We start from the raw sequence: 115,343 nt of genomic DNA, 5'->3' as shown, positions 1-115,343 counted from the left end.
CCAGCCTCTCCACGGACAACGAGTGGATCCAGGTCGACCTCGGCAACATCGGCAAGATCAGCGGCATCGTGCTCAACTGGGAGTCGGCGTACGGCAAGGGCTACCACATCGACGTCTCGGACAACGGCACGGCGTGGACGCCGATCTACACCACGGCCAACGGCCCCGGCGGCATCGAGCGGCTGCCCGTCACCGGCCAGGGCCGCTACGTCCGGCTGACCGGCACGGCCCGCGCCACCGGATACGGCTACTCGCTCTGGGAGTTCCAGGTCTACGGCACGGTGGACAACTCCACCGCGACCCCGCCGCTGCTCTCGGCGCCCACCAAGGCCCCGGCCACGCTCAACCAGTTCGCGCTGTCCGCACCGGCCGACAAGGCCATGGTCACCAACACCCGGCGTCCCGCGCTGAGCTGGGCGGCCGTCGGCGGCGCCGCGCACTACGAGGTGTGGCTCAACATCAGCCGCACCGACTACGACTTCACCGCGTCGGGCAATCTGCTCGACCTCTACACCAAGGTCGCCGAGCCCACCGGCACCTCCTACACGCCGAGTTGGGACATCACCGACCGCTGGACGTACAAGTGGTTCGTCGTCTCGGTCAGCGGTTCGGGCGCGAAGACCACGTCCAACATCCGCACGTTCAGCGTCTATCTGCCCGACGTCAAGCAGGCGGCCGACGGCATCAGCATCATCAACGGCGCGCGGGACCTCAACAAGGACGGCTCCATCGAGCCGTACGAGGACTGGCGGCTGCCGGTCGACACGCGGGTCGGTGATCTCCTCGGGCGGATGACGCTGGAGGAGAAGGCGTTCCAGATGTTCTACAACGTCCAGTCGTACCCGATGTCCGGCTGGCACTTCGGACCGGCGCAACCCGCCGACCTGGACAACGTCCTGAAGTCCACGGCGGCCACCCGGCTGGGCATCCCGCCGGTCTCGGCCGGTGACACCACCGCCGGTTACCAGACCACGTATCCGTTGCAGAGCACCCTGGCGGCGGGCAAGGACTATCCGCTCGACTACAAGCTCGGCGACATGCAGCGCAAGGAGGAGCTGGAGGTCGGCGCGCGCGGCACGCTGTCCCCGCTGGCCGAGGTCGGCACGAAGGTTCTGTACCCGCGGATCCAGGAGGGCGGCGGCGAGAACGCCGACGTGGCGGCGGCCCAACTGCGGGCGCTGGTGGCCGGTTTGCAGGGCGGCCCGGAGCTGAACCCCGGCTCGGTGCTCGCCACCGTCAAGCACTGGCCCGGTGAGGGCGCGGGCGGCGAGGCCGGCATCGTCTACGACGGGGTCACGATCAAGTACCACATGATCCCGTTCAAGGCCGCGATGGAGGCGGGCGCGGTCAACATCATGCCCGGCTACGCGGGCAGTTCGTATCTCGACCCGGGCGGTCCCGGCGCGGGCGACAGCGCGAAGATCCTCACCTACCTGCGGCAGAATCTCGGCTACACCGGTCTGATCACCACGGACTGGCTGCCGTCGACGGCCTGGATCAACGCGGCCAACGCGGGCTCCGACGTGATGGGCGGCGCCGACCCGGGCGCTGCCGACTTCACCATGGCGAGCTTCGAGAACAGCGTGCCGCTGGCCCGGATCAACGACGCGGTCACGCGCATCCTGAAGCTCAAGTTCGAGCTGGGCATCTTCGACCACCCGTACGGCGACCCGGTCAACGGCCCGTACCGCTTCCACCAGCCGAGCTACACGGCGCTGGCCAACCAGGCGTCGCGGGAGTCCAACACGCTGCTGAAGAACAACGGTGTGCTGCCGATCAGGCTCAACTCCGGTGACAACATCGTGGTCGCGGGTCCGCGGGCGACCGACGGCGCCGCATGCTGCATCTGGTCCAGCTACTTCCACCCGGACTACGGCTCGCTGACCGTGCTCGACGCGATCAAGGCGAGAGCGGCGACGGCCGGTGTCAACGTCTACCAGGACACCGGACCGGCCCCGAAGCTCGCGGTCGTGGCGGTCGGCGAACCGTCGTACACCCACGCCACCTCGTGGCCCGACACCCAGCCGTATCTCCCGGCGGACCAGCTCGCCATCATCCAGAATTTCAAGAACCAGGGAATTCCGGTGGTGGTCGTGCTGACCCTGCCCCGACCCATCGTCATGAGCGACTGGAACAACCTGGCCGACGCCATCGTGGTGACTTACCGCGGCGGTGAGGAGGTCGGACCGGCGACGGCCGGCCTGCTCTTCGGCGACTACACCCCGCGCGGCAAGCTGCCCTGGCAGCTGCCCAGAAGCCTCGACCAGGTGCTCAAGCCCGGTGGCGGCGACAATCAGGCGGACGCCAACGAGGCGTGGGACCTGCCCTACGACCTCGGCGCCACCGCGGCCGAGCGGGCCGACATCCGGGCGAAGATCGACGCCGGTCAGACGGTGCCGACGACGTACGGGAATCCGCTCTACCCCTACGGTGCCGGTCTGACGAGCTGGTAGACCGCACCGGTTCGTGAGATCGCAGCGCCTCCCGTCGGCTCCGGCCGACGGGGGGCGCTGCCCGTTCAGGCCCCGCTCAGGGCCGGGACGTGCTGCTCGACCCAGATCGTCTTGCCGTCCTCGCTGTAGCGCGTCCCCCAGCGGTCGGCGAGCTGCCCGATGAGGTAGAGGCCGCGCCCGCCCTCGTCCAGGAGTTGGGCGTGCCGCATGTGCGGCGAGGTGTCGCTGCCGTCGGAGACCTCGCAGATGAGCCCCGCATCCCTGATCAGCCGGAGCGAGACCGGGCCGCGGGCGTGGGTGACGGCGTTGGTGAGCAGTTCGCTGACCACCAGTTCGGTGGCGAAGGCGTGGTCGGACAGGCCCCACTCCTCCAGCCGGGCCATGACCGCGGCGCGGGCGGCCGGGACGCTCTCCGGGAGCGCGGGGTACTCCCAGCTCGCGACGTTCGCGCCGTCCAGGGTCCTGGTGCGGGCCAGCAGCAGCGCCACGTCGTCGTCGTGTTCCGCGGGCAGCCCCGACCAGACGCGGTCGCACAGCGCGTCGAGGCTGTCGGTGGCGGGCAGCAGGGCCCGCGCGAGGGCGGCGACGGCCGCGTCGGTGCCCTGGTGGCGCAGGTCGAGCAGGCCGTCGGTGTAGAGCGCCACGACCGTGCCCTCGTCGAGGGTGAGGGTGCTGCTCTCGAAGGGCGTGCCGCCGACGCCGAGCGGCGGATTCTCCGCGAGCCGCTGGAATTCCACCCGGCCGTCCGGGTGGACGAACGCGGGCGGGGTGTGGCCCGCGCTGGCCACCGTGCACTGCCGCGAGATGGGGTCGTAGACCATGTACAGGCAGGTGGCGCCCAGCTCGCGGTCCGCGTCGTCGTCGGCGAGGCGTACCGCCAGGTCGTCCATGCGGGAGAGCAGTTCGTCGGGCGCGAGGTCGAGGTCGGCGAGGGTGTGCACGGCGGTACGCAGCCGCCCCATCATCGCCGCCGCGTGGATGCCGTGGCCCACCACGTCCCCCATGACGAGCGCGACCCGGGTGCCGGACAGCGGGATCACGTCGAACCAGTCGCCGCCGACGCCCGCCGCGGTGTCGGCGGGCACGTAGCGGTAGCTGGCGTCCACGGCGCTGTTGCGCGGCACCTTGTGCGGCAGCAGACCCTGCTGGAGCCCCAGGGCGATGTCGCGGCTGCGGGTGAGCTGCTGCGCCCTGACCCTGGCCTGGCTGATCAGGACGGCGACCACGGCGGAGGCGGCGAGGAACGCCAGCTTGACCAGCCACAGGTCGGTGCCCTCGGTCAGCCAGTGCCGCAGCGAGGCGTACATCGCGACGGTGAGGGCGCCGAGGACGGCGGTGACGGTGACCGAGTGCACCGCGGCGGCCAGGAAGGGCACGACCGCCAGGGCCAGCCCGAAGTGACCGTCGGGGGCGGTGCCGACGATGGCGGAGCCCGCTCCGACCAGCACGGCGGAGGGCACGACACGCGCGACGCGAGCGAGCAGGCGGCCGGATACGCGCGGCCCCCCTGCGTACACGACGTCCATTCCGGCCCACTTTCGGTTCGGCACGGCGCTGTCCCGCAGCCCGAGCCCATGACAAAAGCCTACGTCACAGACGTATCCGGTGATCCTGGACAGCGGTGGGGCGGGAGAATACGCGGGATACGGATGAGGCGCGCGCCGGGGCCAGGGGCGGGATCGCGCCGATCTCCCGGCGGGAAGCCCCGAACACGCGGTGCGACGGCCCGTGACGCCGTAACGTCCCCTCGGCACGCTGCCCAGCCTCCGGCCGGACTCCCGGCCGCTGTCCCCCGGGGAGGACACGTATGACCACGGACGCCGTCGTCGATCTCGGCGCGCTCGGCGAGGAGTTCAGACGCGACCCGTATCCGGTCTACGCGGAGCTGCGCGCGCGGGGGCCGGTCCACCGGGTGGTGATCCCCGAGGGCCACGAGGCGTGGCTGGTCGTCGGGTACGAGGCGGGCCGCGCGCTCCTCAACGACGCCCGGCTGTCGAAGGTGTGGTCCAACGCGGCGCCCGAACTGGGCGTGCGGACGGTGGCGTCCGGCCTGTCCATGCTCAGTACCGATCCGCCGGTGCACAGCAGGCTGCGCAAGCTGGTGGCGCGGGAGTTCACCCCCCGCCGGGTGGACGCGATGGCGCCGCGGGTCCAGGCGCTCGCGGACGGCATGCTGGACGCGATGGCGAAGGAGCCCTCGCGCCGCGGCGACCTGGTGGAGTCGCTGGCCTTCCCGCTGCCGATCTCGGTCATCTGCGATCTGCTCGGCGTGCCCTTCATGGACCGCGAGCAGTTCAGGACCTGGTCGAACATCGCGCTGTCCACCTCGTCGGCGCGGGCCAGGGCGGACGCGGCGGACGCGATGAACGACTTCCTCGTCCGCCTGGTCGCCGACAAGCGCGAGCGGCCGGGCGACGATCTGATGAGCGCCCTGATCCACACCGCGGACGAGGACGGCGACCGGCTCAACGCCGAGGAGCTGCTGGGCATGGCCTGGGTGCTGCTGGTCGCGGGCCACGAGACCACGGTCAACCTGATCTCCAACGGGGTCCTGGCCCTGCTCACCCACCCCGAGCAGCTCGCCGCGCTGCGCGCCGACCCGGAGGGTCTGATGGAGGGCGCGGTCGAGGAGATCCTGCGCTACGACGGCCCGGTGGAGACGCCCACCTACCGCTTCTCGACCGCTCCGGTCGAGGTGGGCGGCACGGTGATCCCCGGTGACGGGCGCCTGGTGCTGGTCGCGCTCGCCGACGCCGACCGCGACCCCGCGCGCTTCCCCGACCCCGACCGCTTCGACATCCGCCGCGACGCCCGGGGCCACATCGCCTTCGGGCACGGCATCCACTACTGCCTGGGCGCGCCGCTGGCCCGCCTGGAGGCCAGGATCGCGCTGCGCGGCCTGCTGGACCGCTTCCCCGCCCTGGCGCTCGACGCGGACCCGGCCGGGCTCCAATGGCGCGGCGGCCTGCTCATCCGGGGTCCCGAGCGGCTGCCGGTGCGCTGGTGACACCGCCCCCGAGTCGCCCGCCGGTGACGGCGGGCTACTCGCCGTGCCAGGAGTGCCACAGCGCCGCGTAGCCGCCGCCGGCCGTGACCAGCTCGTCGTGGGTGCCCAGCTCGGTGACGACCCCGGCCTCCATGACGGCGACGCGGTCCGCGTCGTGGGCGGTCTGGAGCCGGTGGGCGATGGCGATGACGGTGCGGCCCTCCAGCACGGTCGCCAGCGCGCGTTCCGTGCTGCGGGCGGTGGCCGGGTCCAGCAGGGCGGTGGCCTCGTCCAGGATCACCGTGTGCGGGTCGGCGAGGATCACCCGGGCCAGCGAGAGCTGCTGCGCCCTGGCGCCGTCCAGGTGGCGGCCGTCGCCGCCCAGGCGGGTGTCGAGGCCGTCGGGCAGGTCGTCGGCCCAGCCGGTGTCGACCGCGTCCAGCGCGGCGCGCAGCTCCTGGTCGGTGGCGGCGGGCCGGGCGATCAGCAGATTGTCGCGCAGCGTGTCGCGGAAGACGTGGTGGTCCTGGGTGACCAGCACGATCTGGCGGCGCAGGCGGTCCGGCGGCAGGTCGGCGACCGGCACCCCGCCCACGGTGACCGAGCCCGCCCGCGGCCGGTCGATCCCGGCCAGCAGCCTGCCGAGCGTCGACTTCCCCGCGCCCGAGGGACCGACGACGGCCAGCCGCTCCCCCGGCCGCACGTCGAGGTCCACGCCGTGCAGGATGTCGCCGACGTGGTCGTAGGAGTAGCGGACGCCGCTGACCTCGATCCGGTCGTCGGCCGGCACCGCGTCGGCGTCGGTGCGCGTACGCGGCAGCATGTCCAGGCCCTCGACCCGCGCGTACGAGGCGCCGCTGCTCTGCAACAGCTCGACCCGCATCAAGATCGTGTCCAGCGGCCCGACGAGCTGCCGCAGGTAGACCGCGGAGGCCACGACCGTGCCGAGCGAGACACCGCCGTGGTCGTACAGCGCGCCGCCGACGAGCAGCACGCCGAGGACGGGCAGCGCGTACGAGATGTCGACGCTCGGGAAGTACACCGAGCGCAGCCACAGGGTGCCGAGGCGGGCGCGTCCGGCGCCGGCGATGGCCGCCTCCGCCGTGGCGATCCGCCGCTCCTGGAGGCCGAGGGCCTCGACGGTACGGGCGCCGCCCGCGGTCGCGGCGAGGACTTCGGCGAGTACGGAGTTGGCCGCGCCCTCGGCGAGGTACGCGGTCCGCGCGCGGCGCAGGTACCAGCGGGTGGCGACCGCGATCACCAGCAGGCAGGACAGCCCGCACAGGCCGAGCAGCGGGTCGAGCGCGAGCACGGCGACGATGATGAACAGCGCCTGCATGGTGGCGATCAGCACGGTCGGCACGTCGCTGCGCAGCGTCGTCGCCACGACGTCGATGTCCGTGGTGCCGCGCGCCGCGAGGTCGCCGGTCGGCGCGTGTTCCACGACGGCGGCGGGCAGCGCGAGCGTACGGTCCACGAAGCGCTCGCGGATCCTCGCGGCGGCGCGCTCGCCGAACTGGGCCGCGAGGTTGAGCGCGTACCGCGACAGCACGGTCTGGACGACCGTGGCGACCACGATGGCCACCGCCAGCCGGTCCACGGTGGACACCGCGGCGTGGCCGGTCGAGCCCCTGACCGTGTCCACGATCCGGCCCAGCAGCCACGGGCTGACGAGGCCGGCCGCGGCGGCCAGCGCGTTGAGGCCGAGGACCGCGGAGAACGCGCGCTTGTCGGCGGCGAGCTCGCCGACGGCGGCGCGCCGCACCCGCTCCTGGTCGGCGACGGGGAGCGCGGCGGACAGGGCGGCGGGCGCCTGCCCGGCGGGCGGCTCCCCCGGCGCGGTCAGGACTTTGGTACCGGCGGCAGGGCGCGGCACGGGGACGCCGTCCCGCCGGGACGGCTCGGTGTCCGCCGCGGGCGGGTCGCTCGGCGCGGTCATCGGATCGCCTCTTCCTGTGCGCCGCGCGAGACCAGCGCGCGGTAGCCGGGCTCGGTGTGCAGGAGTTCGTGGTGCGGGCCGACCGCGACCGCGCGCCCTTCGACGAGGTAGACGACCTCGTCGGCCCGGTCGAGCACCAGCGGCGAGGTGGTGGTGACCACCGTCGTCCGGCCGGTGCGCGCGGCGCGCAGCCCGGTGGCCATCGCGGCCTCGGTGTGGGTGTCCACCGCGGAGGTGGGTTCGACGGCCAGCAGCACTTCGGGGTCGGCGCAGACCGCGCGGGCCAGCCGGAGCCGCTGGCGCTGGCCGCCGGAGAGATTGCGGCCGCCCGCGCTGAGGGAGGAGTCGAGGCCCGCGGGCAGCGCGTCCACGATGTCGGTGGCCGCGGCCGTGCGGATCGCGGCGCGCACGGTGGCGTCGTCCGGGTCGGCGCGGCCCGAGACGGCCTCGCGGACGGTGCCGCTGAAGAGCGCGGCATCGTTGTCGGCGACCAGGACGCGCTCGCGTGTCTCGCGCAGCGCGACGGTGTCGAGCCGCAGGGCGCCCCACTCGGCGTCGGAGGCGGCGAAGCGGCCGAGGCGTTCCACGACGGCGGCGGTGTCGGCGGGGCGGGCGGAGGCGAGCGCGGTGAGGACGCCGGGGCGGACGACGACGCCGGAGAGCGGGTCGCGCAGCGCGGCGGGCGACGGCGGGGCGGCCACCGGGTGCGCGCCGTCGGACTGTTCCGGCGTCAGGGCGAGGAAGCCGGTCACGCGGCGGGCGGCGACCAGCGCGCGGGCCACGTCGTTGCCGCCCTCGATGAAGAAGAAGACCGGGACGACGAGCATGGCCGCGTAGCCGTACACCGCGACCAGCTCGCCGATGGCGAGCGAGCCGTCGGCCGCCATGCGCGCGGCGAGCCAGGTGACCAGGGCGAGGAAGAGGGCGGGCAGCCCGACGGCGAGCGCGCCGACCCAACTGGTGACGGAGCCGACCCGGTAGCCCTGGTCGCGCAGCGCCTGCGAGCGGCGGCGGTAGCGGGCCGCGTAGACGTCCTTGCCGCCGAGGCCGTTGAGCACGGGCAGCCCGGTCGCCACGTCGACCAGCAGCGCGGTCAGTTCGCCCTGCTCGTCGCGGTAGCCGGTGCCGACCCGCTGGAGGCGGCGTTGCAGCGGGCCGACGGTGACGGCGACCATCGGCACACCGGCCAGCACCACGAGGGCGAGCAGCGGCGAGATGGACAGCAGCACGGCGGCGACCGCCAGATACGAGACGGCCGCGCCGATTCCGGGCCCGGTGACGGTCAACGACTGGGCGATCACCATGACATCGGCCATCCCGATCGCCACCACCTCGCCCGCGCTCATCCGGTGCGGCAGCGTGGCGCCCAGTTCCGTGGCCCGCCGGACGGTGGCGCGTACGACGCGGAAGGAGGCGTCCATCCGCACCTTGGTCATGGTGCGGTGCCGGGCGATGCCGATGAACGCGTTGAGCACCCCGACGCCGAACATCGCCGCGGCCCAGCCGAACAGCGCGGTGTGGTCGCGCGGTCGGAGACCGTCGTCGACGGCGCGGGAGAGCAGATAGGGCGGTACGGCCAGGCCGAGCATCCACACGGTGCCGAGGGTCGCCCCGGCCGCGACCCGGCCGGGCTGGTTTCTGACCAGCCACAGCAGGAAGCGGACAGGGCTTCGGATGTCCCCCGGGGTGGGTGGGGAGAAAGTGTCGGCCATTCCCGCACCCTATGCGGGGGTGCGGGACGGGTCCGAGCGGTTATTCGCCGGGCGCGGGCAGCGTGGCGGAGGTCTCCAGGAAGAAGGCGTCGATGCGCTGCACGGCCTCAAGGAAATCGTCCAGATTGACCGGCTTCGTCACATACGCGTTGGCGTGCTTCTGGTAGGCGTCGGCGATGTCGTCCGGCGCCGCCGAGGTGGTCAGCACGACCAGCGGAATGGAGCCCAATTCGTCGTCGTCCCGCAGGACGGCGAGGAATTCGCGGCCGTTCATGCGCGGCATGTTGAGGTCGAGCACGATCAGGTCGGGGCGCTCGTGCTCCGGGTCGCGCAGGTACTCCAGCGCCTCGATGCCGTCGCCGACGTGCGAGAGCTGCCGGGTCATGCCGCCCTCGGACAGCGCGTCCTCGATGAGCAGGGCGTCCGCGGGGTCGTCCTCGACCAGCAGGACGCTGTATGTGCGGCGCGGGGTGAGGGCGTTCATCGGGTCGCTCCTGATCATGAGGGGCCTCGAGGGGGGATTCGAGGTGAAGACGAGTCCTGGCCAGCGCCGCCGGGCGCCCTGCCGGGTGATGCCCCACGCCTGGCCGAGCCGCGGGTAGTTCGCGCCGAGCCGGACCGCGGCCGCGGCCTCCTGCGCCGCGCACCGGTCGACGGCACGCATGAGATGGGCCAGCACGCGCAGCCGGTTCAGCGGCGCGGCGGCGGGCTCGGGGTGCTGCCCCCACGACGTGTCGCCCGGCGCCAACTCGTCGAATCGCGCGGCCAGTTCACCGACGAGGTCGCGTACGGCGGCGTCGGTCAGGCCGGTCATGGCCCGCTCGACGGAAGCGGTGGGCTCAGCGGCTCGACCGGGTCCCGCGGCCTCGGCGGGAGGGGCGGGGACGGCCGCGGACTGCTCCCGGCCGCCTGGTTCGGTGGCCGTCACGGGGATCGGCATGCTCCGCATCCTAGGGAGGAGATCGACATCATGACAACATTGGTTGTCGAGGGGCGCGGGCGCGGAGGGCGTGCGGACGCGACGAATCCGTCACCGTATGCGTCGCTCTGTCCGCAGGGGCGGTGCGCGGTCAGATGTGCGCGAGCAGCCTGTCCAGCGGGCGCGGGACCTGGTGCGGCTCCAGCGCGTCGACCAGCGCGTGCGCGTACTGCGACTTGCGTCCGCTGTGGGTGCCGATGAAGCGCCGGAGCTGGCGGTCGACCGGGCGCTCGCGCTGCGCGGGCTGCTTCTGGAAGATCCGGAAGGAGCGCGCCTCGCCCAGTTCGGCCGCGACCTCCCGTACCGCGTCGGTGCCCAGGGACCGGATCAGCTCCTCCTCCAGGTCCGCGACGCAGACGTGGAAGCCGAGCGCCTCCATCTGCGGACGGTCGCGGGGCGAGCCGACGCCCGCGCGGTCCAGGGCGCGCAGGAAGTAACCCTCCTCCGCCTCGTCGCACAGGCCCGCCAGCGCCAGGTCGAGCCCCTCGGGGCCGACGAGGCTCAGGAAGCGTCCGATGCTCATGGCGCCGCCGAGCGGCACGACGACCGTTCCCTCGGCGGCCAGGTCCCGGCCGCGCCGGACCGCGAGCGCCTCGACCGCCGCCTGGTCGCTGGTCCCCTCGACCAGCACCGCGGTCCTCACGTGCGTGGCCGCGGCCAGCTCGCGCGCCGCCGCCTCGGCCGCCGCGGCTCCCGTACCGCCCGCGGCCCACTCCACCACCGCCAGGCCGAAGCGCGTCATCGTGTCCACGCGGCACAGTCTCCCCCCGGTGCGCGGCGGGCCCCGCATGGTTTTTCACGGCGTACGGCGGTCTCGGCGCGGTCCCGGCGCGGTCCTGGTCGGAGCGACCGGCGCGGTCCCGGTCGGAGCGCGGGCGGAGCGTGGGACCCGGGCCCGCCCAAGGTCCCTTCACCGGTCCCGGCGAGGCCGGGTACCGCGGCGCGGGCGGCTGGTGCCAGACTGCGCAGACGTCCGGCGCTGCGTAGACGCGGGCGCGTATACGCAGGTCGGACGGGCGAAGCGGCGGGAACCCCCATACGACGGGGGGCTCCGGCCGGTCAGGCACCGGACAGGAGGAACATGCCCGAAGCGGTGATCATCGGCAGTGAGCGCAGCGAGGTCGGACTGCCGACCGGGATGGACGTGCTGCGGCGCGGCGGCTCGGCGCTGGACGCGGTCGAGGCCGCGATGCGCCGCTGCGAGGACAATCCGGCGGACCATTACGTGGGCACCGCGGGACTGCCCAACGCGCAGGGCGTGGTGGAGCTGGACGCCTCCCTGATGCTGGGCTCCGGGCGGCAGTTCGGCGCGGTGGGCGCGCTCAAGGGGTACCCGAACCCGATCTCGGTGGCCCGTGCGGTGCTGGAGAGACTGCCGCAGCACAGCCTGCTGGTCGGCGAGGGCGCCGCGCTGTTCGCGCGGGAGTGCGGCTTCGACACCGCGGACCTGCTGACGGACGCCTCGCGCGAGCAGTGGCGCAAGCAGGTCGCCGACTCCCAGGAGTCGGTGGAGGGTGAGAACACCGCGGCGACCGACGGCGACGCCCGCTACCGGGAGAGCGCGCTCGCCCTGATCCGCCGGCTGGCCCCGCACGACGGCCCCTGGGGCACGATCAACATCATCGCGCTGGACGCGTCGGGCGAGATGTGCGTCGGGGTCTCGACCTCCGGCTATCCGTACAAGTACCCCGGCAGGGTCGGCGACTCCGCGCTGCCCGGCGCGGGCAACTGGTGCGATCTGCGCTCCGGTGGCGCCGCCTGCACCGGCCGCGGCGAGCTGAGCATGCGCGGCGGCACGGCCCGTACGATCGTCGACCTGCTGGCGGCGGGGCTCGATCCGTCCGACGCGTGCCGGGACGCGCTCGCCGACGCGGCCACCCTGCCGGACGAGTTCCGCTCCGAGCTGCGCGCGCTGGCCCTGACCCCCGACGGCAGGCACGGCGGCGCGGCCGGACAGGAGGGCAGCGTCTACGCGTTGATGACCGACGCGTCGACCGAGCCCGAATTCCGCCCCCGGACCGTGCTGTGAAGATCTTCGTCTCCTCCGACATGGAGGGCACGGCGGGCGTCGTCGACTGGTCGCAGTGCCGTCCTGGGCAGCCCGAGTACGCGTACTACCGCACGCTGCTCCAAGCGGAGGTCAACGCCTCGATCGAGGGCGCGGAAGCGGGCGGCGCGAACGCGTTCCTGGTCAACGACTCGCACTCCACGATGGCCAATCTGCGCCCGGACGAGCTGGCCGGGCGGGCCCGCTATCTGTCCGGCCGCCACAAGCCGCTGTACATGATGCAGGGCCTGGACTCCTCATACGACGGGGTCTTCTTCGTCTCGTACCACGGCTCGATGTCGGGCGAGCGGGCCACGCTGTCGCACACGTACAACCCGGCGGCGATCAGCGAGGTGCGGCTCAACGGGGTCGTCGCGGGCGAGAGCGGGATCAACGCGCTGGTCGCGCTCGGGCACGGGGTGCCGGTGCTGCTGGTCACCGGGGACGCGACGACGGCCGCCGAACTGGAGCCGTTCTGTCCCGGCGCGGTGGGCGCGGTCGTGAAGTCGTCGGTGTCGCGGTTCGCGGCCGACAGCCTGCACCCGGAGGAGGCGCGCGAGGTGATCCGGGACGCCGCCCGCAGGGCGGTCGAGGGGCTGCCGTCGGCGGCCCTGCCGGACATCGCGCTGCCCGCGACGCTGACGGTGCGGATGCGCAATCCGGACCTGGCGGAGATGGCGACCTGGGTCACGGGCGTCGAGCGGGACCCGGCGGACGCGGTGACAGTACGGATGACCGACGAGGATCCGGTGCGGCTCTACCGCACCTTCGTGACCGTCGTGCTGCTGACGCGCGGCATCGCGGAGTGACGACGGCGGGGCCCGGTCGTCCGGGCCCCACCGTGTCCGCGCGGGTAGCGGGCCGTCAACCGCCCACGGCCTTCTAGTTCGGAAACCCGCGCCTCGGAAGCTCAGGTCTCGGAAGCTCAGGTCTCGGAAGCTCGCGCCTCTGAAGCCCGCGCCTCGGAAGCCCGCGCCTCGGAAACCGGGCGCCTCAGAAACTCAGCGCCGAATCGCGCACCACATAGGCGCACTCCGTGTAGATGTAGCCGCTGCGGAGCTTGACCGTGTCGCTGCCGGGCGTCGCGGAGTCGCCGGAACTGGTCGACTTGTGCAGGAAGTACGTGGTGCCGACCGGCAGATTCAGCGTCTTCTTCGGGTAGTTCCTGCCGCTGTTGTTGCACGCCGAGGTCTGCGCCGACGCCTGGCTGGAGTACGTCTTGCAGGCGCCGCAGCCCTTGAGCGTGAAGCTGCCGGTCACCGGTCCGGTGAACAGCACCTCGACCTGGTCGGGGCTGTCGTTGCTGACCGTCACGGAGATGCTGCCGCCGGAGTCCTCGGTCGGCATGCGCTTGCCCGCGGCGGGCACCGTCACGGCGACCTCGGCGGCGATGGCGAGCTTCTTGGCGTACGCGGTGTTCTTGTCGCGCGGGTACTTCTTCACGAAGTCGCGGATCTTGTCCAGCGCGCTGCTGAAGTCGCCGCCCTTGTACTCGTGGACGGCGCAGGTGTAACTGCCCGACTGCACATAGGTGTCGGCCCGGCGGGCGTCCTTGTCGAAGGCCGCGGCCACGCCCGCGTCCCCGCCCTTGAGGTTGCCCGCGCGCACGCCGAGGGCGCGCACCTTGTCGGTGGCCGCGCACGGGTCGCCGCCGTTCAGGTCCCTGGCCGCCGCGTCGATGGTCGACTTGAATGCGGGCTCGACCTTCGCGGCCTGCGGCGACTTGGGGTACGTGGAGAGCAGGTCGCTCAGGTACCCGTCCTTCGCCTCCGCGCCGCTCGCGTCGGCCAGGTCGGCCGTACCGCACGCGTACAGCGAGGTCGCGAGCCGGTCGTCCGGCCATCCGGTCAGCGTGCCGAGGGCCTTCTTGTCGAAGTGCTCGGGCACGGTCCGCAGGTACTTCAGCGGCTCGATGGCGTCGCAGTACCTCTTCTGCTCGTAGGGCGTGCCGACCGCCGTGTAGTACGTGGTCAGCCGGTCGGGTACGCGCTTGGCGGCGCGGGAGCCGCCGTGGTGGTCGCTGAGGTCGCGGTACGCGGCCAGCGCCGTGGTGTAGTCGGTGCGCGCCTCGTCGAACGGCTTGCTCTTGGCCGCCTGGACGAGCTGGTCGGCGGTGTCGAGCCGGTCGAGCAGCATCTTCTGGGTGGCCTCGTCGCGCGCGCCGTCGTAGTAGACGACGCCGCCGACGGGCGCGGCGAGCAGCACGAGGCCGAGCACGATCGCGACGGGCGTCCGCGGCGGCCAGGACAGCGGGGTGCGCAGGCCGCGATAGGCGCCGTGCGCGGCCGCGAGGACGAGGAAGACGGCGTAGGCGACGACGACGCCGCCGGACACGCCGTCCGCCGTCGCGGGCAGCGCGACGAAGAGCAGGACGCCGGTCGCGACCAGGCAGGCCGCCGTGGCCAACCAGCGGCGGGTCAGCGCGTAACCGATGCCGAGGCCGCTGAGATTGAGCAGGCCGACGGCGACGGCCCGCAGCGCGTTCGCCGGGGCGGGCGGCGGCGCCGGTGGTGCGGGCGGGCCGGCCGGGAACCCGGGCGCGTAGCCGGACGGATATCCGGACGGGATGCCGGGCGGCGCGGCGGGCTGCCGCGGCAGCCAGGCCGGTGGCGCGGGCGGCGGCGGGGGCCCGAAGCCCTCCGGCGCGCCGCCGCTCCCCGGTGTGCCGCTGCCGCTCGGCGTGTCGCCGGCGCTCGGCGTACTGCCCGCGCCTGGTGTGCCGTCAACGCCCGGCGCGTCGGCGCCGTCCGGTCTCCCGCCGCCGCCCGGCGTACCGCTGGCGTCCGCTCCGTCCCGCTGGTCCCAGGTCATGGCGAATTCCCCCCTGCTCCTGCGCGGACGGGATCACCGCCCGTCGCGCTTCCCCACCCCACCGCGGGCGCGCCCGTGCGTCCGGCCGCTGGAGGACAAGACGCGGGTGCCGACGCGGCAGTTCCCGCTCGGCGCGGGACACGCGCGTACCCGCCCGTGCGGTATGCGTACTCTTCTGCGCGTGCGCGCACAGCTCCGCGTGCTGCTGTACGTGCCGCTCCGTGTACGGCCAGTATCGGGGGCCGGGGGCATACGCCACAAGCGAGTTGGATCACACCCCGTGCGGGGTCCCGAGGCCGACGCGGCGCAGCGTCGTGGAGGCGAGGGCGACGACCGCGGCCAGAAGACAGACGGCGGCGAAGGCCGCGAAGAGAACCCCGGAGCCCCAGGCGGCGACGGTGAGGCCGACCGCCGGGAAGAGGACGGGGGCGAGCCCGAGGGCGCACAGGGTGGTGACGGCGGTGACGCGGCCGAGGTAGCGGGGTTCGGTGACGGTCTGGACGAGGGCGCCGGTGAGCGTCGAGGTGAGGCCGCTGCCGACGCCGACGACCGCGCCGAGCACGACGGCGGACGCCAGCGTGGGGGCATAGCCGAGAGCCGCGGTGCCCGCCGCGGTGAGGAGCAGGGCGCAGAACATCACCAGTCCCGCGCGAGGCGGTCCCGACCCGACGGTGAGCAGCATGGCGGCGCCCGCCGCGCCGACGCTGAAGGCGCTCGCCACCCATCCCATGCCGGAGGCGCCCCAGCCGCGCTCGTCGGCGAGCAGGACGAGACCGGCGGCGACCGGTCCGCTGAAGCACATCTCGCTGAGGCCGACCACCACGACCAGCGGGCCGAGCAGCGCGTGCCGCCGTATGTACCGCAGCCCTTCGGCGGACTCCCGCAGCAGGGAAGGGCGTTCGCTCTCCCGTACGGCGACGGGTTCCGCCGTCCGCACCGTCAGCAGCAGAGCCAGCGAGGCGGCGAACAGGACGCCTGCGGCGGTGAAGGCGCCCGCCGCGCCCCCGGCGGCGAGGACGACGCCCGCGAGCAGCGGGCCGACGGCGTTGCTCAGCCGGATGGACAGTCCGCGCATCCCGTTGACCCGCGCGAGCTGATCGTGGGTGGTGATGCGCGGCGGGAGCGCGCCGACGGCGGGCATGAACACCGCGTCCACGACGCCGAAGACCAGCGCCACGGGGACCAGCAGCCACAGGCCCGGCGTGGTCGCGACGAGCATCAGGGCGGCGGCGAGGATCACCGCGCAGCGGGTGGCGTCGCTGGCGACGGCGATCTTGCGGGGGCCGAAGCGGTCGGCGACCGCTCCCCCGCCGAGCATCAGCACGGCCCGCGGCAGGGCGCCCGCCGCGATCACCAGGCCGACCTGGGAGGGTCCTGCCACGCGGGTGGCCGCCCAGGTCAGGGCGAGGAAGTACAGCAGGTCGCCGGTGACGGACGCGGTGTACGCGGTCAGCCAGCGCAGCACGTTCGCGTCGCGGTAGGCGGGCGGCGCGACCGGGTCCGCCGCCCTCTCCACACGCTCAGCCGTGCCCGCCGTGCCCGCCGTGCCCGCCCGCCCCGCCGTCTCTGTCGCCTCCGCCGTGCCCGCCGTCCCCGCCGCTTCCTGTCCGCTCATACGCCACCCGCGTCCGGCCGCGCGGCCGACGGCGCGACCGCGCCCGGCACGGGGAAGACCTGGAACTGGAAGGCGACCGGCACCTCGCCTTCCGCGGGCCGCTCCGCCTGCTCCGCCCGCTCCGCCTCCTGCCGGTGGCGGGCGAAGACCTCGAAGATCTCCGCCTTCACGCGACCGGCCCGCTCGGGCGTGAGCCGCAGGACGAAGTCGGCGTACGCGCTGACGTCGAGCCATTCGCGCGGGAGCAGCGGGATCTCGTCGGCGGCCCTGCGCAGCCGGTCGGCCCCGGCGAGGGCGACGGCGTGCGCGTACGGGCGGCCCGCCTCGCGTTCCTCCGGCGGGCCGCCCGCCGGGTCGTGCTGCGACTGGCGGTGCGCGGCCCGCCACCACCGCTCGCGCCCGGTGCCTCGCCCCGGCTCCTCCACGATGAGCCCGCCGAGGGCGAGCCGCCGCAAGTGGTAGCTGGCGGAGCCGGGGTTGATGCCCAGTTCGTCGGCGACGCGGGTCGCGGTGGACGGCCCGCGCTGGCGCAGCATCGTCAGCACATTGATCCGCAAGGGGTGCGCGAGCAGGCGCAGCGCGGCGGTGTCGAGCCGTACGTCCGCCGCGGGTCCCGGCGCGGAGGGCACCGACGGGGACGGGGTCGGCGCGGGCGGGGAGTCGTCGGTCATGCCCAGCACCCTAAACCCACAACAGTTGTTTCGAAAGAGTTGTTGTGACAGTGCCGGGCCGGACCGCGCGCCGGTCTCGCCCGTCAGACCGTCGCCGCTCTCCCCCGTCAGACCGTCGGCACCCAGCTCCCGTGCAGGCCGAGCGGAATGGTGGCCGGGAGGTGGATCCTGGCCAGCGGGGCGGCCGTGAAGTCCTGGGCGGACAGGATGACGAGGTCGGCCGCGCCCCGGTCGGGGTTGTGGACGTAGGACAGGACGTAACCGTCGTCCTCGGCCTTGGCGTGCTCGTGCGCGGGGACGAAGACCGGCTCGCTGACGGCCGCGTCCTTCGGGAAGCGGTGCGTCTGGGTGGTGCCGCGCAGCAGGTCGTGCTTGATGAGCGCGTTGCCGAAGTGGGTGTCGGGCGGCACGCCGTCCAGCGTCTCGTACGCCGTCCACATCGCGGCGGCCGTGGCGGCGTAACCGTAGCGGTGGCGGCGCGAGACCAGGCTCTCGCGGATGCGGGGGAACTCCTGCGGGCGGTCGTCGATCCGCCGCGGGCGGGCCCGGCCGCGCTCCAGGTCGATCGTCAGCCGGTCGAGCCGGGGGGTGCCGAGCGCCGAGGGGCCGTCGCCGAGGGTGCCGCGGCCCGCCGCGAAGAACGGCGCGGGGAAGGTGATGAAGTCGACGACCACCGAGTGCCCGTCGTCGTAGGCGTTGAGCGTGTGCGAGTAGTACGAGCCGGGGTCGGCCTCGAACCAGCGGACCCGGCCGCCCCGGCGCGGCATCACCCCGACCCGCGCCGGGTGCTTGTCGTTCCAGACGTACGGCACGATCGCGCCCGCCTCGGCCGCCGCCGCGTCGAAGGTCACCGGGGTGTCGAAGATGATCACATACCGCTCGGTGAGCGCGAAGTCGTGCATCATCGGGCTGTCCGCGACCGGAATCCTCGTGGTCCGTACGACCTTCCCCGTGTGGTCGATCACCAGGTGCCGTACGTGGTCCCAGGTCGGGTAGTACGTGATCGCGTGCAGTTCGTCCGCCCGCTCGTCGTACTTGGTGTGCGCGGTGAACGCCCCGCTGAGCGTGCCGCCGAAGTCGTACGGGCGGACGGTGTTCAGCTCCTCGTCGAGTTCGTACGGCGCCGGGCCGCTCTCCTGGACCGCGAGGAGCTTGCCCTTGTACGGGATCACGTGCGTGTTGTTGGCGAAGTCGTCGTCGGGCACGGGGCCGTGGTAGGGCTCCCCCAGTTGCGCGGCGACGCCCGCCGACCTCACCCACCGGTTGCGGTACCACTCGGCGCGGCCGTCCCTGAGGCGTACGCCGTGCACCATGCCCTGGCCGAGCATCCAGTGGTGGGTCCGCGGGTCCTCCAGGCCCAGCACATTGGGGCCGTTGCGCAGATAGCGGCCGTCGAGTGCGTCCGGGACGCGGCCGATCACCGGCAGGTCGAAGGCGGTGACCTCCTCGGTGGCCGGTGCGAACGCGCCCTTGAGGAAGGGGTAGGGCACGGTGCCGCGGCGCGCGGCGCCGGTCCCGGTCCGCCGCCCGTCCGAGCGGGCCTCGGCGACGCCCGCGCCGCTCAGGGCGACCGCCCCGCCGATCGCCGCCGCCGCGCCCCCGCGCAACATCGTCCGTCGTGTGCACCGCGTGAAATCCGTCATCGGTCCGACTCCCCGTCTCCCGCTCTCCGGTCAGGTCGCCGCGACCGCGGCGCCTTCAACGACCCTCCCGCGCCGCGGGGTTCCGGGTCACTGCGGCCCGCGCCCGAACGGGGGTGGGGGCAGCCCCACCGGGACATCCCTGATGCGGGCGCCGAAGAACCGGGGCCGGGGACGCGGCCGGGGGCCGCGACATGGTGTCGCGGCCCCCGGTCTCACACGGGTCGTACGGACCTGCGGGTCAGTGCCCGTGGCCTCCCTGCCCCTGCTGTGCCAGCAGTTCCACCTCGGTCAGCGTCGTGGACGCGGCACCGTTGTTGGCGGTCACCACCAGGCGGTACGTGGAGTACGCGCCGGGGTGGGCTATCTGGAACGGCCGGGTCTGGAGGCGGCTGTCGAAGCTCTCGCCGCTCCTGGAGTCCAGCGTGCTCCAGTGCTTGCCGTCGGTGGTGCCCTGGAGCTGCCAGCTCTTCGGGTCCTGTGCCGCGGTGCTGCCGGAGGTCAGGGTGTAGAAACCGGCCTGCTTCTTCGCCGAGCTCCCGGTGAAGGCGTACTGCACCGTCGGGTCGGCGGCGGGGAAGGTCACCCCGGTCTTCGAGGTGTTGTCGAAGAGCGCGGCGACATCAGTGCCGTCAGCGGACGTCGCGGTGCCGAGGTCGGGCCCTGTCAGGTCCGCCAGCGGCTGCGGCGCCTTGCCCGCCGGGGTCAGCGACGCGGGCAGCGCGTTCTTGCCCGTGCCCCACTTGGACGGCTTGGAGCCCATGGTGAAGTCCAGGCGCGCACCGGACGAGAGCTGGCTCTGCGTCAGGTACACCTTGTTCCACGCCTTGCCGTTGACCTTCAGCGACTGCACGTAGATGTTGCTGCCGCTGTTGTTCGGCGCGTTGACGACGATGCTCTTGCCGTTGTCCAGGTGGACCGTCGCCTTGGTGAACAGCGGGGAGCCGATCACGTAGTTGTCGCTGCCGACCTGAAGCGGGTAGAAGCCCAGCGCGCTGAAGATCTGCCAGGTGGCGGTGGCGCCGTTGTCCTCGTCACCGGGGAAGCCCTGGCCGATCGAGCTGCCCGTGAACAGCCGCCGGGTGGCCTCGCGCACGACGGCCTGGGTCTTGGCCGGGTCGCCCGCGTAGTCGTACATGTACGGGATGGCGAACGACGGCTGGTTGCTCAGGCCGAGTTCACCCATCCGGACGTCGCGGGCCTCCAGCATCTCGTGGATGGTGCCGCCGTAGCCGCCCGCGTCACCGTCGGCGGTCTCCTGGGTGTTGAAGAACGCGTCGAGCTTCTTCTCCAGGCCCTTCTGGCCGCCGTAGAGCGCGGCGAGGCCGTTCGGGTCCTGCGGCACCGTGAAGGCGTAGTTCCAGGCGTTGGTCTCGGTGTACTCGTTGCCCCACTGCTGCGGGTCGTACTGGGCGTCCGGGACGCGCCACGAGCCGTCGGCCTTGCGGCCCTCGAAGAAACCGACACCGGTGTTGAACAGGTTGGTGTAGTTCTGCGCGCGGCCCAGGAAGTACGCGGACTCCTCCTGGTAGCGCTGCCGGTCGGCCTTGGAGGTGTGCGGGTCCTTGGCGAGCTTGGCGGCCATGGTGGCGATGCCGTAGTCGTTGATGTAGCCGTCCAGCGACCACGAGACGCTGCCGTCGACCGAGGTGTTGGTGTACCCGGTGAACACCGAGGTGTCCAGGCCCTTGCGGCCGACACCGCCCGCGGTCGGGAAGACGGTGGCGTTCTTGACCGCGGCCTCGTAGGCGGCCTTGGCGTCGAAGTTCTCCACGCCCTTGGCGAAGGCGTCCGCGAAGGCGACGTCGGAGCTGGTGCCGGTCATCAGGTCGGCGTAGCCCGGCGAGGACCAGCGCGAGATCCAGCCGCCGTCCTTGTACTGCTGCACGAAGCCGTCGGCGAGTTCACCCGCGGTCTTCGACTCCAGCAGCGAGTAGGCGGGCCACTCGGTGCGATAGGTGTCCCAGAAGCCGTTGTTGACGTAGACCTTGCCGTCCACGATCTTCGCGCCGGTCTCGGTGGGCGTGTTGCTGCCGGTGGCCTTGGAGAACGGGCTGGCGTACTTGTACACCGGCTTCTTGGCCGTACCGGTGTTCTCGGAACCGGAGTTGGGGTACAGGTTCATCCGGTACAGGTTCGAGTACAGCGTGGTGAGCTGGTCGTCGCTGGCGCCCTGGACCTCGACCTTGCCCAGCTTGGCGTTCCACAGCCGCTCGGCGCTCTTCTTGACGCTGTCGAAGGACGTGCCCTGCGGGATCTCCAGGTCCAGGTTCTTCTTCGCCTGGTCGGCGCTGATGAACGAGGTGGCCAGGCGCATCGTCACGGTCTTGCTCTTGGACGTGTCGAACTGCGCGTAGCCGGTGACGTTGTCGCGGCCCTGTCCGGTGACCTTGGTGGCCGTGCCGGGGGTCCGGTCGAACTCGGCGTGCACGAACATCCGCGTCGCGGCCTCGCCGCCGCCGATGTTGACGTCCGAGAAGCCGTCCAGGGTGCCCTTGGCGGCGTCGAAGGTCAGGCCGCCGTTGTTGTTCACGTTGTCGAAGAGCAGGTCGCCGTTGTCACCGGGGAAGGTGAAGCGGTAGACGGCGGAGTGGTCGGTCGGTGCTATCTCGGCCTTCACGCCGTTCTTGAACGTGACGCCGTAGTAGTGCGGCTGCGCGACCTCGTCCTTGTGGTCGAAGGCCAGCGCCCGCTTGCTCCGGTTCAGGTCCGGGGTGCCGGACACCGCGGACGGCATCACCTGGAAGGTGTCGCGGTCGCCCATCCACGGGCTGGGCTCGTGGCTGATGCCGAGCGCCTGGAGCGTCGGCAGGTTGTCGGCGTTGTTCTGGGCCGCGTAGCTGTACTCCCAGCTCGTCGAACCCGCGTCGGTGACCGGCGTGAAGAAGTTGAAGCCGTTCGGGACCGCGGTCAGCGGCAGGTTGTTGCCGCGCGAGAAGGAGCCGGAGGCGTTGGTGCCGCGCCGGGTGTCGACGTGCTCGGCGTAGCTCTTGGCGGTGGGCGCCGGGGCGGCGCCGATCGTCAGGTCGTCGATCCACCCCTTGAACTGGGTGGACGCGCCCGCCTCGGAGCTGCCGGCCGGGTCGTCGTAGCCGAGCAGGACCCGGTCGATCGTCTTGCCCGCGGCGACCTTGCCGATCGCGGAGACCACGGCGTTCCACTGCGAGGCGTAGAGGATCTTGCCCGCGCCCTGGCCCTGCGGGCTGAGCGGGGTGCCGTACTCGTCGAGCGCCGGGGTCCGCAGCTTGCTCAGGTACGTGCCGTCGGTGAAGTGCAGGTCTATGGAGGCGTACGTGCTCGGGTACTTCAGGTCGCCGCCGGTCAGCTCGGGGAATATGTCGTACGAGAGCTGGGTGTTGCGGCTGACCGGGATGCGCACGTCGTAGAGCTTGTTATAGGCGTGCACGGCGCCGGACTTCGTGTGGGTGCCCGAGTACTGGAGCGCCTTCAGGCCGCTGAAGCCGACGCTCGGCTTCACATTGGGCCCGGAGGCGGGGCCCTTGCCGATCTCGGTGGTCATGCCCGCGACGGGCGTCGGCGCCGGGGAGCCGTCGGACAGGATGAGGTCCGCGAGCTGCACGATGTCGCCGCTGTTGTTGGCCGAGACGTTCAGCCGGTAGTAGCGGTGCGGCGCGGGGTCGGCGACGTCGTAGATGTTGGACTTGTACCGGCCGCTGAACTTCACGCCGCTACGGGTGTCCACCGTCGTCCAGGTGCTGCCGTCGTCGGAGCCCTGGAGGGTGAAGTCCTTCGGGTCGCGCTCGGGCGAGTCGTTCGCGGACGTCAGCGCGTACTTCTTGACCGTCACGTCCTCGGACAGCTTGTACTGGAGCCAGCCGGTGTTCGCGAAGGTGAGCCACTTGGTGTTGGCGTCCTCGTCGGCCGCGTTCTTCGCGACCTCGTTCGGCGGATTGTCCGAACTGGCCGTGACCTCGGCGATCTTGTCCTTGACACTGCCGGCCAGCACCGGGAGGGTGCCCGCGGTCACGCCGGAGACCAGGGGGTTGCCCTTGGCGTCGGTCTCGGCGGTGCTGCTCCACGTGGGCTGCGTGTCGCCGGACTCGAAGGAGGTGGTGAAGGCGGGGGCGCCGCCCGACTTGGCCGCGTCCGCGTCCGCGTGCGCCACGGCGGACGCGGGCACGGTCAGGGTCATCGATACCGCGCCTGCCAGCAATGTTCTGGTGAGGGTGCGGCGAAGTGGGCCACGTCTCATGGGTGTTGCCTTTCTGCTTGCGGCTCCGGGTCGTGCTCCGGGACGTTCTGTTACGGGTGCGGGTGCCGCTGTGGGTACGGGTGCGGGTTCGGATACGGGTTCAGGGGCGTCGCTCGTCACGCGTCACGTCCGCTGATCGCGTACAGCGCCAGCCGGGCGTCGTCGGGCAGGGTGAGGGAGACGGCGGTCTTCGCGCTGTCCAGCGGGACCGCGATGTGCCAGATGTCGACCCCGACACCGTCGGGCGCGCCCTGCTTGTCGTAGCGGGAGTCGGCGTGGATCGCGGCGTCCTCGCCGAGCCGGGGAGCGCCGGCCGCCCAGTCGGTCGCGGTCAGGGTGACGGGCGCGGACGTGCCGTCCGAGTAGTGCACGGTGGCGGCGCCGGTGACGTCGCCGTGGTGCGCGGTGAGCAGCACGTCGAGCGCGGAGTAGGAGCGCCGCACGAGAGCGACGCTCTGGCCGTGCGCGGTGGCGAAGTTGGCCGCGGCGCCGGTGGTGTCGGGGAAGGTGTAGGCCCGCCCGCCGAGCACGCCGGGTCCCGGCGCCGGGAGCTGTTCCGCGGGGAAGCTGGTCCCGGTGCCGTCGAAGTCGGCGCCGGTCGCGCCCGCCGTGCCGACGCCGTCCACGTCGTACTGCGCGGACAGGTCCTGCGGGCAGTACCCGCTGCCGCCCTGGCAGGTCGAGGTGGCGACCGAGACCGGGACGGTCCTGGTCACCGAGGGGCCGCCGGACTGCGTGACCTTGACGGTGACCTGGTAGGTGCCGTCCGGGGTGCCCGCCGGGGCGGAGATCCGTACCGGCACCACCTTGGTGGTGGGCAGCGTCCCCGAGTCCACGCGGAAGCCGCTCGTGCGCGGGCTCGCGGTGAGCCCTTGCGGCGCGCTGACCGTGACGGTGCCCGAGACCTTGCCGGGCGCGGTGAGGACGGCGGAGACGTCCACGTCCGTCCCGGGGCCGCCCGCGAGCACGCCGGGCGCGGCCGGGGAGAGCGACGCGGCGGTGTGCCGTACGGGCGCCGCCACGTGGGCGGGCGCGGGCGGCCCGTCGTTCTTGCCGGTGCCCCAGCTCGACGGCTTGGCGCCGACGGTGAGCGAGAGGTCCTTGCCCGCCTTGATGTCCCGGGTGCTGATGTACGTGGTCCGCAGGCTCTTGCCGCCGAGCCGCGCGGACTGGATGTACCGGTTGGTGTCGGTGCTGCCCGGCGCGGTGATCGTCATCTTGCCGCTCGGGTAGTAGTGCCGGTCGAGGGTCAGGTCGACCCGGTCGAAGACCGGCGTGGACAGGCCCCACAGGTCGGTGCCCGGCGTCATCGGGTAGATGCCGATCGCCGAGAGCACCTGCCACGACGACATGGTGCCGAGGTCGTCGTTGCCGGTGACGCCGTTCGGCGCGTCCGTGAAGAGGGTCAGCCCGGCGTGCACCACGTCGGTGGTCTTCCACGGCTGCCCGGTGGACAGATACGTGTACGGGGAGCTGAGGTCGGGCTCGTTCTGCGGGTTGTACTTGTCCTGGTTGTAGTACGAGTACGGGCCGTTGACCCAGACATCGCGCGCGGTGCCCGCCGGGTCCTTCACCAACTGGTCGTAGGCGAAGAAGGAGTCGAGCCGGGCGTTGGCGGTCGCGTTGCCGCCGATCAGATCCACTATCCCCGGCACGTCCTGCGGGACGAGCCACATGTACTGCCAGGACGTGCCCTCGTGGAAGCCGACGCTGGAGGCGGGGTCCGCCGGGCCGACGAAGGCGCCGTCGGTGTTCCTGGCCCGGAAGAAGCCGGTGCTCGGGTCGAGGATGTTCCGGTAGTTCTGACCTCGCGTCAGATAGCGCCGGGCGTCCGCGGTGTGGCCGAGCGACTGCGCCATCCCGCCCAGGGCGGCGTCGGCGAGCGCGTATTCGAGCGTCGCGGACGGGCCGTGCTGGAAGTCGTTGTCACCGGGCTTGCCGGGCCGCGCCGGGTCGTACGGCACATAGCCGTTCGCCAGGTACTCGACGTCGGCCTGCCGGCCCGCGGACGGCGAAGAGGCGGGCGGCACGGTGTCCGCGTGCTTCTTCAGCGCGCGGTACGCCTCCTCCTCATGGCCCTTGAGCAGGCCCTGCCGGTAGGCGTCCACCAGGAACGGGGTCACCGGGTCGCCGGTCATGATGTTCGTCTCTGCGGTGGCGTACCCCCAGCGCGGGAGCTGTCCGCCCTCGTCCGCGACGCGCAGCAGCGACAGCGCCATGTCGCGGGACTCGCTCGGCGCGAGCAGCGACAGCAGTTGCTGCTGGGTGCGGTAGGTGTCCCACAGCGACCAGTTCTGGTAGTACGTGATGCCGCCCGCCGGGTGCACCTTGTCGTCCCAGCCGGTGTAGCGGCCGTCGACGTCGCTGCCGACGTTCGGCGCGAGGAAGGAGCGGTAGAGCGAGGAGTAGAAGGTCCGCTGCTGCTCCTGGCTGCCGCCCCGCACCCGGATCCGGCCGAGCCGGTCCTGCCAGGACTGCCGCGCGGCGGCGGCCGTCGTGTCGAAGGTGCCGCGCCCCTCGGCCGCGAGGTTCTTCGCGGCGCCGTCCTGGCTCACCCACGACAGCGAGGTGACCGCGGTGACCTGCTGGTCCTTCGTGGTGTCGAAGCGCGCGTAGGCGCCGCCGAGCCCGGTGGAGGTCGAGGTACGGCTGCCCGCCGTCACGGTCTTGCCGCTCCACGTCCCGTACGACTGGAAGGGCCGGTCGAAGCGGGTCTCGGTGTAGACCGTGTACGGCTGGGTGTCCTGGCAGAAGCCGCGGCCGGTGATGGCGGTCAGCACCGTACGGTCGTCGAGCACGGTCACCGTGCTGCTGGTCACCTTGTGCAGCGCCTGGCCGCTGTTGAGCAGCACGTTGGCCTGGTCGGTCGCCGGGAAGGTGTAGCGCTGCCAGCCGGTGCGGGTGGTGGCGCTCAGTTCGGCGGTGATGCCGGTGTCGAGCTCGACCTTGTAGTAGCCGGGGGAAGCGGTCTCGTCGGCGTGGCTGAACTTCGCGGCGTAGGCGGCGTCGTCGGTGGCGGTGATCGCACCGGTCGTCGGCAGTACGGGCAGGTCGCCGCCGAGCCCGCAGCCCACGCCTGACAGGTGCACGGAGCTGAAGCCGCGGATGTGGTCCTGGTTGTAGTCGTAACCCGTGTTGTGGCCGGTGTCGGGCGAGAGCTGCACCATTCCGAACGGCACGGCGGCGCCGGGGTAGGTGTTCCCGTCGTCCTGCGAGCCGATGAAAGGGTTGACCAGGTGCGTGAGATCGCCGCCGGCGTTGGCGGAACCGCCGTCGGCCGACGCGGTCTGCGCGGGCAGCGTCGCCGCTCCGGCGGCGAGCAGCGCGGTGAGCGCGGCCAGCGCCGCGGAGCGCAGACGCGGCATCCGTGGAGTCATTTTGTCCTCTACTCGTTTGACAACGTTGTCAGAGCACACCTGGGATACAGGTGGTGGGAGGCACGGGGACATGCCAATGAGACGTCAGGAATCTTTGCCCGAAGAGCCCCTGGCGTCAATGGCGCAGCGCAGGATGATCAAAGGACGGGGTGCATACCCCCACAATGGCGGGTATTTGTCTGTCAAATCCCTTGAATCGGCACCGACTCGACAGAGGACGCGGTCGCCTTGCGGGCATTTTGTACCGAGTTGGGCGAATTCGCGGTGGGGCTGGATGCTTCGGGAGCCGGGCCGCCAAAACCCGTGGAACCGTGCCGCCACGCACGGTTATCGTGCTGCCGCACCTGTCGCCGTGGCAAAGGAACCCCGTTGTACACCTGTTGAGACACCCCTGGCGCTGATCTGTCGCACGTCGCCCCCGGGCGCCGTGCCCCTTTTCGCTGCGGTTTTTCTCACCGAACAGGTGTTCATTCGTGTCACAAACCTGGGTGGTCGCTCCCACCTGCCCGCCTCTTGTCGTGCGCCGTTGCCACTCGTGCCCGTCCGATCGCTTCCGGGCGAGCGGCAGATTCCGGGTCAACGCGCACCACAAGTCCCTCGACGTCTGGCTCCTCGTCCTGTGCGCAGGATGCGGGGAGACCGCGAAGCTCACGGTCTTCGAGCGGGTCAACGTGCGCTCCCTGCGCCCCGACCTGCTGGACAGGCTCCACACCAACGACCCCGGACTGACGGCCGAGCTGCTCCGGCACCCGGCCGTCCGGCACCGCAACGGCGTCGCCCTCGACTGGACCGACGCCTGGCGCCTCGACATCACCGGCCCCGCTCACGCGGACGACGAGGCCCTGGAGGTGTCCGTGCGCTTCGCGGCGCACATCCCGCTCCGGCCCGTCCGGCTGATCGCCGACGGGCTCGGCGTCTCACGCGCCGAGGTCAAGCGGCTGATCGACGAGGGGAAGATCGTCTCGGCGCACCGCCTGAGCGGAAAGGCGGGTGGCGACTTCACCTTCCTGCTCAAGCTCTGAGCCCTGCCGGGGGCCTGTTCGGCGCGGTCCGCCGGGCAGGCCCTACGAGGCGCCAGGGGCCGCCGGACAAGCCTTACGGGTCCGCCGGGCAGGCCCTACGGGGCGTCCGTGACGTCGAGGCGGGCACCGCGCGCGGCGCCCGCCGAGGCCGCCACCACGCACAGCACCGCGATCCACTGCGTCCAGCGCAGCGCCTCCTGGAGCACGATCAGGCCGATGAGGGCGGCCATCGCCGGTTCGAGGCTCATGAGGATGCCGAAGACCCGCGGCGGGATTCTGCGCAGCGCCTCCAGTTCCAGCGAGAACGGGACCACCGACGACAGCAGCGCGACGCCGAATCCGGCGGCCAGCACCCACGGGTGGACCAGCGCCGTACTGCCGCCGGCCACACCGAACGGGACGGCCACCAGGGCCGCGACGACCATGCCCAGCGCGAGACCGTTGCCGTGGTCGGTGTGCCGGCCCAGCGCCGCGCCGACCGGGATGTACGCGGCCCAGCACGCGGCGGCGGCGAGCGCGAACAGGAAACCGACGAGGTCGATGTCGCCGCGTCCTCCGACCAGCAGGAGCACACCGGCCGCCGCGAGCAGTGCCCAGAAAGCGTCCAGCCACCGCCGCGACCCGGCCAGGGCCACCGTCAGCGGTCCGAGGAATTCGGTGGTCACCGCGATCCCGAGCGGGAGCCGGGTCAGCGCCTGGTAGAAGCAGAGGTTCATCACGCCGATCGTGACGCCGTAGCCGATCACCACGGCCCGCGCCCGGCGGTCCATCCGCAGCGACGGCCGCCACAGCGCCGTCAGCACGACCGCGGCGAAGAACAGCCGCAGCGCGACCGTACCGAGGCTGCCCACCGCGCTGAACAGGTGCGTGGCCACCGCAGAGCCCAGTTGGACGCTGAGGGTGCCGAGCAGCACCAGCGCCGTCGGCGGGATCGCGCCGAAGCCGCGTCGGGCCCGCGCGGCCGGCGAGAAGCGGAGGTACGGGGCGCGTTCGGTCCTGCCGATGTTCATGGTGGCCACGCGCGGAGTATCGACGATCGGGCGCCGCTCGTCGCGTGGTTTTTCCCGGAAGCTTGACCTAGGGAACTAGATTGCTAGCATGGGCGATGTGGGCGACGACGACGTCAAGCAGTTCAACGTGTATCTGCCGATAGGGCTGATCAAGCAGGTCAAGCACCATGCCATCGAGTCGGAGAAGTCGCTGTCGGCGCTGGTCGCCGAGGCGCTGCGCGCGTATCTCGACGAGGCGGCGGAGCCCCGCGACCAGCGGCGGCGAGCGAGTGACAAGGAGAGTTGAGATGACGACGCGGGGCATCGAGGCCGTGTTCCTGGAAACGCACAATTGGGGCAAGGCGGCCAAGTTCTTCCAAGGGCTCGGCTACGAGCTGGAGTTCTCGACCGATCACAATTCGGGGCAGTTGCGCAACGGCGAAGGACCGTATCTCTTCATCGCCGAGATCCCGGAGAGCCAGGAGCCGCGGGCGCCGCGGATGGTGCTGACCGTGGCCGACGCGGACGCCTTCGAAGCCGCGCCGGGTGTCGAGGTCGTCACGCCGTTCGAGGAGACCCACTTCGGGACGCGGGAGATGACCGTACGCGACCCGGACGGCCGGCTGTGGAGCCTCCAGGCCCCGGCGAAGAGCTGACCGTCCGCACGGCGGGCCGTGCACCACACCAGGCGACAGGCAGCACCGACAGGGAGCGCGTCATGAGCGAGCGGCACGAGCGATCGACGGCGGGCCGAGCCGTCCCGGAGGCCGACGGCGCGGCGGCCGAGCCCGACAGCACCGCCGTACGGGTCGCGCTGTGGCGGGCGGTCCATGTGCTGCACGACCCGCCGCCGCATGTGCTGGCGGACGAGATCGGATTGCGGCTGGCCGACCCCGAGGCGGGCTGGCGGGAGCGCGGGGACATGCATCCCGAAGGCACCAGCCGTTTCCGGGCGGGTGTCGTGGCCCGCGCGCGCTTCGTGGAGGACCTGGTCGTCGAGCGGCTGGACGAGGGCGTCGGGCAGTACGTGCTGCTGGGCGCGGGGCTCGACACCTTCGCGCAGCGCAGGCCGGATCTCGCCGACCGGCTGCGGATCTTCGAGGTCGACCGGCCGGAGCCGCAGGAGTGGAAGCGGCGGCGGCTGACCGAACTCGGCTACGGCGTCGGCGACGGGCTGCGCCTGGTGCCGGTCGACTTCGAGACGGCCGGTTCCTGGTGGGATCACCTGAGGACGGCCGGATTCGACGCCGGACGGCCCGCGGTGGTGGCCTCCGCCGGGGTCAGCATGTACCTCACGAAGGAGGCCAACGCCGCCACCCTGCGTACCCTCGCCTCGCTCGCGCCCGGCTCCACCGTCGTCATGACGTTCATGCCGCCGCTGGACCTGATGGAACCCGACGAGCGCGCCGTCCGTCAGGCCGCGGAGAACGGCGCCCGCGGCTCCGGCACCCCGTTCATCAGCTTCTACGCCCCCGCCGAGATCCTGGCCCTGGCCCGCGCCGCCGGATTCACCGACGCCCGCCACGTCCCGGCCGCCGCCCTCAACGAGCGCTACTTCGCCGGCCGCCCGGACGGCCTGCGCACCTCCAACGGCGAGGAACTGCTGGTCGCGACGGTCTGACCGGCTCTCTCAGATCCCCCGCAGGTCCCGCCAGGCCGCGCCGATGACGCGAAGGGCGTCGGCGCCGTACACGGCGGATTCCCGCAGGGCGCCAGGTGCGCAGGTACGTCTCTACGCTCACCGCGTCGTCGATCCACAGCTCCGCGTGCCAGGGTCCGGCTGGACGAGCCACGGCACTCGGTCCGCCTGATCCGCTGAGAGGGCACTTCTCCCTCCCGGGCGGGACGCCTCCCCCGTCCCCACCGCCTCCCTGGTCACAGCCCCCATGGCCGCTCCGCGGCCCGGATCCGCCGCGATCGGCCGGGCAACAACTCCCCGCACGGGTATGGACGGGCCGCGAAACACCGACGTAGTGTGCTCGGCGGCCCAGGAAGATCAGTGAGGGTTTCCGCGTCCGCGATCTTGAAACGATTCATCCGGGAGAGACATGCCGCACAGCGAAGTGCAGGGACCGACACGGCGCGTACTCGTCACGACGGGGCTGGCCGCCGCGTTCGTCGCGGCGACGGAGGCGGGCGGGGGCCGGGCCGTCGCCGCGGAACCGGCCGCGGGAGCCGCGCCGCAGGGCGCGTCGGCGGTGCCCGCGGGCGCCTCGGCCCCCGCCTCGCGGCCCGGCGGCAAGGCGCCCTCGGGCAAGTGGGACGCCTTCAACCTCTCCCCCGCCGGCCGTACGGTGCGCCCGGTCGCCGTCTACACGCTCACCGGTGTCGTGCGGCGGCCCGAGGCGCTGGTGACCGAGGGGCGCGGCGCCAAGGCCGTCACCCGGATCACCGGCAAGGGCTCCTCCGTGACCTTCGACTTCGGCAAGGAGGTCGGCGGATTCGTCACTCTCAGCTTCGGGCCGGGCGGTGAAACGAATCAGACGGTCGGGCTGACGTACTCCGAGCTGTCCGACTTCGTCAGCACGTCGTCCAGCGACGGGTCCAACGGCGGCAGCAACAACGAGCCCGCCGTGCGCTACGCGGTGACGCCCGGCGGGCGGATCAGCACCGACAAGGACACCCCGGTCGCGGGCGCGGGTCCCGCCGCGACCGCGCACCCGGCGTCCCAACTGCGCGGCGGTTTCCGCTACTTGACGGTGGTCAACGAGACCTCGGGCTCCGTGGACCTGACCGATGTCTCGGTACGGATCACCTTCGCGCCGAACGCCGCCGACCTGTCGGCGTACCCCAACTACTTCTACTGCGACGACGACATGCTCAACCGGGTCTGGTACGCGGGCGCCTACACCGTGCAGACCAACATCATCGCCGCCGACCAGGGCCGGGTCTGGGGCCCGCCGGACCTCGGCTGGGACAACAGCGCGAAGGTCGGCGAGGCGGGCGGCACGGTGCTGGTCGACGGCGCCAAGCGCGACCGCACGGCGTGGCCGGGCGACCTCGGCATCTCCGTCCTGACCGACTATGTGTCGCTGGGCGACCTGGTGACCGTGCGCGACTCGCTCCAGACGCTCTACAACCACCAGGACGCCGGCGGCGCGCTCCCGTACGCGGGGCCGGCCGTGAACTTCATCGGCAACTCCGACGCCTACCACCTGTGGACGCTCATCGGCACGGCGAGTTACGTCCAGCTCAGCGGCGACACCGCGTGGGCGCGTACGGCGTACGACGCGTACAAGAAGGCCGTGACGTACATCGTCGCGAAGATCGACGGTGACGGGCTGCTGAACGTCACCAGCGCGGCGGACTGGGCGCGTTCGGACGCCGACGGCAAGAACCTCGAAGCCAACGCCATCATGTACCGGGCGCTGGTGACCGCGAGCGCGCTCGCCACGACGCTCGGCGACCCGGCCTCGGCGGGCGCGTGGAAGGCGAAGGCCGCCGCGCTCAAGTCGGCGGTGGAGAGCGGCGGTTACTGGGACGAGGCCGTGGGCCTGTACCGCGACAAGCCGACCGGCGGCGGCGCCTCGCTGTATCCGCAGGACGGCAACGCGCTGGCCGTGTGGTTCGGCCTGGTGGACTCCGCGGACCGCGCGCGGACCATCAGCGCCTCGCTGGCGTGGCGTTGGACGGCGGTCGGCGCGCTGTCGCCGGAGAAGAGCGGTTCCTCCGTGCACCCGTTCCCCGGCGGCATGGAGGTGCACGCGCACTTCGCCGCGGGGCAGGACGCGACCGCGCTCGACCTGATCCGCCGCGAGTGGGGCTTCATGCTCGACAGCCCCACGGGGACGGCCAGTACGTTCTGGGAGGGCTACCGCACCGACGGCACGTCGGACTACTCCGGTTCGTACATGAGCGCCGCGCACGGCTGGTCGACGGGCCCGACCTCGGCGCTGACCTACCGCTTCCTGGGCATCTCCCCCACCGGCGACGCGGGCGCGGGGCACCGCGTGGAGCCGCACCCCGGCCAACAGCGTTTCGCACAGGGTCAGTTGACCACCGCGAAGGGGGTGATCGGCGCGTCGTGGCAGCAGCGCGGCGGCGGTGAGTTCGACCTGACGGTGAACGCGCCGGGCGGCGCCGTGGACGAGATCGCGGTCCCGGTGACCGACGCGCGCACCTGCGTCGTACGCCTCGACGGCCGCACGGTCTGGCAGGGGTCGGCGCGGCGCACCGGGGTGACCCTCTCCGGCGGCTATGTGCGGATCGCGGGCGTGGCGGCGGGCACCCGCAAGGTGACCGTGCGCCGCCGCTGACCGGCCGCCCGCCCGCGCCCCACAGGGATCGCGCGCGGGAACGCACCCGCTTCCGTAGAGGGACACAGAGAGGGAACGACGTATGCCCATTCATGTCCGCAGGAGCCGCGCGGCTGCCGCTGCCGTCGCGGCCGGGACCGTCATGCTGGGCCTGCTGCCCGGCTCGGCCTTCGGCGCCGACGCGCCGACGACGACCGCGGCGGCGAAGGCGCACGACCCCTGGACGCAGGACGGCTACACCCCGCGCCCCGGCGACTGGCGCCCGTACGTCCTGGCGCCGGCCGGCCACACGGTCACCCCGGTCCGCGTGCTGTCGGCGACCGCGAGAGGCGGCGCGATCCAGGGCGACCCGAAGGCGGTGCTGGGCGACGGCCGCAGGGCCGTTCGGCTGGTCAGCACCGGGGACCGGACCCAATCCCCGCTGCTGGCACTGGACTTCGGCAAGGATGTCGGTGGCCGGATCAGCGTCAAGGTGGCGGGCGCGTCCAAGACACCGCCTCGACTGCACGTGTGCTTCAGCGAGTCGGTGCAGTACGCGGCCACCGCTCCGGGCGACAACAACGGCGAGGCGGCTCAGGCGCCGGGCTGCGACACCGCGAACATCTGGAACGGCTATCCCGGCCAGCCGTACACCTACGACGCCGACAGCCACACCATCACCCTGGACACGGCGAAGCTGCCCGCGACCTTGACGGACACTCAGCTGCGCGGCGGTTTCCGCTACGCGACGCTGTTCCTCGACGGGCCCGGCTGGGTGGACCTCGGCGCGGTGTCCGTGAAGTTCGACGCGGCGCCGCGGCAGAAGTCGCCCGCCGCGTACCAGGGCTGGTTCCTGTCCAGCGACGACGAGTTGAACAAGATCTGGTACGCGGGCGCGTACACCGTGCAGCTCGACACCTGGATGTCGGACACGGCCAAGAGCTGGCCGTACGCGACGGATGAGGGCGATCACGCGGACAGCCAGGTGCCGAACGCCGATCCCGCCAAGGAGGTCATCTTCGACGGCGCCAAGCGGGACCGCATCGTGTGGCAGGGCGACCTGGCGGTGCAGGTCCCGGTCACGTATCTGAGCACCAACGACACGGACGCGGTGGACAATTCGCTGTCCTCGCTGGCCGCGCAGCAGTTGCCGGACGGGTACATGCCCGGCGAGAGCCTGGTGGGGCCGCACAATCAGGACGAGATCCGCACGTACGGCGAGTACGTGACGTGGTTCGTCTACAACCAGTACCAGCACTGGCTCTACACCGGTGACCGCGGCTATCTCGACAGGTGGTGGCCCGCGCTGACGAAGGCCACCGCGTGGCTGGAGTCGGTGCGCGCCCAGGACCCGCAGGGGCTGATCGCCTTCGGCGCGGTCAACTCCTGCGGCCACTACGGCTACAGCGACTGCGGGCACGAGACGTATGTGAACGCGCTGTATGTGCGCAATCTCCAGGAGATGGCGGAGCTGGCCACCGCCCGGCACGACAAGGCCGCGTCCGGGGTGTACGCGGACCGCGCGACCGTGGTGAAGAAGGCGGTCAACGACCAGCTCTGGGACGCGGCCGTCGGTGCGTACCGGCTCTCGCGGGAGATCCCCGGCGCCTATCCGCAGGACGCCAACGCGGCGGCGGCGCTCACCGGGGTCGCCGACCAGCGGCAGGCGAGCAGCGCGATGGACTATCTGCGGCGGACGAGTTGGGGTCCCTACGGCGCGCTGACGATGGCGCCGAGCACGCCCAACGCGTCGATCGGGCCGATCTACGAGCCGCTGCCCAGCGGTTTCGAGGCGAGCGCGCGGCTGGGTCTGGCCGACGCGAGCGGCGTGCAGCAGACCGGCGGCCTGGATCTGATCCGTACCTTCTGGGGCTACCAGCTCTCGCAGGACCCGGGCGGCACCTTCTGGGAGAAGGCCGACCTGGCGGGACAGCCCGCCCTTTCGCAGTTCACCAGCCTCGCGCACGGCTGGGCTTCGGGGCCGACGGTCAGCCTCACCAACCAGGTGCTGGGCATCCGGCCGACCGGCGCGGGCTTCGCCTCGTACGCGATCGTGCCCACGCCCGGCGACCTCACGTGGGCGCAGGGCAAGGTGCCCACCCCGCACGGCGCGATCAGCGCGTCCTGGCGCGCGAACGGCGGCGGCTTCACGCTGGCCACCGACGCGCCGCGCGGCACCACCGGCAGGCTCGCGGTGCCGACCGGCGGCGCGAGGGTGCGGGTCACCCTGGACGGGCGGACCGTCTGGGACGGCACGCGGGCGGTCGGCGGCGCGCGCGTGAGCGGTGACGGGGTGAACGTGTACGTGGACGCGGTCGGCGCCGGGCACCACACGCTGGTCTCGCACAAGGCGCTCTAGCGGCACAGGAGTTGAGTGACGACGGCCCGCGGGCGGTGGGGAGACCGCCTCGCGGGCCGTCGGCGCGTACCGGCCGGGACCGGATCCGGGGCGGTACGCCGCTCCCCGCTACTCCTCGTCCGCCGGGGCGCCGGAGGACGAGCCGCCGGGCAGCCGTTCACGGATGGTGTCCATCACCGTGGAGTCGGTCAGCGTCGTCACGTCGCCGAGGTCGCGGTGTTCGGCGATGTCGCGCAGCAGTCGGCGCATGATCTTGCCCGAGCGGGTCTTGGGCAGTTCGGCGACGACGAGGATCTGCCGGGGCCGGGCGATCGGCCCGATCTCCTTGCTGACGTGCGCCCGCAATCGCCTGGCCACGTCGTCGCCGCCCGCCTCCCGCGCGGCCTTCTCGCCGTCGGCGCGCAGGATCACGAAGGCGACGATGCCCTGCCCGGTCGTGGCGTCGGTGGCGCCGACGACGGCCGCCTCGGCGACCAGCGGATGGGACACCAGCGCGGACTCCACCTCGGTGGTGGAGATCCGGTGCCCCGACACGTTCATCACGTCGTCGACCCGGCCGAGCAGCCAGATGTCGCCGTCCTCGTCCTTCTTCGCGCCGTCGCCCGCGAAGTACCAGCCGGGGAAGCGCGACCAGTACGTGTCGATGTACCGCTGCTCGTCGCCCCAGATGGTGCGCAGCATGCCGGGCCACGGCTCGGTCAGCACGAGGTAGCCGCCGAAGCCGTTCGGCACCGGACGGCCCGTGTCGTCCACGACCTCCGCCGAGATGCCGGGCAGCGGCCGCAGCGCCGAGCCGGGTTTGCAGACGCTGACGCCCGGCAGCGGGCTGATCATCTGCGCGCCGGTCTCGGTCTGCCACCAGGTGTCGACCACCGGGCAGCGGTCGCCGCCGATGGCGCGCCGGTACCACATCCACGCCTCGGGGTTGATCGGTTCGCCGACCGAGCCGAGCAGCCGCAGCGACGTCAGGTCGTACTGGCCCGGGATCGTGTCGCCCCACTTCATGAAGGTGCGGATCGCGGTGGGCGCGCAGTACAGGATCGTCACCTTGTACTTCTCGACGATCTCCCACCACCGGCCCTGGTGCGGGGAGTCGGGCGTGCCCTCGTAGAGGACCGAGGTCACGCCGTTGGCGAGGGGGCCGTAGACGATGTAGGAGTGGCCGGTGACCCAGCCGATGTCGGCGGCCGTCCAGTACACGTCCTGCTCCGGCTTGACGTCGAAGACCGCCCAGTGCGTCCAGGCGGCCTGGGTGAGGTAGCCGCCGGTGGTGTGCAGGATGCCCTTGGGGCGGGCCGTCGTGCCCGAGGTGTACATGATGTAGAGCGGGTGCTCGCTGTCGAACGCCTCGGCCTCGTGCTCGGCCGACTGCGCGTCCACCAGGTCGTGCCACCACACGTCCCGGCCCGAGGTCCACGCCACGTCCTGGCCCGTACGGCGCACGACCAGGACGCTGCGGACGTCGGGGCAGCCTTCCACGGCCTCGTCCACGGCGGGCTTCAGGGCCGAGGCGGCGCCCTTGCGGTAGCCGCCGTCCGCGGTGATCACCACCCGCGCGTCGCAGTCGAGGATCCGGCCGCGCAGCGCGTCGGCGGAGAAGCCGCCGAAGACGACGGTGTGCGGTGCGCCGATACGGGCGCAGGCCAGCATCGCCACGACCGTCTCGGGGATCATCGGCATGTAGAGCGCGACCCGGTCGCCGGCCCGCACGCCCAGCGAGAGCAGGGCGTTGGCGGCGCGGCAGACCTGTTCGTGGAGGCCGGCGTAGGTGAGCGTGCGGGTGTCGCCGGGCTCGCCCTCCCAGTGGAAGGCGACCCGGTCGCCGAGCCCGGCGCGCACGTGCCGGTCGACGCAGTTGTCGACGACGTTGAGCTTTCCGCCGACGAACCAGCGGGCGAAGGGCGCCCGGCTCCAGTCGCGTACCCGGGTCCAGGGCTCGGCCCAGTCCAGCCGGGCCGCGGCGGCGGCCCAGAACGCCTCGACGTCGGCCGCGGCTTCCTCGTACGCGGCCGCGGTGACATTGGCCCGCGCGGCCAGTTCGGGCGGCGGGGGGAAGCGCCGGTCTTCTCTGAGCAGGTTGGAGAGGGTCTCCTCGGTCATGAGTGGGGCTCCTCCACCGGTCCGCCACGGCGGCCGACGGGGAGTCCTGACAGCGGGAGCACGGGGACGACGGCGCGCTTCCAGGTGCTGTTGGTGACGACGGCGAAGGAGGCGTACCAGGCGAACACGGCGGTGACCAGCCCGATCCAGCCGCCGACCTTGGTGATGGTGACGGACTTGTCGAATTCCGCGACGGTCAGCACGATGAAGGTCGCCGACAGGGCCACGAAGACCGCGAACAGCGCGGCGTTGGTCCGCAGGGCCGCGACCGTCATGTAGACGGTGAAGATCGCCCAGATCAGCAGATAGAGGCCGGTGGCCTGGTTGGCCGTCTCCGGGGGCAGATCGCCGACGACGAACTTCACATAGGCCGCGTAGGAGAGCCAGAAGGCGCCGTAGGATCCGAAGGCGGTGGCGCCGAAGGTGTTGCCCTTCTTGAACTCCCACATTCCGGCGAGCAGTTGCATGAGTCCGCCGTAGAACAGCGCGAGCGGCAGGACCACCGTGAGCAGATTCTGGTCGATGAGGTGGGCGTTGAAGGAACTCAGGACGAAGGTGGTGGCGGCGAACGCGGCGAGGCCGAGCGGTCCGGGGTCGGCGATGCCGTCCACGGGCGGCCGTTCGGTCGTGACGGGGGTGCTCATCTGCGGTTCCCTCCTCGGTGAGGAATGGCGGCGCGAAGCGCGGTACGTACGCCGCCGCGGGCCGTGCTGGGCCCGCTCCCACGCTAGGAACGCCGACGTCGGGGGGCCACAGCCCCACAGCGGGCGTCGCCCAGCGGTCGGGTCCGGGCGACGGACGGTCCGTCAGATACGGTGAGCGGTCGGTCAGATACGGCGAACGGTCGGTGACCGCTCACCGCCGGGTCCCGGCGCGCCGGGCGTCTCCCGCGGCGCGGGGACGCCGAGTCGACCGGGCTGACCGGGTTCCGGCTGCGCGCCGACCTCCTCCGGCAGGTGCATGCGCAGCATCACCCGGTCGACGTCCGCGCGCGAGATCCGGCCGCGGGTCAGCAGCGACCCGACGACCATGACGGCGAAGGCCACGGGGACGGTCCAGGCCGCGGGTTCTTCGAGCAGCGCGGCGCTCCAGCCGCCGCCGGGTCCGCGCACGCTGGTCAGCACGACCGCGACGGCGGCGAGTCCGCCCCCGGCCACCAGGCCGAACAGCGCGCCCAGGTCGGTCAGTCCGCGCCACCAGATGCCCAGCACCAGCAACGGGCAGAAGGACGAGGCGGCGACGGCGAAGGCCAGGCCGATCGCGTCGGCCACCGGCAGGCCGGGGGTCGCGACCGTCATCGCCAACGGCGGTACGGCCGCCGCGAGCGAGGCCCAGCGGAAGCCGTGGGTCGAGCCGCGCAGCAGGTCCTGCGAGACCACGCCCGCCACCGACACCGTGAGGCCCGACGCGGTCGACACGAAGGCGGCGAAGGCTCCCGCGGTCGCCAGCGCCGCCAGCAGCCGCCCCGCCTCACCGGCCTGTGTGATCTGCGGCAGCACCAGTACCGCGGTGTCGGTCTGCCCGGTGAGCAGCAGTTGCGGCGCGAAGATCCGGCCGAGCGCCCCGTAGACCGGCGGCAGCAGGTAGAAGCCGCTCAGCAGGATCAGGACGAGCAGCGTCGTCCGGCGGGCGGCCCGCCCGTCGGGGTTGGTGTAGAAGCGGACGAGGACGTGCGGCAGGCCCATCGTGCCGAGGAAGGTGGCCAGCAGGATCGAGTAGACGGCGTACAGCGGGTGCGATCTGCCGCCCGCGCCGGACAGCGGGCTCGCCCACCTGGCGCCGGTCGCCGGTGCGAGGCCGACCTTGTGCGGTACGGGGACGCCTTCGGGGAAGGTCAGGCCGGTGCCGCCTTCCGCCGTGTGCTCGCCGCGCACCAGCCGTACGGGCACGCCGTGTCGCTCCGCGCGCGAGGCCCCCTTGGCGCCGTAGGCCGTGCCGTCGAGGGTGCCGCTGACCGTCACCGTCACGGGTGTCGCCACGTCGAAGCGGACCTGGCTGTCGAGCCGTACGACCGTGGTGTGCGGGAAGCGCGGCACGTCGGGCGCGGTCAGCGAGGGGGTGCCCGCCGACCGCCAGGCCAGGACGAGGAAGACGGCGGGCACCGCGATGGCGGTGAGCTTCAGCCAGAAGTGGAAGCCCTGCACGAGGGTGACGCTGCGCATGCCGCCCGCCGCCGAGACGCCGACGACGGCCACCGCCACGACCACCGCGCCGACCCAGCGCGGCGCGCCCGTCACCGTCTGGAGGGTCAGGCCCGCGCCCTGCAACTGCGGTACGAGGTAGAGCCAGGCGATGACGGCGACGAAGACGCTCGCCACCCGGCGCACGGCGGTGGACCCGAGGCGTTCCTCGGCGAAATCCGGCAGCGTGTACGCGCCCGAGCGGCGCAGGGGCGCCGCGACCAGCAGCAACAGCACCAGATATCCGGCCGTGTAACCCACCGGGTAGGCCAGCATGTCGACGCCGTAGGCCATCAACAGGCCCGCGACGCCCAGGAAGGAGGCGGCCGACAGATACTCGCCGCCGATCGCCGAGGCGTTCCACAGCGGTGAGATCTCGCGGGAGGCGACGTAGAAGTCCGAGGTGGCGCGGGACAGCCGCAGGCCGTAGAAGCCGACCACGACGGTCGCCACGAGGACGACGACGAGGGCGGTGAAGCCGAGCGCCGGATTCATCCGGCCTCCGGGCCGGGGGCGCTGGGCGCGGGGCCCGTCGCCGGGTCAGGGGCGGTGGGCGTCGGGGCCGCGGGTGCCGGGTCAGGGGCGGTGAGCGCGGCCTGCGCCGCCGAGTCAGGGGCGCCGGGCGCCGGGGACGCGGGTGCCGGGGCCGAACCCGGCGGCGCGTCCGGGGCGTTGAGCAGATCCGTGAAGTCCCGCTCGACGCGCTCCGCGTGCCGTACGTGGAACCAGGCCGCGCCCACCAGCAGCGGGTAGGCGACGACGCCGAGCAGCAGCCAGGCGAGCCGGACCCCGAGGACGGCCACCGTGCGCAGCCCCGGCGCGAGCGCGAAGGCGGCGGGCAGACCGCCGATGACGACCGCGAGGACGGCCAGCACGCCGAGCGAGAGCCGCAGTTGGTCCCTGACCAGGGAGCGGACATAGACCTGGCCGAGGCGCGGCTGCGCGTGCAGGTCCTCGGCGACGGCTCGCGCGGACCAGCCGCCGGTACGGTCGCGGCGCGGCGCGGTCACCGCGACCCGGCGCGGCGGTGGCGGTTGCGTACCGCTCATGACGGCCCCTCGCCGGGCGCGGGCGACCACTGCATCAGCAGGTCCCGCAGTTCCCTGGAGTGGCGTCGGCTGACCGGGAGTTCACCGCCCGCCACGCGTACCGTCCAGTGCCCGGCGTCCGAGCGCAGCTCCTCCACGTGGCGGAGCGAGACCAGGTACCCGCGGTGGATGCGGACGAAGCCGTGCTGCGCCCAGCGCTCCTCCAGGACGGCGAGCGCTATCCGGACCAGTGGCGCGTGGCCGCCCGCGTGCAGGCGTACGTAGTCCCCCTGCGCCTCGACGTACGCGACGTCCTCGCGGCGGATGAAGCGGGTGACTCCGCCGAGGTCGACCGGGATGCGCTCGTCGGAACGGCCCGCCGGGGCGGCTCCCGGTGCGTTGCCCTCGATGACGGCGGCGACGCGGCGGACCGCCTCGGCCAGCCGTTCCCTGCCGACCGGTTTGAGCAGGTAGTCGCAGGCCTTGAGGGCGAAGGCGTCGACGGCGAAGTCCTCGTAGGCGGTGACGAAGACGACCGCGGGCGGCCGGGCGAAGCGGCCGAGGACGCGGACCAGGTCGAGGCCGTCGAGGCCCGGCATCCGGATGTCGAGGAAGACGGCCTCGACCGACTCGTCCTCCAGCAGCCGCAGGGCCTCGTCGCTGCTGCCCGCGCTGAGCACCCGGCCGACCCGCCGGTCGCCGCGCAGCAGATACGTCAGGTCCTCCAGGGCGGGCGGTTCGTCGTCGACGGCCAGGACCTGCAACGGTTTCACGATGCGCGTACTCCGTTCCGGTACTTGGGCACCCGGACGTTGACCTTCGTCCCGGCGCCGGGGGCGGTCTCCACCACCAGGCCGTACTCGTCGCCGAAGACCGTACGCAGCCGCTCGTCGACATTGCCCAGGCCGAGCGAGTCGCCGTCGTCCTCCCCGGCGAGCCGCATCCTGACCTCCTCGGGGTCCATGCCCACGCCGTCGTCCTCCACACTGATGCGGCACTCCGCGCCCGCGTCCTCGGCCCTGATGGTGATGCGCCCCGGCGTCGACTTGGGTCCGAGTCCGTGGCGTACGGCGTTCTCAACGATCGGCTGGAGGCAGAGGAACGGTACGGCCACCGGCAGCACTTCGGGCGCGATGAGCAGATCGACGCGGAGCCGGGAGCCGAACCGGGCGCGTTCCAGGCGCAGATAGCGGTCGACGGACCGCAACTCCTCGGCGAGGGTGGAGAACTGGCCGTGCCTGCGCAGGCTGTAGCGCGTCAGCTCGGCGAATTCGAGGAGCAGTTCACGGGCCTGGTCGGGGTCGGTGCGGACGAAGGAGGCTATGGCGGTCAGCGAGTTGTAGACGAAGTGCGGGGAGATCTGCGCCCGCAGCGCGCGCAGTTCGGCTTCGATCATCCGGGTGCGCGAGCGGTCCAGCTCGGCGAGTTCCAACTGCGAGATGACCCAGTGCGCGACCTCGCCCGCGGCTCTGACCAGGCCCGCCGACACCTGGCGCGCGTACACCGACAGGGCGCCGACGACCAGGCCGTCCACCACCAGCGGTACGACGACGGCGCTGCGGATCGGGCACCGGTCGTCGCCGCAGTGGATCTCCTCGGCCGGGACCACCCACGGCCGCCCGGCGTCCATCGCCTCCCGCGCGTGTTCCACGGCCTGCGCCGCGTGTCTGCGGCCCGGACCTTCCCAGGCCAGCAGTTCGCCGTCGCCGATGACGGCCAGCGCGGGTGTGCCGAGCAGTGCTCGCAGATGGCGGGCGGCGCTGCGGGCCGACTCGGGGTCGAGGCCGTTGCGCAGCGGGGGCGCGGCCAGTGACGCCGAGTGCAGGGTGGCGAAGGCGGCCCGGTCGGCGGGCGTACCGAATCCCCTGCGCCCGCGAACCAGCCAGAACAGGGCCGCCGCGGCGCCCGCGACCACCAGCGCGACCGACACCACGGTGATCACTGACCCCATGCCCCGCATTATCGCCAGGTGTGACGGCGTGAGACAGGTTCCGTTCGCAAGATTCCGTCGTGCGGGGGCCGTACCGCCGGTTTCGGCCCCGCCGTCGCGCGCCGGAGCCGCCGTGCCCCCTACGCTCTGTTCATGATTGCCGAATTGCAGTGCGTGGTGCTCGACTGTTCCGATCCGGCGGAACTCGCCAGGTTCTACAAGTCGTTGCTCGGCGGTACGGTCGACCGGCCCGATCCGCGCTGGTCGTTGAGCGACGGCTGGGCGACACTGCACACCGCGGCCGGGCTGGTGCTGGCCTTCCAGCGGGTCACCGAATACCGCAGGCCGCGCTGGCCGGAGCCCGCCTCCCCGCAGCAGTTCCATCTCGACTTCGGCGTGCCCGATCTGGCCGAGGCCGAGGAGAAGGTGCTGGCCAGGGGTGCGATCCTGCTCGACGACGGCGCCGGGACCCGGAGCTGGCGCGTCTACGCGGACCCCGCGGGGCACCCCTTCTGCCTGATCAAGCACTGAGTCCCGGCTGATCGGACACCGCGTCCGCGGGTCCGAGTACGGATTCCGCGTGTCCGGCCGCTGATTCCGCGTCTCCGCGCGGATTCCGCGTGTCCGGGCGGCGATTCCGCGCGTCCGGGCGCCGGGCACACGCCCGGTGACACCGCATCACCCTGTGTGACACACGCCACGCGGCGATCCGGCAGGCTTGGCCGTCGCTTTACGTGAGCCCTGCAACCGCCGTGATCGGGTAGGGGTCTGTAGTAGACGTACCGTGGTGATCAGGCGTAGCGGACGCGCCGGGACACGACCGTACGTACCGGACGTAAGTGACGCAGTGATACGAGTGGAGCACGGGCATGAGTCGGTTCAGGGGCAGCTTGGGTATCGCGCTGGTGGCCGGAGCGGTGCTCGCGGGCACGAGCGCGTGCGGCGGGAGCGGGCACGACGCCGCCTCGTCCGCTGCCGACGGGAAGGCGTCGGCGTCGGCGAAGCCGAGCGCCACGCCCTCGCCGACGAAGCCGACCCCGAAGGGGCCGCCGATGCTGCTCGACACGATCACCCCGCAGACCGGGACCACGGTCGGCGTCGCGATGCCGGTCTCGGTGCTCTTCACCAACCCGGTGGCGGCCTCGGCCCGCGCGAACATAGAGAAGCACCTCAAGATCACCACGTCCGTGCCGACCACCGGCGCCTGGCACTGGTTCAGCACCACCCGGGTCGACTTCCGGCCCCAGTCGTACTGGAAGCCGGGCACGAAGGTCACGGTCGACGCGAATCTGACCGATGTGCCCAACGGCAACGGGCGGTACGGGGTGCACGGCTACCACCACGCGTTCACCGTCGGCGACGACAACGAGGCGACCGTGTCGGTGCCGGGTCACACGATGAAGGTCACGCACAACGGACAGGTCGTGAAGACCCTGCCGATCGACGCGGGCAGCCCCACGTGGCCGTCCTGGGACGGGACGATGGCCGTCATCGACAAGGCGGAGAAGGTCCACATGACGTCCTGTAGCGTCCACATAACCTGCGACAAGAGCAATCCGGACTACTACGACCTGACCCTGCCGTGGGACGTGCACCTGACGAATTCGGGCACGTACATCCACTACTCGACCGGGGACCCGCAGCCGGGGCACAGCTTCGGTTCGCACGGCTGCGTCCACCTGTCGCTCACCGACGCCAAGTGGTTCTACAACTACGTCAAGCAGGGCGACCCGGTCACCATCACCGGCTCCCCGCGCGGCAAGGCCCCGGGTAACAACGGCTACGCCGACTTCAACCTGTCCTGGTCGCAGTGGCTCCAGGACAGCGGCACCGGCCAGATGACGACCACGACCGCCTGAGACCCGCCGCCTCCTGCCTGCTGCCTCCTGACCGCTGACCCCGGACCCCTGACCGCTGACCGTCCGAGGTGCGGCGTTGGCGTACCGGCGGCGCGGGACCGGCCGACCCGGTCCCGCGCCGTCAGCTCTGCGCGGTCGGGCGGACGACGATCTCGCCGACGTCGATGTCGGCGGGCTGCTCGATCGCGAAGGCGATGGCGCGGGCGACGGCGTCCGGCGGCATCGCGATCCCTTCCACCATCTCGGTCAGCTTGGCGCGCGCTTCGGGGCGCCGCATGCCGCCCGCGAATTCAGTCCTCGTCATGCCGGGCGAGACGATCGTCACCCGCAGTTTGCCCCCCGCTTCCTGCCGCAGGCCCTCGGAGACGGCGCGCACGGCCATTTTCGTACCGGAATAGACCGACTGACTGGGCACAATTCGGTGGGCCGCCGTGGACGCGGTGTTCACGAAATGGCCGAAGCCCTGCGCGCGGAATACCGGAAGCGCGGCGGCGATGCCGTACAGCACGCCTTTGAGATTGACGTCGACCATCTCCTCCCAGTCCTCGACGCGCAGATCGTCGAGCGGGGAGATCGGCATCGCCCCCGCGTTGCTGACCAGCACGTCGAGCCGCCCGTAGCGCTCGGTCGCCAGGCCCACGAGCCCGGCCACGTCGGCGCGGCTGCGCACGTCGGTGCGCAGGTGGGCGACCTCGCCGCCCGCTTTCCCGATCCGTGCGGCGACCGCGGCGAGCCGGTCCGTCCCACGGGCGCCGAGCACCACTCTCGCGCCGCGTTCGGCGAGCAGCAGCGCGGTCGCCTCGCCGATTCCGCTGCTGGCTCCTGTGATCGCGACGACCTTGTCCTTGATTTCGGTCATGACTTTTCCGTCCCTGCGGGATTGAGGGTTCGAGTGTGCGGGGGGAGTTCCGCGCACGAGGAATGTAAGAGGGCTATCACTACGGTACGGTAAGAGGGCTATCACGTCCAGCGCGCGAGGAGGCGGCCCGTGTCGGGGAACGCGCAGGGCGGCCCCCAGCGGGGCCGCTACCACCACGGCGAGCTGCGCCCCGCGCTGATCGAGGCGAGCTTCGATCTGCTGGCGGAGGCGGGGCCCGCGGCCTTCTCGGTCGCGCGGGTCGCCCGCAGGCTCGGGGTGAGCACGGCAGCGCCCTACCGGCACTTCGCCGACCGCGACCACCTCTTGGCCGCGGTCGCGACCCGCGCCGCCGAGGAACTGGCCGAGCGGTTCCGGCAGGCGGCCGACGGCGCGGGCCAGGACCCGGCCGAGCGCTTCGCGGCGACCGCGGGGGCGTACGTCCGCTACGTCGGCGCGCGCGGCGCCGGTTTCGACGTGATCTTCGCCAGGCCCCTGGTGGCGCTCCAGGACCGCGACCTCGCCGACGCCGGCCGCCTACTGGTGGACCTGCTCTTCGAACTGGCCCAGGACGCCCTCGGTCAGGGTCCCGCCGCCGCGCTGACGCTCCTGGAGCAGCACGTGACGGCCGCCCACGGCTACGCGACACTGCACCCCGGCGGCCTCTTCAGCCGCGTGAGCCCGCGGGAGGGAGTCGACGGCACCGCGGACCTCGCGGTGGCCACGAGCCGCGCCCTGGTGCGCGGCGCGCCCGAAGCCGCCGCCCCCGGCCCGCCCTCCCCCGGACGCCCGCACGACTGACCGCGCGGGACCGGGACCGGGCCGCGACGGGACCGCCGCAGCGCCGCGACAGGCCCGAGCCGGGCCGCACCGGGGCCGGCGCCGGGCCCGCTCCGGACCCCGCCGACCCGCCAGGGCCAACGCCACGTTCGGTCCTGCGGCCCGCAGGGCGTACCGTCATAGGCGGCGCGTACCGTCGTCCCAGGACGACCTGCCGTTTTCCCACGCACCAGGGCGGAGCCGTCACCAATGACGGCGACGACCGCCGCGGGCGGACCGAGGCAGCGGCGACCGCCGTCATCACCACTCACTGGGGGATCTTCATGGACTCTTCGCCTTCGCTCTTCTCCAATCCGGAGCAGACCGCCCCGCGCCCGGCCACCGTGCCCAACCCGGCGCCGGTCAACGACCCGTTCCTCGCGCCGCCGGAGGCCCCGCACGAGGAAGAGGACGAGGACGCCTCGTAACGACCGGCACCCCCGTCCCGACCCGTCACCCGGTCACCCCGTCACCGGGTCACCCGGTCACCACGTCGTTCGGTCACCCCGTCATTCGGTCCGCAGCGCCACCGCCGTCCGCGTCCTGGCCGCCCAGCTCGCCGGGAGCAGCACCCCGCCCGCGGCGATGGCCAGGGCCGCCACCGCGAGCAGGGCGATCTGCGGGGCGTGGTAGACCGCGAGGTCGGCGTGCGGGATACCCGTACCGGCCGCTTCGCCCATGATCGGCGGCACATGGCCGTGCAGGGCGATACCGAGCGGCACACCCGCGAGTCCCGCGACCGCGCCGACCGAGCCCGCCGAGGTGAGCACCATGGCGACGGTCTGCCGCGGCGCCATGCCGAGCGCTTCGAACACGGCGAGGCCGAGCGGGCCGAGCGCGGTGTCGAGGGCCGCGAGGTAGCGGTCGCGGTCGGTGCCCGCCGTCAGGCGCACGGAGAACGTGTCCGGCCGGAAGGCCAGTCCGACGCGGGTGAGCGTCCGTTCGTCCATCAGGACCCGCCGCATGCCCGAGTCGCCCGTGGACAGCGCTTCGCCGACGATGCGGACCGGCGTGCCGCGGCCGTCGTGCTCCAGGGTGACGGTGTCGCCGACCCGGACCCCGGCCGCCTTCAGGAACCGGTCGGCGACGACCGCCTCGCCCGACCCGGTGCCGAGGTAGGAGCGGGTGCCCGGCTGGGCGGCCAGAATCCGGGCGACCGCGGCGGGATCGGCCTTCCCGGTCTGCCCGTTGTTCCCGGTCTGCGCCGGGCCCGGCGCCCCGACCGCGCCCGGAGGCGGGGGCGCCTGGGTACGGACCACGACCGAACGGTGACGGCGGCGCGGTCAGCTCCCGCTGACGGTGAAGTCGGTGATGCGCTGGGCGCCGTCGGGTGTGCCGGGGGCGGCGCTGGTCAGGTCGAGGCGCAGCCGCGGGGTGCGGACGGCGGGGAAGGTGATGACGGTCGGCGCGCCGCTCGCCGTCGCCCAGGTGATCGCCGGGTTCGTGACGGGCACGTAGCGGTCGCCGTCCCAGTAGGAGAGCGTGACGGCGCCGGGCAGCGAGTGGGTGGCGTCGACGGTGAAGGTGACCGAGAGGGTGTCGATCCGCTGCGGCGCGGCCCAGGCGACCGAGACCCAGTCGGCGGGGCGGGCGCCGCGGAAGGCGGGCAGCAGGGCGGTGGCGCTCTTGTTGAAGGCGTTGGACCAGCCGGTCGCGGGGTTGCCGTCGAGCATCGCCGCGGGCAGCGCGTTGCCCGCGCCGGAGTAACTGGCGTCCGCCAGCGGGTAGCTGACGGGCCCTGGGCCCGGGTCGGGTGAGAAGCGGACCGGGGGTGTGGTGGCGACGGGTCCCGACGCGCGGCCGGTCCGTATCGAGGTGGTCGCGGGGTGCAGCCCCGGCGCGCTCGCGGTCAGGGTGAGGCGGCCCGCCTCGGTGCCCGAGCGGACGATGGCGAGTGCCTTGCCGTGGAAGGCGGTTCTGGTGGTGGCCTGGTAGCGCTCGGCGCTCTCCTGCTGTCCGTTGTCGACTCCGGCCAGGGAGCCCCCGGTGGCCTTGAAGGTGATCAGGTGGCCGGCGCCGGGGACGACGGTGCCGTGCGCGTCGATCACCTCGGCGGTGACGAAGGCCAGGCGGTCGCCGTCGGCGGTCAGGGAGTCGCGGTCCGGCGTCAGGCGCAGGCCGCGCGGCTCGCCCGCGGTGCGCAGTACGTCGGTCGCGACCGTCCTGCCGTTCTTCCGGGCGACGGCCTTCAACTCACCGGGCGCGAAGGGGACTTTCCAGGTGAGGTGGAGTTTGCCCGCGCTGCCGTTGGGGCTGGTGTAGCTGCCGGGGTACGGGCCGCCGGTGACCGTCTTGTCGTCGCCGGTCGCCTCGGTGGTCTCCAGATACGTCCGCCCGTCGACGGTCTTCTTGGTGTCGAAGCGCCGCACCCCGAGCGAGCGGCCGTTGAGATACAGCTCGACGGTGTCCACGTTGGCGTACGCCCAGACCTCGACGGTCTCGCCCGGCGTGTGGTCGGTCCAGTCCATGGGCACCAGGTGGACCATCGGCTCGCTCGTCCACTGGCTGCGGAAGAGGTGGTACATGTCCTTGGGGAAGCCCGCGGTGTCGACGGCGCCGAAGAAGGACGCCTTCACCGGGAAGACGCCGTAGGGCGTGGGTTCGCCGATGTAGTCGGTGCCCGACCAGAGGAATTCGCCGGCGAAGAAGGCGCGGTCGCGGTCCTTCTTCAGGCCGTACTCGCCGCTCATCGTCCAGGACGCGAGGTTGTTGTCGTAACTGGAGGTGGCGCGCTTGCCCGGGGTGTGGTTCTCGCCGGTGTTGAGGTGTTCCGGCTCCTGGTAGGCGCCGCGGGTCGAGGTCTCGGACGACGACTCGGACTCGAAGAGGAACAGGTGCGGGTAGCGGGCGTGCAGGGCGTCCACGGAGGCCGCGGTGTTGTAGTTGAGGCCGAGGCCGTCGAGTTTGGCGAGCATGAGGTCGGCGGCGGAGCCGACCGCGGGCAGGCCGCGGTATTTGTCGGAGCCGATGACGACCGGACGGCTGGTGTCGCGCGCGCGGACCGCGGTGATCAGCCCGTCGGCCATGCCGAGGCCCGCGGTGCTGGTGGAGTCGGGGATCTCGTTGCCGATCGACCACAGGATGACGGCGGGCGAGTTGCGGGCCGCGTCGACCATCTCGGTGATGTCGGCGGCGCTGTGGGCGTCGAAGAACCGCCCGTAGTCGTAGGTGTTCTTGCCGCTGCGCCAGCAGTCGAACGCCTCGACCATCATGACGATGCCCAGTTCCTCGCAGACCTGGACGATCTCCGGCGACGGCGGATTGTGCGAGGTCCTGAAGGCGTTGACGCCCATCGACCGCATGATCGCCATCTGGCGGCGCACCGCGTCGATGTGGACGGCGGCGCCGAGCGCGCCCTGGTCGTGGTGCAGGTCGACGCCCTTGAGCTTGGCGTACCGCCCGTTGACGAACAGCCCGCGGTCGGGGTCGATCGTGACGTGGCGGATGCCGAAGCCGGTGGTGTACGTGTCCACCGTCCGTCCGTTGACGCGGACTTCGGTCAGCAGGGAGTACCGGTGTTCCGGGGTGTCGAACGACCAGAGGTCGGGGCGGTCCACGCGCAGTTCGGCGGTGACGTCCGGCGCTCCGCCCGCGCCGGGCAGCGTCAGCGGTGAACTGGCCTTCGCCACCTGGCGGCCACGCCGGTCGAGGACGGTGTTGACGACGGTGGCGGAGGCCGCCGCGCCCGACTCGTTGACGACCGAGACCTGCGCGCGGACGGTGGCGTAGCCCTTGCCGTGCGAGGCGGCGAGGGTGTCGGCGAGTCCCGGCGTCGTCACATGGGTGCCCCAGCGCGCGACATGCACGGGGTCGGTGACGACCAGGCGGGCGTTGCGGTAGATGCCGCTGCCGGAGTACCAGCGGCTGCTGGGGAGTTGGTTGCGGACCTCGACGGCGATGACGTTGGGGGTGCGGCCGTCGGTGTGCAGCAGGTCGGTGAGGTCGAGGGCGAACCCCGTGTAGCCGTAGGGGTGGTTGCCGACGAGTGTGCCGTTGCAGTAGACGTTGCTGTCCATGTAGACGCCGTCGAACTCGACGGAGACACGGCGTCCCGCGACCGAGGGCGGCAGGGTGAACGCCTTGCGGTACCAGCCGAGTCCGCCGGGCAGATAGCCGGTGCCGCCCGAGGTGCCGTTGGCGGTGGTCGGGGTCTGCTCGATGCTCCAGTCGTGCGGGACGCGGACGGTGCGCCAGCGGTAGTCGTCGTAGCCGGGCTGTGCGGCGTCGGCGTAGGCGCCGGTCGGGTCGGTGATGCCGCCCGGGTTGACGAGGGCGAAACGCCACCCGTCGGCGAGGTCGACCGTCCGCGGAATGGTGGTTCCTGTTGATCCGGAACGGGCGCTCGCGACTGCGGTGAGACCGGGGAGCGAGGGTACGGCGACGGCCCCCGCCACCCCCGCGATCAGGAACGACCTGCGATCGACCGGCATGGTGGATCCCTCCTCATTGAGGTACGCGCATTCCGGCGCCCTCGACCGAGCGTCGGCAACTCACGGGCGAACAACCGGCATTGAACAGAATCAACCAATCGCACACGGATTCTTGCAGGGCCGCACCGCCGGGGGTCAAGGGTCGCGTCACCGCCGGTTCGGCCGGCACAGAAATCGCTGTCGCACACCTTGTCGTGGCACCGCCACACGCCGTATGAATCTATCCATGCATCTTGAAACGTTTCGATCGCATGCCAGGAGAACACCGTGAAGCGGCCGGTCCGGACGACCGCCGCTCGCGTCGCCCCCCGGCGCCGCTCGGCGCTCCTCGCGGTGACCGCGGCCGTCGCGGCCCTGCTTCCCGCCGTCGGCTCGGTGACGCCCGCCCAGGCGTCGTCCGGGCACCTCGGCGCACTCGCGCCGACGTCCTTGCAGGTGGACGGGGAGTCCTCGGACGCGGTCGTCGGCGGTCAGCGCCCCACGTTGTCGTGGGTGGTGAACGACTCGCGGCGGGCCGAGGCGCAGACGGCGTATCAGGTCGTGGTCGAGGCGGCGGCCGTCGGGAAGGGAGGCCACGCGCATCAGGTGTGGGATTCGGGCCGCGTTCGTTCGGCCGACTCGGTGAATCGTTCTTATGGTGGTCCCGCGCTGGCGAGCAACACCACCTACACCTGGTCGGTGCGCACCTGGGACCGGGCGGGCGACCGCTCCCCCTGGTCGGCCCCCGCGCACTTCGACACCGCGCTGTTCTCCGCGTCCGACTGGTCCGCGTCCTGGCTGCGGGTCGCCGACGGCGCGCTGGTGCGCGGCGGCGTCGACCTCCCCAAGTCCGTCGCCCGCGCCCGGCTGTACTTCGGCGCACAGGGCATCGTGGAACCGCACGTCAACGGCGCCGTGGCCGAACCCGGCCAGGTGCTCAACTCGACGGTGACCGACTACACCAAGCGCGTGCTCTACCGCGACTTCGACGTCACCCGGCAACTGGTGCGCGGACACAACGCGTTGGCCTTCATGGCGGGCAAGGGACAGTTCTCCGGGCAGCCGACCTTCGTCGCGCAGCTCAACGTCACCTACACCGACGGCACCTCCGCAACATTCGGCACCGGACCGGCCTGGCGCACCACCGCGGGGCCGGTGACCGGCGACGACTTCTACCTCGGCGAGACGTACGACGCCCGTCGGGCCGTGACCGGCTGGGACACCGCGGGCTTCGACGACAGCGCGTGGAAGCCCGTCGTGGCGGTCGCCGCCGCGACGCACCCGCAGAGCCTCGCGCAGGGCAGGCCGGTGACCTCGCGGGACACGACCTCCTGCTGCGGCTGGTCGCCCGCCGCCCTCACCGACGGCGTCGACGGCTCGACGGACGCCTCCCAGGGCTACCACTCGGCCGTGGCGACGACCGCGGACGACGCCAAGTGGGTGCAGGTCGACCTCGGTTCCGCGCAGCCGCTCTCGGGCGTCAGACTCTTCCCCGCCCGGCCGACCAACGACCCGGCGGGCGACCTGCCCGGCGCCGGATTCCCGGTCCGCTACCGCGTCGAGGCCGGTGACGATCCGACCTTCGCCACCGCGACGACCCTCGTGGACCGTACCGGCGCCGACCAGCCCAACCCCGGTACGGCGTCGGTTTCGATACCGGCCGAGGTGACGGCCCGTTATGTGCGCGTCACGGCCACCAAGCTGTACTGCAACGGCTCCGGGTGCAATCTCCGGCTCGCCGAACTCGGCGTGTACGGCGCCCACCCGACCACCGTCTTCAGCGCGCTGACCCGGCTCCAGGCCGACACGACGCCTCCGACACGTATCGTCAAAACCCTCAAGCCGGTGGCCGTCACGCACCCGGTGGCCGGGTCGCAGGTGTACGACTTCGGGCAGAACATCGTCGGCTGGGTGACGATCAGGGCAAGCGCCCCGTCCGGCACCACCGTTGACATCAAGAAGGGCGAGATCCTCGCCTCGGACGGCCAGGTCACCACGTCCAACATCAGCTTCGGCGACGGCGATCCGGTCCGGCAGACCGAGCATTACACCTTCGCGGGCAAGGGCGCCGAGACCTACGCCCCGCACTTCAACTACTCCGGCTTCCGGTACGCCCAGCTCACCGGTGTGCCCGCGGGCACCGCCGTCACCGTCACCGCGCAAGAAGTGCACTCCGACGTCGCCACGACCGGACAGTTCGACACGTCGAACAAGGTGCTGAACAGCATTCAGACCGCCCTCGTGCAGACCCAGTTGAACAACCTCCAGTCGATTCCGCTGGACTGCCCGACGCGTGAGAAGCACGGCTGGCTCGGCGACGCGGGCGACACCGACGTCGAGGCGATGAGCAACTTCGACATGCGGGCGTTCTACGACCAGTGGGCGCAGACCGTCGTCACCAGCGCCCACCCCGACGGCAGCCTGCCCTCGGTCGCGCCCACCCAGGGCGCCACCGACTGGTTCACCGACCCCGCGTGGGGCTCGGCCTACCCGCAGATCATCTGGGACTCCTACACGCAGTACGGCGACGCGGGCCTGGTGCGCGCCAATTACGCGCAGGTCAAGAGCTGGGTCGACTACCTCGGCACGATCAGCGACAGCGACCACGTCGTCACCGCCGCGCCCGGCTCCTGGGGCGACGACTGGGTGGCGACGGTCAGCACCCCGCACGTCTTCTTCCAGACCGGCTACTACTACCTGGACGCCACACTGCTGGCGAAGATGGCCGCGGTCGTCGGCGACACCGCGGACGCCAGGCGCTACACCGACCTGGCGCGGCAGATCGGGGCGGGCTTCACCAAGCGGTTCCTCGACGCCGACACCGGTGTGTGGAGCACCGGCACCCAACTGGCCTACGCCATGCCCCTGGTGCTCGGTCTGGTCCCGGCCGCTCAGCAGAAGGCGACCGTCGACCGGCTCGTCCAGGACATCGCCAAGCACGGCAATCACGTGACGACCGGCTTCGTCGGCACGTCCTTCGTCTACCAGGCGCTCGGCATGTCCGGCCGCAACGACGTGGCGCTGGCCGTCGCGGAGCGCACCGACTTCCCGAGCTTCGGCTACATGGTGACCAACGGCCCCGGCACGATCTGGGAGAAGTGGCCGAACTCCTCGGCGGCGGACGGCACCTCGTCCAAGGACCACATCGGTCTCGCCGGTTCGATCGGCCAGTGGTACTACCAGCAGCTCGGCGGCATCCAGCCGGACACGGGACCGGCGGGCGCCGCGTACCGCGCCTTCACCCTCGCGCCCAGCGTGGTCGGCGACCTCACCCGGGTCTCCGCGCGGCAGCGGACCGCGCGCGGCACGGTCGTCAGCGCCTGGCAGCGCGACGGGTCCACGCTGACCTACCACGCGGTGGTGCCGGTCGGCTCGACCGCGACCATCAAGGTGCCGCTGCTCGGCGGCGCCCGGTCGACGGTGACCGAGAGCGGCCGGACGATCTTCGCGGACGGCCGCCGCGGCCGGAGCGACCCCGGCCTGAGCGTGGGCACGGCGGACGGCACGACGCTCACCGTGACCGCCGGGTCCGGTGACTACACCTTCACCGTCCGCCCGCCGCGGACCCCGTACACCCAGGTGTCGGTCTCCGCGGGCGCGCCCGCGCCCGCACTGGTCAAGGGGAACGGCGGTACGACGATCGGCGCGGTGGTCGAGGGCCACTCGACCGCGCCCGGCGCCGCGGCCACGGTCGGCGCCGACGTCCCCGCGGGCTGGACCGTGACGTCCACGCCCGCCCGCGTCCCGCTGACCCCGGCGTCCACCGCGACCTTGGCGAACGTCGAGGTCACACCGCCGAGCGGGACGAGGAGCGGTACGTATCCGGTCACCGTGACCGTACGGTCGTCCGACGGTACGACGGCCAAGGCCGCCCTCGAGGTGCTGGTCCTCGGCAGTTGGCCGCAGGGCACCACGGCCGCCGCCTCCAGCGAACACGCGCCGAACGTCGTGGACGGCGCGACCCGTACGTACACCGCGGGCAATGCCGTCGACGGTGATCTGAGCACCTTCTGGAACGACGACACCGACTCCCGGTACCCCGACACCCTGACCGTCACCGCGCCCGCCCCGACCACGCTGAACGGCGTGGGCTTCGCCTCGCACAGCGACGGCGTCCCGACCGCCTTCACCGTCCAGACCTGGGACGGCGCGGCGTGGGTGACACAGGCCGACATCACCGGCAACACCGACCAGTACCGCTGGATCCCCTTCGCGGGCTCCGTCACCACCACGCGGGTCCGCGTCGTGGTGACAGCGGCGCAGAACAGCTTCACCCGGATCGTGGAGCTGACCCCCTAGGGCCGCCGTCCCAGGGCGCCTCACACGGGCGGCCCGGCTGTTCGTACCCGTTCGGCTCACCGGGTGCGGAACAGACGGGCCGCCCGTTCCGCTTGCATGGGTGACGGACCGCGCCCGGCCGACCGGGCGGGCGCGCGGCGCGCATCGAGGAAGGGCTCACATGGGACAGCACGACCGGCTGGGCAGGATCGGGATCTGGAGCGGCGCCTGGACAGCGGCGGTGAACGGCGCCGGAGTGACGTACACCGGCGCGTACGACGAGGCCGCCGCCGAGGTCGAGGCGCTGGGGTACGGCGCCGTCTGGCTCGGCGGGAGTCCCGGCGTCGCCGTCGCGGAACCGCTGCTGAAGGCCACCACCCGGCTGACCGTGGCGACCGGCATCCTCAACATCTGGAACGACGAGGCCGCGGACGTCGCCTCGCAGTGGGCGGCCGTGGAGCGTACGCATCCGGGCCGGTTCCTGCTCGGGCTCGGCGTCAGCCACGGCCCGCTGGTCAAGCGCTACGCGCGGCCGTACTCCGCCATGGTCGACTACCTGGCGGCGCTGGACGCGGCGCCGGAGCCGGTGCCCGCCGGGCGGCGGGTGCTGGCGGCGCTCGGCCCGAAGATGCTGGAGCTGTCCCGTGACCGTGCGGGCGGCGCGCACCCGTATCTGGTCACCCCCGAGCACACCGCGAAGGCGCGCGCGGTCCTCGGTGCGGAGCCGCTGCTCGCGCCCGAGGTCAAGGTCGTGCTGGACACGGATCTGGAGTCGGGGCGTGCCAAGGCCAGGGACCATCTGAAGCTGTACCTGGCGCTGCCCAACTACACGAGCAATCTGCTGCGTTCGGGCTTCACCGAGGAGGACCTGGCGGGCGGTGGCAGCGACCGGCTCGTGGACGCGGTCTTCGCCGTGGGCGACGAGAGCGTCATCGCGGCGCGGGCGGCGGAATTCCTCGCCGCGGGCGCCGACCACCTCGCGGTCCAGGTGGTCACCGGCGATCCGGCGCGGCCGTTGCCGCTGGCGGAGTGGCGCAGGCTCGCTCCGGTGCTGATCGAGGGCTGAGTCTCCGCTTCTTCGCGCGGAGTTGACCGGGACGCCCGCCCGCCGCGGACGGGCGCCCCGGATTCCCGCGGGATCAACGGCCTTGCAGCGCCTTGACGTTGTTGCCGAAGGTCCAGTTCTTCGAGCCGTCCCAGTTGAGCGACCAGGTCATCAGGCCCTTGAGTGCGCCGCTGTAGCTGTTCCACGCCTGGGAGACCAGACCGGTCGTCATGTAACCGCCGCCCGCGCCGGGTTGGGCGGGAAGGCCGGGGACCTGCTTGTCGTACGGGACGCGGATGGTGGCGCCCTGGACGACGAGCCCCTTGTTGAGGCAGGTGGTCTGCGCGGTGAAGCCGGCCACCGTACCGGCCTGGTAGGAGTCGCCGGAGCAGCCGTACATGCTGCCGTTGTAGTACTGCATGTTGAGCCACCAGAGCTTGCCGTTGTCGGCGTACTTCTTCACGATCGGCAGGTAGGCGCCCCAGATCGAGCCGTAGGTGATGCTGCCGCCGGTGACGTACGCCGTCTCGGGGGCCATCGTCAGGCCGAAGCCCGCGGGCATCCGGGACAGGACGCCGTCGATGATCCGCTCCAGGTTGGCCTGCGAGGCGGAGAGGGTGTTGATGTTGCCGCTGCCGACCAGGCCGGTCTCGATGTCGATGTCGATGCCGTCGAAGTTGTACTTCTGGAGGATCGGCACGACGGTGGCGACGAAGCGGTCGGCGACCGCGCTCGAGCTGAGGTCGATGCCGGCCGCGGCACCGCCGATGGACATCAGGATCGTGGCGCCCGCCGCCTTGGCCTGGCACATCTCGGCCGGGGTGGCGACCTTGACGCCGGTGTCCATGCCGTCCTGCCACAGCACGGTGCCGTCGGACTGGATGACGGGGAAGGCCGCGTTGATCACGTTGTAGCCGTGGGCGGCGATCCGGCTGTCGGTGATGGGGATCCAACCGAGGCCGGGGTGCACGCCGTTGGCGGCGCCGTCCCAGTTCTCCCAGTACCCCTGGAGCACCTTGCCCGAGGGCCGTGCCTTGGTCGCGCAAGTGTCGGCCGCGGCCGACGCCGGTTGTGCCGCGTGGGTCGCCGCGGCGACCGGAATCTGCGCCAGGAAGGCCATGGCGAGGCCGACTCCCAGCAGACGCACCCTCCGACCGATCATGTCGTACTCCTCGTGGTGTCGTCGCGCACTCACAGGCCGTAGTGGACCGGATCGTAAAGTGGTCTGAACCACTCGTCAATAGGTCTGGACCAAGCCCGTGGTGCGGCGACGACAGTGACGGGGGATACGGAAGGGTCAGCCGGTGGTCGGACGGTAGGCGTAGGCGGTGGTGGAGACCGCGCACACGCTCGGCGAGATGATCTCGACCCGCAGCACCTTCGCGTTCGCGTCGTAGTCGACGCCCTCGGTCTCGAAGCCGCCCGAGCAGACGCTGACGCGCGGCACCTGGAAGAGGGTAGCGACCCGGCCGGTGACGGGCGTGCCGTCGAGCGCGTGCGGCAGGTCGACCTGGAAGACGTCCTTGGCGTCGTTGTCGGAGACGCAGACCAGCCGGGTCGCGGAGACGAAGTCGCAGCCCTGGACGTCCGTGACGGCCTTGTCGAGGCTGATCTGTCCGGCCTGCGCGAGGGTGCCGCCGGTGGCCGGGGTGGCCGGGTTGGTCAGCGGGGCGGGGAAGACCTGGAGCCGGTTGACCGTGCCCCACTCCCCCTCGACCAGCCACCGCGCGTCCGGCGAGACGGTCGCGAAGGAGTTGTTGAGCAACTCGCCCTGGTCCAGCGGGTGCACGTAGTCGTAGCTGTGCCCGTCGGGCGTGGTGACCTCGAACATCTTCGAGGTGGCGCTGTCGCCGCCCTGGTAGGCGTCGAAGACGTAGCCGTTGACGATGTCCGGGTCTCCGACGTGGTTCCAGCCCGCGATGCGCAGCCGCAGCGGGATCGAGCCGAGGCCGCGGGTGAGGACCGAGCCGTCGGCGCGGGTGGCGATGCCCTCGCCCGCGGTGAGCGTGCTGTACACCGTGTTGCCTGCGGCCACCCACCCGCCGGGCGAGTCGGCGTGCGCGGTGGAGGTGCCCACGGCGGCCAGGGCCGCGGTGGCGAGCAGCAGGGCGGCGGCGCGGCTACGGAGTGCGCGTGCGGTCAACGGAACCCCCGGTGTGGACGGTGGGGGGCCGCCCGCGGCACGGGGCAGCCCTGTGACAGCAGTGACCCTAGGGCCTGACGGGCCGACGCCACCACAGCGCGTGGGCCAACTCGGCCTGAACGGGCGGCGATCGGTTCGTTCGCGCCGGACATGGGTGCGGGGCGGGCGGGGCCGGTCGTGCCGGTCCTCGCCCGCCCCGCGCTCTCCGCGGTGGGCTGCCGGGGTCAGGCGGTCGCCACGGAGAAGATGTGCATGTCACCGCCGTTCGTGCTGGACGGCAGCGTCACACTGGCCAGTTGCTTGCCCGCCTGGAGCGCGATCGGCGCGGTGGAGAAGATCTCGGTGCCCACCGGGTCCTTTCCGCCGCCCTGGACGTCGCGGTACGCGGTGTGCACCGCCACGACGTTGCCGTACGAGGGCTGCTGGGAGCCGCCGCCGAGCGTCCAGTCGCTGAAGCCGATGTCGGCCTTCTGAGTCGTGCCGTCGGTGTACGTCAGCGTCACCGTGCCGGTGGTCTGGCCCTCGCTGGCGCTGCCGAGCAGGCTCAACTTGGTAGCACCGGCAGCGGACTTGGAGACGTCGAGCACCTGGTCGCCGCCGCCCACCACGATGTTGTCGGGCGCGCCGGGCGCCACCTGGGGCCAGGTGAAGTCGAAGCCCCCGGAGGACACCGTGCCGCCGGGCGCGGCACCGGCCGCGGCGAGCGCCGCCGCCGAGTAACTCCAGCCCTCGCCGTCGAAGTTGGCGGACGGATTCGTGTCGTCGGCGGAGATGCCGTTGTTGTTGACGTACCAGGTGAGGGTGCCGCGTACGCCGACCGTCACCGACAGCGAGGCCGCCGGGGCGGTGCCGCCGTGCGCGGAGCCGAGCGTGATCGGGACCGTGTAGACCCCGGCCTTGGTGTCGGCGGCCACCGACACGGAGAACTTCGCGCTGGTGGCGCCGCCCTTCGGGACGGTCACCGTGCCGGACGCGGGCTTCAGCGTGATACCCGCGGGCGGCTTCGCGGTCCAGCGGACGTCGACCTTCTTGTCCTGGATCGTGGACAGCTTGACGGCGGCGTCCGCGGAGCCGCCGGGCTCGATCTTCACCTGGCCGGGGTCGGTCGAGGCGAAGAACGGGGCCTCACCGTCGCGGAAGGACGGCGGCGCGTTCTTGGCCGCGCTCCCCCACGTGGTGTTCGCGGTGCCGCCCAGCGTGTAGTCCAGGGTGCCGCCGCGGGTGACGAACGAGGCGGGGACCCACGGCTGGTCGGACTTCTTGCCGTTGACGCGCAGGCCCTGGATGTAGATGTTCTCGGCCGACGCCCGCGGGGCGTTGACCGTGATCGTCTTCCCGAGCCCGGTGTGGATCACCGCACGCGGGAAGACCGGGCTGGAGAGCACCAGGTCGGCGCGGCTGGGCACCTGCGGGTACATGCCGAGCGCGGAGAAGACGTACCAGGACGACATCGTGCCCGCGTCGTCGTTGCCGGGGATGCCGCCGGGCGCGTTGGTCCACAGGCCGTCGGTCTCGGCGCGCACGGTCTCCTGGGTCTTGTACGGGGCGCCCAGGTAGTCGTACACGTACGGCGCGTTGATGTCGGGCTCGTTGGTGGCGTCGTAGCGCGTGTCGTCCTTCGCGGAGAAGTCGAAGGTGCCGTCCGGGTTGCGGAAGAAGGCGTCGAGGCGGGAGATCGCGGTGGCGTTGCCGCCCATGGCCTTGGCCAGTCCGGCGATGTCGGAGTAGACCATCCACGTGTAGCGGGCGCTGCTGCCCTCGACGAAGCCGCTGCCGGTGGCGGGGTTGAAGGTGGCTCCCACCCACGACCCGTCGGACTTGCGGTCGCGCATGTAGCCGCCCTGCGCGGTCGCGTTCGGATCGAAGACGTTGGTCCAGTTGCCGCTGCGGTCGAGGAACTTCCGCTGGTTCTTTCGGTCCCCGACCTGTCCCGCCAGCTCCGCGAGACCGAAGTCCGCGGCGGCGTCCTCCAGGGTCTCGGCGGCGCCGCCCCAGCAGTGGCAGTTGTCGGACGGCACGTAACCGAGCGTCAGGTACTTGTCCAACGCCGGTCGCTGGCCGACGCATTCGACGTTGCAGCCGGAGCTGTCGGAGTCGTTGGCGGTCGGCACGGTGGCCGCCTTCACCAGCGAGGCGAGGGCGCCCCTGACGTCGAAGTCCCGGCCGCCGAAGGCGTAGATGCCCGCGAGCGCCGCGTCGGACGGGTCGCCGGACATGATGCTGGTCTTGCCGTTCTCCAGCAGCCAGCGGTCCCATTCGCCGTCGCGCTGCTGGGCATAGTTGAACAGCGACTGCGCGTAGTCACTGCCGACTCTCGGCTGAAGCAGCGTCAGCAACTGCACCTGCGCCCGGTACTGGTCCCAGCCGGAGAAGGTGCCGTACTGCTCGTGCTGTCCCCTGGCCAGCGAGTGGGTCTTGCGGTCGCCGCCCAGATACTGGCCGTTGACGTCGCTGGTGAGGGTCGGCTCCAGCATCGAGTGGTAGAGCGCGGTGTAGAAGGTGGTGTTCTGGTCGGCGGAGCCGCCGGACACCTGGATCTTGCGCAGCGCGGTGTTCCACGCGGCGGCGGCCTTCGACCTGATCGAGTCGAAGCCGGCGCGCTGCGGGTTCTCCGCCGTCAGGTTGGCCTCGGCGTTGCGCGCGCTCACGTACGAGATCGCGACCTTGGCCTGCACCTGCTTGGTGCCGGACGCGAAGGTCACATACGCGCCCGAGCCCTTGCCCGCGGTCGCGTTGCCGCTGGAGTTGTAGCCGGTGCCGCCGCTGGCCGATGTGGAGCCGGGCGTCAGGGTGCCGTCGGTCCAGGTGCCGACCTTGGCGAATGGCTGGTCGAAGTGGGCCGTGAAGTAGAGGGTGTAGACGTCGTGCCGGTTGTTCGCGCTCTGCGGTCCGCAGAAGTTGCCCGCGCTGACCGAGCCGGTCACGGTACGGGCCGCCGCGTTCACGGTGACGTCCGCCGCGGCGCTGCCGCTCTCGGAGTTGGACGTACGGAACAGCACGCTGGCGGGCTTGTCGGCCGGGAAGCCGAACTGGCCGGTGCCGGTGCGCTCGGTGGTGGTCAGCCGCGCGCTGGCCCCGCTGTCCAGGCCGACCTGGTAATAGCCCGCCTGCGCCGTCTCGTTGGCGTGCGAGAAGGTCGAGGCGTACTTCGCGTCCTTGGTGTCGGCGCTCGGCGAGGAGTCGACGTCGCCCACGTACGGCATGATCGGTATGTCGCCGTTGGCGCCGGAACAGCCCACGCCGTTGAGGTGGGTCAGGCTGAAGCCGCGGATCTTCGTCGCGTCGTACCGGTATCCGCCGGGGGCGGGTGTCGAGAACTGGTTGCCCGTCGAATTCTGCGGGCTCCACGCCAGCATGCCGAACGGCAGCACGGCGCCGGGGTAGGTGTTGCCGGCGTTCGAGGAGCCGATCAGGGGGTTGACGTACGAGGCCGGGTCGGCGTCATGCCCCCCGGAGGCGCCCGGACTCGCGGTGGCGGGCCCGGCGCCGAGGCCCAGGCCGATGCCGAGGACCGCCGTCGCCACCGCGGCCACGGCGCGCACGCCGCGACCCTTCCACCGCCTGCTGTCCACGGGTCGCACTGATCTGTCCGACACGGTTCCCGCCCTTCGTGTGTATCGCTTACGACAACGTTGTCAAACGATCAACTGTAGATGTTCCTCCCGGGGTTGGAGGGTGTCAAGAGTTGTCAGGTACCCGCGGGCGGGGTGGGGTGGCGGCTCGGCGGGGGGTGGAGTGCCGGCTCGGCGGGAGGCGGAGTCGCGGTGTCACGTACGGGTCGCGGCGGGCGCGGGGGCGGCGGTGTTCGGGCAAGCGGGTGAACACAGCGGGGGGCCGTGACGTCGATCGGGTAACTTTGCCCTGCGCGCCTGCCGCGTGGGCCGCGGGGCGGGATCGTGAGCCGCCCCCGGAGGCCGGGCGACCTTCGCCGGGGCCTGGTCGGCACTGACCGGCACGGTCCGGCACTGACCGGGCACTGACCGACAGCGTCCGACGCCGTCCGAGAAGGGACTTGATGGACACCACCGCCGCCGTCGACCGCTTCGAACTGCCCGCCAGCGCCCGCGCCGTGCTGCGCGCGCTGGCCGCCGACGGCCCGGCGACCCGGCCGCAGCTCAGCACCGCGCTCGCGCTGTCCCGGCCCACCATGTCGGTGGCCATGGCGGAGTTGTCACGGCTCGGGCTGGTCGAGGGGCAGGGCAGTTCACGCGGCGCCACCGGGCGCAGCGCCGTCCTCTACTCGCTCGCGCCGACCGCCGGGCACGTCCTCGGCGTCGAGATCGGCGCCACCGTGGTCCGGGCGGCGGCGTACACCCTCGACGGGCAGGAGATCTGCACCGCCGAGGTGCGGCTGCCCTCCGACCAGCCGACGGTCACACCGGAGGCGGCGGACGCGGCGGCGGGGGTGGTGCGTACGGTGCGCGAGGAGGTCGGGGCGCGGTACGGGCCGCTGCGCGAGGTGGTGGTCGCGGCGCCGACGCTGCCGAATGTGGGGGCTTCCGGTGCGGGACGCGGAGGCGGGGGCCTTCAGCCGGACGGCACGGTACGGATCACCGACGCGCTCGCCGTGCCCGACGGCGTGCCGGTCACCGTCGAGAACAACGTCAACTGCGCCGCCGTCGCCGAGCACCGCTTCGGTGTCGCCCGCCACCAGCAGATGTTCGCCTACATCCAGGTCGGCGTGAAGATCGGCGTCGGCATCGTGCTCGACGGACGCCTGATGCAGGGTGCGAACGGCGCCGCCGGTGAGGCCGCCATGCTGCCCTTCCCCTGGTCGGAGTCCCAACAGCCCCGGCGCGCCGGGCTCGAGCAGTTCCTCGGTTCCGACGCCCTGATGGAACGCTGCCGCGCCGCCTGGCCCGCCTCCGGCGGCGGACCCGTGCCACTGGACGCCAAGGCCCTCTTCGCGTCCGCCGCCTCCGGCCACGCCGCCGCCCGCCGCGTGGTCGACGAACACGCCGCCGCCATCGGCCGCCTCGTCGCCGCCGTCGTCGCCCTGCTCGACCCCGGCCTCGTCGTCCTCGGCGGCGGCGTGGGCCAGAACCAGCTGGTCCTCCTGGAAGTCCGCCGCACCGTCCACGAACTGACCTGGCCCACCGACATCACCATCGGCGGCCTCGCCGACCGCGCCACCCTCCTCGGCGCCGTCCACGTCGCCCTGACCCGCGCCCTGGACTCGATGGCCTAGGGCCTCCGCAAGGTCTCGTCCGGCTGGTGGGTCAGACGATCAGGACTCTGCGGCCGCGGGTGTGGCCGGCTTGGCTGTCGGCGTGGGCCGCGGCGGCCTCGGCGAGGGGGTAGGAGGTGTCGACGGGGATGTGGAGCGCGCGGCGGGTGATGAGAGCGGCGGCCTCGGCGAGGGCGGCGGGGACGCTGCCGGCGGTGCCGGAGAAGCGGACGCCGTGGTCGGGGGCGGTGAGGTCGGCGATGGAGACGACCTTGCGGGGGTCGCCGGTGAGGGCGACGAGTTCGGGGACGACGCCGGAGCCCGCGAGGTCGAGCGCGGCGTGGACGGGGCCGAGGGCGCGGACCCGGTCGGTCCAGCCGTCGCCGTAGGTCGTGGCGAGGGCGCCGAGTTCGCGGAGGTAGTCCTGGTTGGCGGGCCCCGCGGTGCCGATGACGGTGACGCCGCGGTCGCGGGCGATCTGGAGGACGGCTGATCCGACGCCCCCGGAGGCGCCGCTGACCAGCAGGGTCTGTCCCGGCTCGACGCCGACCTCGCGGAGGATCCGCAGCGCGGTCTCGACCACGGAGGGGTATCCGGCCGCCTCTTCGAAGGTCAGCCCTTCGGGCATCCGGGCCCAAGCCGAGAGGACCGCGAACTCGGCGTAGGTGCTGGTCCCTTCGCCGAATACGTGGTCGCCGATCTCGACACCGTCGACGCCCTCGCCGATCTCGTCCACCACCCCGGCGGCGTCCAGCCCGACGCCCGCGGGCAGTTGGACCGGATGGGCCTTGAGGATCTGGCCCTCGCGGACCCGCCAGTCGGCGGGGTTCACACCGGCCGCCCGTACGGCGACGCGTATCAGGCCGGGGCCCGCGTGGGGCTCCTCGGCGTCGATGAGGCGCAGGACATCGGGGCCGCCGAACTCGGCGAAGCTCACTTTCTTCATGCGACGGACCGTAACACTAACGGTTAGCGTTTTGAAACCGTTCCTTTTTCGTAGCTGATAGTGTGCGGTCATGACCGTGCCGACCGGACGCCGTGAGCGCAAGAAGGCCGCGACCCGCCGGAAGATCGCCGACACCGCCCTGCGGCTCTTCCTGGAGCGCGGCTACGACGCGGTGGGAATCCGTGACGTGGCCGCCGAGGCCGACGTGGCCGTCACCACGCTCTTCTCACACTTCGCCGCCAAAGAGGCGCTGGTGTTCGAGCAGGACGAGGACTTCGAGGAACGCCTCACGCGGGCGGTCACCGACCGGGCGCCGGACGAGCCGGTCGTGCCCGCGCTGCGCCGCGAGATACACGCCCTGGTACGGCACTGCACGGCGGACGGCGCCGCGCCGGTCTGGCGGATGATCGACGGGTCGCCCGCGCTGCGGAAGTACGAGGAGTCGATGCGGCTGCGGCACGCGGAGTCGGTGGCCGCGGCCCTCGTCGCCGATCCCGGAATGCCGCAGAGCGCGACGGCCTGCCGGACGCTCGCGCGGTTCGTGATCGACGCCTTCTCGCTGGCCCGCGAGTCGGCCGATCCGCAGGCCGCGGTGGACGAGGTCTTCGCGATGATCGAGGCGGCCTGGGAGGCCGCCCGCCCCTCACGTCAGGCGTGAGGAACGCGGGGAACGCGACGACCGCCGGGAACGCCAGGGACGGGACGCAGCGACCCGCGGCTCAGGCAGAGAAAGCCCGCCCGCGGCTCACGGGCGGAAGGTGCGGCCCCGCACCGTCCCCTCCGCGATCCCGACGTAGACCTCCGCGACCTCGCGGACGGGGGTGCCCGCGGCGGGATCGGCGGACATGGCCCGGAGGGTCTCACTGATCCAGCCGGGGCTGACGAGGTTGAGGCGCAGCCCGCGCGGGAGTTCGCTCGCGGCGTTGCGGACGAAGCCCTCGAGGCCGCTGTTGATGAGCGCGCCCAGCGAGCCGCCCGCCATGGGCGCGGCGAAGGTGCCGCCGGTCAGGGTGATGGAGCCGCCGTCGCGCACATGGCGGGCCGCGCGCTGGACCAGGGCGACCTGGCCCCAGAGTTTGGCCCGCACCCCGGTCGCGAAGTCCTCGTCCGTGGCCGACGCCAGCTCCAGCAGCGGGCCGTTGGCGGCGCAGCACACGACCGCGTCCAGACCGTCGACCTCACCGAAGAGCGTGTCCATCGTGGACGGGACTTCGAGGTCCACCTTCAGCGGACCCCGGCGCGAGGCCGCTACCACCTCGTGCCGTGCCGCTGTCAGCGCGGCGGCCACCGCGCTCCCGACGGTTCCGGAAGCTCCGATCACCAGTACCCTCATGCCCCCGATCATCCCCCACCGGCCCCCTCCCCCTCAACGGCCCCACCCGACCCGGTCAGTACGGGTAGTGGACCGGCGTGGACTGCACGGTGAGCCACCGCAGTTGGGTGAATTCGTGGAGGTTGGACTCACCGCCGGAACGGCCGCCGAGGCCGGACGCGGCGAGTCCGCCGAAGGGCGCCTGGGGCTCGTCGAGGCAGGTCGAGTCGTTGACGTGGACCATGGCGGAGCCGAGCCCCGCGGCGAGGCGGCGACCGCGCGCGAGGTCGGAGGTGAGGACGGCGTCGACCAGGCCGTACGGGGTGTCGTTGGCGACGGCGAGAGCCTCGGCGTCGGTGTCGACGGCCAGCACGGGGGCGATGGGGGCGAAGATCTCCTCGGTCCACAGGGCCATGTCGCGGGTGACATCGGTGACGACGGTGGGCCGGTGGAAGAGGCCGTCGCCGTCGCCGCCCTCGACGACGGTGGCACCCGCGGCGACGGCCTCGGTGAGGAGTTCGCGGGCCCGTTCGCGCTGTTCCGCGCTGATCATCGGGCCGAGGCCGACGCCGTCCCTGGTCGGGTCGCCGACGGTGATCCGGGCGGCACGCGCGGCGAGATCGGCGACGTAGGCGCCGAAGACGGGCCGCTGGACGATGTGCCGGCCCGCGGTGATGCAGGTCTGGCCCTGGTAGTGGAAGGCGGACCAGGCGCCGATCTGTCCGGCCTGGTCGAGGTCGGCGTCGTCCAGGACGATCAGGGCGTTGTTGCCGCCGAGTTCGAGGGAGACCTTCTTCAGGCGCTCGCCCGCCTCCCGCGCGATGGTGCGGCCGACGGCGCTGGATCCGGTGAAGTGGACCATGGCGATGTCGGGGTGCGCGGTCAGCGCCTCGCCGGTGTCCTGCCCGCCGGGCACGACCTGGAGTACGCCTGCGGGCAGTCCGGCCTCGGCGAAGACATCGGCGATCAGCAGTCCGCCGCTGAGCGGGGTGTGCGGTGAGGGCTTGAGGACGACGGCGTTGCCGACGGCGAGGGCGGGCGCGAGGACGCGCATGGCCAGCACCAGCGGGAAGTTCCACGGGGTGATCACACCGACGACGCCCAACGGGACGCGCTGCGCGACGCTTTCCCGGCCGGGCGCGCGCGTGGGCAGCGTCTCGGCCCGTATGTGACCGGCGAGCGCGGCGGCCAGGTGGAGTTCTTCGACCGCTCCGGCGATCTCGTACTCGGCCTTGCCGCGGATCGAGCCGGTCTCGCGGACGAGGAGGTCGGCGAACTCCCCCGCGCGGGCGCGCAGTCGGGCGGCGGCCTCGCGCAGCACGTCGGCGCGGGCGCCGAAGTCCGCGGCGGCCCAGGCCCGTCCGGCGACGGCGGCCTCCCGCGCGGCGCGGTCCAGGTCGGCGGGCGAGGCCCAGCCCGCCCGGCCGAGCGGTTCCTGGCGCGCCTTGTCGAGGACCGTCGACGTACGCCCGTTCTCGGCCGGGACGAAGGCCCCGCCGACGAAGAGAGCGCCGTCCCGGGCGCGCGGCGTGGATGGGGTCGGCATAACGGGCCTCCGTGTCGAAGCACTGGTCGAAGTACGGGTGTTGCGGTGCGGGTCCCGGTGGCGCCGCGCGTCGGGTACGGGCGCGCGGCGGTACGGCGGCCCGCGCGCCGGTGTCCTCGCGGTCCGCGCGCGCCCGGGCAGCACGACAGCGCCGGTCCGGCCGTCTGAGTTTGTTAACCTTCCGAACTCTCACCGTAGCAGCGAAGACCGGCTTTGAGGAGGGCCGTCCGGCAGGAGGGCCGTCCGGCAGGAGGCGTTCCGTCCGCGTCAACCGCTGAGCCGTGCCCCCTGGTCCCTCTCCGTGGCGACCGCGGCGGAGGACAGGAGCGTCGCGGCGGCGAGGCTGCCCCACAGAGCGGTCGAGCCGTACGGGGCGAGGGCGGTGATGGCCGCGGGAGAGACGGCGAGGCCGAAGCCGGTGGAGAGTTGGAAGCGGGCGAGGGTGCGCCCCAGGACGTGGGCCGGCGCGAGGGCGGTGACCAGCGCGGTGGCGCTTCCGGCGTAGATGATCTCGCCGAGCGTGCAGACCACGGACACGGTGGCCACGGCCGGGGCGCCCCAGCCGTGCCGCAGTTCGGTGGCCGCGAGGAAGCCGAGGTAGGACGCGGTGAGGACGACACCAGCGAGGGCGAGCACGGACCGCCGGGAGAAGCGGGACATCAGGACGGTGACCGGGACCTGGAGGGTGACCACCAGCACGGTGTTGGCCACGAAGACGGCCGCCGACCACACCGGGGACGCGTGCAGTTGGGTCACCAGGACCAACGGGAGCGCGATCTCGGGGACGTTGAGGCAGAAGACGTAGACCACGTTGGCGGCCAGCAGCGCGCGCATCCGGGGCGCGGGACCGCTGTCGCCGCCCTCGGCGAGGGCGGCGGCCGGGTCCGCGCGCAGCCGGACCGACCACGCCAGGGCCGCGGCGGTGAGATACGCGAGCCCGGTGACGCCCGCCAGGACCTGCAACGCGGCGGCGCCGCCCGCCAGGCACGCGGTGGCGAGCAGCGCGCCCGCGCCCATACCGGCGTTGCGCAGGGCGCGGCCCGCCGCGAGCGCGGTGTCGCGGTCCCTGCCGTGGGCGACGGTGGCCACCACGGCGGCGTGGGCGGCGGGCCACGCCTGGTTGCCGATGCCGAGGAAGAGCGCCGCCGCCGCGAACATCCAGCCGTTGCCCGCCGGAGTGGCCAGCAGCAGCGCCACGCCCAGCACGCGCACCAGCATCGACGCCGCCACGGCCGTACTGCGCGCGCCCCGGTCCAGCCACAGCCCCACGGCGGGCACACACACCAGCCCCACGACGACACCGGCCGTCATGGCGATGCCGGTGGCGGGCGCGGACAGGCTCAGCACCGTCACCCCGTAGAGCAGCAGGAACGGCCGGAGCAGGCCGGTGCCGAGCGCGTCCACGGTCATGGCGACGGCGTAGCGGGGGCCTCCGAAGGCGCGGACGAGGGCGCGGGGCCGGATCTGGGTGGTGGTTGCCATGGCGACAACGGTGCGTTCGGCCGCCGCGCCCGCCGCGTCGGTTGACGCAGACCGTCAACCGACGCGGCCAGGGGCTTTTGCGCTGCTCATAATGGGTGGGTGACCTTGCGGATCGACATCGGCGGCCTGCCGCCCGAGCGGCTGCGGTTCGCCGCCTCCCCGCTGGCGGAGCTGACGGCGATGCTGCACGTCCTGGCGGAACCCGGACACCATCCGCAGCTCGCCGGGTGGGCCGCGGACGTGTGGGCCGCGCTGCGGCCCGAGCTGGCCGAGCGGCTGCGGGAGGCGGAGTTCTTGTGGCGGTCCTCGCGCGCCGACTTCCTGGTGCCCGCCCGGCCCCGGCCGACCCTCGCCGAGGAACTGGACGATGTGGACCGGCTCGACGACGCCCGGTACGTGACCGCCGCGCTGGTCACCACCTGCGGCAGCAACCGGATCCACTTCGGCTCCCCGTCGCCGCTCACCGACGCGACCGCGCGCGAACGGGCCCTGGACCTCGCCCAGGCGCGCGGCGCGTTGCAGGAGGCGTTCGCGGAACGGCTGCTCGCGGACCCGGCCGCCGTGCGGGCGCGGGTGCGCGACACCCTCGAACAGTGCGCCGGGGCGTTCTTCGACGCCGCCTGGTCGGGGGCCGCCGTACGCATCGCCTCCGACCTGCGCCTGAAGCACGACCTGCTCAAGCGGCAGGGTCTCGGTGCGGCGCTCGCCTCGGTCTCCGGCGCGGTCGCCCTGGCGCCGGGCGGTGACCGGATCGTCGTGGACAAGCTCCAGGACAGCGCGACCGCCGCCCGCGACGACGGGGTCACCTTCATCCCGAGCGTCTTCGGCCGCCCGCACCTGGTGGCGGTGCACGCGCCCGGGTGGCGGCCGGTGGTGCAGTACCCGGTGGCCGAGCCGGGCCCGTCCGAGCAGGTGCCGATGGAGACGGTCACCCTCCGGCTGGAAGCGCTCGCGCATCCGGTACGGCTGCGGCTGCTGCGCACCCTCGCGCGCGGCCCGCACACCACCGTCGAACTGGCCCACGCCTGGGAGCTGTCGCCCCCCGAGGTCTCCCGCCACCTCGCGGTCCTGCGCCGCGCGGGCCTGCTCACGAGCCAACGCCACGGCCGTTACGTCCGGTACACCCTCAACGCACCCGATCTGACGTCGCTCGGCTCCGATCTGCTGGCGGCCGTCCTGCGCTGAGCGGCGCCGCTCGGCGCTTGCGGCCGTCCTGCGCTGAGCGGCGCCGCTCGGAACGCCCCGCCGCTCGGAACGCCCCGCCGCAGCGGGACGCCCTCGAACGGCCGCGGCTCAGCCTTCCGCGCGGGCCACCAGATCGCCGGGGTCGGTGTTGGCCCCGCACAGCAGGACCGCCACCTTCTCGCCGGGGCGCGGCTCGTACGGCCGCCCGCCGCCGTCCTCTCCCCCGGTCGGCAGCAGCGGCGCGAAGGCGGTGGCCCCGCCCACCTCGGTGACGATCCTCAGCTCGTCCCAGAGCGTCTGGCGGGCGGCGATGATGGCCCGGTCGGGCACCAGGACGGACCGCGCGTTGTCCTGACGGCCCGCGTGGACCGCCATCTCGGTGGCGCGGCGCGCGCCGAGCGAGTCGCCCGCGACGGAGTCCACGGTCACGTCGACCGGGTGGCCGGCCTCGACGGCCGCGTGCAGCGTACGGGCGTTCTCCGGCTCCACGGCGACGGCGCGGATGCCGTGCTCGCGCGCGGCGGTGGCGACCCCGGCGAACAGTCCGCCGCCGCCGACCGCCACAAGGACGGTGTCCAGGCCGGGAATCGCGGTACGGATCTCGTCCAGTACGGTGCCCGCCCCTGCGGCGATGTACGGGTGGTCGTAGGCGTGGCTGCCCAGCGCGCCCGCGGTGGCGGTGAACTCCTCGCAGGCGGCGAGCGCTTCGGCGTACTCCTTGCCCACCAGGCGTACGTCCGCGCCGTACGCCCGCAGGCGCGCGACCTTCACCGCGGGGGCCGTCTCGGGCACGAAGACGGTGGCGGGGACGCCGAGCGCCTTGGCCGCCCACGCGCAGGCGAGCCCGGCGTTGCCGCCGGACGCGATGGTGACGCCCGCGGCCGGGAGGGTGCCGGCGGCGCTGTGCGCGAGCAGGAAATTCCGCGCGCCGCGCGCTTTGAAGGAGCCCGTGAACTGGAGGTATTCCAGGGCGAACCAGAGCTCGTAGGGCTCGCCGTCCCGGCCGCCGCCGACGAGGCCGGGGTCGGCTCTGGTGACGGCCACCGGCCTGATGTGGCCGTCGATGCGGTCGGCCGCCTGCCGGATGTCGTCATAGTCGAGGTGGCGCACGCGCTGCTCCGGGGGTTCGGGGGTTCGGGGGTTTCGGGGGTTCGGGGGTTTCGGGGGTTTCGGGGGTTCGCGGTCCGATCATCGTGCCACGCGCCCGATCGGCGCCCCGCGCCGCCCAGGACGCCTGGTGGCACCCGGTCGACGTCGCCACGGAGATCCCCCCGCCGCGCGGACGGCGACGGCTGCGGCCAAAGCGGCGCCGTGCGAGGGTGCCGACCGGGGCGCGGGGGGACGCGGCCTTGCGCGGGCCCGGTCCGGCAGGCGTCTGTCTGGTGCGCCTCTCCCGTAAACCTCGGCCGGGAGGCCAGACTTGGCGGTGTGGTGAACAAGCGCAGCGCCGGGGTCCTGCTCTTCCGCGAGGTCGGCGGCGCGGACCGGGACGGCGGGATCGAGGTCCTTCTCGGGCACATGGGCGGGCCCTTCTGGGCCCGGCGCGACGCGGGCGCCTGGTCGATCGTCAAGGGCGAGTACGGGCCGGACGAAGCCGCGGTGGACGCCGCCCGGCGCGAGTTCCGGGAGGAGGTCGGCCTGCCGCTGCCCGACGGCGAACTCCTCCCGCTCGGCGAGACCGAGCAGTCCGGCGGCAAGGTCGTCACGGCCTGGGCGCTGCACGCCGACTTCGACCCGGCCCTCGCCGTGCCCGGCACCTTCACGATGGAGTGGCCGAAGGGGTCGGGCCGCCTCCAGGAGTTCCCGGAGATCGACCGGGTGGCCTGGCTCGGTCTGCCGCAGGCCCACGAGAAGATCGTGGAGGGGCAGCGCGTCTTCCTCGACCGCCTGGCCGCGCTGCGCGCCGGTTGACGAGGGGCATACGGGGCCGCCCCCACCGGCCCTACGGCGTCGGCCCGTCGAGCGACCGCCGCCTGCCGCGCAGAAAGGCCCGCTCGGCCGCGTTGTCGGTCCGCTCAAGCGCCGCGTCGTAGGCCGCCGCGGCCTCCCGCGTACGGCCCAGGCGGCGCAACAGGTCGGCGCGGACGGCGTGCAGGACGTGGTAGCCGTCCAGGTCGAGGCGGTCGACGAGGGCGAGCGCCGCCGCCGGTCCCTCGACCTCGGCCACCGCGACCGCGCGGTTGAGGGCGACGACCGGGCCGGGGGCGACGGCGAGCAACTGGTCGTACAGCGTCACGATCTGCGGCCAGTCCGTGGCCGCCGCCGTCGGCGCGTCGCTGTGCACGGCGTTGATCGCCGCCTGGATCTGGTACGGACCCGGCTGCCCCCGCCGCAGGCACTGCCGTACGAGATCCTGGCCCTCCGCGATCAGGGCGCGGTCCCACCGGCTCCGGTCCTGGTCGGCGAGGAGGACGAGGCCGCCGTCCCCGGCGGTGCGCGCCGCCTCCCGCGACCGGGTGAGCAGCATCAGCGCCAGCAGGCCGGGCACTTCGGGCTCGTCGGGCATCAGCGCGTGCAGCAGGCGGCCGAGCCGTACCGCCTCGGCGCACAGGTCGGCGCGGACCAGTCGGTCGCCCGAACCGGCTGTGTGGCCCTCGTTGAAGATCAGATAGACGACCGCGAGCACCGCGCGGAGCCGGTCGGGCAGGTCGGCGTCGGACGGGACGCGGTACGGGATGCGCGCGTCGCGTATCTTGCCCTTGGCCCGCACCAGCCGCTGCGCCATGGTCGGCTCGGGCACCAGGAAGGCCCGCGCGATCTCGGCCGTGGTCAGCCCGCCGAGCAGCCGCAGCGTCAGGGCGGTCCTGGCCGCCGGGGAGAGGGCCGGGTGGCAGCAGGTGAAGATCAGCCGCAGCCGGTCGTCGTGCACGGGGCCCTCCTCTCGCGGCGGTTCCCGGTCGGCCCGCAGCAGCGCGGCCTGGTCGTGGTGGTCCGCGCGGGAGGACTCGCGGCGCAGCCGGTCGATCGCGCGGTTGCGCGCCGTGGTGATGATCCAGCCCGCCGGGCTCGGCGGCACCCCGTCGGCCGGCCAGCGCCGTACCGCCGTGGTGAACGCGTCCTGGACCGCCTCCTCGGCGATGTCGATGTCGCCGAAGGAGCGGACGAGGACGGCGACGGCGCGGCCGTACTGCTCGCGGAAGACGCGGGCGACCTCCGGCTCGGGCGCCGCCCCCTTTCCCGGCCCGTACGCCGCCCGTGGCCCCGGCTCCGGCCCCTCGTACGGCGGCCGTCGCTCCGGCTCGCGCGTCATGCCGACGTCACTCGGACGGCCCGTACCGGAGGGGCCTGACCTCGATCGGGAGGGTCGTCGCGCGGGCGAGCGCGCGGCCCCACGCGAGGGCGGCGTCCAGGTCGGGCGCCTCGACGATCGTGAAGCCGCCGAGGTGCTCCTTGCCCTCGACGTACGGGCCGTCCGTGGTCAGGATGTCGTCGCCCTTGTGCCGCAGCACGGTGGCCGTGCCCGCGGGGAACAGGCCCGCGGCGAAGACCCAGGCCCCGGCGGCCTTCATCTCGGCGTTGAGCGTGTCGAGGTCGCGCCGGATCGGGGCGAGGAATTCGGCGGACGGCGGCTCGTCGGTGTCGGGCTGGTAGACGCTGAGCAGATACTGCGGCATGGGGTGCCTCCCGGGTCCGTACCGGGCTCCTGCCCGGCTCGTGCGGCCGGTCCGCCGACCGGCTCTCACTGTCCATACGAACGGGTCGGGCCCGGATCGACATCTCGGCTGTTGTTGAATGGTGGACGGCCCGCCGCCGACCGAGGGCGTGCCCGGTGAGGTCCGGCCCGAGGTGAGGCAATCAACAGGTGAGTGCGCGTCCCGTGTCCCTGAGGAGTCTGATACCGGCGGTCTTCCTGCCGGTCCTGATCTTCGAGACGGGCATGGGCGCCCTCGCTCCGGTGCTCGCGCTCAGCGGCAGAGCGCTGGGCGCGAGCGTCGGCAGCGCCGGGCTGGTGCTGGCGCTGCTCGGCGTCGGGCAGATCCTCGGCGACGTGCCGGCCGGTGCGCTGGCGGCGCGGCTCGGCGACCGCAAGGCGATGCTGGTCGCCTCCGGGGTCACGGCGGTGACGCTGTCCGGCTGCGCGCTGGCCCGCAGCGTGTGGCAGCTCGCGGTGGCGGTGACCGTCACCGGCGCCTCCAACGCCGTCTTCATCCTGGCCAGACAGTCGTATCTCACCGAGGTCGTGCCCACCGGGCTGCGCGCGCGGGCGATGTCCACACTCGGCGGCATGTCGCGCGTCGGCGCCTTCGTCGGGCCGTTCCTCGGCGCGGCCGTGCTCACCAGGTTCCCGGTGCACGACATCTACTGGCTGGCGCTGCTGTGCACGGCGGTGACGGTCGTGGTGCTGCTGACCGTGCGCGACGTCGCGGACCCGGCGGCGGGGGCCGTGCGGGAGACCGCCTCGGTACGGTCGGTGCTGCGCGGCCACCGCCGGGTCTTCCTGACGCTGGGCCTGGCCGTCCTGCTGGTGGCCTCGGTCCGCGCGACCCGGCAGACGGTGCTGCCGCTGTGGGCCGACCATCTGGGTCTGAGCCCTTCGTCCACCAGTGTGGTCTTCGGGATCGCGGGGCTGGTCGACACCCTGACCTTCTACCCGTCGGGGCAGGTGATGGACCGGGCGGGCCGCCTGTGGATCGCCGTGCCGTCCATGGTGGTGCTGGGCTGCGCGCAGGCCGCGCTGCCGCTGACCCACAGCCTGGCGTCGCTGACCGTCGTCGCCATGCTGATGGGCTTCGGCAACGGGATCGGCAGCGGCATCCTCATGACCCTCGGCGCCGATGTCGCGCCGCCGCGCGCCCGCTCGCAGTTCCTCGGTGTGTGGCGGCTGTGCGCGGACTCCGGCGCGGCGGGCGGTCCGCTGGTCGTCTCGGCCGCCGCCGCCCTCGGCAGCCTCGCGGCCGGGATCGCCCTCATGGGCGCGGTCGGCCTCGCGGCGGCGGGCGCGCTGCTGCGCTGGGTGCCGCGCTATTCGGCCTACGCGACAACCGGTACCCGCCGGTCGAGCACACGGGTCGCGGGCGGCGCGGCCCCCGCCCCCGTACCCGAGCCGCGCCCGCCGGGGGACGCGTCCGGGCAGCCGGAGCATCCGGTCCGGGGCAGGGGCGAACCTCCGCGTACGTGAGGGCCGCCCCCTCGTACGCGGAGCGGACGGCGGCCCGCGGTGTGCCCACGTACCCTGGTCAGACCGCCCGTTCGGCCAGGAACGCCTCCCAGGTGCGCTCGCCGACGGTGGCGCCCTCAGTCGTCAGATTCTCCCCGTCCCGGTACACGCGCCCGGCCTTGCCCGGCATCGGGACCGGCATGATCGGGCGGCGCTTGCCGACCGCCTGGAGGTAGCCGCGGGCCGCCTCGGCCAGCGTGTAGACGGTGGGTCCCACCATGTCGGGGACCCGCCCCGCGGGCTCGGCGAGGGCCAACTCCACCATGCGGGCGGCGACTTCGCGTGAGTCGACCGGCTGGAGCCGCATCACGCCGGGGATCGGCAGCACCGGCAGCTTGGCCATCTTCCCGATGACGGTGAAGGCGAACTCGTGGAACTGCGCGGCGCGCAGCGTCGTCCACGGCAGCCCGGACTCGGCCACCATCCGCTCGGCGGCCAGTTTCACCTTGAAGTAGCCGAGCGGGACCTTGTCCGCCGCGACGACCGAGATGTAGACGAAGTGCCGTACGCCCGCGGCCGACGCGGCGGTCAGCAGGGCGCGGGTGGACTTGTCGTCGCTCTTCGCGTCGCCCGCGAGGTGCAGGACGGTCTCGATGCCGTCCACCGCCGCGTCGATTCCCTCGCCCGTGAGCAGGTCGCCGGTGACGTACTCGACGCCGTCGCCGGACGCGTGGGCCGTACGGCTCAGCACCCGGGGTTTGGTGCCCGCCTCCGGCAGGAGCGGGATCACGTGCCGCCCGAGGGTGCCCGTACCGCCGGTGACCAGGATGGATGCTGTCATGACGTCTTCTCCGTGTTCGTCTGGCGAGTCGTCCGGCGGTCTCGTTCGGAGCCGGAATCCGATGGTCTGGCGCGGGGCCACCGTGGGGACACGGCGGGGAGACCGCAGGTCCCCACTAGCTGAGGCCGCCGTCCGCGCGGAGATTCTGGCCGGTGAGCCAGCGGGCGGCGGGGCCGGCAAGGAAGGCGACGACGTCCGCGATGTCGGCGGGGCGGCCCAGGCGGCCGAGCGGGGTGAGGTCGATGAGCGGCTGGAAGTCCGCACCCGGGTTGGCCTCGCGTAGGAGGTCGGTGTCGGTGGCGCCGGGCGAGACCGTGTTGACGGTGATGCCGCGCGCGCCGAGTTCGCGGGAGGCCACGCGGGTCAGTTGCTCGATCGCGCCCTTGCTGGCCGCGTAGGGCGCGTTCCCGGGCGCCGGGCGGAGCGTGTTGAGGGTGGAGATGTTGATGACACGGCCGTCGTCGCGCAGGTGCCTGGCCGCGTAACGCATGGTCAGGAAGGTGGACTTGGCGTTGCCCGCCATCACGCGGTCGTACATCTCCTCGTCGGTGTCGGCCAGGGGCGTGGGGGTGATGCTCAGCGCGGCGTTGTTGACCAGGATGTCCAGGCCGCCGAGGTGACGGTCGGCGGTGGCCATCAGCCGCTCGGCGGCGCCGGGTTCCACGAGGTCGGCCCGGAGCGCCCGCGCGGTCCCGCCCGCCTCTTCGACGGTGCGTACGACATCGGCCGCGGCCTCGGCGTCGCGCGCGTAGCCGAACACCACGTCCGCGCCGTCGCGTGCGAGCCGTTCCACGATCGCCCGGCCGATGCCCCGCGAACCGCCGGTGACCACAGCGGTCTTGCCCTTGAGCACGGTCATGCAGCCCTCCCCCGGCGGCCGTTGCGGCCGCGGTCTCCGCCCCAGAACCTACGCCGGTCCGTACCGGCGCGGAACAGGGCGCGCCAAGGGCGGTGCGAGCCGCGCTCACCCCCGGAGGCGGTCGCCGCCCGTGTCGCGGTCGGCCCGGTCCCGTGCGAGGGCGGGCACCAGCGACGAGTGGAGGTGGCGCGTGACCCGGCCCGGTGCGGGGGTGCGCGCGCGGTCGGGCGCGGGGACGCGCGCGACCGCGTGGACGTGGTCGCGCACGGTGGCGGGCGGCGGCTGGGCCGCGCGGTCGAAGAGGTGCTCGCCGGTGCGTTCGACGGCGGCGGTGGCGACCGTGCTGGCGACCAGCAGCGCGGCCAGTGTCGTGAGGGCCAGCGGGCGGCGGCGCGGCGGGCGGCCGAGCAGGGCGTGCACCCGCGCGGGGACGTCGCTGCCGGTGGCCGCCGCGACGGGCGCGGCTCCGGCGGCCGGGTGCGGCGCGTCGTGCTGGAGCAGCGCCGCGCGGGCGATGGTCCTGGCGACGAGCTGCCGGTCGCCGACGCTGCGGGCGGCGTCCTCGTCCGCCCAGCGCTCGACGGCCTGACCGGCCGCCTTGGCGGTACGGCGCAGCAACGGGTTGACGCCCGCGGCCAGTTCGGCGGCGAGGATCCACCAGACGTGCCGGTGGTTGAGGTGGGAGTGCTCGTGGGCGAGGACGACCTGCCGCTCCTGCGGGGTGAGCGCCCTGAGCAGGCCGGTGGTGATGACGATGCGCGCGGCGGGGGCGGGGGTGGTGAAGGCGTCAGGCCACGCGTTGTCGACGACGAGCACGGGGTCGGCGGTGCGGGGGCCGCGGGCGATCCGGTAGACGGCGGCCAGCGCGCGCAGTCGGCGGACGACGGTGAGCGAGGCGTGCGCGACGGCCGCGGCCAGCAGGACGAGGCTGGCCGCCGCCAGCGGGTCGGGCACGGGGTCGAGGGCGTCGAGGCGCTTGGGCGACCACGGTCCGAGCGCGGCGATCGCGGGCACCTGTCCGAGCCAGGTGAAGCCCAGCTCACCGAGGACGAACAGGGTCGAGGCAGCCACCGCGAGCGCGGCGGGCACGAGCAGCCGGGTGGCCGTGGCGGGCGGCAGCAGCTTCCCGAGCCGGGGCGCGGTGAGCGCGAACAGCAGGCAGACGAGGGTGGTCGCACAGACGGCTCCGGTCACGCCGCCTCCCCGGTGTCGGCCGCCCGCCGCCGGTCCGGGGGTGCCGGACGGCGTGACGCGGTCGAGCAGGTCGGGTCCTGAGGCGCCGATCCGCGCGACGCGGTCGAGTCGGTCGGAGCCTGAGGCGTCGATCCGCACGATGCGGTCGCGTCGGACGGGGCCTGGGGCGTCGGGCCGCGCACGGCGGTCGCGCCCGTCGCGTGCCGCCCGTTCGTCGCGTCCACCGCTGTCAGCACCTTCACCGCTTTCCGTCCGGCTCCGGTCCGTCAGACGGATCGGCCGCGCCGTCGGTTGCCTCGCCGTCCCGGCGACTTTCGGGGCCCGGAGGGTCGAGGAGGCTGCGCAGGAGGTGTTCGTCGGCGGCCTTGAGCGTGCCGACGAAGCGGACCAGCACACCGGCGCGGTCGTCGTCGGCGTCGAGCAGTCGCTGCATGCGCTGCGCGGTGACCTCGGCCGGGTGCGCGGGCGCGGTGTACGCGTAGCCGCGGCCCTCCTGCCGCCGGGTGACCTCGCCCTTGGCGTGCAGCCGGGTGAGCACCGTCATCACCGTCGTGTAGGCCAGCTCCCCGCCGAGCGCGTCGCGGACCTGCGCCGGGGTCATCGGTCCTGCGCCCGCGGCGAGTACGGCCTGGATGTCGCGTGCCAGACTGCCGCGGCTCCGGCGCTGAGGGGCCATCGGTGATCTCGTCTCCCCTTATTACGCTACTACAAGGTCTGTAGTAGCTTCCGGTTCCGGGTGGTTACTACAAGGAGTGTAGTAACCACCGGCATCACGGCGTCCCGGAGCACCGGGCCGCCGACCGGGAGAGGGCCGACAGGGAGTGGCCGCCATGGACCGTTCGCCATGCGGATGACAGGGCCGGGCGTGTGCGTCGTCGTCACCGCCCGCGACGACGCGGAGTCCGTCGGCGCCGCCGTACGGTCCGCGCTCGCGCAGGGCCTGGCCGTCACCGAGGTCGTCGCGGTGGACGACGCCTCCCGCGACCGGACGCCCGACGTCCTGGACGCGCTGGCCGCCCGCGAGCCCCGGCTGCGCGTCGTGCGCCGCGCCGAGAACAGCGGCGGTCGCGGCACGCCCCGCAACGACGGCGTCGCGGTCGCCACCGCCGAGTACGTGATGTTCCTCGACAGCGACGGCGTGCTGCCGGACGGCGCCGTACGCGCGCTGCTCACCGCCGCGGAGACCCACGGCACGCCGGTCACCGTCGGCGTCGCCGTCCGCCGCGAACTGCCCGGCGGCCGTGAGGTGCGCTGGCAGCCCGCGCTCTACCGCGAGGCCGCCGTCCTCGCGTCCCCCGAGGACCATCCGGAGCTCCTGCGCGACACCCTGTGCGTCAACAAGCTCTACCGGCGCGCCTTCCTCGACCGGCACCGGCTCCGCTGCCCCGAAGGCACCTTCGCCTACGAGGACTTCGTCTTCACCGCCCGCGTCCTGGCCGCGGGACCGCCGATCGCCGTCGTGCCCGACACCGTCTGCGTCCGGCGGGCGCGCCGCGAGGCCGGGGAGCCGGTCGCGCCCGCCCGCCGGGACATCGGCGACTGGGCCGCCCGCGTCGCCGCCCACCGCCAGGCCGTCGACGTCTTCACCGCCGCCCGCCGCCCCCTGCTCGCCGCCGCCTGCCGCACCAAATTCCTCGATGACGACCTGTGCCTGTACGTCCGCGAACTGCCCGGCCGCGACCCCGCGTACCAGCGCGCGTGGTGGAGACTGGCCCGCGCCTACCTGGCCTCCTTCACCGACGCCGAGCGGGCCGCGGCGGCGGCCCCCGCCCGCTGGATCGCCGCGGTGGTGCTGGCCGGTGACGCCCCGCGCGACCTGGCCCGGCTCGCGCAGCTCGCGGCGGACCCGGCCAGACTGGCCCCGCCGTACGCGCGGACGTCGGCCGGTCCCGTCTGGTCGGACGGCCTGCGCGACGTCAGGCTCGACGGGCTCGGCCAACTTCCGCTCCAAGCACTGCCGTTGACAGTGGACGGCACGCTGTTCACCGGCCGTCACGGGCGACTGCGGCTGCGAATCCGCGATCTGTACGGCCGCCTCGCCGCGGTCGGCGGCCCGGTCGCCGTGGAGGTCGACGTCATCGCGCGGGACGGCGCGGAACCCGCCGTCACCACCACGGCCACGGCGTACGACGAGTGCGGTCGCTGGCGCGCCAGCGTCCCGCTCGACGTGGGCCGGCTCGCCGCCGCGGGCTGTCGCGGCACCCAGACCTGGGACGTACGGGTGCGGCTGCGGTACGCCGACGGCACGGTGACGGCCCCGCTCGCGCCGCGCGCCCAGGACTCGGGGCTGCGGCGCACGGTCACCCCCTGCGGGCGGTACGGCGTCGCGCTGATCCAGGCGTACCGGACGGCGGGCGGTTCGCTGGCGCTGCGCCTGGCACCCGGCGCGCGCGGGGCCTTCGATGTGGCCCTGAGACGGCTGCGGAGCCGGTCGCGTACGACGGCGTCCGCGGTATGAACCCCGGCGGTCGGCGCCGGAGGACGACGAAGCGACGAGATGCCAAAAACTACTACAAAGAACGTAGTAGGATGCGCCGGGAGACGATCCGAGGCATACGAGCAAGCGGGACACGGTGCTGACCTCCTCCTCCGCGGCCATCGACACACCCTCAGCGGCGCCGCCCGCCGGTCCGCCGCGCCGCCCGGCGCTCCGGGCCGCCGCGACACCGCTGGCGGCGCTGCTCGCGGCGGCCGTCTCCATGGGCGCCTACTGCCTGGCGCTGGCCGTGCACGGGACGTATCCGTTCGGACCGAGATCGCGGGCCGTCAACGACCTCGGCAACCAATTCGTGCCGTACCACGCCCACTTGTGGGACCTGATGCACGGCCGCGCCACCGGCGACCTGATCGTCAACTGGGGCAGCGGATACGGCGTCCCCTTCCTCGCCGACTTCTTCACGTATCTGATGAACCCGTTCTCCTGGCTGGTCGGGCTCTTCCCGCGCGACGCCGTCAACGCGGCCGTCTTCACGGCCACGGTGCTGAGCATCGGACTCGGCGCGGCCCTGATGACGGTCTACCTCGGCAGGCTGCGGCCGGGCTCGCCGTGGCTGCGCGCGCTGCTCGCGGTCGGCTACGCGGTGAGCACCTGGACGATCTCGGACGGCTTCGGCGACCCCATGTGGATGTGGGGCCTGTCGTCCTTCCCGCTGCTCGGCATCGCCTACGACTGGTGTCTGCACGGCCGCCGTTGGGTGCCCGCGACGCTGGTGATCACCCTGTGCTGGGCGGCGAACTTCTACACCGCGGCCATGGCGACCCTCGGCATGGGTCTGGTCCTCGGCGCCCGCCTGCTGCTCGACTCCCGTCCGGTACGGGACCGTTGGCGCGCACTGCTGCGCGCCGCGGCGGCGACCGCGACCGGCCTGCTGCTGGCCGCGCCCGTGCTGACGGTGAGTTACACCGCCAGCAAGGCGTCCCAGCCCGCCGAGCCCCAGGACTACACGCCGCCCGCCGCCCTCGACTACCTCGCGCACCTGCTGCCCGGCGGCCTCTACCCGTCCGCCCCGCGGATCTCCGTCGGACTGCTGCCGCTGCTGCTCGTGCTCGCCTTCCCCTTCATGCGGCGGGTGCCGGGCAGGGAACGCGCGGTCTGGACCGGGCTGCTGGTCCTGGTGGCCCTGTCGTACGTCTGGAAGCCGACGGTCCTGCTGTGGCACGGCCTGGCCATGCCCAACGGCAGCCCCTACCGCGCCGCCATCGCACTGACGTCCATGCTGGTGGCGGTCGCCTGGCTGGCGCTCTCCCGCAGGCCACGCCCACGTGAACTGCTCGCGGGCGCGGCCGCGTTGGCGGTCCTGCTCGCCGCGGTGAGCGGCGGTCACTACTTCACGCGCGGCGAGTGGATCCTGATCCTCGCCGACAGCGCCCTCGTCCTCGGCCTTCTGCTGCTGCTCGCCCGCCACCGGACCGACCGCCGGGTACGTATCGGCGTGTTCGCCGCGCTGACCTGCTCGGTCTTCCTCGCCACCGCCTACAGCGTCTTCTCCGTCAGCGTGATCAGGGACGACAACCCCCAGTGGACGCCGAGGGAGACGATCAGCGCCGCGTCGCTCACCGCGCACGCGGCGGTCGGCGCGCGGGACGACTGGCCCGCGACCCGCACCGACCCCGGTCCGCACCAGTACACCGCCAACGACCCGCTGCTGCTCGGCGGCGAGGGCGGCTCGTACTACAGCAGCTACCTGCCCGCGCGGACCGCGGCCACCCTCCAGGCCCTCGGCTCCGCCTGGACCATGAGGGGCCGTCACATCTACGGCCTCGACGACCCGGTGGGCCGGGCGATCATGGGAGTGAGCAGTTCCCTCGGCAATGTGCCCGGCGCGCCGAGCGCCGTCGCCCAGCACACCGCGCCCGCTCCCCCGATCGTCACCCTCAGGCCCGGCGCCGCCTTCGACGGCGCCGTCCGCGACACCTCGGTCTTCGCCCGGCAGCAGCGCGTGCTCGGCGCCCGGGTCTACCGCGTGCCGCTGCTCTCCCCCGCCTCCGGGCCCCGGCCCGTCCCCGAGCCGAACGGCACCTGGCGGCTGCCGGGCAACGCCAAGGGCGCGGCCTGGACGTCGTTCACCGCGACCTGCGCGCCGGGCACCCTCGCGTATCTGTACACGCCCTGGTTCTCCGGCCCGGTCCGTGCGAACGGCGCCGAGTACCGGGCGGTCGGCGTCCACGACCTGGCCGCCAACGGGATCATGCCGCTCGGCGCCGTGCCCGCGAGCGGCCGGATCCGGCTGGCACTGGGCACCACCACCGCGCAGGACATCCCCCGGTTCCCGGTCGGCTGCCTCGACCAGGGCGCGCTGCGGAGCGCCGTCGCGAAGCTGCGGGCCACCGGCCCGGCCGAGGTCACGGCGGGCGGCCACACGATCACGGCCGCCTTCCGCCGGGGCGGCCACGGCACCGCGGTCCTCGCCGTGCCCGCCGTGACCGGCTGGCGCTGTTCGGTCGACGGCGGCGCGTCGACGGCCCCCCGCACCCTCGGCGGCCTCATCGCCGTGGATCTGGGCGGCGGTTCGCGGGTCTCCTGCTCGTTCCGCACACCCGGTCTGAACGCCGGGCTCCCGGCCTCCGGCCTCGCCCTGGCCGTGCTGCTCGCGGTCGGCGTCGGCGGCCGGTTCCGCGACCGCTCGGGGCGCGACGGCTCCTCGGGTACCGCCGGACGCACCCTCGCACGGCGGCTCTTCCCCCAACGCCCCACGCCGGACGGGCTCTTGGCCGGGTCCGCGCTCCGCGGAACCGCCCTCGGTCTCCGTCGCCCCGGGAGGCGCGCATGACGAAGCTCTCGGTCGTCGTGCCCTGTGACGACGAGGAGGCGGTCATCGACCGCTTCGACGCGCGGACCCGTGCCGTGCTCGGGAGGCTCTCCGCGGCCGGGGTCACGGTGGACGCGCCGGTCACCGGGGTCGACGCGCCCGGTTGTGTCACCCTGGTCGCCATCATCGCGGGCCTGGGCGGCGTCCAGATGGTGATGCCCGGCCTGATCGGCGAGTACATCGGCCGGATCTCCTACGAGACCAAGCGGCGCCCGCACTTCCTGGTCAAGGAGGCCCACCATCCGTCGTCGCAGGCGCCGGAACCGCTGGACGCCCTCCGGCACCGGCGGCAGCGGGAGCTCCGGCACGGCAGGGTGATCTGACGGTGTATCACCCTGTCGCGCCGCGGCCCCCGCTGCCGCCGCGCCGACACCGCACGCCCGCACGGGCCCGGAGTTCGGGGCCGTCGACCGTCAACTCTTGCGTTTCCACGCCTGGTTGCTGCCCCCGTTGCACGGGTGGAGCTTGATCGGAGTGCCGTCGGAGGTCGCGGCCATCCATACGTCGACGCACAGGCCCGACTGGTCGCCGCGGATCACGCCGCCGCTCAGCGTGAACTGCTGCGCCGGATTGCCGCTGCAATAGGCGATCTGGACGATCGTCCCGTCGTCCGTGCTGCCCCAAGCGGCGTCCATGCACAGGCCCTTGCTGCGGATCGTGCCGTCGGAGGCGAAGGTCCACTGCTCGTTGACATTGCCGTTGCAGGTCCACAGTTGCAGGTGGGTGCCGTCCGAACCGGCCGAGGCGTTCAGGCACTTGCCCGACCCGGCGCTGACCAGGAAGTCGCCGACCCTGGCCGGAGCGGGCGGCGCGGCGGCCTTGGTCGCCTTCGCCGGCGGCTTGGCGGTCTGCCTGGTCGCCGGGCTCGTGGCCTTCTTCGTGGCCCGGGTGCGCGGTGCGCCGCCCCCTGATCCGGCCGAGCCCCCCGAGCCGCCGGAACCGCTGGAGTTCCCGGCGGGCGGGGCGGCGGCGTGCTTGGCCGCGGGCGCCTTGGTCGTCGGCGGCGGGCTCGTCGTGGTCACCGCCGCCTCGGGGGTGGTGGCGGTGCTCGACGGCGTCGCGCTCGGCGACTGGGTCCGCGCGGCGGCGACCACCGTGTCCGACGTACGGCCGCCGTCCCCGCCCTTGTCGCCGCCGAGAGCGCCGAGCAGCGGGACGACGAGCACGCAGACGGCCGTCACCGCCGCGGCGCCGCCGATCGTGCCCCACACGCGCACGCCGGGCACCAGGCCGCGGCGGGGCACGGAGGCGTGCTCGGCGAAGGTGGCGGAGAAGTCCGAGGCGGCGGGCGGCGGCGCGGACGCGGGCTTGTCCAGGGCGGGCGGCGGGAGGTCGGGCGTCGGCACGAGGGGTCTCCGGGGGGATGTCGGGCGCGGGGGCGGGGTGTTCGCTCGGGGCCGGGGCCTCGGCGCGTCTCCTCAGAGTCTGAGGACGGGGCGGGCGACGGCGGGTGCCGCGGGCAGGGCCACGGATTGCGGCGGCAAGTCGTCGGCTTCGAGGGCGACCAGGTCCTCGGCGCGCGGATCGGCCAGTTCCGCGACGCGTTGCGCCTGACGTTCCGTCATCTCCTGGAACACCTGGCGCGCGGAGCGGCCGTTGCCGAAGCCCTCGCCGCGCGGCATCCGGTCGAAGAAGCCGCTCAGTTCCGCGCGGGCCTTCTCGGTGAGTTCGTAGCGGTGCTCGGCCGCCTGGTGCTCCACGATCGAGACGAGTTCCGCCGCGTCGTAGTCCACGAAGTGCAGGGTGCGGCTGAAGCGGGAGGACAGGCCGGGGTTGGAGGAGACGAAGCGGTCCATCTCGGTGGGGTAGCCCGCGGCGATCACCACGATGTCGTCGCGGTGGTCCTCCATGAGCTTGACGAGCGTCGAGACGGCCTCGGTGCCGAAGTCGTTGCCGCTGTGCAGCGGCGACAGCGCGTACGCCTCGTCGATGAACAGCACGCCGCCCAGGGCCTGTTGGAAGGCGGCGGTGGTACGCGGCCCGGTGTGGCCGACGTACTCGCCGACCAGCGCGCTGCGGTCGACCTCGATCAGGTGGCCGCGGCGCAGCAGGCCGAGCGCCTTGAGCAGACGGCCGTAGAGCCGGGCGACGGTGGTCTTGCCGGTGCCGGGGTTGCCCGCGAAGACCAGGTGGCGGCTGAGCGGCGGCGCGGGCAGCCCGGCCTCCTGCCGTCGCCGTACCGTCCGCATCAGCTTGACCAGCGAGCCGACATCGCCCTTGACGCCGTCGAGGCCGACCAGCGAGTGGAGTTCGGCGAGCAGGTCGTCCAGATCCTCCTCCGGCGCGTCCGGGTCCGGTCCGTCGTCACCGGGTGCGCCGGGCGTCGCCGTCCCGGACGGCGACGCGGGCAGGCCCCCGGCCCGGCCCGCCGCTCCCCCGCCAAGCTGCGGAATCGTCGGCCGCCGTACGTCGTAGGAGACGCAGTCCTCGAAGGCGGGCCGCGCTCCCTCGTCCTGGCCCAGATCCTCGGCGCAGTCGCGGACCCGGCAGCGGCGGAAGACCGGGGCGGCGCCGCGTGCCACGTGGAGGGCGGGGAAGCCCGCGCCCGCGACCTCGCAGGAGGTGAAGGTGCCGCCCGCGTCCTCGGCGAGGTAGATGCCGTTCTTCGCGGGCGCGTCGATGAAGACCCCGCTGACCTCGGGGAACGCGCCGGTCCACACGACGATCGCGGAGCCGGCGCTGCCTTCGACGGAGCCGCCGTCGACCCGCGCGGTGCCGCCGGAGTCGACCACGATCCCGGCCGCTCCCGCGGCGACGACCCGCACGTGGGAGAGCCGTACGCCGCCGCCCGCGCCGACCTCGACACCGGTCTTCGCGGCGCGCAGCACTGTGCAGTGCTCCAACTCGGTGCCCGCGGCGGAGACAGCGTGCACTCCGGTCGCGGTGTCGGTGAGGCGGCAGCCGCGGGCGGTGAGGGTCGCGGTCTGCGCGGTGTGCAGGCCGGTCATGGCGATACGGGACAGGCCGCATTCGGTGAGGTCGGCGTGCGCGGTGCCGACGGCGTGCAGACCGTGCTCGGCGCTGTCGCGTATCCGGCAGTCGAGCAGGGCGGCTTGGGCGGCGTCGGCGAGGTGGACGGCGCTGTAGCCGGTGCCGGAGATCGCGCAGTCGGCGAGGCGGGCCGTGGCTGCGCCGAGGACCAGCAGGCCGTTGGCGCGGGAGTCGGTGACCGCGCAGCCGGTGGCGGCCAGCCGCGCGGCGTCCTGGGCGACGAGACCGCTGGTGACGGAGCCGGTGATCCGGCAGTCGGCGATCTCGGCGGTGGCGGAGCCGGTGAGGCGGATGCCGACCGCGCCCGCGCCGGTGACGCGGGTGTCGCCCGCGACGAGCGCCGCCTCGTCCTCGACGAGCAGTCCGCTGCCGCCGGTCCCTTCCAGCGCGCAGTCCACCAGTGCGGCGGCCGCCCGGCCGCGGATCCGCAGGCCCGTGCCGGTGCAGTCGCGTACGCGCAGCCGCTCGGCGGAGAGCCGGGCGGTGCCGGACAGGACGACCGCGGTGCCGTCGACGGCCTCGACCCGCAGGTCGTCGGCGCGGGCGCGGGCGGTGCCCGACAGGTGCAGGCCCGCGCCGCCCGCGCCCGCGATCCGGCAGCGCAGCAGGAGCAGCGCGGGTCCCGGGTCGCGGGTCGGGGCCAGATCGGGGTCGGGGTCGGCGTCGAAGTCCAGGCCGTCGGGGTCGGGGACAGCCAACTCCCTTGTTCCGTGCATCCCTTGGGAGCCGTCGTCGGCGTCCGTGCCCGTCACCTCGACCCGGCCGCCGAGGACCACGCAGTCGTGCAGCGCCAGCGTCGAACCGTCGGTCACCCGGACCGCCGCCTCTCCGGGGCCGACGCCGCGCAGGGTGAATCCGTGGACCGCGCAGTGCGCGTCGGCCACGGTCAGCGCGGGCGTTCCCTCGGCCGCCGGGTACAGCGTGACGCTGCCCGCGCCGTGTTCGGCGCGCAGCACCACCGGCCGGTCCACGGTCAGCGACTCCCGGTACTCGCCGGGCTCCACCAGGACGGTCGCGCCGGGCCGGGCGGCGCGTACGGCGGCGGCGATCGTACGGTGGGCGCCGCGTCCCTTGGCGGCGACGTGGACGGTGTGGGCGGTCGTACGCTCGGTGGTCACGGCTGCGGCTCCCCGCTGGTGTCGGAGGTGCCGGTGCCGGTCTCGGCGGTGGCGGTGTCGCCGTAACCGCCCTGGTACCACCAGGGGTTGATGCCGGCGCGGTACCAGTTGGTGAGCTGGGAGGTGAAGACCTTCTCGGGGAGCTTCCAGCCGAACTGGAGGAAGAACTCGGCGAAGCCCTGCCGGTGGAAGAGCCGGCTGCCGCCGCCCATGATGAACAGGTTCTTCATGGCGCCGACGCTGACCGCGCCGGTCATGCCGGAGACGGCGTTGATCAGACCGTCCAGGGCCGCGGCTCCGCCGCTGAGGTAGACGGTGTCGCCATTGGCGTCGGTGATGCCGAACACCGAGGCGTTCATGCTGCCGTTGACCCACGCGGCGAGCGTGGAGGTGCCCGCGTTGTAGCCGAAGTCGTACATGCCGCCGCGCCAGCGGGTGGGCGCTTCGTTGCCCGCCCACTCGTTGGACCAGTGCTTGTCGTGGTTCATCGGCTTGCGGTACCAGGGCTTTCCGCTGTCGGTGTTGGCCAGGCCGTTGCGCCAGTCGCCGGTGCGCTGCAACCCGCTGATCTTGTTGTCGTGGACGAGGCTGCCGACGGCGGTCTTGATGCCCGCGCTGACGCTCGCGTTCGCGAACGCCTTGAGCGCGTCCTTCCCGGAGAACGGCCTGTTCTGGATGTCCGCGACGATCGCGTTGACGGCGAGATTCGCGGTGAACTCCAGGACGAATTCCTGGAAGAGTTCGATGGCGGCCTTCTCCATGACCAGCTTCCACTGCGGCTGGTAGAGGCCGTCGCCGATCCGGGAGATGTCCAGGCCGCTGAGGTCGGTCTTCCACTGCATGCGGTTGGGCTCGCGCAGCCGTCGTCCCCAGCCGCGCAGTTCGGCCGCCGGGCCGCGGAAGTCGACGCCCCGTCCGGTGAGTTGGAGGCGTCCGAAGGCGTCCGCCTCGAAGATGTAGCCGCTGTCGGAGCCCTGGGCGTGGATGACGCCGTTGCCGTCGTGCCGTACCCACTGGCCGCGCCAGGCGTCGGTGGTCAGGATCTGGTTGGTTCCGACGACCTTGCTCTCCACGACGGCCGCGTTGTGGTCGAACTCCTTCCACACGTTCAGGTTCACGGGGTTGGGGGCGCCGGGGCCGAGGCGGGCGCCGTCGGGCAGGTACTCGCGCACGCGTCCCGTGGTGCTGGTGGTGGGCACCTCGCGGACGGTGATCGGCGCGGCGCCGCCGCCGAGGTCGACCCGGTCGCGGAAGGACCGGGCGCCGGTGAACCAGTCGTCCACGTACGCGCCGGCCCCGCCGCCCGCCCGCGGATTCCACCACTGGCGGGTGCCGGCGCCGTGGAAGTCCACGGCGTTGCCGAACGCGTCGTACTTCGCCCAGCGCCACTGGTGGCTGCCGTCGGGGTTGGTGACGCGCCAGGAGTCCACGTGCTCGCCGCCGCCGAGCATGTCCCGGCCGCGGATCGCCACCGGGCCGTTGTCGGTGCGGAGATACGCGCGGAAGGAGTCGCCGAACGGTGTGGCGCCGTTGAAGCCGCGGCCGAACTCGGTGAATCCGGTGGTGCGGTTGCCCGCGCCGTCGAGTCCGTCCCAGGCCCAATGGCGGGTGTCGGTCCGGCCGTTGTAGCCCGACCAGTCCCAGTGCCGGGAGCGCGGCGCGGTGGTGGTGACGGTCGTCGGGCCGTGTCCGTGGCCGGGCCGCAGATCGGCGCCGGGCCAGGTCCGTACGTCGCCGATGGGCGCGCCGTGCACGTTCTTGGTCAGGGCCGGGCCGCCGTTGCCCTCGAAGGCGCCCGCCCGCACGCCCGGGCCGCCGTCCAGGACGGTCCCGGCGGCCGGGACCGGCTGGAACTCCACGACGGTGCCGTCCGCGTAGCCCGCGCGCGCCACCCGGGTCGGGGCGGCGTCCGCGCCGTACCAGTCGCCGCCGGTGAAGGCCCCGTTGTGGTCGACCTTGAAGTGGTCCTCCCAGATCCGGCCGCCGGGCGCGCCGGGCGTCTCGATCCGGTAGCCGGAGAGCTTCCCCGCCCCCTCGGTCCACGGCATCCGGTGGGCGACGGGGGCGACACCCGCGGGCAGCGTGACGGAGTCGCCGACGGTGAGGGTGTTGCCGTGGTCCAGCTTGAACGTGCCGCGCGTCAAGGTGCCGTCCGCCGCGATGTCCAGCACGTTGTCGTTCATGGCGGTGAAGCGGAAGCCGTGGGTCTCGGCGCCGGTCGCCAGATCCGTCCTGGTCCACTTCGACATCTGGAAGCGGGTGTCGCCCTTGAGGAAGCCGTGCGTGTCCCACACGGCGTCGCCGATGCCGATGAGATGCTTGCGGACCCACTGCGGCGGGCGCTGCTCGGACCAGCGCCGGACTTCCAGGAGTTGGTTGTCCGGCAGCTTCTCCAGGGCTCCGGCCGGCTTGCCGTGCTCCGACTGCTCCTTCCACAACTGCCTGGTGGAATTCGCCCCGTTGGGGTCGATGGTGACCGTCTTGGGCAGGTGCCCGTTGGCCGGGTCGAGCACGGCCTCGCGGTAGTGGTTGGCGTGGGACTGCGGCAGGTGCGCGGGGCCCCACTGGCGCTGCACGACGATGTCGTCGCCGCCGAGCCGCAGATGGTCGGTCCAGCCGCCGTCGGCGTCCATCGTGCGCCTGCCGCCGAGCACCGGCCGGTGGTGGGCGTCGTAGCGCACCCACGACCAGTCGCCCGCGCCGTCGCGGACGCCGAGGACGCCGCCGCCGTCGATGCCGGTGCGGAACTCGTGGACCAGGGTGCCGTGGTGGTCGATGCCCCGCCACGCCTTGCCGTCCAGCGTCCCGACGTTGCGCAGGCCCCAGTTGGTGACGTTGCCCGCGTTATCGGTGTGCGTCCAGCGGGTGTTCTGGCCGGAGAGCCTGCCGAAGCCGCTCGCGTCGGTACGGCGGAGGGAGTCGAGGAAGCCGCCGGTCGCCAGCGGTCGGCGTTCGAAGACCTCCACGGCGCTCTTGCCGGGCTTGGCGACCAGCTTGACGTGGCCCGCGTCGGTGGCCACGTCGACCGTCCCGGAGTGCAGCAGGCCGCGCCCGGCGCCCGCGAAGGGGGCGCCCGCGACGGTGTCCATGAGCTGCCAGGTCTTCGCGTTCGGCGTGAAGGTGAGGACGAACCGCTGTCCCGGCACGCGGACGCCGTCGCGCGTGACGTTGATCGCCTGCTGGTGGATGCCGCCGTCCGCGCCGAACTGCCGGTACTCGCCGCCGCGTACGCCCGCCGTGCGGTCCGTGACGCGCCAGCCGTCGCCGTGCGGCGCGAAGTGCGGCAGCGGTACGCCGTTGGCGTCGATCGCGAGCCGCTGGGCGGCGCCCATGGTGCCGGGCGCCGGATGGCGGGTGACGCCGAATTCGTGCAGGGGCGCGCCGCCGGGGCCGTGCAGCATCACGGCGTGGTCGCCGAGGTGGCCGCCCGCGTGGTCGTGCGTCCAGTAGTCGCCGCGGCCGGTGTCGGTGACGCGGATCGTGGCGGGGTTGCCGGTGGCCGGGTCGAGGTCGACGCGTACCGCGTGGTGCGGCACCGGCTGCCACGCGCCGTCCAGGTGCCCGGCCGCGCCGCCGCCGACGGGGAAGTCCACGGCGCCGCTCGGTCGGCCGTCCGCGCCCAGGAGTTGGCGGCCGTCCCCGGCCAGCACGTGGTCGGGGCCGAAGCGCTGGTACGTCATGGCCTGTCCCGCGCCGCCGGGCCGTTCGACGCGCAGGCCGCCTCCCGCGTGGTCGAAGACCTGGACGCCGCCGGGCCTGACGCCGCCGGGCAGTTCGATGTGCGGGGCGCCGCCGCCCACCGGGCGCACCACGAGCCGCCCGTCCGCCGCGCCGCCGGGCAGCCGCAGCGGCGTACCGGTCTCCACGGCCTGCCCGCCGGTGATGTCGTGGCGGACGAAGGCGCCGTCCGCGCCGTTGCGGTCGATCCGCACGGCGACGGTGGCGCCGGTCGCGTCGGTCTCGCGGACCGGCGTGAAGCCGTGCACGGGCGCGCCGTTGGCGTCGAGGAGCTGTGCGCCGCCGCCCCGGCCGGGCGCGGGGAATTCCACGAAGTGCGGGGCTCCGATGGCGGTGTGGAGCCCGTGGCCGTCGGCGAGGTGCAGGCCGCCGGAGTCGAAGAGCTGGTACGTGGCGGACGTGCCGGGTGTCGCGGCGCGGTCGACGCGGAAGCCGTCGCCGGGTACGGGCAGCCGGGTGACGGTGGCGCCCGCGTCCACGGCGCCGCCGGTGACCAGGTGGTGGGTGGCCGCGCCCGTCGGGTCGAAGGTGACGGAGATGCCGGTGCCGAGCGGCGCCTGCGGGCCGCGCAGCGGGACGGTCTCGGCGCGCAGCGATCCGTGCGAGTCGAAGGTCTGCCGGATGCCGGTGTTCACGTCGTGGACGGACAGTCCGCCGCCGTTGACCTGGACGACCTGGTGGGTGGTGGCGGTCAGGTCGTTGCCCGCGCCGTCGAGGAGCCTGATGTCCACGCCGTTGACGTGGTAGCCGATGCTGACGCTGAGGCCGTGCGGCAGGCCGGTCGGGCCGCTCAGCGGCACCGACTCCTCGATGAGACGCCCGCCTTCGGCGCCCTCGACCCGGATGACGGGCGGCGGCACCGCGCCGCCGAGGAGCCGGGGCCGCTCGCGCAGCGACTGGAGGTTGAGGTCGGTGATGTGCTGGTCCATCGCGGCCGGGTTGATGCCGTGCTCGCGCAGGCCGCGTACCGCGTTGTTGAACTGCTGCTGGGCGGCGGCCAGTTGGGTCCTGATCTCGGTGACCGCGCGGGACTCGCCGCTGGAGGGCCCGCCGGGCATCGCGCGCAGGTCGTCCAGGTGCTGTTCGAGGCGGCCGAGGTCGTGGCGTGCCAGGACGAAGTCGCCCCAGGCGTCGAAGCGCAGCGGCCGTGACGGGTCGGTCGCCGGGCCGAACAGCGCGCCGATCCGCTCGCTGTCGGCCGACCACGCCCGGTCCAGTTCCTTGGCGGTCAGCCGCGGCGGCGGTCCGCCGAGCCGTACGTCACCGGTCGTGTGCGGGGGCGCGGCGGGCACGGGCGCCGGTTCGGGAGCGGGGGCCGGTTCGGGGACGTGGGCCGGTTCTGGGACGTGTGCCGGTTCTGGGAAACGCGCAGGGGCGCCCGCGAACGCCTTGTCGCCGAGTCCCGGCACGGCGGTGCCGGCGAAGGCCGGGCCGTCCGCGCCGTGGCCCGAAACCCCGTGGCCCGAAGCGCCGTGGCCAGCTGTGCCGTGGCCGGACGCGGGGTGCGGCAGCGGCGAGGGGCGGCCGAGTGAGCCGTTGTCGAGCAGGTCCATCGCGGCGTCGAAGCGGTGCGCGGGCGGGAGGTCCACGCCCGCCGCGCCGCTTCCGCTGCCGTTGGCCGTGAGGACTTCGGGCCCCTTGCCCTTGCCCGCCCCCGCGCCCGTACCGCCGAGGTCGAAGGTGGTCACCGCGGGCGTACCGGGCATGTGGGTGACGGCCACGGGCGGCGGCATGTGCGTGACCGCGGCGGACGGCGGGACCGCGGCGACGGCGGCGGGCGGCGGCATGTGGGTGACGCTCGCGGGCGGCGGGGCGGAGACGACCGACGCGGGCGGCGGGGTCGCGGTCAGCGCGGTGGTCGGCGGCGGGGTGAGGTCGCTCGCGCTGTGCCCGACGGTGTGGACCGGGCCGAGGTCCACCGAGATGTGCTGGGCGAGCGTCGCCATCGTGTGGCTGTTGGCGATGTTCGCGGCGGTGCCGGTGATGAGCGCGTTGGGGGTCGGCGCCAAGGCGTGCACGGCGACCGGGTTCGGGGTGTGCAGCAGGTCGAGCGCGTTGAAGGAGCCGCCGGTGTGGATGTCGGTGACCACGTGGGTGACGCCGCCGGTGAAGGTCGCGGGGACGTGCCCGGTGACCGGCACGGTCGCCGCGTGGAAGTTCACCGCGCCGTTGGTGGCCAGGTGCGGCAGGGCGGGCGCGGGCACCGTGGGGGCGAAACCGGCGGTGGCGGCGGGCGGCGGCATCGAGACCGCGCCCGCCACGCTCACATTGACGTTGACGGCCGAGGCGGGCGGCGGGGTGGCGATCGCCGCGGCCGGGTTCGTCAGATGGGCACTGGTCACCGGGGTGGTCGGGGTGAAGGCGTGCACGGTCCCGGCGGGCGGGGTGGTCACGACGGCCGCCGGGGTGATGTGCGGGACCCCGATCGAGGAGACCACGGTCTGCGGCGGCACGACCAGGTCGGTGGCCTGCGTGACGATGTGGCTGGGGACGGCGTTGGCGCCGATGCCCGGCACGTGGAAGGAGGGCGCGCCGACCTGGGCGTGCACGCCGGTCGCGCCGATGCCCGCGGTGTTGATGCCGGTGGTGGAGATGTGGATCGGCGGCGGCGGAGCCAGGATCGCGGCGGCGGGCGGCGGCAGCGCGTGCACCCCTGCGCCGACGTCGAAGGTGATCCCGGTCGGGGTGTGCGTGACGTTCGCCCACTCGCCCAGGTGCATCGAGGACAGTTCGGTGATCGGGGTGTCAAGCAGCGCGTCCTTGCCCATGATCGCCTGGAAGCTGAAGGTGATCGAGTCGCTGAATTTGGGCCCGAGGTCGAGGCTGAGCTTGGGCGGGTCGGGGATGAACAGGCCGGGCGCCGAGTGGCCCGCGCCGCCGAACTCCGGCGTCGGCAGGTGGCTGACGCCGCTGCCGACGGCCTGCACGCCGGGCCGTACGATGTCCGCCGCGCCGTACTTGAACTTGCCGAACACACCGCGGTCGACGAGCGCGATCTTCATGGCGCCGAAGACGCCGAACTTCCCGATCTCGTCGCCCTCGGCGGGCAGGAACACCCGCAGCCACTTCGCGCCGCCGAACTCGTTCTTGAAGAACGTCGCACTGCCCTTGCCGAAGTTGGTGACGAATTCCGGAACTCCCTTGAAGAAGGCGGGAATTCCCTTGATGCCGGTGAGGACGGTGAGCGAGCCGACCTTGAAGGCGTTGGCGCCGAGTTGGCCGAGGCCCTTGCCGACGCCCGACAGCCACAGCCCGCCCGCCTTGGTCCAGCTCCCGGTCAGGTGGGCGAGTTCACTGAACGAGGGCAGCGCGACGAACGGCTTGGCGATGCCGGTCATCATGTCCTTGAGGAAGGTCAGGGTAGCGATGCCGCCCGCCTTGATGGCCTGCCAGCCGAGTTTGAAGCCCTTCGCGATCAGCGAGAAGATCGGCACGGCGCGGGTGGTGGGCGCGATCATGCCGAGCGCGGACAGGAACAGGTCGAGCGCGCCGACCTTGCCCTGCGCGAAGTCCACCGCGGTCTTGATGAAGATGGTGAGGTTGACCGCCATCGCGACCAGCGCGATCGGACCGCCGAAGATCAGCGCGGGCAGGATCAGCGCGATGGCGATCCACTGGAAGATCTCCCAGAACTCCGCGCAGCCGGACACCGGCGACTTGATGTTGCCCGACGCCTTGCGCAGCGTGGTGGTGGCGGCGCTCGCCGCGTCCTTCTGCGTCTGACCCGCGTCGCGCGCGGTGCTCGCCAGCGTCTCCAGATTCGGGTCGTCCTTGGCCAGCCCGCGCCCCTGGTCGAGCGCCGCGTCCGCCTTGCTCTGCGCGGTCGACATGGCGTCCGCGTACGTGGTCAGGGCGGTGCTCGACCACTCGAACGCCTCGGCGATGCTCTGTACGAAGCCGCGCAGCCGCCCGCTGATCTGGTCCCGCAGCGCCTCGGCGGTCTCGCCCGAGAACGCCTCAGGCCCGGTCTTGTTGAGGACCGTCTCCATCGCGGTGTCGATCTCCCGGGCGGTCCTGCCCAGGTCGCCGATCGAGGTCGCCACGGTGTGGATCCGCACCGGGTCGCCGGGCGTGGGGTCGCCGCTCACACCGAGCGCGTCCCAGTCCGTGGGGCGTGGCATTCCGGGTCCTCTCCTGCCGTACCGCCGTGTGCCGCGAAGTTCTGCCGCATGTCTCACGTACGAGGAGCCCCGGCGGTTCACTGCGGGAAGTCCCGGACCCACGTCCCGGACCTGGGTGAACCGCGGGGACCGCTGGTACGTGAACATGTCGGACCGGCTGGTTCCGGTGACCCCGGCGGCCCCCGGCGCCCGGCGCCCGGCGCCCGTAAGGAGGAGATGGCATTGGTCGACTTCGCGCTCGACTACACCGTTCTGCACACCGCCCGCAACGACCTGCACGAGCTGGCCGACAAGATCGGGCCGACGCTCAAGAACAGCGACTACGCCACGCTCGGCAACGACGACTCGGGCGACGCGCAGGACGTGTTCGGCGACGCCCAGCTCACCGCCGCCTTCAGCACGCTGTACTACCGCTCCAAGCACCCGATGGAGAAGGCCGAGGACGACCTGCGGCAACTCGGGGACACCTTCGGCGCGGTGGCCGACGGCTTCTTCAACATGGACGCGCAGATCGCCGAGGGCGCGGGCATCATGAGCGCCGACATGGGCCTGAGCGACTGGGTCGCCAAGCACAAGGCGTGGCTGGGCCACGACCAGTGGGTCAAGGACCACGACCTGTGGGAGCAGTACCAGGCGAATCCGGACTCCTGCGAGGTCGCGCCGGGCGAGACCGCCCCGGCGTACTGCTCGGCGTCCGACCCGGGGCCCGAGCCCACCGACCCCGGCGCGCCGCCCACCGACAAGACGCTGACCACCGCGGACGGCGGCACCGTACACACCCAACTGACCCTGGACGACGACTACAACGTCGTCACGGAGAAGACCACCGTCACCACCGGTGCGGGTCAGACGTACACCTCGACCACCACGTACCAGGACGACCACCGGTCGTACATCACGGACACCGTCTACGCCGACGGCAGCAAGGCGCACTCCGACGTCCACATCAACGAGGACGGCAGCGGCACCATGGCCGTCACCGACGGTGACGGCAAGGAGAGCGACTACACGCGCACCGGGGCGGGCGCGGAGTGGAAGCTCGTCGGCGACGAGGACGGCGACGGCGTGGTGGACAGCGAGGAAGAACCCGACCCCAGTTACGACTACATCGGCTACTAGCGCCGTCAACCTGCCCGTCAGCCCGGCCCGTCAACCCGCGAGGAGCACACCCGCGATGCCCAACATCTCCCTCGACTACGAGAAGATCGAGACCACTTCGTCCAAGCTGGACACCGCCAACGAGAACATCGTCCCGATGCTCAACCAGCTCCGCACCGACGTGAACAATTTGCTGGACGACGGCATGGTCTTCGAGCAGTCCAGCGCGGCGCTGAAGGAGTCGTACGAGAAGTTCAACTCCAGCCTGCTGCTCGCGGTGAAGGGCATCAAGGACTTCGCGGAGCAGTTCCGCGGCATCAAGCAGTCGATGGCGGACAACGACGCCGACCTGGCGAAGAAGATCCGCGACGCCGCCAACGGCTGACGGTCCGTCACGCACCCGCGCCGGGCTTTCCGTTGGTACGGGAGCCCGGCGCTTGTGCGTTCAGGACGTCTTGAGCGTGGTGACCGGGACCTGCACGGTGAGCGCCGTGCCGCCGGGGCCCGAGGTCCAGGCGCGGCCCGCGCGGGCGTGCGACCGTACGGCGCTGATGGACAGCCGGGCGCCGATCAGGTCGCCGTCGGACATGTTGCGCGGGGCGAGGACCAGGCCGCGCCGGGACCGCTTGGCCGCGGTGAGCCAACTGCCCAGGCCCAGCGAGAGGGAGTCGGCGGGACCGGCGGCGAGCAGGCCGATGCCGCGTTCCCTTCCGGAGACCACGATGTCCTTGAGGATCTTCTCCGCGCCGCCCATCGCGACCAGGTCGGCGTCGTCCACGATGACCACGCGCGGTCCCGCCATCGCGTCCAGCGCCTCGCGCACGGCGTCGGCGGACGGGTCGGGCTCGGTCAGCAGCCGGACCTGCGGGTGCCGGGCGAGCGCCCGCAGCGGCGACTCGCGCGGGGTCAGCACCACCAGCGAGGTGCCGCCCGCGAGCAGCGAAACGGCCAGGCAGGCAAGGGTGTTGCTGCGTCCGGAGCCGGGCGGCCCGGCGACGAGGAAGGACGGCGCGCCCTGCGCGAAGTCCACGCCGACCGCGCCCGCGCCGTCGCCGCCGACGCCCAGCAGGCCCCACATCGGGCGGCGCAGATTGGCGGGCACCTTCTCGTAGACCTCGGAGAAGTCGGCCACCGCGGGCAGCGGGGCGACCGGGAACGGGCGCCGGTCGGCGGGGACGTTCACCGCGCGCCGGGTGGCCGCGGCGCCGATCCCGCGCAGCGCCTCGACCTGGCCCTGGCCGCTGTCGTCGGCGTCGAGGAGCGCGATCTGCGTCTCGGTGCGGCTGACGATGTGCCAGCCACGGCCGTCGGGGACGGACGCGGGGACCTGGCTGGGCAGCATGCCGATGAGGTTGTAGTCGCTGCGGTCGGCCTGCCGCAGCAGCAGCTTGTGGTCGTTGTGGGCGGCGATCCGGCCCGCGATCAGGGAGCGTTCCGAGGTGGCGACGACGTGGATGCCCGCGGCCGCGCCCTCGCGCAGCAGGCGGGTGATGTCGCCGAGCAGCCGCCCGTTGTCGTAGTCGTCGATCAGCGGGGACAGCGCGTCCCAGCCGTCCACGAGCAGCAGGATGTGCGCGGGCCGTTCCGCCTCCGGCAGCAGGTCGCGCAGTTCGTTGAGCCCGGAACAGCTCCGCGCCGAGCACGCCTCCTGACGTTCGGTCAACTCCCGTACCAGGCGGCCGAGGAGGCGCTCCAGGTGCTCGAAGTCGTGCCGGGACACCACGGCTCCGCAGTGCGGCAGCGCGGCCACGGCGGCCAGTCCGCCGCCCGCCGCGTCGATCCCGTAGATGTGCAGGTCGCTGAGGCGGGCGGTGCGCGCGGCGGAACCCGCGATGGTGCGCAGCGCCTGGGTGCGGCCCGAGCGCGGGGCGCCGATCACGTAGAGGTGCCCGAAGGTGGCCAGGTCCACGGTGGCGACCCGGCGTTCCTGGAGCTGCGGGATGTCCTCCAGGGCGTACGGGAACGGCGGCGGGAGCGTCTTCAGGCCGGTGGCGCCGGGGCGTTCGACCGCGGGCAGCTCCTCCAGCAGCACCTTCGGCTCCAGTGCGGGCAGCCACGGGCTGGGCTGCGGCTCGTAGTCGTCGAGCAGGTCGGCGGCCTCGCGCAGCGCCGCCACCAGGACCTGGAGGTCGGTGGGCGCGAGGGGCCCCTGCTCCTGCGGGGTGTCGTCGTCGCCCGCGGGCGGGGCGGCGGGGCGGCCGAGCCGGGTCCAGGACAGTTCCGCGGCGTGGACCTTGGGCCGGGCGAGCGCGGGGCGCGGCCGGCCGTCCGGGTCCTCGCTCTCCTCGGCGGGGCGTTCCGCGCCGACCCACGCGGACTGGAACGGGACGGCCGAGCGGTGTCCGTAGCGGACCAGCGCGCGTCCCGGGGTGCTCGGCGAGATGTGCACGGCGTCGCCGGTGTCGATGATGTCCTGGCTCTCGACCATGTCGGTGACGCGCAGCGCGATCCGCAGGTTGGTGTTGGCCTTGATGTCCGCGGTGACCGCGCCCGCCGGGCGCTGCGTGGCGAGGATGAGGTGGATGCCGAGCGACCGGCCGCGCTGGGCGATGCTGATCAGCCCGGTGACGAAGTCCGGCACCTCGCGCACCAGCGTGGCGAATTCGTCGATGACCAGCAGCAGCCTCGGCAGCGGCGGGAGTTGCGGGCCGGTGGCGGAGGCAGCGGCGGCGGCGCGCTTGGCCCGGTACTCGGGGTGGTCCTTGGCGTCGTGCTCGGCCAGGATCCGTTCCCTGCGCCGCAGTTCGGCGGCGAGCGAGTCCAGGGCGCGCTGGACGAGGTGCGCGTCGAGGTCGGTGACCATGCCGAGGGTGTGCGGCAGGTTGGCGCACTCGCGGAAGGCGCTGCCGCCCTTGTAGTCGACCAGTACGAAGGTGAGTTCGTCGGGGCGGTTGCCCGCGGCGAGGGAGGCGACGAAGGACTGGAGGAGTTCGGACTTGCCGGATCCGGTGGTCCCGGCGACCAGACCGTGCGGCCCGTCGCGTACCAGGTCCAGCGACATCGGCCCGTCGTATCCGGTGCCCAGTACGAAGGTGGTGGTCGCCGGGCGCCTGGTCCAGCGGTCCACCAGCGCCCGGGCGTCCGGGGGTTCCTGGCCGAGCAGGTCCAGCAGCCGTACCTCGTCGGGCAGTCCGCTGTCGTTGTCCGGGCTGACGTCGCGCAGCGGCGCGAGCGCCCTGGCCACCCGCTCGCACCAGGCGGAGGCGACCAGGTCGGGCCGTACGCCGGTGACTTCGGGCAGTCCGGTCCTGCGGACCGTCAGACCGGTGCCGGAGACGGTGACGACCGCGCCGCACTCCTCGGGCAGCAGCCGTTCCTGCTCGTCGAGGCAGAGGCTGAAGACACGGACCGGCGGACCCTCGGTGAGGATCTGCACCATGCCCGGCACGTCGCGCAACTGCCGTGCGCTGTCGGCGATCACGAGGATGTCGGGCGCGGTGAACATCGCGCGTCCGATGGACGAGCCGAGCGCCCGCTGCCGTGCCTGGATCTGCGAGACCAGTTCCGAGACGCGGTTGGCGACGCTCTCCGGGTCGTTGCCGATGGCCACGACCGGTCCGTTGGGCGAGTACGGCCGCAGGTGCGGCAGCCATCGCACCCAGCCCCACTCCTGCGCACGGGACGGCTCGGTGAGCACGACGATCCGCAGGTCGCGCGGACTGTGCAGGACCGCGGACTGGGCCACGCACCAGCGGGCCAGCGCCTGGACGGGCGCGGCGGTGCCCGCGACGCCGACGACGCCGAGTTCGGTGATCTCCACGCCGATCGGGATGTCGGGCAGATTCCAGCGCACGGTGCGGTGGTTCTCGTCCTGCGCCGGGTCCTCGATCGCCTTCACCGACGGCATGTCGACGGTGCCGACCCGCAGCACGAGGTGGTCGGGGTCGCGGCGGCGGCGTTCCCACAGCCGGCTGCCGGGTCCGGTGGCGATCAGGCCGAGGGCCGCCGGGTCGGGTCCGGTGTCGCAGCGCACCCAGCGCTCGCGTACGACGGCCGCGCGGATCTCCCGCTCCACCACGCGGCGGCGGGCCCGGTAGCGGCGGCGCGACTCCACGTGCGTCTTGTGGTTGTTGCGGCGGCCCATCACCCAGTTGGAGATCGCCATCAGCGGCGTGAAGAGGATGAACACCAGGTAGAAGTACGAGTGGAAGATGCCGACCATGACCAGGCCGAGCACGACCGGCGCGAACATCATCAGCAGCGGGAACGGCACGCGGACGCGCTGTCCCGGCGGGGACGGCAGGCGCAGCGACTCGGCGTCCAGGTGCGGCGCGATGCGCGGCGGCCGGTTGAAGTCGACGCCGATGCCGTCGGCGGAGTCGGCGACCGCGGCGTCCGCCTCCACGGGGGCGACCATGCGCAGCAGCGTCGTGCCGACGGCCAGGTCGACGTCCACCGGCCACGCGGTGCGGTGGTCGGCCTCACGGCGGGCGGTGGCGTCGGCCGGCGCGGGCGTACGGGCCGCGACGGTACGGGGGTCGGCGGCCGGTCCGCGCGCCGCCTTCCTGGCCGCCTTCCGCGCGGCCCGCGCCGCCTTCTCCGCCTCGTCCACGGCGCGCGCCGCGTCCATCCGCTCCTCGGGTGTGGTCCGGTCGGGCGCGGTGCCGGTCAGCGGGTCGACGTCGGAGGGCGGGACGGGGACGCAGAGCCGTACGGAGCCGCCGTCGATCCGGTCCTCGGCGCGCTCGCGGTGCCAGTACGCGCTGCCGTCCGCGGCGATCGTCACCCACAGTCCGTACTCGGGCGCGTCGGCGCCGCGGACCCGGATCGCGCAGCGGGCGTCCGTGCCGATCTCGTAACTGCCCTGCGCGAGCTGCCAACTGCGGCCCGCGCCGGGGCCCGAGACGCTGTGCACCTCGGCGAGCACGGGTTCGCCGGGCGCGGGCTGGACGCGGCCCGCGAGCGGGTCGGGGTCGGGCGGGGCGCCGCCGACGCCGAGGACGCTGCCCTCGCGGATGCCGCTGTCGCGGATCGGGGCCTCGGGGGCGAGCGGTGCGGCGCCGAGGTGGAGGGCGGGGCCCGCGTCGGGGTCCGCCGGGCCGTCGGGGCGTGCCGGGTCCGCCACGGGCGCGCCGGGGCGGCCCGCGGTGGCGGGTGTGCCGTCGGCCCGGACGCCCAGCGCCTCGGCCAGGTCGCCCACGGTGCAGCCGTCGGGGAGTTCCAGCAGGTGGTCGCGGTGCACGGCGCCCGCGGTGGTGCCGCCGGCGTCGACGGTGGTGAGAGTCAGCTTCACGATGTCCAACCGGGGTGGTGGGGGCGGCCGGGGGCGGCGGTCAACGGTCGGTCGGCGGTCAGTCGCCGCGCGGGGCGGGCGCGGTGGTCACGGCTCCCGAGCCCACGGACTCGGCGTCGGGTGTCCCGGCTCCGCCCGCGGATTCACCGGCGGCGGGTCCGGTGCGGGCGCGTCCCCCTGGCGGGGTCGCGCCGGGCCCGGCGGCGGCCGACGCCGAGACGCCGACCGGGCCCGACTCGGCTTCGCCACCGCTGCGTTGACGGGGCGTCACCTGGGCGTGGCCGACGCCCCGCGCGAATTCTGTGGACGGCGCGCTCGCGGCGGACACCGCGGAGACGCCCACCGTGCCCGGCTCCTCGGCCCGTTCGACGTGCGCGTGCGGTGCCGGGGCGCGGACGGGCGCGGCCAGCGGCGGCGGTTCGTACGGCGGCAGCGACCCGATCGCGGCGGCCACCGCGCGCGGCACGGAGGTCGCCCGGACCCGCAGCGGTGTGCCGTGCACGGTGAGCAGTCCGTCGCGGTCCACGTCCAGCAGCCGGGCGCGGCCGTGCGTCCTGCCGTACGCCAGCACGCGAGGCCCCGCGGCGCCCGCGAGGTCGGCGGCGTCGGGGAGCGGGCCCTGGCAGACCACGAAGGCGGGGCCTTCGTGGGTGTCGCTCCACCGGGCGGCGTCGCGCAGCGCCTGGGCGACGGGCGGCCCCGCGTGCCGGGGGTGCACGCCGTCGGCGACGGTGACGGCGCCGGGCGGCAGCCGCCGGTCGAGCTGGGCGGCGAGCGCGTGGACGAGCGGGCGGGCGACGCGTTCGTCACCGTCCAGCGAGGTGACCGGCGCGCCCGAGGCGAGGTCGAGGAAGACCGCGCGGTCCCCCTCGACGCCGACGGCCGCGATCAGTACGGGCGGTGCGACCGGCTCCTGCTCCCAGCCGGCGCCTTCCCCGATGGCCAACCGGTCCGCGAGTCCGGCGGGTTGGAGGTCGTGCCACTCCTCGTACGCGCTCCACCACACGCGCGGGTCGCGGTCGTCGGCGACCCACGGCGGCGGCGGTTGGGGGACGTCCCGGCCCGCGACGAGGACCCCGACGAGACCGTCGTCGGCCCCGTCGCCGACCAGCACGCCGTACGGGCGGCAGCGGTCGGGGGCGGCGGCGTGGGCGGCGCGCAGCGCGCGCTCCCCGGTCCGCCAGACGGCGGGGTCGTCCAACAGGCGTCCCAGCAGCCGGAGTTGTCGCCGGTAGCGGACCCACCCGCGCAGCGGCGCGGTGAAGGCGTTCGCGGTGAGGCGGCTCTCGCGGCGCGCCCAGCGGCGCACCACGCGCCATCCGCCGATCCGGCGGACCGACCGGTTGGTGAGGACCAGCACGGCGATGACCAGGCCGAGGACGCCCAGCACCGTGCAGATGGCGCCCCGGTGGTCGGTGAACACCTGGAGGGGCCCGCCCGCCAGCTCGACGACGGCCGGTTGCGGACGGGTCATGCGGCCGTCTCCTCGTTCTCCAGCACACCCAGCTCGCGGCGCAGCGAGCGGAGCGCGTGGTGGGTACGGGACTTGACGGTCCCGCGGGGTATCCCGAGGACGTCGGCGACCTCTTCGCTGCCGCGTCCGTAGATATGCACGTGCACCAGTACCTCGTGGTGCGCGTAGGGCAGTCGCCGCATGGCCTGTTGCAGCCACCGCCGGTCCACCACGCGGTCGGCGAGGTCGTCCCAGTCGGCGGTGTCGGGGCGGACGTCGGCCGCGCTGCCGACGGGTATCGCGCGGTCCTTGCGCCAGGTGTCGACGGCCAGATTGTGCGCGATCCTGAACAGCCAGGGCCTGATCGGCCTTTCCTGCCAGTCCAGTTGATCGGCCCTCAGCCACGCCCGCAGCAGGGTCTCCTGCACGACGTCCTCGGCGTGCCGCAGGTCGGGGGCGAGCAGCTTCGCCACGTACCGCAGCAGCGCCTCGCGTTCGCCGCGCAGCCGGGCGGCGGCCAGTTCACCGCCCGCGACGGAAGGGCCGGTTAAGCCGCCCGCCTCGCCGGAGACCTCACCGCCTGACAGTGCGTCAGGAAGATCCTGTGTCGGTTTCACCACAGTTCCCTTTCTGCCTGCCAGCTCTCCCGATCACAGTAGGCGGCCGGTCGTCACCGTCCGAGAACCCCCGATGAACACCGCGCAACAACCACATGACTCCCATGCGAATCAGCTGCCCCGGCGCTAGCGGCCCGCCGAACGCCCTCTGAGCTGGGAGGAGTTCGCGGGCAGCCGAGACCGGTGCGGTCCGTGCGAAGGGGACGCCGCCGCGCCGAGGGCGTCCGCGCGCCCTGCCGCGCCCCGCGCTCTACCACGCCCTGCCGCGCTCTGCCGCGCCCCGCCCTACCGCGCCGTCATGTCCTGCGTGCCGATGACCGAGAGCAGCTCCAGTTGCTCCGCGCCCTCGGTGCCGGGGGCGGCGCTGAACCAGAGCAGCCGCTGCCGGCCGTCCTCACTGAACAGGCAGTGGCAGTCCAACTCGATGACGCCCAGCGACGGATGGACGATCCGCTTGTGGTCGGTGCGGCGGAAGGCCACGTCGTGGGCGTCCCACAGAGCGGCGAATTCGGCGCTCTCGCGCCGCAGATGGGCGACCATCCGCGCGACCTCGGTGTCCCGGCCGCGCTGGCCCGCGACCGCCTGGAGGTCGGAGACGAAAACCCGCGAGTGGTGCGGGTGGTCCTCGGGCGGGTAGATGCCGCGCGCCCGCGGATCGGTGAACCAGCGGAAGACGAAGCTGCGGGCGGGGCCGCGTACGGCGGGTGGACGGCCGAGGAGCGCGGCGGCCGGCTCGTTCTGCGCCAGCGTCTCGTGCAGGTCTGAGATGACCTGGGCGGGGGTGGTGGTCAGCCGGTCGAGCAGGCCCAGCAGCGCGGGCTGTACGGGGGCGGCCGAGCCGTGCGCGGAAGGGGGCACGGGCCGCTCGGCGAGGTGGAACAGGTGGTCGCGCTCGTCCGTGGTCAGCCGCAGCGCCCTGGCCAGCGCGGCCAGCGTCTGGGCCGAGGGCTGGGCGCCGCGGCCCCGCTCCAGCTCGGTGTAGTAGTCCGCGGAGAGCCCGGCGAGCTGGGCGACCTCCTCGCGGCGCAGCCCCGGCACCCGCCGCCGCGGCCCGGCGGGCAGCCCCACGGCGTCCGGCCGTATCCGGTCGCGCCGGGTCTTCAGGAACGCCGCCAGCTCGGGAAGATTCACCCCTCCATCGTCACTCGCCGCGCCCGGCGGGGCCAGGCCGCAGCCAGGGGACGGCAACCCCTGGGTGGGCTCAGCCCTGGCTGACCGCGTGGAAGCGACCGACAGTGGGAAGCGGACCGGCCCCCGGCAGGACGTACGAACGCCGGGGCGGTCCGGCCGCCCGACCGCCCCCGTTTCCGTACAGGAGCCCCCCATGACGACCACCCCCGAAACCCCCTCCCGGCCGCGCGTCGCCGTCGTCACCGGCGGCTCACGCGGCATCGGCCGCCAGGTGGTGACCCGGCTGGCCGCCGACGGCCACGCCGTGGTGATCGGCTACGCGGGCAACCGCGGCCTGGCCGAGGCCGCCGTCGAGGAGGTGACCGCGGCCGGCGGCCAGGCGCTCGCCGTCCAGGCCGACATCGCCGACGAGACGGCCGCCGCGGCGCTCTTCGACGCCGCCGAGTCCGCGTACGGCGGTGTCGACGTCGTCGTGCACGCCGCCGGGCGCATGGCGCTGTCGACCGTGGCCGAGCTGGACCTGGCCGAGCTGGACGCGATGCACCGCACGAACATCCGCGGCACCTTCGTCGTCGCCCAGCAGGCGGCCCGCAGGGTGCGCCCCGGCGGCGCCGTGGTCACCTTCTCCACGTCCGTGCTGGGCCTGTCCTTCCCCGGCTACGCCGGTTACGCCGCCAGCAAGGGCGCGGTCGAGGCGGTGACGCTGATCCTCGCCCGCGAGTTGCGCGGCCGGGACGTCACCGTCAACGCGGTGGCGCCAGGCCCCACCGCGACCGACCTGTTCCTCGACGGCAAGGACGAGGAGACCGTCGCCCGCCTGGCCGCCCAGCCCCCGCTGGAGCGGCTCGGCACCCCCGCCGACATCGCCGAGGTCGTCGCCTTCCTCGCCTCCCCGGCCGGTCACTGGGTCAACGGCCAGGTCGTCCGCGCCAACGGCGGCATCGTCTGACCGGCCCCTTCGAGCGGGCGTCGCGCGCGGCCGTACGGCCTCGGGCCCCGGCGACCAGGCCCGTCGCGGACGGCCGCGCGTACACACACACGGCCGTACGGCCTCGGGCGCGCGGTCAGCCGATGACCGGGCCCGAGGCGACGCGGCCGTCGCCGCCGCGGTTCAGCCACGCCGAGATCTCGCCGCCCGCGCCGATCAGGATGGAGTCGGTCTTCCCGTCGCCGTCGAAGTCGGCGCAGCGGACGTGGGTCGCGCCGGCCGTCGGTCCCGTGGCGATCCGGCCGAGCGGCGCTGTGGAGCCACCTGCCGGTGCGCGACGGCGCGCCGGGCGCCCCTTCACGGCAAGCGCGCCCGCGGCCTATCCCGGTGTCAGCGCTGCCAGCAGGACCGTGCGGTCGTCCGTGGTGGCGTCGGCGGGCGGGTCGCGGAGGAGGGTGTCGCAGAGGGACTGCAACTGCTCCTGGCCGACGTCGACTTCGGCCAGTGCGGCGGCCTCGGCGGCGGCGCGGGCGGTGGCGCCGCCAACGGGACCCGTACCGGGGCCGGTTGGGGCGCGGTCCGCACCGTCGGCACCGATGACCGGGCCGCCCGGCGCCCGTTCGCCTATGCCGTGGTCGAGGGAGCGGGCGAGCCGGGCGATACCGGCGTCGATGTCGGAGCGGCGGCTCTCGATCAGGCCGTCGCTGTAGAGCAGCAGGAGCGTGGGCTGGTGGATCTCCAGCACCGAGGGTTCGGCGCTCCAGGCGCTGAGCCCCAGCGGCAGTCCTGCGCCGAGCGGGACGGGGCGGGCGGCCTCGCCCGGTGCGCGGATCAGCGGCGGCGGGTGGCCCGCGCCGACGACGGTGCAGGTGTGCTGTTCCGCGTCCCACTCGGCGTACACACAGGTGGCGAAGGAGGCGTCGGGGGTGTCGGCGGCGAGGGCGTCGAGCCGGTGCAGCAGTTCACGCGGATCGGTGTCCAGCGCGGCCAACGTCCTTGCGGCGGTGCGCAGTTGGATCATCGCGACGGCGGCTTCCGGGCCGTGTCCCATGGCGTCGCCGACGATCAGGCCGACCCGGCCGCCGGGCCTGGGCAGGACGTCGAACCAGTCGCCGCCGATGATGTCGTGCGGGCCCGCGGGCCGGTAGTCGTGGGCGACGCGGCAGCCCTCGAAGGTCCGGTCGGTGTCGGGCAGCATGCTCCTGCGGATGGCCAGCGCGGTACGGCGCTCGTGCTCGTATCGGCGGGCGTTGTCCAGGGCGACCCCGGCCCGCGCGGCCAGCGACTCGACGCCCGCCATGTCCTCCAGTCCGAACGGCGGCAGGTGCGGGCCGCGGGTGCAGGCGATGAAGCCGATCACGGCGCTCTGGAGGCGTATGGGGACCACGAGGAAGGACGCGGTGCGTAACAGGTCGTGGATGCGGGCGTCGCCGCGTCCGGAGGCGGCGAGCCGGTCGAAGGTGTGGGTGTCGACCGCGTCGAGCAGTTGGGCGTGGCCGGTGGCGAGCGCGCGGGCGTACGGGGTCTGGCGCGGGAAGACCAGCACCTCGTCGATCGGCAGGACGCCTTCGGTGCTCTCGGCCGCCGCCGCGCCCATCCGCAGCGCCAGCCGCCTGGCCTCGATCTGCGGCGGATCGGCGGACGTCCCCGCGCTCTCGTCGACGAGCCAGCGCTCCAGCAGATAGACGGAGGCGGCGTCGCAGAATCCGGGCGCCATCGCGTGGACGACATGGTTTCCGGTCATATGCAGATCGAGCGCGGAACCGATGACATCGGCCGCTGGACCGACCGCCAGCCGCCCGCGGCGCGGGGGCGGCGGCTTCTCGCGGAACGCGGAAGCGGCCCCCGGCGCGTCCTCGAGGGCGCTGTCCTCGGGCTGTTCGTGCGCTTCGTGTCGCAGGGTCGTGCCTTCCGCCGAGCCGTTGCGGCGGGCGGCCGAAACCACCCGGTGGAGACGTACGCACCCCGCAGCGCCCCGTCACCAGGATTCTATGATGACCGTTCAAGACGCGGCCGTCGAAAGGGACTTGTGGTGAGCGGACGCAAAGATGTCCCGGAGGGCGTGGATCCGGCCAAGGCGAGCGTGGCGCGGATCTACGACGCGATGCTCGGCGGGGAGCACAATTTCGCCATAGACCGGGAGGCGTTGGCCGCTTTCACCGCCATCGACCCGCAGGTGCGGGCGCTGGCGCGGGCGAACCGGGCCTTCCTGGGCCGGGCGGTGCGCTATCTGGTCGACGCGGGCGTCCGGCAGTTCGTCGATCTGGGCTCCGGCATCCCCACGCAGGGCAACGTCCACGAGGTCGCGCAGTCGATCGCGCCGGGCACGCGGGTGATCTACGTGGACAACGATCCGGTGGCCGTCGCGCACAGCGCGTCGCTGCTCGCGGACAATCCGGACGCCGACATCGTGAGCGCGGACATCCGGCGGCCCGACGACGTACTGAACTCGCCGCAGCTACGGAAGCTGATCGACTTCAACCAGCCGGTCGCCGTCCTGATGATCACGATCCTGCACTTCATCACGCACGCGGAGGACCCCGAGGGGCTGGTCGCCGCCTACCGTGACGGGCTGCCCGAGGGGAGCTGGCTCGCGCTGAGCCACGCGACCGACCAGGACCGCCCCGGCACCGCCGCCGCCGTCGGCCAGCTCTACCGGTCGAAGGCCACCTCTCCGGTCACCGCCCGCTCCCACGACCAGATCGCCGCGCTCTTCACCGGCTTCGACCTGGTCCCGCCGGGACTGGTCTACGTCCCGCTGTGGCGCCCCGATCCGGCCGACGAAATCCCGGACAATCCCTCGGAGTTCTGGGTCTACGCGGGCGTGGGCCGCAAGAGCGGCTAGGGCGGCGGATCGCGGCGGGCCCGGCAACCGCGCAGGTCCGGACAGCGGACCGCACGGGTCCGGTTCGGCTCCCGGGCCTGTGCGCGGGCGGGTGGCGACGTACGATCAGCGGATGGCTGACATGACCGAAACCACGCCCGGCTGGCTGGCTCCCGACGAACTGGAGCTGACGCGCGCACGTATGCCGATCCTGTATGTCGACGCCGTGCCGGTGCGGGTGGACGACAGCGGGGAAGTCACCCACATCGGGCTGCTGCTGCGCATCGGGCCCGACGGGACGATCAGCCGCACGCTGGTGTCGGGCCGGGTGCTGCACCACGAGCGGGTCCGCGACGCGCTGCTGCGGCATCTGGAGAAGGACCTCGGCCCGGTGGCGCTGCCCCGGATCCCGGCCTCCCCGCAGCCGTTCACCGTCGCCGAGTACTTCCCGACCGAGGGGGTCACCGCGTACCACGACCCCCGGCAGCACGCGGTGTCCCTCGCCTACGTCGTACCGGTCGCGGGCGACTGCCGCCCGCGCCAGGACGCGCTCGACCTGGTGTGGTTCACCCCGCAGGAGGCGTCCTCGCCGCAGCTCCAGCAGGAGATGCCGGGCGGTCGCGGTGTCCTGCTCCGGCAGGCCCTGGCGAGCGTCGGCTGCCTGTCCTGACGGTCCGGTCCCGGCCCGCCGCCCTGTCATCTGTCAGGAGCGGCGGGCCGTTCCCCTTTCCTACGGTGCTGGTGGCGGCCTCGAAGGGCCGGTTCCGCGAGGAGAGGGAGAGCGACATGGGCAAGGTCATGCGGGGCGTGGCGGCGCTGGCACTTTCGGTGGCGGCCGTCGGCACGGTCGGCGCGGTGCGGGCCGACGCGGCGGGCGGCACGGTCCACGGCTGCCCGTACGGCGCCGTCTGCGTCTACCCGAACGACACGGACTGGGGCAACGACCACCCCAGCTTCGTGTACTGGAGCTACGGCGCCCACAACCTGAGCAATCAGTACGGGTGGCACGACGTGCTCAACAACCAGTCCGGGGGCGCCCGGGCGAGGCTGTGGACGGGCTACAACGGCACCGGCCAGGTCGTCGACGACCTGGTGGCGGGCGGCGCCTGGCACTACGACCTCGGCCCGGTCAACTCCATCACCTTGGACCGCCCCTGACGGCCCGTCAGTCTGCTGACCGGGCCGCCGGGCACGTTCAAAGTCCGCACCAGCCGGTCGAGGTCGGTGTACGCAGTCCGCGCACCGGAGACCGTGCCGGACATCGCACCGGAGGCCGTACGGGACGTCGTATCGGCGGCTGTGCCCGTCGCGTAGGTGTCGGTGTACGGGTGCGACCGGCCGCTGGCCGCCGCTTGGCCCTGTGCTTGCGCCAGCGCCTGGGGGCCACGGCGCCGAGGTAGGAGCGGGCCCGCGCCTGCCGCTCCTGACAGGTGACAGGGGTCGCCCGTGCGGCGGCAGGGCGCGGCACGGGCCAACGGCCGGTCGTGCCGGGATTCCGGGTCGTGACGGCCCCCCGGAGCGGGCTGGGGGGCGACCGCTGAACGGCTGCTGGGGCGGCGGCGGTCCTCAGAGCCGGTCGGCGTCCGCGATCACTTCCATGACGAACGCGCCGGTCAGCCGGAGCCGCCGCGCCCGGTCGGCGAGGTCCGGGTCGCGGGCGAGCCCGGCCGGAAGCGGCACAGCGCGGCGATGGGCGAGGGCCGTGCGGATCAGCGGGTGCCAGCACGGCGTGAAGGTGTCCAGGGCGTACTCCCCCGCGCCCTCCTTGGAGACGATGTCCCCGGTGGCGACCGTGCGGTGCAGCCGGGACACCCCGAGCGCGCCCCAGGTGGTGAGCGAACGTCCCGCCGAGCGCGCCGCGACCAGCGGCTTGCCGGGCGTCTTCCCGGCCAGCGCCTTCTCGGCCCAGGGGTGCCAGTAGCCGTGCAGATTTTCCAGATTCCACGCGCGCAGGCGTTCCGGTTCCGGGTCGAGCCCGAGGGCGCCGGGGGCCGGGCCGCGCAGCGGGATGCCGCGTTCGCGCAGCACCTTCCACACCACAGGGTTGACGTCGAAGGCACGGCCGCGTGCGAAGGAGTTCCCGGTGTGCGAGGCCAGCGGGCGGATGGCCGTCACCGGTCGGCGGAGGTCGGCGGCCGACACGTAGACCGCGTTCACCGTGCCGGGGACCGTCACCCGCGCCCGCAGCAGCGCCCGTACGACGGGGGTGGCGTTGCCGACCGGGTGCAGCGCCCGCAGCCGCCGGAGGTCCCCCGCCGTGAAGCCGCCGTCCACCGCCGCGACGACGTCGATGTCGCTGCCGCCCGCGCGCCACGCCCCGAGCGCGGCCGAACCGACCACGTAGAAGTGGGTGATCCGGCCCGGCAGCAGCCGGTCGGCGGCGGACAGATAGCGGCGGGTGAGGCGGGCGGCGTCGGGATGGAGCATTCGGGGAGTCTGCCACGGGCGCCCCGGGGCCGCGGTGCGCCGTCGGCCCGGCGTCCGGTACGAGGACGGCGGGCGGGCGGTCAATCAGCGGTCGGTCGGTCGGTCAGCGGGCGTCCCGCCCGGCGGCACGCCACTCCGGTGCGAGGATCGACCAGACCTCGGCGTCCTGCCGTACGCCCCGGTAAAGGTAGGTGGCGCGCAGCAGCCCTTCGCGGGTCATGCCGAGCCGCTTGGCGACGTTGACGCTCGGCGTGTTCTTGGGCGACACCATCCACTCCACACGGTGGATACCGCGTTCGTACACCGCCCAGTCGATGATGACGCGGGCCGCCCGGGTGACCAACCCCTGTCCGGCGGCGGCCGGTTCGAGCCAGCAGCCCACCTCGCAGTTGCCAGCCGCCGCGTCGAAGACCTTGAACAGGACACCGCCGACGAGCAGTCCGTCGAGCCAGATGCCGTAGAGGCGGCCCGCGTCGGCCGCCGTCTTGTCGGCGTACGACTGGAGCCAGTTCCGCGCCGAGTCCAGGTCGGCGGTGGCGTCGGCCAGGCCGATGTGCTGTCCGATGTACTCGCGCCCGCGGTCCATGTGGGCCAGGAACTCCTCGGCCCGCCACGGCTCCAGCGGGCGCAGCTCGGCGTCGTCTCCCAGGGAAATCGCGAACATCTCGTCCTCCACGTCGGCATCGCACAGCGGCGCCGCTCCACGGCACGCGCCCCCGCAGACCTACCGCAAAGGGAGCCGCCGCGACCAGCGGTTTTCGCCCGGCGCGGGTCCGTACCGCCCGGCGCGGGTCCGTACCCCTTCGGACGTACGGCGTCAGCGGTCGGCGCGGGCGCGCCAGGCGAGGAACGGGACCAGGGGCGACTGGCCGTCCAGGTAGATCCAGGGCATCTCGGTGGCCCGGTCCCCGAGGACCTGGAACAGCGGACGCGCGAGGCGGAGGTCCCCGGCGAGCGCGAAGGTCATCGCGAAGGTGTTGAAGGCCAGCGGCCAGTCCCGGCGGCGTACGAAGTCCGGGTGGTAGACCGAGCGCGCGGCGGCCTCGTTGACGGCGCGGACCACGTCGGCATCGGCCAGATACGGCGACTCCGCGTCGCCGCCGAGTGCCAGCCACTCCTCCAGGTGGGCCTGGGCGACGAGGTGGCCCATCGGGCTCCCGGCGGGGGCCGCCAGCATCGACTCGCGGGCGAAGGCGTGCGTCCGGGCCCACGAGCCGCCCCACTTCGGGCAGAGCTGCTGCACGTGCTGCCGGTGGGCGGCGACATGGCCGGGCGAGCGGCGGCAGGTCGCCGCGAAGCGGCGCTCCGCGACATCGGATCCGACGCCGAGACCGCGCCCGGTGATCTGGAGGAAGTACCAGGGCGCCGCCCAGGTCGGCTCGCGCTCGGCCGCCTCCAGCAGGTGGTCCTCGGCGACGGTCAGCCGGGCCCGGAAAAGCTCCCACTGCTCGTCCGACACGTATCGCGCCGCGAAACCCGTACGGGCGTGCCAGGCCCAGGCGACATGCCGGGCGCCGGAGACCAGCAGCGGCAGCGCGTCGTCCGGCTCGGCGGCGATCACGTCGCCGATCCACCGCTCCACCCCGGCGACGCTCTGCACGCCCTCCAGCAGGAAGGTCAGGTCCTCGCCGTCCGTCGCGGCGGCCAGTCGCGCGCGGATCAGCGGCCACTGCTCGACGCCCTCGCGCGCCGCCGCCCGGATCTCGGCGAGCCGCGCGTCACCGTAGGACAGGTCGATGCCGGGGACCCGCTTGCGGCGCAGCAGGAAGGTCTCCCCCTCCGCGCGGCGCACCCTCAAGAGGCTGGTCCAGGACATACGACGCAGAATACGCCGGGCGCCCGACCGTCGCCGGTCCGGTGGCCGCCTCCCGCCGGTCCGGTGGCCGCCTCTCGCCTGTACGTGGCCCGTCCCTCGCCGGTATGTCGCCGATCCGGTGGCCGCCCTCGCACGCTCCTCGCCCGGTGCGGCCCGCACGGCTCATCCGGCCCCTGGACGTACGGCGACCCCGGCCGGTCCGGCACGGCGCGGCCCCTGTCCGGGACCCGCGGACCGCGCCCGCGCCACCGGCGGATGCGTCCATTTCGGGGTCCAGGTGTCGGACGCCCGGCCGTCCGGCGCGGTGCCGCGCAGGTGGCGGCGCAGGACGGTCAGCGCCGGATGCGGGTTGTCGGCGCGCCAGACCAGCGAGTGCGGGTCCGTCGCGTGCCTGCTGGAACCGTGCCGCGTCGGCGACGGCGACGAAGGTGCGTACGGCGTCGAGATCCACGCCGACCGACGCAGCTCGCGAGGTACGGCCATCCCGCTCCCCGGCGGACGGCCGCCGCCGGAACCCGGTTGCCCCCGTCCCGAGGCCGCTGCCACAGTCGTCGCCATGACCGCCGACTCCACCGCGACCGCCACGACCGCCACGACCGCCACGAGTTCTTTCACCGCGCCCGACGGGACCCGGCTCGCGTACCACGCTCTCGGCGAGGGGCCGCCGCTGATCTGCCTGCCCGGAGGCCCGATGCAGGACAGCGCGTATCTCGGGGACCTCGGCGGTCTCACCGCGCACCGGCGGTTGATCCTGCTGGACCCGCGGGGCACCGGCGGCTCGGCGGTCCCCCAGGACACCGGCTCCTACCGCTGCGACCGGCTCGTGGACGACGTGGAAGCCCTCCGCGTCCATCTGGGCCTTGACCGGGCGGATCTGCTCGGGCACTCCGCCGGTACGAATCTGGCCGTGCTGTACGTCGCCCGCCATCCCGAACGCGTCGGGCGGCTCGCGCTGATCACGCCGAGCGTCCAGGCGGTCGATGTCCCGGTCACCGGGGACACGCGGCGCGGGACGGCGCTGCTGCGCGAGGGCGAGCCGTGGTTCCCGGCCGCTTTCGCCGCGCTGGAGGCGGTCGTCGCGGGCAAGGGCGACGCCGGGACGTTCCGGGCCGTCGACCCCTTCTTCTACGGGCGTTGGGACGACGCGGCCCGCGCGCACCGGGACGCGGGCGAGGCGCACAAGAACGCGGAAGCCGGGGAGGTCTTCGGTTCCGAGGGCGCCTTCGACCCGGCCGCCACCCGCGCGGCCCTGGCGCGTTTCACTTCCCCCGTCCTCGTACTGGCCGGGGAGGTCGACCTCAACACCCCGCCCTCCGCCGCGGCCGAGGTCGCCGGTCTGTTCCCGCGCGCCGAGTCGGCCGTCCAGCCCGGCGCCGGTCACTTCCCCTGGCTCGACGACCCGGCGCGTTTCGTGTCGACCGTGGCGGCCTTCCTGCGCTGACGAGCACGCGGCCGAGAGGTCGGCCGTCAGGCAGCGGACGTGATCGCCTCGTCGAGTACGTCCCTGAACGGCGTCGGCGGGCGGCCGATCAAGGTGGCGAGCGCCGGGTCGACCGCGGTGAACTCGCCCTGCCTGCCGGCCGCGAACATCCCGAGGAGCAGTTCCGCCTGCGCGGGTGAGGCGCCGTGCCCGACGAGGAGGTCCCGGTACTCGTCGTCGCCGATGACGACGCGCTTGACCGGGCGCCCGGACAGTTCGGCGGCGGTCTCCGCGACGTCGGCGAGATCGAGCGCTTCGGAGCCGGTGAGCGGCGCGGTCGGACCCGACGGGCGTACGGACCGGTCGTCGGCGGTCAGCACGCGCGCGGTGGCCTCGGCGAGGTCGGCGTGGGCCGTCCAGGAGATGGGGCCGTCCTCCGGCGCGGCCAGCTCGCCCGTGCGCACGGCGGCGCCGAGCAGCATGATCGCCGAGCTGGCGTAGTAGCCGTTGCGCAGGGAGGTCCACGGCACGCCCGAGTCGCGCAGCGCCGCCTCGGTGGCGGCGTGGTCGGGCATGGGCGCGAAGAGGGAGGTCGGGCTCGCGCCCATGTGGCTGGTGTAGAGGATGCGGCCGGCCCCGGCGGCCTTGGCTCCGTCGATCGCGGCGTGGTGCATGGCGAGGGCGGGCTCTCCGGTAACGTCGGCCGAGACGATCACCACCTGCGCAGCGCCCTCGAAGGCGTGCGCGAGGCTCGCCGGGTCCGTGAAGTCGCCCCGCCGTACGCGGACGCCCTTCTCCGCCAGGTCCCGCGCCTTGTCGGGGTCGCGGACGCTGACGCCGATCTCCTCGGCGGCGACGCGGGTGAGCAGCCGGTCGACGACGGCCCGGCCGAGTTTTCCGGTGGCTCCGGTGACGATGATCATGAGGTGTCTCCAGGTGGGTGAGGGTTTGCGCGGCCTCGGCGCACGGGCGACGCGCGGTCGACAGATCGACATGCCGATAGGTGTCGCCGTACCGGTGGCGGGACGAGCAGCACTGAATCACCGCTAACAACTCACACGCTAGCACCGATAATAAATCACCGCTAACGCGATTCCTGTTACCGTCGACACCATGAGCGTCGGAGACATCGCCCCTGAGGACGGTCCGCGCGAGCGCATCCTCGCCGCCACCGCCAAGCTGCTCGCCGAGGGCGGCCGGGAGGCCGTGTCGACCCGGGCGGTCGGCGCGGCGGCCGGAGTGCAGGCACCGACGATCTACCGGCTCTTCGGCGACAAGCAGGGCCTGCTCGACGCGGTCGCGGCCGACGGCTTCACGGCCTACCTGGCCGGCAAGACGGACCTGGAGCCGGGCGCGGACCCGGTGGCGGACCTGCGGACCGGCTGGGACCTGCACGTCGGCTTCGGCCTCGCCAACCCGGCGCTCTACCAGGTCATGTACGAGCGGACCAGGGGCTCGGTGCCGCCGACGCCCGCCGAGGTCGCGGGCGTGGCGGTGCTGGCCGGGCACATCCGCCGGATCGCCGAGGCGGGCCGACTGCGCGTGAGCGAGGAACGCGCCTCGCTGCTCGTCCAGGCCGCGGGCCAGGGCATCACCAACACGCTGATCTCCCTGCCGCCCGACCGCCGCGACCCGGAACTGGCCGCCCTGGCCCGCGAAGCGGTCATCGCCGCGATCACCACCGACGCCCCGGCCGCCACCGACCCCGCCTCCGGTCCCGTCACCGCCGCCGTGGCCCTGCGCGCCGTCCTCCCCAGGACCTCCGCCCTCACCGCCACCGAACAAGCCCTCCTG

Annotated in this window: 80 protein-coding genes and 3 pseudogenes (2 of these 83 running past the window's edge); 33 read left to right on the top strand and 50 right to left on the bottom strand. The window is 73.2% G+C overall.

Annotation, left to right across the window (positions count from 1 at the left end):
* Together ACFY9V_RS26070 and ACFY9V_RS26065 are read left to right on the top strand one after the other, a co-directional pair.
* Nucleotides 1-305 (top strand): annotated as a pseudogene (locus ACFY9V_RS26070) (discoidin domain-containing protein) (its annotated part extends 1,096 nt beyond the left edge of the window); the annotation flags it as partial.
* 75 nt (nucleotides 306-380) lie between these two features.
* The gene (locus ACFY9V_RS26065; RefSeq protein WP_391163270.1) at nucleotides 381-2,453 is read left to right on the top strand and encodes a glycoside hydrolase family 3 C-terminal domain-containing protein; all 2,073 of its coding nucleotides are present in this window, start codon (nucleotides 381-383) and stop codon (nucleotides 2,451-2,453) included.
* A 65-nt stretch (nucleotides 2,454-2,518) separates the two neighbouring features.
* Here the strand turns inward: ACFY9V_RS26065 and ACFY9V_RS26060 are convergent, their stop codons facing one another.
* Nucleotides 2,519-3,979 carry a SpoIIE family protein phosphatase gene (locus ACFY9V_RS26060; protein ID WP_391163172.1) on the bottom strand — a complete coding sequence of 487 codons (1,461 nt, stop codon included), beginning with the start codon at nucleotides 3,977-3,979 and terminating at the stop codon, nucleotides 2,519-2,521.
* 281 nt (nucleotides 3,980-4,260) lie between these two features.
* On the opposite strand from ACFY9V_RS26060, the gene ACFY9V_RS26055 reads away from it, so the two are divergent.
* On the top strand, nucleotides 4,261-5,460 hold the full coding sequence (locus tag ACFY9V_RS26055) for a cytochrome P450 (RefSeq protein ID WP_391163170.1): 1,200 nt from the start codon (nucleotides 4,261-4,263) through the stop codon (nucleotides 5,458-5,460).
* Nucleotides 5,461-5,494: 34 nt separating this feature from the next.
* Here ACFY9V_RS26055 and ACFY9V_RS26050 read toward each other — a convergent pair whose 3' ends face one another.
* From ACFY9V_RS26050 to ACFY9V_RS26035, 4 genes are all read right to left on the bottom strand, one after another.
* Nucleotides 5,495-7,378, bottom strand: coding sequence for an ABC transporter transmembrane domain-containing protein (locus ACFY9V_RS26050; RefSeq protein ID WP_391163168.1), 1,884 nt, complete (start codon nucleotides 7,376-7,378; stop codon nucleotides 5,495-5,497).
* Nucleotides 7,375-9,090 carry an ABC transporter transmembrane domain-containing protein gene (locus ACFY9V_RS26045; protein WP_391163166.1) on the bottom strand — a complete coding sequence of 572 codons (1,716 nt, stop codon included), beginning with the start codon at nucleotides 9,088-9,090 and terminating at the stop codon, nucleotides 7,375-7,377. Before ACFY9V_RS26045 ends, ACFY9V_RS26050 begins: the two co-directional genes overlap by 4 nt.
* Nucleotides 9,091-9,130: 40 nt before the next feature.
* On the bottom strand, nucleotides 9,131-10,030 hold the full coding sequence (locus ACFY9V_RS26040) for a response regulator (RefSeq protein ID WP_355341680.1): 900 nt from the start codon (nucleotides 10,028-10,030) through the stop codon (nucleotides 9,131-9,133).
* Nucleotides 10,031-10,160: 130 nt separating this feature from the next.
* On the bottom strand, nucleotides 10,161-10,820 hold the full coding sequence (locus ACFY9V_RS26035; RefSeq protein WP_391045843.1) for a TOPRIM nucleotidyl transferase/hydrolase domain-containing protein: 660 nt from the start codon (nucleotides 10,818-10,820) through the stop codon (nucleotides 10,161-10,163).
* A gap of 330 nt (nucleotides 10,821-11,150) precedes the next feature.
* Here ACFY9V_RS26035 and ACFY9V_RS26030 point away from each other — a divergent pair, with 330 nt between their 5' ends.
* Together ACFY9V_RS26030 and ACFY9V_RS26025 are read left to right on the top strand one after the other, a co-directional pair.
* Nucleotides 11,151-12,098: an isoaspartyl peptidase/L-asparaginase gene (locus ACFY9V_RS26030; RefSeq protein ID WP_391045845.1), complete on the top strand. Its 948-nt coding sequence runs from the start codon at nucleotides 11,151-11,153 to the stop codon at nucleotides 12,096-12,098.
* Complete coding sequence (locus tag ACFY9V_RS26025; RefSeq protein WP_391163165.1) at nucleotides 12,095-12,925, top strand: M55 family metallopeptidase; 831 nt, start codon at nucleotides 12,095-12,097, stop codon at nucleotides 12,923-12,925. The genes ACFY9V_RS26030 and ACFY9V_RS26025 overlap by 4 nt, the downstream gene beginning before the upstream one ends.
* Nucleotides 12,926-13,109: 184 nt before the next feature.
* Here the strand turns inward: ACFY9V_RS26025 and ACFY9V_RS26020 are convergent, their stop codons facing one another.
* The 6 genes and pseudogenes from ACFY9V_RS26020 to ACFY9V_RS25995 all read right to left on the bottom strand — a co-directional run.
* Complete coding sequence (locus ACFY9V_RS26020) at nucleotides 13,110-14,927, bottom strand: hypothetical protein (RefSeq protein WP_391163164.1); 1,818 nt, start codon at nucleotides 14,925-14,927, stop codon at nucleotides 13,110-13,112.
* A 271-nt stretch (nucleotides 14,928-15,198) separates the two neighbouring features.
* The gene (locus ACFY9V_RS26015; RefSeq protein WP_391163162.1) at nucleotides 15,199-16,542 is read right to left on the bottom strand and encodes an MFS transporter; all 1,344 of its coding nucleotides are present in this window, start codon (nucleotides 16,540-16,542) and stop codon (nucleotides 15,199-15,201) included.
* Entirely contained in the window at nucleotides 16,539-17,213 is a 675-nt protein-coding gene (locus tag ACFY9V_RS26010; RefSeq protein ID WP_391163160.1) for a helix-turn-helix domain-containing protein, read from the bottom strand. Before ACFY9V_RS26010 ends, ACFY9V_RS26015 begins: the two co-directional genes overlap by 4 nt.
* A gap of 107 nt (nucleotides 17,214-17,320) precedes the next feature.
* Nucleotides 17,321-18,823, bottom strand: coding sequence for a carotenoid oxygenase family protein (locus ACFY9V_RS26005; protein ID WP_391163159.1), 1,503 nt, complete (start codon nucleotides 18,821-18,823; stop codon nucleotides 17,321-17,323).
* 271 nt (nucleotides 18,824-19,094) lie between these two features.
* Nucleotides 19,095-23,006, bottom strand: a complete 3,912-nt coding sequence (locus tag ACFY9V_RS26000) for a GH92 family glycosyl hydrolase (RefSeq protein WP_391163157.1) — start codon at nucleotides 23,004-23,006, stop codon at nucleotides 19,095-19,097.
* A 1,091-nt stretch (nucleotides 23,007-24,097) separates the two neighbouring features.
* Nucleotides 24,098-26,431 (bottom strand): annotated as a pseudogene (locus tag ACFY9V_RS25995) (GH92 family glycosyl hydrolase); the annotation flags it as partial.
* Nucleotides 26,432-26,916: 485 nt separating this feature from the next.
* Between ACFY9V_RS25995 and ACFY9V_RS25990 the strand changes: the two are divergent.
* Nucleotides 26,917-27,465: a DUF1062 domain-containing protein gene (locus ACFY9V_RS25990; RefSeq protein WP_391163156.1), complete on the top strand. Its 549-nt coding sequence runs from the start codon at nucleotides 26,917-26,919 to the stop codon at nucleotides 27,463-27,465.
* A gap of 95 nt (nucleotides 27,466-27,560) precedes the next feature.
* On the opposite strand, the gene ACFY9V_RS25985 is transcribed toward ACFY9V_RS25990, so the two are convergent.
* Complete coding sequence (locus ACFY9V_RS25985; protein WP_391163268.1) at nucleotides 27,561-28,475, bottom strand: EamA family transporter; 915 nt, start codon at nucleotides 28,473-28,475, stop codon at nucleotides 27,561-27,563.
* A gap of 97 nt (nucleotides 28,476-28,572) precedes the next feature.
* Here ACFY9V_RS25985 and ACFY9V_RS25980 point away from each other — a divergent pair, with 97 nt between their 5' ends.
* From ACFY9V_RS25980 to ACFY9V_RS25970, 3 genes are all read left to right on the top strand, one after another.
* A complete protein-coding gene (locus ACFY9V_RS25980; protein WP_355341781.1) occupies nucleotides 28,573-28,761 on the top strand; it encodes a ribbon-helix-helix protein, CopG family in 189 nt (62 codons plus the stop codon).
* 1 nt (nucleotide 28,762) lies between these two features.
* Nucleotides 28,763-29,110, top strand: a complete 348-nt coding sequence (locus ACFY9V_RS25975) for a VOC family protein (protein ID WP_355341654.1) — start codon at nucleotides 28,763-28,765, stop codon at nucleotides 29,108-29,110.
* A gap of 62 nt (nucleotides 29,111-29,172) precedes the next feature.
* Entirely contained in the window at nucleotides 29,173-30,075 is a 903-nt protein-coding gene (locus ACFY9V_RS25970; protein WP_391163154.1) for an SAM-dependent methyltransferase, read from the top strand.
* A gap of 9 nt (nucleotides 30,076-30,084) precedes the next feature.
* Here the strand turns inward: ACFY9V_RS25970 and ACFY9V_RS25965 are convergent.
* Nucleotides 30,085-30,226 (bottom strand): annotated as a pseudogene (locus tag ACFY9V_RS25965) (transcriptional regulator); the annotation flags it as partial.
* A 276-nt stretch (nucleotides 30,227-30,502) separates the two neighbouring features.
* On the opposite strand from ACFY9V_RS25965, the gene ACFY9V_RS25960 reads away from it, so the two are divergent.
* On the top strand, nucleotides 30,503-32,710 hold the full coding sequence (locus ACFY9V_RS25960) for a hypothetical protein (RefSeq protein WP_391163152.1): 2,208 nt from the start codon (nucleotides 30,503-30,505) through the stop codon (nucleotides 32,708-32,710).
* A gap of 82 nt (nucleotides 32,711-32,792) precedes the next feature.
* A complete protein-coding gene (locus ACFY9V_RS25955) occupies nucleotides 32,793-35,048 on the top strand; it encodes an alpha-L-rhamnosidase C-terminal domain-containing protein (RefSeq protein ID WP_391163151.1) in 2,256 nt (751 codons plus the stop codon).
* Between the two features lie 108 nt (nucleotides 35,049-35,156).
* On the opposite strand, the gene acs is transcribed toward ACFY9V_RS25955, so the two are convergent.
* The 6 genes from acs to ACFY9V_RS25925 all read right to left on the bottom strand — a co-directional run bounded on the left by acs (nucleotide 35,157) and on the right by ACFY9V_RS25925 (nucleotide 42,316).
* Nucleotides 35,157-37,148 (bottom strand): acetate--CoA ligase, encoded by a 1,992-nt coding sequence (gene acs / locus ACFY9V_RS25950; RefSeq protein WP_391163150.1) that lies wholly within the window; start codon nucleotides 37,146-37,148, stop codon nucleotides 35,157-35,159.
* Nucleotides 37,145-37,792: an acetate uptake transporter gene (locus ACFY9V_RS25945; RefSeq protein WP_391163149.1), complete on the bottom strand. Its 648-nt coding sequence runs from the start codon at nucleotides 37,790-37,792 to the stop codon at nucleotides 37,145-37,147. The genes acs and ACFY9V_RS25945 overlap by 4 nt, the downstream gene beginning before the upstream one ends.
* Nucleotides 37,793-37,975: 183 nt before the next feature.
* Nucleotides 37,976-39,823 carry a cation acetate symporter gene (locus ACFY9V_RS25940; RefSeq protein ID WP_391163147.1) on the bottom strand — a complete coding sequence of 616 codons (1,848 nt, stop codon included), beginning with the start codon at nucleotides 39,821-39,823 and terminating at the stop codon, nucleotides 37,976-37,978.
* Nucleotides 39,820-40,377, bottom strand: coding sequence for a hypothetical protein (locus ACFY9V_RS25935; protein WP_391163145.1), 558 nt, complete (start codon nucleotides 40,375-40,377; stop codon nucleotides 39,820-39,822). Before ACFY9V_RS25935 ends, ACFY9V_RS25940 begins: the two co-directional genes overlap by 4 nt.
* Nucleotides 40,374-41,129: a response regulator gene (locus tag ACFY9V_RS25930; RefSeq protein ID WP_391163143.1), complete on the bottom strand. Its 756-nt coding sequence runs from the start codon at nucleotides 41,127-41,129 to the stop codon at nucleotides 40,374-40,376. Before ACFY9V_RS25930 ends, ACFY9V_RS25935 begins: the two co-directional genes overlap by 4 nt.
* Nucleotides 41,126-42,316: a sensor histidine kinase gene (locus tag ACFY9V_RS25925; RefSeq protein ID WP_223187657.1), complete on the bottom strand. Its 1,191-nt coding sequence runs from the start codon at nucleotides 42,314-42,316 to the stop codon at nucleotides 41,126-41,128. The genes ACFY9V_RS25930 and ACFY9V_RS25925 overlap by 4 nt, the downstream gene beginning before the upstream one ends.
* Nucleotides 42,317-42,439: 123 nt before the next feature.
* Here ACFY9V_RS25925 and ACFY9V_RS25920 point away from each other — a divergent pair, with 123 nt between their 5' ends.
* Together ACFY9V_RS25920 and ACFY9V_RS25915 are read left to right on the top strand one after the other, a co-directional pair.
* Nucleotides 42,440-42,817: a VOC family protein gene (locus ACFY9V_RS25920; protein ID WP_188284292.1), complete on the top strand. Its 378-nt coding sequence runs from the start codon at nucleotides 42,440-42,442 to the stop codon at nucleotides 42,815-42,817.
* A 338-nt stretch (nucleotides 42,818-43,155) separates the two neighbouring features.
* On the top strand, nucleotides 43,156-44,145 hold the full coding sequence (locus ACFY9V_RS25915; RefSeq protein ID WP_355341629.1) for a L,D-transpeptidase: 990 nt from the start codon (nucleotides 43,156-43,158) through the stop codon (nucleotides 44,143-44,145).
* A gap of 121 nt (nucleotides 44,146-44,266) precedes the next feature.
* Here ACFY9V_RS25915 and ACFY9V_RS25910 read toward each other — a convergent pair whose 3' ends face one another.
* Nucleotides 44,267-45,004: an SDR family NAD(P)-dependent oxidoreductase gene (locus ACFY9V_RS25910; RefSeq protein ID WP_391163141.1), complete on the bottom strand. Its 738-nt coding sequence runs from the start codon at nucleotides 45,002-45,004 to the stop codon at nucleotides 44,267-44,269.
* 129 nt (nucleotides 45,005-45,133) lie between these two features.
* On the opposite strand from ACFY9V_RS25910, the gene ACFY9V_RS25905 reads away from it, so the two are divergent.
* A complete protein-coding gene (locus ACFY9V_RS25905; protein WP_391163140.1) occupies nucleotides 45,134-45,802 on the top strand; it encodes a TetR family transcriptional regulator in 669 nt (222 codons plus the stop codon).
* 302 nt (nucleotides 45,803-46,104) lie between these two features.
* The gene (locus ACFY9V_RS25900; RefSeq protein ID WP_391045879.1) at nucleotides 46,105-46,248 is read left to right on the top strand and encodes a hypothetical protein; all 144 of its coding nucleotides are present in this window, start codon (nucleotides 46,105-46,107) and stop codon (nucleotides 46,246-46,248) included.
* Nucleotides 46,249-46,329: 81 nt separating this feature from the next.
* Here ACFY9V_RS25900 and ACFY9V_RS25895 read toward each other — a convergent pair whose 3' ends face one another.
* Entirely contained in the window at nucleotides 46,330-47,079 is a 750-nt protein-coding gene (locus tag ACFY9V_RS25895; protein WP_391163137.1) for a hypothetical protein, read from the bottom strand.
* Between the two features lie 24 nt (nucleotides 47,080-47,103).
* Nucleotides 47,104-50,250, bottom strand: coding sequence for a glycoside hydrolase family 2 TIM barrel-domain containing protein (locus tag ACFY9V_RS25890; RefSeq protein ID WP_391163136.1), 3,147 nt, complete (start codon nucleotides 50,248-50,250; stop codon nucleotides 47,104-47,106).
* 267 nt (nucleotides 50,251-50,517) lie between these two features.
* Here ACFY9V_RS25890 and ACFY9V_RS25885 point away from each other — a divergent pair, with 267 nt between their 5' ends.
* Nucleotides 50,518-54,528, top strand: coding sequence for a family 78 glycoside hydrolase catalytic domain (locus ACFY9V_RS25885; RefSeq protein ID WP_391163134.1), 4,011 nt, complete (start codon nucleotides 50,518-50,520; stop codon nucleotides 54,526-54,528).
* 160 nt (nucleotides 54,529-54,688) lie between these two features.
* On the top strand, nucleotides 54,689-55,573 hold the full coding sequence (locus ACFY9V_RS25880; protein ID WP_355341608.1) for an LLM class F420-dependent oxidoreductase: 885 nt from the start codon (nucleotides 54,689-54,691) through the stop codon (nucleotides 55,571-55,573).
* 73 nt (nucleotides 55,574-55,646) lie between these two features.
* Here ACFY9V_RS25880 and ACFY9V_RS25875 read toward each other — a convergent pair whose 3' ends face one another.
* From ACFY9V_RS25875 to ACFY9V_RS25865, 3 genes are all read right to left on the bottom strand, one after another.
* The gene (locus ACFY9V_RS25875) at nucleotides 55,647-56,714 is read right to left on the bottom strand and encodes a chitinase (RefSeq protein ID WP_355341605.1); all 1,068 of its coding nucleotides are present in this window, start codon (nucleotides 56,712-56,714) and stop codon (nucleotides 55,647-55,649) included.
* Between the two features lie 135 nt (nucleotides 56,715-56,849).
* Nucleotides 56,850-57,695 carry a hypothetical protein gene (locus ACFY9V_RS25870; protein WP_391163132.1) on the bottom strand — a complete coding sequence of 282 codons (846 nt, stop codon included), beginning with the start codon at nucleotides 57,693-57,695 and terminating at the stop codon, nucleotides 56,850-56,852.
* A gap of 224 nt (nucleotides 57,696-57,919) precedes the next feature.
* Nucleotides 57,920-61,237 (bottom strand): GH92 family glycosyl hydrolase, encoded by a 3,318-nt coding sequence (locus ACFY9V_RS25865; protein WP_391163131.1) that lies wholly within the window; start codon nucleotides 61,235-61,237, stop codon nucleotides 57,920-57,922.
* 473 nt (nucleotides 61,238-61,710) lie between these two features.
* Here ACFY9V_RS25865 and ACFY9V_RS25860 point away from each other — a divergent pair, with 473 nt between their 5' ends.
* Nucleotides 61,711-62,883: an ROK family protein gene (locus ACFY9V_RS25860; protein ID WP_391163130.1), complete on the top strand. Its 1,173-nt coding sequence runs from the start codon at nucleotides 61,711-61,713 to the stop codon at nucleotides 62,881-62,883.
* A gap of 31 nt (nucleotides 62,884-62,914) precedes the next feature.
* Here ACFY9V_RS25860 and ACFY9V_RS25855 read toward each other — a convergent pair whose 3' ends face one another.
* Nucleotides 62,915-63,808 (bottom strand): alcohol dehydrogenase catalytic domain-containing protein, encoded by an 894-nt coding sequence (locus ACFY9V_RS25855; RefSeq protein ID WP_391163129.1) that lies wholly within the window; start codon nucleotides 63,806-63,808, stop codon nucleotides 62,915-62,917.
* 70 nt (nucleotides 63,809-63,878) lie between these two features.
* Between ACFY9V_RS25855 and ACFY9V_RS25850 the strand changes: the two genes are divergently transcribed.
* Nucleotides 63,879-64,466 carry a TetR family transcriptional regulator gene (locus ACFY9V_RS25850; protein ID WP_391163128.1) on the top strand — a complete coding sequence of 196 codons (588 nt, stop codon included), beginning with the start codon at nucleotides 63,879-63,881 and terminating at the stop codon, nucleotides 64,464-64,466.
* An 87-nt stretch (nucleotides 64,467-64,553) separates the two neighbouring features.
* On the opposite strand, the gene ACFY9V_RS25845 is transcribed toward ACFY9V_RS25850, so the two are convergent.
* The 3 genes from ACFY9V_RS25845 to ACFY9V_RS25835 all read right to left on the bottom strand — a co-directional run bounded on the left by ACFY9V_RS25845 (nucleotide 64,554) and on the right by ACFY9V_RS25835 (nucleotide 68,148).
* A complete protein-coding gene (locus tag ACFY9V_RS25845; protein ID WP_391163127.1) occupies nucleotides 64,554-65,141 on the bottom strand; it encodes a short chain dehydrogenase in 588 nt (195 codons plus the stop codon).
* A 55-nt stretch (nucleotides 65,142-65,196) separates the two neighbouring features.
* Complete coding sequence (locus ACFY9V_RS25840) at nucleotides 65,197-66,666, bottom strand: aldehyde dehydrogenase family protein (RefSeq protein ID WP_391163126.1); 1,470 nt, start codon at nucleotides 66,664-66,666, stop codon at nucleotides 65,197-65,199.
* Between the two features lie 267 nt (nucleotides 66,667-66,933).
* Nucleotides 66,934-68,148 (bottom strand): MFS transporter, encoded by a 1,215-nt coding sequence (locus ACFY9V_RS25835; RefSeq protein WP_391163124.1) that lies wholly within the window; start codon nucleotides 68,146-68,148, stop codon nucleotides 66,934-66,936.
* A 99-nt stretch (nucleotides 68,149-68,247) separates the two neighbouring features.
* On the opposite strand from ACFY9V_RS25835, the gene ACFY9V_RS25830 reads away from it, so the two are divergent.
* A complete protein-coding gene (locus tag ACFY9V_RS25830; RefSeq protein ID WP_391163123.1) occupies nucleotides 68,248-69,333 on the top strand; it encodes a DUF5937 family protein in 1,086 nt (361 codons plus the stop codon).
* A gap of 108 nt (nucleotides 69,334-69,441) precedes the next feature.
* Here the strand turns inward: ACFY9V_RS25830 and ACFY9V_RS25825 are convergent, their stop codons facing one another.
* Nucleotides 69,442-70,443 (bottom strand): serine/threonine dehydratase, encoded by a 1,002-nt coding sequence (locus tag ACFY9V_RS25825; RefSeq protein WP_391163121.1) that lies wholly within the window; start codon nucleotides 70,441-70,443, stop codon nucleotides 69,442-69,444.
* Between the two features lie 318 nt (nucleotides 70,444-70,761).
* On the opposite strand from ACFY9V_RS25825, the gene ACFY9V_RS25820 reads away from it, so the two are divergent.
* Complete coding sequence (locus ACFY9V_RS25820; RefSeq protein WP_391163120.1) at nucleotides 70,762-71,244, top strand: NUDIX domain-containing protein; 483 nt, start codon at nucleotides 70,762-70,764, stop codon at nucleotides 71,242-71,244.
* A 31-nt stretch (nucleotides 71,245-71,275) separates the two neighbouring features.
* Here ACFY9V_RS25820 and ACFY9V_RS25815 read toward each other — a convergent pair whose 3' ends face one another.
* Nucleotides 71,276-72,583 carry a sigma-70 family RNA polymerase sigma factor gene (locus ACFY9V_RS25815; RefSeq protein ID WP_391163118.1) on the bottom strand — a complete coding sequence of 436 codons (1,308 nt, stop codon included), beginning with the start codon at nucleotides 72,581-72,583 and terminating at the stop codon, nucleotides 71,276-71,278.
* 7 nt (nucleotides 72,584-72,590) lie between these two features.
* A complete protein-coding gene (locus tag ACFY9V_RS25810; RefSeq protein WP_391045906.1) occupies nucleotides 72,591-72,947 on the bottom strand; it encodes a YciI family protein in 357 nt (118 codons plus the stop codon).
* Between the two features lie 203 nt (nucleotides 72,948-73,150).
* Here ACFY9V_RS25810 and ACFY9V_RS25805 point away from each other — a divergent pair, with 203 nt between their 5' ends.
* Nucleotides 73,151-74,452 carry an MFS transporter gene (locus tag ACFY9V_RS25805; RefSeq protein WP_391045908.1) on the top strand — a complete coding sequence of 434 codons (1,302 nt, stop codon included), beginning with the start codon at nucleotides 73,151-73,153 and terminating at the stop codon, nucleotides 74,450-74,452.
* A gap of 58 nt (nucleotides 74,453-74,510) precedes the next feature.
* On the opposite strand, the gene ACFY9V_RS25800 is transcribed toward ACFY9V_RS25805, so the two are convergent.
* The 4 genes from ACFY9V_RS25800 to ACFY9V_RS25785 all read right to left on the bottom strand — a co-directional run bounded on the left by ACFY9V_RS25800 (nucleotide 74,511) and on the right by ACFY9V_RS25785 (nucleotide 78,001).
* Nucleotides 74,511-75,272: an NAD(P)H-binding protein gene (locus ACFY9V_RS25800; protein ID WP_391045909.1), complete on the bottom strand. Its 762-nt coding sequence runs from the start codon at nucleotides 75,270-75,272 to the stop codon at nucleotides 74,511-74,513.
* Nucleotides 75,273-75,387: 115 nt separating this feature from the next.
* Nucleotides 75,388-76,131, bottom strand: a complete 744-nt coding sequence (locus ACFY9V_RS25795) for a glucose 1-dehydrogenase (protein ID WP_391163115.1) — start codon at nucleotides 76,129-76,131, stop codon at nucleotides 75,388-75,390.
* A 105-nt stretch (nucleotides 76,132-76,236) separates the two neighbouring features.
* The gene (locus ACFY9V_RS25790) at nucleotides 76,237-77,463 is read right to left on the bottom strand and encodes a M48 family metalloprotease (RefSeq protein ID WP_391163114.1); all 1,227 of its coding nucleotides are present in this window, start codon (nucleotides 77,461-77,463) and stop codon (nucleotides 76,237-76,239) included.
* 100 nt (nucleotides 77,464-77,563) lie between these two features.
* A complete protein-coding gene (locus tag ACFY9V_RS25785; protein WP_391163112.1) occupies nucleotides 77,564-78,001 on the bottom strand; it encodes a BlaI/MecI/CopY family transcriptional regulator in 438 nt (145 codons plus the stop codon).
* Between the two features lie 168 nt (nucleotides 78,002-78,169).
* Here ACFY9V_RS25785 and ACFY9V_RS25780 point away from each other — a divergent pair, with 168 nt between their 5' ends.
* The 3 genes from ACFY9V_RS25780 (at nucleotide 78,170) to ACFY9V_RS25770 (ending at nucleotide 82,957) form a co-directional block, all read left to right on the top strand.
* On the top strand, nucleotides 78,170-79,783 hold the full coding sequence (locus tag ACFY9V_RS25780) for a glycosyltransferase (RefSeq protein WP_391163111.1): 1,614 nt from the start codon (nucleotides 78,170-78,172) through the stop codon (nucleotides 79,781-79,783).
* A 115-nt stretch (nucleotides 79,784-79,898) separates the two neighbouring features.
* Nucleotides 79,899-82,595, top strand: coding sequence for a YfhO family protein (locus ACFY9V_RS25775; RefSeq protein WP_391163109.1), 2,697 nt, complete (start codon nucleotides 79,899-79,901; stop codon nucleotides 82,593-82,595).
* A complete protein-coding gene (locus ACFY9V_RS25770; protein ID WP_391163108.1) occupies nucleotides 82,592-82,957 on the top strand; it encodes a hypothetical protein in 366 nt (121 codons plus the stop codon). The genes ACFY9V_RS25775 and ACFY9V_RS25770 overlap by 4 nt, the downstream gene beginning before the upstream one ends.
* 90 nt (nucleotides 82,958-83,047) lie before the next feature.
* Here ACFY9V_RS25770 and ACFY9V_RS25765 read toward each other — a convergent pair whose 3' ends face one another.
* From ACFY9V_RS25765 to ACFY9V_RS25755, 3 genes are all read right to left on the bottom strand, one after another.
* Nucleotides 83,048-83,980 carry a ricin-type beta-trefoil lectin domain protein gene (locus ACFY9V_RS25765; protein ID WP_391163107.1) on the bottom strand — a complete coding sequence of 311 codons (933 nt, stop codon included), beginning with the start codon at nucleotides 83,978-83,980 and terminating at the stop codon, nucleotides 83,048-83,050.
* Between the two features lie 72 nt (nucleotides 83,981-84,052).
* A complete protein-coding gene (locus ACFY9V_RS25760) occupies nucleotides 84,053-86,743 on the bottom strand; it encodes a right-handed parallel beta-helix repeat-containing protein (protein ID WP_391163106.1) in 2,691 nt (896 codons plus the stop codon).
* The gene (locus tag ACFY9V_RS25755; protein WP_391163104.1) at nucleotides 86,740-94,602 is read right to left on the bottom strand and encodes a putative T7SS-secreted protein; all 7,863 of its coding nucleotides are present in this window, start codon (nucleotides 94,600-94,602) and stop codon (nucleotides 86,740-86,742) included. The genes ACFY9V_RS25760 and ACFY9V_RS25755 overlap by 4 nt, the downstream gene beginning before the upstream one ends.
* 216 nt (nucleotides 94,603-94,818) lie before the next feature.
* On the opposite strand from ACFY9V_RS25755, the gene ACFY9V_RS25750 reads away from it, so the two are divergent.
* Both ACFY9V_RS25750 and ACFY9V_RS25745 read left to right on the top strand, forming a co-directional pair.
* On the top strand, nucleotides 94,819-95,721 hold the full coding sequence (locus ACFY9V_RS25750) for a hypothetical protein (RefSeq protein WP_391045924.1): 903 nt from the start codon (nucleotides 94,819-94,821) through the stop codon (nucleotides 95,719-95,721).
* Between the two features lie 55 nt (nucleotides 95,722-95,776).
* Nucleotides 95,777-96,085 (top strand): WXG100 family type VII secretion target, encoded by a 309-nt coding sequence (locus ACFY9V_RS25745; RefSeq protein ID WP_188282265.1) that lies wholly within the window; start codon nucleotides 95,777-95,779, stop codon nucleotides 96,083-96,085.
* Nucleotides 96,086-96,145: 60 nt separating this feature from the next.
* Here ACFY9V_RS25745 and ACFY9V_RS25740 read toward each other — a convergent pair whose 3' ends face one another.
* From ACFY9V_RS25740 to ACFY9V_RS25725, 4 genes are all read right to left on the bottom strand, one after another.
* Nucleotides 96,146-100,933, bottom strand: a complete 4,788-nt coding sequence (locus tag ACFY9V_RS25740; protein WP_391163101.1) for an FtsK/SpoIIIE domain-containing protein — start codon at nucleotides 100,931-100,933, stop codon at nucleotides 96,146-96,148.
* A gap of 58 nt (nucleotides 100,934-100,991) precedes the next feature.
* Entirely contained in the window at nucleotides 100,992-102,407 is a 1,416-nt protein-coding gene (locus tag ACFY9V_RS25735) for a hypothetical protein (RefSeq protein WP_391163100.1), read from the bottom strand.
* Nucleotides 102,404-103,003, bottom strand: a complete 600-nt coding sequence (locus tag ACFY9V_RS25730; RefSeq protein ID WP_391163098.1) for a sigma-70 family RNA polymerase sigma factor — start codon at nucleotides 103,001-103,003, stop codon at nucleotides 102,404-102,406. The genes ACFY9V_RS25735 and ACFY9V_RS25730 overlap by 4 nt, the downstream gene beginning before the upstream one ends.
* Before the next feature lie 285 nt (nucleotides 103,004-103,288).
* Nucleotides 103,289-104,134, bottom strand: coding sequence for a helix-turn-helix transcriptional regulator (locus ACFY9V_RS25725; protein ID WP_355341518.1), 846 nt, complete (start codon nucleotides 104,132-104,134; stop codon nucleotides 103,289-103,291).
* 193 nt (nucleotides 104,135-104,327) lie between these two features.
* On the opposite strand from ACFY9V_RS25725, the gene ACFY9V_RS25720 reads away from it, so the two are divergent.
* On the top strand, nucleotides 104,328-105,083 hold the full coding sequence (locus tag ACFY9V_RS25720; protein ID WP_391163097.1) for an SDR family oxidoreductase: 756 nt from the start codon (nucleotides 104,328-104,330) through the stop codon (nucleotides 105,081-105,083).
* A gap of 115 nt (nucleotides 105,084-105,198) precedes the next feature.
* Here the strand turns inward: ACFY9V_RS25720 and ACFY9V_RS25715 are convergent, their stop codons facing one another.
* On the bottom strand, nucleotides 105,199-105,423 hold the full coding sequence (locus tag ACFY9V_RS25715) for a hypothetical protein (RefSeq protein ID WP_391163096.1): 225 nt from the start codon (nucleotides 105,421-105,423) through the stop codon (nucleotides 105,199-105,201).
* 18 nt (nucleotides 105,424-105,441) lie between these two features.
* Nucleotides 105,442-107,007, bottom strand: coding sequence for a SpoIIE family protein phosphatase (locus tag ACFY9V_RS25710; RefSeq protein ID WP_391163095.1), 1,566 nt, complete (start codon nucleotides 107,005-107,007; stop codon nucleotides 105,442-105,444).
* Between the two features lie 159 nt (nucleotides 107,008-107,166).
* Here ACFY9V_RS25710 and ACFY9V_RS25705 point away from each other — a divergent pair, with 159 nt between their 5' ends.
* From ACFY9V_RS25705 to ACFY9V_RS25695, 3 genes are all read left to right on the top strand, one after another.
* Complete coding sequence (locus ACFY9V_RS25705; protein ID WP_391163267.1) at nucleotides 107,167-107,907, top strand: SAM-dependent methyltransferase; 741 nt, start codon at nucleotides 107,167-107,169, stop codon at nucleotides 107,905-107,907.
* 121 nt (nucleotides 107,908-108,028) lie between these two features.
* Nucleotides 108,029-108,556: an NUDIX hydrolase family protein gene (locus ACFY9V_RS25700; protein WP_355341772.1), complete on the top strand. Its 528-nt coding sequence runs from the start codon at nucleotides 108,029-108,031 to the stop codon at nucleotides 108,554-108,556.
* Nucleotides 108,557-108,627: 71 nt separating this feature from the next.
* On the top strand, nucleotides 108,628-109,044 hold the full coding sequence (locus ACFY9V_RS25695) for a hypothetical protein (protein ID WP_391163094.1): 417 nt from the start codon (nucleotides 108,628-108,630) through the stop codon (nucleotides 109,042-109,044).
* A gap of 408 nt (nucleotides 109,045-109,452) precedes the next feature.
* Here ACFY9V_RS25695 and ACFY9V_RS25690 read toward each other — a convergent pair whose 3' ends face one another.
* The 4 genes from ACFY9V_RS25690 to ACFY9V_RS25675 all read right to left on the bottom strand — a co-directional run bounded on the left by ACFY9V_RS25690 (nucleotide 109,453) and on the right by ACFY9V_RS25675 (nucleotide 112,612).
* Complete coding sequence (locus ACFY9V_RS25690; protein WP_391163092.1) at nucleotides 109,453-110,313, bottom strand: aminoglycoside adenylyltransferase domain-containing protein; 861 nt, start codon at nucleotides 110,311-110,313, stop codon at nucleotides 109,453-109,455.
* Between the two features lie 103 nt (nucleotides 110,314-110,416).
* Entirely contained in the window at nucleotides 110,417-110,977 is a 561-nt protein-coding gene (locus ACFY9V_RS25685; protein WP_391163090.1) for a GNAT family N-acetyltransferase, read from the bottom strand.
* 153 nt (nucleotides 110,978-111,130) lie between these two features.
* Nucleotides 111,131-112,129, bottom strand: coding sequence for a hypothetical protein (locus tag ACFY9V_RS25680; RefSeq protein WP_391045944.1), 999 nt, complete (start codon nucleotides 112,127-112,129; stop codon nucleotides 111,131-111,133).
* A 162-nt stretch (nucleotides 112,130-112,291) separates the two neighbouring features.
* Nucleotides 112,292-112,612 (bottom strand): hypothetical protein, encoded by a 321-nt coding sequence (locus ACFY9V_RS25675; RefSeq protein WP_391163088.1) that lies wholly within the window; start codon nucleotides 112,610-112,612, stop codon nucleotides 112,292-112,294.
* A gap of 73 nt (nucleotides 112,613-112,685) precedes the next feature.
* Here ACFY9V_RS25675 and ACFY9V_RS25670 point away from each other — a divergent pair, with 73 nt between their 5' ends.
* Nucleotides 112,686-113,570: an alpha/beta fold hydrolase gene (locus tag ACFY9V_RS25670; RefSeq protein ID WP_391163086.1), complete on the top strand. Its 885-nt coding sequence runs from the start codon at nucleotides 112,686-112,688 to the stop codon at nucleotides 113,568-113,570.
* Nucleotides 113,571-113,596: 26 nt separating this feature from the next.
* Here the strand turns inward: ACFY9V_RS25670 and ACFY9V_RS25665 are convergent, their stop codons facing one another.
* Complete coding sequence (locus ACFY9V_RS25665) at nucleotides 113,597-114,472, bottom strand: NAD(P)H-binding protein (RefSeq protein WP_391163084.1); 876 nt, start codon at nucleotides 114,470-114,472, stop codon at nucleotides 113,597-113,599.
* Between the two features lie 190 nt (nucleotides 114,473-114,662).
* Between ACFY9V_RS25665 and ACFY9V_RS25660 the strand changes: the two genes are divergently transcribed.
* Nucleotides 114,663-115,343, top strand: partial view of a TetR family transcriptional regulator gene (locus ACFY9V_RS25660; RefSeq protein WP_391163083.1) — the 5' portion only. 45 nt of this gene lie beyond the right edge of the window; 681 of the gene's 726 nt are visible here — the first part of the coding sequence; the start codon lies at nucleotides 114,663-114,665; its stop codon lies beyond the right edge, outside the window.

The sequence above is a fragment of the Streptomyces sp. NPDC008317 genome (assembly GCF_042955955.1).
GTDB lineage: Bacteria > Actinomycetota > Actinomycetes > Streptomycetales > Streptomycetaceae > Actinacidiphila.
This window is presented reverse-complemented; position numbering and strand designations above follow the sequence as displayed.

Bases quoted from the DNA above. Each gene is read 5' to 3' on its own strand.
- ACFY9V_RS25945 (WP_391163149.1), bottom strand. From the start codon at position 37,792: ATGAGCACCCCCGTCACGACCGAACGGCCGCCCGTGGACGGCATCGCC.
- ACFY9V_RS25970 (WP_391163154.1), top strand. From the start codon at position 29,173: ATGAGCGAGCGGCACGAGCGATCGACGGCGGGCCGAGCCGTCCCGGAG.
- ACFY9V_RS25795 (WP_391163115.1), bottom strand. From the start codon at position 76,131: ATGACCGTGCTCAAGGGCAAGACCGCTGTGGTCACCGGCGGTTCGCGG.
- ACFY9V_RS26010 (WP_391163160.1), bottom strand. From the start codon at position 17,213: ATGACCGACGACTCCCCGCCCGCGCCGACCCCGTCCCCGTCGGTGCCC.
- ACFY9V_RS25960 (WP_391163152.1), top strand. From the start codon at position 30,503: ATGCCGCACAGCGAAGTGCAGGGACCGACACGGCGCGTACTCGTCACG.
- ACFY9V_RS25900 (WP_391045879.1), top strand. From the start codon at position 46,105: ATGGACTCTTCGCCTTCGCTCTTCTCCAATCCGGAGCAGACCGCCCCG.
- ACFY9V_RS26005 (WP_391163159.1), bottom strand. From the start codon at position 18,823: ATGTTGCGCGGGGGCGCGGCGGCGGCGATCGGCGGGGCGGTCGCCCTG.
- ACFY9V_RS25850 (WP_391163128.1), top strand. From the start codon at position 63,879: ATGACCGTGCCGACCGGACGCCGTGAGCGCAAGAAGGCCGCGACCCGC.
- ACFY9V_RS25735 (WP_391163100.1), bottom strand. From the start codon at position 102,407: ATGACCCGTCCGCAACCGGCCGTCGTCGAGCTGGCGGGCGGGCCCCTC.
- ACFY9V_RS25770 (WP_391163108.1), top strand. From the start codon at position 82,592: ATGACGAAGCTCTCGGTCGTCGTGCCCTGTGACGACGAGGAGGCGGTC.
- ACFY9V_RS25685 (WP_391163090.1), bottom strand. From the start codon at position 110,977: ATGTTCGCGATTTCCCTGGGAGACGACGCCGAGCTGCGCCCGCTGGAG.
- ACFY9V_RS25745 (WP_188282265.1), top strand. From the start codon at position 95,777: ATGCCCAACATCTCCCTCGACTACGAGAAGATCGAGACCACTTCGTCC.
- ACFY9V_RS26055 (WP_391163170.1), top strand. From the start codon at position 4,261: ATGACCACGGACGCCGTCGTCGATCTCGGCGCGCTCGGCGAGGAGTTC.
- ACFY9V_RS25690 (WP_391163092.1), bottom strand. From the start codon at position 110,313: ATGCTCCATCCCGACGCCGCCCGCCTCACCCGCCGCTATCTGTCCGCC.
- ACFY9V_RS25985 (WP_391163268.1), bottom strand. From the start codon at position 28,475: ATGAACATCGGCAGGACCGAACGCGCCCCGTACCTCCGCTTCTCGCCG.
- ACFY9V_RS26045 (WP_391163166.1), bottom strand. From the start codon at position 9,090: ATGGCCGACACTTTCTCCCCACCCACCCCGGGGGACATCCGAAGCCCT.
- ACFY9V_RS25920 (WP_188284292.1), top strand. From the start codon at position 42,440: ATGATTGCCGAATTGCAGTGCGTGGTGCTCGACTGTTCCGATCCGGCG.
- ACFY9V_RS25800 (WP_391045909.1), bottom strand. From the start codon at position 75,272: ATGACAGCATCCATCCTGGTCACCGGCGGTACGGGCACCCTCGGGCGG.
- ACFY9V_RS25675 (WP_391163088.1), bottom strand. From the start codon at position 112,612: ATGGCCGTACCTCGCGAGCTGCGTCGGTCGGCGTGGATCTCGACGCCG.
- ACFY9V_RS25915 (WP_355341629.1), top strand. From the start codon at position 43,156: ATGAGTCGGTTCAGGGGCAGCTTGGGTATCGCGCTGGTGGCCGGAGCG.
- ACFY9V_RS26020 (WP_391163164.1), bottom strand. From the start codon at position 14,927: ATGACCTGGGACCAGCGGGACGGAGCGGACGCCAGCGGTACGCCGGGC.
- acs (WP_391163150.1), bottom strand. From the start codon at position 37,148: ATGACCGAGGAGACCCTCTCCAACCTGCTCAGAGAAGACCGGCGCTTC.
- ACFY9V_RS25925 (WP_223187657.1), bottom strand. From the start codon at position 42,316: ATGCGGGGCATGGGGTCAGTGATCACCGTGGTGTCGGTCGCGCTGGTG.
- ACFY9V_RS25670 (WP_391163086.1), top strand. From the start codon at position 112,686: ATGACCGCCGACTCCACCGCGACCGCCACGACCGCCACGACCGCCACG.
- ACFY9V_RS25860 (WP_391163130.1), top strand. From the start codon at position 61,711: ATGGACACCACCGCCGCCGTCGACCGCTTCGAACTGCCCGCCAGCGCC.
- ACFY9V_RS25855 (WP_391163129.1), bottom strand. From the start codon at position 63,808: ATGAAGAAAGTGAGCTTCGCCGAGTTCGGCGGCCCCGATGTCCTGCGC.
- ACFY9V_RS25845 (WP_391163127.1), bottom strand. From the start codon at position 65,141: ATGAGGGTACTGGTGATCGGAGCTTCCGGAACCGTCGGGAGCGCGGTG.
- ACFY9V_RS25705 (WP_391163267.1), top strand. From the start codon at position 107,167: ATGCTCGGCGGGGAGCACAATTTCGCCATAGACCGGGAGGCGTTGGCC.
- ACFY9V_RS25935 (WP_391163145.1), bottom strand. From the start codon at position 40,377: ATGAGCGGTACGCAACCGCCACCGCCGCGCCGGGTCGCGGTGACCGCG.
- ACFY9V_RS25875 (WP_355341605.1), bottom strand. From the start codon at position 56,714: ATGATCGGTCGGAGGGTGCGTCTGCTGGGAGTCGGCCTCGCCATGGCC.
- ACFY9V_RS26000 (WP_391163157.1), bottom strand. From the start codon at position 23,006: ATGACCCTGACCGTGCCCGCGTCCGCCGTGGCGCACGCGGACGCGGAC.
- ACFY9V_RS26015 (WP_391163162.1), bottom strand. From the start codon at position 16,542: ATGAGCGGACAGGAAGCGGCGGGGACGGCGGGCACGGCGGAGGCGACA.
- ACFY9V_RS26060 (WP_391163172.1), bottom strand. From the start codon at position 3,979: ATGGACGTCGTGTACGCAGGGGGGCCGCGCGTATCCGGCCGCCTGCTC.
- ACFY9V_RS25880 (WP_355341608.1), top strand. From the start codon at position 54,689: ATGGGACAGCACGACCGGCTGGGCAGGATCGGGATCTGGAGCGGCGCC.
- ACFY9V_RS25665 (WP_391163084.1), bottom strand. From the start codon at position 114,472: ATGATCATCGTCACCGGAGCCACCGGAAAACTCGGCCGGGCCGTCGTC.
- ACFY9V_RS25780 (WP_391163111.1), top strand. From the start codon at position 78,170: ATGCGGATGACAGGGCCGGGCGTGTGCGTCGTCGTCACCGCCCGCGAC.
- ACFY9V_RS25840 (WP_391163126.1), bottom strand. From the start codon at position 66,666: ATGCCGACCCCATCCACGCCGCGCGCCCGGGACGGCGCTCTCTTCGTC.
- ACFY9V_RS25785 (WP_391163112.1), bottom strand. From the start codon at position 78,001: ATGGCCCCTCAGCGCCGGAGCCGCGGCAGTCTGGCACGCGACATCCAG.
- ACFY9V_RS26040 (WP_355341680.1), bottom strand. From the start codon at position 10,030: ATGCCGATCCCCGTGACGGCCACCGAACCAGGCGGCCGGGAGCAGTCC.
- ACFY9V_RS25750 (WP_391045924.1), top strand. From the start codon at position 94,819: ATGGCATTGGTCGACTTCGCGCTCGACTACACCGTTCTGCACACCGCC.
- ACFY9V_RS25810 (WP_391045906.1), bottom strand. From the start codon at position 72,947: ATGCCGCAGTATCTGCTCAGCGTCTACCAGCCCGACACCGACGAGCCG.
- ACFY9V_RS26065 (WP_391163270.1), top strand. From the start codon at position 381: ATGGTCACCAACACCCGGCGTCCCGCGCTGAGCTGGGCGGCCGTCGGC.
- ACFY9V_RS25890 (WP_391163136.1), bottom strand. From the start codon at position 50,250: ATGCCGGTCGATCGCAGGTCGTTCCTGATCGCGGGGGTGGCGGGGGCC.
- ACFY9V_RS25910 (WP_391163141.1), bottom strand. From the start codon at position 45,004: ATGACCGAAATCAAGGACAAGGTCGTCGCGATCACAGGAGCCAGCAGC.
- ACFY9V_RS25700 (WP_355341772.1), top strand. From the start codon at position 108,029: ATGACCGAAACCACGCCCGGCTGGCTGGCTCCCGACGAACTGGAGCTG.
- ACFY9V_RS25955 (WP_391163151.1), top strand. From the start codon at position 32,793: ATGCCCATTCATGTCCGCAGGAGCCGCGCGGCTGCCGCTGCCGTCGCG.
- ACFY9V_RS25940 (WP_391163147.1), bottom strand. From the start codon at position 39,823: ATGAATCCGGCGCTCGGCTTCACCGCCCTCGTCGTCGTCCTCGTGGCG.
- ACFY9V_RS25680 (WP_391045944.1), bottom strand. From the start codon at position 112,129: ATGTCCTGGACCAGCCTCTTGAGGGTGCGCCGCGCGGAGGGGGAGACC.
- ACFY9V_RS26030 (WP_391045845.1), top strand. From the start codon at position 11,151: ATGCCCGAAGCGGTGATCATCGGCAGTGAGCGCAGCGAGGTCGGACTG.
- ACFY9V_RS26050 (WP_391163168.1), bottom strand. From the start codon at position 7,378: ATGACCGCGCCGAGCGACCCGCCCGCGGCGGACACCGAGCCGTCCCGG.
- ACFY9V_RS25835 (WP_391163124.1), bottom strand. From the start codon at position 68,148: ATGGCAACCACCACCCAGATCCGGCCCCGCGCCCTCGTCCGCGCCTTC.
- ACFY9V_RS25975 (WP_355341654.1), top strand. From the start codon at position 28,763: ATGACGACGCGGGGCATCGAGGCCGTGTTCCTGGAAACGCACAATTGG.
- ACFY9V_RS25815 (WP_391163118.1), bottom strand. From the start codon at position 72,583: ATGACGCGCGAGCCGGAGCGACGGCCGCCGTACGAGGGGCCGGAGCCG.
- ACFY9V_RS25755 (WP_391163104.1), bottom strand. From the start codon at position 94,602: ATGCCACGCCCCACGGACTGGGACGCGCTCGGTGTGAGCGGCGACCCC.
- ACFY9V_RS25720 (WP_391163097.1), top strand. From the start codon at position 104,328: ATGACGACCACCCCCGAAACCCCCTCCCGGCCGCGCGTCGCCGTCGTC.